Consider the following 95,634-nt stretch of genomic DNA (forward strand, 5'->3'; position numbering starts at 1 on the left):
AGGAGCAGATTCTGAAAACCGGCACCCGCATTCTGTTGGCGGTTGAGCCACCGGAAGTGCTGGCGCGCATCATGCCAACCATGGCCGACAAGCTGATGGTGAAGTCCGCCGAAGAAGTATTGAAAACCGCCAGCAGCATCCATGTAACCTCCGATGCAGGCACCGATTTCCGTGCTGCACTGGGGCAATATCCGGCCGTTACGGAATACGGTCTGGCGGATGAGCCGGGGCGCTGGGATCACTGGCCAAGTGGTTTTCTGTTCAGCTGGCCCAACGAAGAAACCGCGGAAGGTGTGATTGTGATCGACAAGGGCGACATCCTGCTGCCGTTCAAGCAGTACTGCCGCGAGAGCATCACCCTGGAAATTGAGAAAGGCTTCATCACCAATATTCATGGTGGTTTTGAAGCAGAATATCTGGCGGATTACCTGAAGTACTTCGGCGACCCGGAAGTGTATGGCATTTCACACATTGGCTGGGGCCTGCAAACTCGCGCCCAATGGACCGCCATGGGACTGCACGACAAAAACGACGGTATGTGCATGGATGCCCGCGCGTTTGCTGGCAACTTCCTGTTCTCCACCGGCCCCAACACCGAAGTCGGTGGCTCGCGCAAAACCCCTGCCCACATGGACATCCCACTGCGTAACTGCACCATCACCCTCAACGACGATTTGATCGTCGTTGAAAAAGGCAAGGTGGTTGCGCCGGAAGCATCCATCGCCCCGGCGCCACGGATAAACAATTAAAAGGATAAACGATTAACCCGCCGCACCGGTGACAACCGCATGGGCAGCTCCTTCCGCAGCATCGTAGGCAACTGCCCTGTCACCGGTTTTCGAACGACAGCCGGAGCCGGTTCCGAATTATTCCGGCGCCCGCTCTGGCTGCTCGTTCATTTTTTGCAACAGGTAGATCAAGGCAACCCGCTCGGCCGGATTCAGATTACCCATGGTTTGTTCAGTAATGGTGACCGCACAAGGGACCATTTGCTGCACCAGCTGCTGGCCGGATTCCGTCAATCGCAACACCACCTTGCGGCGGTCGGTTTCATCAGCACCCTGACTGATCCAACCCTTGCTTTTCAGTCGCTCTACCACGCCACGCATGGTGGCCTGGTCGACCGCGGTAGCCTTAACAATATCGGTTATAGAGCACACGCCCATTTCATGAATGGTGCACAGCGCCACAAACTGCGGCGCGGTCAGGCTCTCTTCGCAACTGTACTGCTGGAAAATGGCCATATGACGCTGATACGCCTTACGCAACAAATGCCCAACCTGCTCGCTGAAATCGTAGTTCTTGCGGCTTTCCGCTTCAGCAGAGTACTCAACCATGCCACTTATTCCTCTCGTTCGGCAGGTCGGCCCAATGGCCAGACCTCAGTGTCTCGGCAGTATACGCGATTGCCAGCACGATCCGAAAAAGCATTGAACACATGGCAGTTTTCCGTCGCCGAGAAGCAAGGGATCGTGTTTGCAGAACAGTCATTTCCCGAAACAACGCTGCTCCGTCCACATTGGCCGCCAATGACACACGGCGCCCTGCCATTTACTCAAAAAGTTAAGTAAATACTTAATAAACTTATTTTGGATATTCTGATGAGTGCCAACACCAGCGCCACCAGCCAAGCCATCGTCTTCAACCTGAATGGCTCTCCTACGTCCGTTACAGCAGACCCATCCAGCCCACTGCTGTTTGCCTTGCGCAACGATTGCCAACTCAATGGCCCCAAATATGGCTGCGGACTGGGCGAATGCGGTGCCTGCAGCGTTTTGATTGACGGCAAAACCGCGCGCTCCTGCTCCATCCCCCTGAAAGCCATCAAAGGCCGCACGGTTACCACACTGGAAGGACTGGCAACACAGGGCCAGATGCATCCGGTACAGCAAGCCTTTGTCGACGCCCAGGGCGCTCAGTGTGGCTACTGCCTGAACGGCATGATCATTACCACCACCGCCTGGATCGAGCACCTGACCGAACGACCGTCAGAAGCAGACATTCGCAATGCACTGAAAGCCAATTTGTGTCGTTGCGGCACCCATCTGGAAATTCTCGATGCCGTTCGTTTGGCCGTTGCCAATAAATTTCCTGTAGCAGACGACCTGACCAGCAACATCGACAACAACACCGCTACCAACACTGCCACCAGCGCTAATACAACAGCACAAACCAGCACCCGATTGCTTGAGGAGAAGACCCCATGGAACCGATTCTGAGCCGCGATGAATTAATGGCGGCAGATAACGTTCTGCTGTTATTACGCCCAAGCAACCCACCCCTGAGCCCGGCCCAAAAAGCCAGCATCGAAGAGAAAGAGCCCGAGCTGGAAGTGTTTGTGGCGATTCATGGCGACGGCCGCATCATTGCCATGAACGGTCACGTAGACCTTGGCACCGGCATTGGCACCGCACTGGCACAGATCGTTGCCGAAGAGCTGTATGTAGAAGCGAAAGACGTACAGATGATTCTGGGCGACCCGGACAAAACCCCAAATCAGGGCGCCACCATTGCCAGCGCCACCATTCAGATTACTGCCGTACCACTGCGCAAGGCCGCGGCTACGGCCCGTCATTTTCTGGTGGAACGAGCAGCCGCGCACTGGCAGTGCAGCCCTGAAGAGCTAACCACCGATGGCGGCAAGGTCATCCATGCCGAAAAGCAACAAGCAATCCGCTACGGCGAACTGATTGGCGGCCAGCGTATTGAACTGATGGTCGACGAACACGCCGCCCTTAAGCCGGTCGATGAATACCGCATTGTTGGCAAGTCAGCCGTACGAAAAGACATCCCCGCCAAAGCCACCGGCCAGTTTGAATACGTCCACGATGTACGAGTACCACACATGCTGCACGGTCGTGTGGTGCGTCCACCTTATGCCGGTCGTGACGGCGGCGGATTTATTGGCAACAGCTTGCTGGGCATCGACAAATCCTCGATTGCCCATATTCCCGGCATCATCACCATTGAGGTCATCGGTGACTTTATTGGCATTGTCGCCGAGCGTGAGGAGCAGGCCGACCGCGCTGCCCGCGAACTGAAAGTCGACTGGAAACCCAGCCCCGACCTGCCAGACATCAACGATCTCGAAAACGCCATTCGCAACAACCCGACCGACAAAACCCGCACTCTGGTCGAAGAAGGTAATATCGAACAGGCGGTCAAAGACGCTCACAAACGACTGACCAGAACCTACGTTTGGCCCTACCAGATGCACGGCTCGATCGGCCCTTCGTGCGCCGTCGCCGATGTCAAAGCCGACAAGGTGAAAGTCTGGTCCGGTACCCAAAACCCGCATATTTTGCGGGCTGACTTGGCGTTTTTGCTGAACATCGACGAAAACCTGATCGACATCGTTCGCCATCAGGCATCCGGTTGCTACGGCCGCAACTGTGCCGACGACGTCTGCGGTGACGCCGTGCTGCTGTCCCGCGCGGTCGGCTTTCCGGTACGGGTGCAACTGACTCGCGAACAGGAACACGCCTGGGAGCCGAAAGGTGCTGGTCAGTTAATGGAAGTCGATGGTGGCATTGCTGAAGACGGCCATCCCTACGCCTACGACTTCAAAACGTCCTATCCGTCCAACGGCGCACCCAATCTGGCGCTGTTGCTAACAGGCGTTGTAGAGGCCATTCCAGCCGCGCTGGAAATGGGCGACCGCACCGCCATTCCACCCTACCGTTACGACCACATGCGCATTCGCGTTGACGATATGGCCCCCATGGTACGCGCTGCCTGGTTGCGCGGCGTGTCGGCCATGCCCAACACCTTTGCCCACGAATCCTACATAGACGAATTGGCGGCCGAAGCCGGTGAAGATCCGGTCGAATATCGCCTTAAACACATGAAGGACGAACGCGCGCGTGAACTGCTGGAAAACACCGCAGAGCGCGCCAACTGGCAGCCCAAATCCGGCCCGTGGCAACCCAAGGTGGGTACTGGTACGAATGGAACCGACACAAACAGCAATATCGTCAAAGGCCGCGGCGTGGCGTACGCCCGTTACATTCACAGCAAATTTCCAGGCTTTGGTGCCGCCTGGGCGGCCTGGATTGCCGATGTAGAGGTCGATCAGGATTCCGGCGAAGTGAACGTTACCCGTGTCACCGTTGGCCACGATGCCGGCTTGATGATCAACCCCGACGGCGTCAAACATCAGGTGCACGGCAATGTCATTCAGTCCACCAGCCGCGCACTGAAAGAAGAAGTCATCTTCAACGAAACCATGGTCGAAGACCGCGACTGGGGCAGCTATCCGATTCTGAATTTCCCGGAGCTGCCGGAAGTGGATGTGATGCTGGCGGAAAAGCCGGAAGAGCCACCGATGGGCGCTGGTGAATCCGCCTCCGTCCCCAGCGCCGCCGCCATTGCCAACGCCATTTACGACGCCACTGGCGTGCGCATGCGCCAGCCACCGTTTACCCCTGAGCGTATGCGCGCTGCACTGGAAGACGCTGGCGTGCGTCCAAAGAAAATTGAAAAATCCAAGTACAAGCCAGGCCTGAAAAGCTGGATTGGCGGCCTTGGAGCAACTGCCTTAGGGGCACTCGCCGTCGCCTCACCATGGCGCGCTGCGATTCCGGAAATCACTCCGCCGTCGGCGTCCGTATATTCTGCAGCCACCATTGCCCGAGGCGCCGAAGTGTTTGCCGCCGGCGACTGCGCCGTCTGCCACACCAGCGAAGGCGGCATTCGCAATGCTGGTGGTCGCGCGCTGGAAACGCCATTCGGCACGGTATTCAGCACCAACCTGACGCCCGACCCGGATACCGGCATCGGCCGCTGGTCATTCACCGCCTTTGAACGCGCCATGCGCGAAGGCATCAGCCGCGATGGCAAACACCTGTATCCGGTATTTCCCTACACCGCCTACCAGAACATGAACGACGCCGACATGCAGGCGCTGTATGCCTACCTGATGAGTCAGCCAGCCGTTAAACAAGTCAACCCGCAAACCGAACTGGCTTTTCCGTACAGCTTCCGGCCGATGATGGCGGGCTGGAATACCCTGTTCAAAAACAACACTCGCTTTTACGACGACCCAACCCAGACCGAGCTGTGGAATCGCGGCGCTTATCTGGTCAACGGTGCCGGTCACTGTGGAGCCTGTCATTCCCCACGCAATGTGCTGGGTGCAGAAAAAACCGGCACGGCGTTTTTGGCAGGTGGTGATGTAGATGGCTGGGAAGCGCCGGCGCTGAATGGCCAGAGCAAGTCGCCACTGCCGTGGAGCGAACAGGATTTTTACGATTACTTGCGAACCGGCAACTCGGACACTCACGGACCATCGACTGGCCCAATGGCCGCAGTAGTCGAAGAAATGCAAGCACTGCCAGACAGTGATATTCAGGCCATCTCGCACTATTTGGCCAATCTTGAAGGCGTCAGTGCCAGTCAGCCTGCCACCCAAACGACCACACTTGCAGAATCTGGAACTCTCAACGCCAACAACCTCAACAGTGCCGCCCGAACATTTGAAAGTGCTTGCGCTGGCTGCCATGAAACCCGACCGGACTGGTTTGGGGTCAATCCGAATTTGGCCACCAACAGCAATGTCCACAGCGACCGCCCGGACAACCTGATTCGCACCATTCTGTTTGGCGTACAAACACCGGCAGACCCGGAACTCGGTTACATGCCCGGCTTCGCCAACGCCATGAACGACAAACAGGTCGCCAATCTGGTGAGCCATATTCGCGGTCGCTTTGCTGCCGACAAGCCTGTCTGGAACAACCTCGAAGCCGTGGTGAAACAGATTCGGGCCAACCCGGGAAGTCATTAAGGGGACATCTATTTAATCCGGTGCTCACTCTGGGCTGCCGGATGGTTTCGAATCACGAAGCCGACTTGTAGGCCTGACGGGTCAAGTCAAAAGTCGGCGACACAGAGTCGAGATCATCCGGCAGCCCCCGCAGGGCCCGGGTTGCCGCCGCCCAGTGCTGTGTTGACGAACTTGAAAAGACTCGACCGGACAGGTTCGTCATTTCGCTGCATTCGTCGCCTTGCACTGAACAACGGCAACACTCGCGCAGAGCCGTGCAGGATTAAATAGATGCCCCCGTAAGCCCTCAACCCCCGAACCATCTACAAACCGAACAATTGAAACGTACACACCACAAAAAGTGTTACCAAACGGCACATAACAGGATTTTAAACACCTGCAAAACCGTGCACAAAACAGAGTTTTCGCACCACTTTCAAACACCACACGCCGCTCGCGCCCGTTATCGGGCGGCTAAACGATTTAAAAGGTACACACCAGATAAGTTTTTGGGCTTTTCCTGCCTCAAATCATTGAAATTGCACACTTGGTACGGCCTTTGCCTTTGAAAATAAGGTGTACACACCATTAATCGACAATTTATCGAGACCCTTGGCTCAGATAGATTGCATTCCATAACAAGCTGGTAAACGGATTGCTTTCCAGACAGTTCCGGAAACAACCAGACTGGCGCAGAGATGCAAGAGGTACGCTATGAAGACAAACAACTGGATATGGGCCGTCTGGGCCCTGGTGCTGCTCTGCTACGTAGTGCCCTACGGTTTCCTGACCGAGGTGCAAAGCTGGAGCGGTAGCTTCATCTACTGGACCATTACCGGCGTACTCGTGGTTGTCGCCAATCTGATGATCACCAAAGACTTCGGGGAGGAAGAAGCATGAGTACATCATTAATCTGGTGGTCTGTGGCCATCTATCTGGTGATTGCCATCGCCATTGCCGTGATCTCCCGCGACGGCAAGACCAACAGCATGTCCGGCTACTTCCTCGGCGGCCGCCAAATGAACGGCGTGCTGTCTGCCCTGAGCTACAGTGCCACCACCTATTCCGCCTTTATGATGGTTGGTCTGGCTGGCCTTACCTATAAAGGCGGCGTTGGCGCGCTGGGTTTTGAAATCGTTTACTTTGCCGGTGTGTCTCTGGTGGCCGTGTTTGGTCCCAAGTTCTGGGCGGTGGGCAAGAAGTTTGGTTACGTGACGCCAAGTGAGATGCTCGGCCATCGCTACCAGAACAAAGCGGTGTCTGTGGTTGCCGCGCTGGCCTCCTGCCTGTTCCTGATTCCTTACGCTGCAGTACAGCTGACCGGCGTGGGCTACCTGATGTCCGGCATGACCGATGGCGCTATTTCATTCTCCACCGCCGTTCTGATCGCGACCGTTATGGCGCTGTTCTTCTGTTACATCGCCGGTATTCGCTCCGTGGTATGGACCGACTCCCTGCAAGCCGTGATGATGATTGTGGTATCCACCATTGTTGCCCTGTTGGTGATTTCTGAACTGGGCGGCTTCGATGGCCTGTTCACCACTCTGGAGCAAACCAAGCCAGAAACCCTGTCGGTACCGGGTAGCGGTCTGTTCAGCTTCTGGACCTTCCTGGGCCTGACCATTCCATGGTTCTTCTTCAGCCTGTCCAACCCACAGGTAAGCCAGCGTCTGTTTATGCCATCGTCCCTCAAAGCCCTGCGCCAAATGCTGCTTGGCTTCCTGGTGTTTGGCCTGATTTACACTCTGGTATCTGTGATGTGGGGCTTCTCCGCCATCGTTGCCTTCCCGGATCTGGCCAAGGCCGACATGGCCACCCCAGCGCTGCTGTCGTCTGACATGGTGCCACCGGTACTGGCGGTGATTGTGATGATCGGCATTATGGCGGCGGCCATCTCCACCATCGACTCCATCATGCTGACACTGTCTTCCATGGTTTCCCGTGATGTGTACGCCAACATGAACACCAACGCTGACGACCGCGAGCAGCTGGCGGTGGGCAAACTGGTGATCCCGGTGATTGCATTGATGGCCTACGCCTTTGCCAAGCTGGAGCTGAGCCTGATTGCGGTGCTGTCGGTTGCGGCGTCTTCCGGTCTGGTGGTTGTGGTTCCAGCATTGATTGGCTCTTTCTTCTGGAAGCGCGGTACCGCTGCAGGTGCACTGGCCTCTATTCTGGGCACCGGCATTCTGGTGCTGTACATCTACGCCACGGGCGGCAAGCTGCTGGGCTTCTCGGCCGGCATCTGGGGCCTGCCAGTATCTACCCTGCTGTTTGTCGGTGTCAGCCTGCTGACCAAAGCACCAGTGGATGTTGCCGAAGCTTTTATGGCCGAAGCCAACTCGGCGGTTAAAGGCAAGCAGTCCAACGCCAAAGGCAATGCTCGCCCTGCCGTGGTATAACCTTGGACCATTAACAGGCGTATCCTGCCACTCAGAGACACGCCTGCGACCGGAGCACCAGTGATCAAGGTCACTGGTGCTTCAACGATTTGAAGACATGGAACATGAGTCAGACTGCCAATACAGACACCAGTGCGCCACCTCCCCGCAAGACCGGCAAGCAAGCCGAAAAGGCACGCGAAACCCGTCAACGCATTCTAAACGCCGCCATCAGCATTTTTGCAGAACTTGGTTACGCCGGTGCACGGATTGACCGTATATCGAAAGCGGCCAACAGCAACGACCGCATGATCTATTACTACTTCGGTAACAAGGAGCAGTTGTTTATCGCGGTGCTGGAAGCGGTGTATCAAGGGTTTCTGGATGCCGAGCAAGGACTACAGCTGAATCTGGCCAAGCCGCTGGATGCCCTCGACGACATCGTCAGCTTCACCTTTCACTACTACCTGGAGCATCGGGAATTTGTTGCCATTCTGGGTGACGAAAACCTGCATCAGGCGCGGCATTCTCGCCAAAGCGAACGCATCGCCCATATTTCCAGTGGCATTCAGGGGCAGCTGGGCAAGGTGGTTGAGGCGGGCCAACAGCAAGGGCTGTTTATTGCGAACATCGACGTTGCCATGCTGTATTTGACGGTATCGTCACTGACGTACTTCTACTGCTCCAACCAGTACACCCTCGGGGTGTTTATGAACCTCGACCTGACGGGCAACGGTTTGCGGGAATACTGGCTGCAACACATCAAGCAGGTGGTGCGAAAATCGGTGCTGGACTCAGGAGAATAGGAGTAACAGCCCCACTTATTGCTCTTCGTCTTCCAGCAGCTCAGCCATGATCCATTCCTTGAAGGCTTTCATGCCTGCCGTCAGTGGACGGTTTTTGCGATACACCAGATAAAAGGCCTTTTGGGTATCCAGCTGAATCTCAAACGGTCGCACCAAACGTCCGGAAGCAATTTCCCGCGATGTTAACGTGCTATCGGCCAATGCCACACCCAACCCTTCTTGCGCCGCCGCGGTCGCCAACTGACCACTGGACATTTGCAGGCTGCCTTTTGGAATCATGCCACCAACACCGGCCTGCTCCATCCAGTCCTGCCATTCCCATTTGCGCTTGGAGACGTAAATCAGGTTGTGATATCGCAGGTTATTGATATCCGTTAGCGGGTTCCGCCCCGTCATCAATGCCGGACTACAAACCGGTACCAGCATCACCTTACGCAGGAAGTGGGTTTCAATATCGTTCCATTCACCATTGCCGTAATAAATGGCCATGTCGGTGCTGGAGCGATTGAAATCGATCAGACCCATGCTGGCGTTAATTTGCAGTTCAATATCCGGATACAGCTCCTGAAACCGTGCCATATGTGGCATCAGCCAGCGAGTCAGGAAGTTCGGTGCGACGCTGATTTGCACCACGTTGCTTTCCTGATAGGTGGTCAAACGCTGGGTAGCAATCTCGATTTCATCGAGAGCGTGCTTGATCATGGTGAGGTATTGCTCACCGGCCGGGGTTAACTCAACTTTACGTTTGTTACGGCTGAACAACAAAACCCCCAAGTATTCCTCAAGGGTTTTGACCTGGTGACTCACCGCCGAAGCCGTGACAAACAATTCTTCGGCTGCCGCTGCAAAGCTGTTATTACGGGCTGCAGCTTCAAATGCGCGAAGTGAGTTAAGAGGAGGTAAGCGACGCATGGCAATCACGTATGGTTAAATTTTCTCATCATAGTGCTGAGAAAGTATCGTTTTTGCAAGTGTCAGACTGTGTCTACTATTCATCGTGTAGACAGACATTTCTGATCTGCACCAACTATCCGAGGAGTTCCACTATGAACCATTCTGAACTGAACCATTCTGAACTGAACGACTTTGAACCAACCGTTGGCCTCACTGCCCATACCGACATTGAAGCCCACATTGCTCGTGCCCAGGCCATGCGCTCTGAATACATTGCTCACATGTGCTCATCCGCAGTCCACAAGCTGGCTCACGCACTGCACATCGGTCACAAATCTGATCACGTAGCGCACGGTCACTAAGCCTTTAATAATGGCTTTCCATCGACTCATCCCGTTTAAAAATAACACGAGTCGATATTGAACCTTTAATAACGCCATGCGTTAACGCACAACCTGCGGAACCAAATCGAACAGCAACATCCAACCTCTTATATCCGCTTGATATCCCCGCCTGACCCATTTCCTTACGTCATATTTGTCTGACAAAAAGTTATTTAAATCGCTATTTTCGTCCTTACAAAAGTTACTAAACGTCCGTTTACTTTCTTAACTCGTTTGAAACTTCTGCCCTCGTCAGAGCTTGCTTAGACTGCGCCGCATAAATAAAACAACCAAGAGCGTCTATTTATGAACACGACCGATGCCGTAACACTGCACGATCAGCGTGAAGTCAAAATTGTGCTTCTGATTGCTGCTTTCGTCATCATCATGGCCACTTTCTTCAACCAGCTGCCTGGCGGCATGATTGGTGCCCTCGGCGCCATGGTGATTGTGGGCTATATCCTGAACTACCTGGGCGATCGTACTCCGATCATCAACCAGTTCTTCGGTGGCGGTGCCATCGTTGTTATTTTCGGTTCTTCCTGGCTGTTCCACAGCGGTTTGATCGCGGGTGACATCACTAAACAAATCACGACCTTCACCAAGTCCGGTGGCTTCCTGTCGTTCTACGTTGCCTCTCTGGTAACCGGTTCGATTCTGGGCATGAGCCGTGACACCCTGAAGTCTGCGGCCCTGAAATACATCCCGGTTATCCTGGGTGCGGTTGCCGTTTCCTTCGTATTTGCGGGCGTTGTTGGCCTGTTCTTTGGCAAGAACCTGTTTGAATCCCTGATGCTGATTGCACTGCCGATCATGGGCGGCGGCATGGGCGCTGGTGCGGTTCCACTGGTTGAAATCATGTCCGGCCGTACGGGTATGGACGCTGCCAGCCTGATGTCCCAAATGGTTCCTGCCCTGGCAATCGGTAACGCCATTGCGATCGTTATCGCCGGTTTGCTGAACAAGGTTGGCCAGATCAAGCCAAGCTGGACCGGTAACGGCAAGCTGATCCGTGGTGAACAGGAACAGATCGAAGAAGAGACCAACAAGTACTCCCTGGACGTAACCAAGCTGGGTGTTGGCGCTCTGATCGCGATCAGCATGTTCTTCCTGGGCACCCTGCTGTCCAGCGTAATCAGCATGCACACTTACGCTCTGATGATTCTGTCCATCGCTCTGATCAAGGTTACTGGCCTGATGCCGGCCAACCTGGAACGTGCTGCCCACGCCTGGTACACCTTCGTAGTGGGTAACCTGACTCCTGCGCTGCTGGTAGGTATCGGTGTGGCTTACACCAACCTGGATCAAATCATCGACGCCCTGAGCCCAATGTACTTCGCTATGGTATTCGCTACCGTACTGGGTGCTGCCATTGGTGCTGCTCTGATCGGTCGTCTGATGGGCTTTTACCCGGTTGAATCTGCGATCACTGGTGGTCTGTGTATGGCCAACATGGGTGGTACTGGCGACGTTGCGGTACTGGCTGCGTCCAAGCGTATGGAACTGATGCCATTCGCCCAGATCTCTTCCCGTATTGGTGGTGCGTTCATGCTGATTCTGGCGACCTTCGCTATCCAGCTGTTCTCCTGATCACGCCACAACCTTCTTCATTTACGTTCTTCACGGCTCAAGAAGACCGACACTGAAGACCCGGAGCCCTCTTTGAGGGCTCCACTCCCCTCCTCTATACTCCTCAGGTATTGCCCTATGACCGCCAATACCATGACCCTGAAATCCTATTTGACCGCGATCATTCTGGTCACCATAACCCTGATCATTGCCGTGTCCGGTGGTTTGCTGGTGTTTGCGACCAAACAAACCTATCTGGATGGCGTCAGCCAGCGGGGCATTGAGCTGGCTCAGGTACTGGCCAGCGACGAACGCGTCATTGCCGCCATTCAACGTTCCAACAGCGGCACTCCAACCTCGTTACAGGACTACATTGAGAACCTGCGGGCCAAGACCGACGCCTCCTATATTGTGGTAACCAACCGCGACGGCATTCGCCTCAGCCACCCGCTGCCGGAGCGCATTGGTAAGCGGTTTATTGGAGAAGACATTCTGCCAACCCTGAACCAGGGCCAAACCCGCACCACCGAAGGAACCGGCTCACTGGGCACCGCAATTCGTAATTTTGCGCCGGTGTTTGCTAGTGCAACCGACACTGCTGCAAACCCACCTACCCATACCTTGGAAAACAAGACCCAACCAGACAACACCCAGGCAGCCAATACCCAAAAAGCCAGAGAAGTCATTGGCGCCATCAGCATTGGCTACTTGCGCCAGTCCGTTGCCGATTTGTTGTTCCAGTATTACAAGGAAGCGATTGTCTGGCTGGGCATCATTTATGTGCTGGCGATCCTTCTGACGCTGTCTTTACTGAGCAAGCTCAAACGCACCTTTTTGGATTACGAGCCCGAAGAAATTGTTCAACGCTTCAAGGAACACAGCCTGCTGCTGGACAGCATTCGCGAGGGCATCATTGCCATCGACCGCGACCACCGCATTACCGCCATCAACAAAGCCGCCAGTTACTGGATTGCCCCCGATAAAAGCGACGCCCAACTGATTGGCCTGCCTCTGGACAGCGTATCGCCGGGGCTTGAGCAGCTGATCATTGATTCGCTCAGTCAACGCAACAAGCACTCCATTACCCTTGGACGCCACACCTTTGCTGTGACTCTGTACCCGCTGAATGCCAGGCATCCCGGGCTTAATAACGCCGGCTTCATGATGGTGCTGAACCACGAGCAGGATATGTCAGAGCTGCAACAGGAGCTGGCTGCCACCACCGCCTGGGCCCAGCAACTGCGCGCCCAAACCCACGAGCACAACAACAAGCTGAACGTGATTTCCGGCTTGTTGCAGGCCGACAAGGTGCAGGCCGCCATCGACTACCTGCAACAGGAAAGCGATCAGCATCAGCAAATTCTCGGGGCTCTGGTAAAACGCATTGAAAACAGTCCGGTCGCAGGCATGTTGCTGGCCAAGCACAATTACGCCAGCAACCATCACATTCAATTCACCCTCGATGAAGACAGCCAGCTGGGCAACTACCCGCAGGCCACCAACGATGATCTGATTACGCTGATTGGTAATCTGGTCGATAACGCCTTTGAAGCGGCACAGCATGCACAGGGCAATGCCCGCCGTTCGGGTAAGGAAAAGCTACCGTCAGCCGCGGTCAGCCTGTACCTGAGCGACCGCAACAAGTACCTGATGATTACCGTGGAAGACAACGGCAAAGGAGTGGATACCGCCATCGCCGAACGCATGTTCGAGCTGGGGGTCAGTGGCAAGGAAATTCACAGTGAGCATGGAATGGGGCTCTACTTGGTCAGCCGGGTGGTACATCGTTACAATGGCACCATCGACTGGGAGCGCATTGACGACACCACGGTGTTCAGCGTGTATCTGGACAAACGAGCATTACAACAATGAGCCAATATTCTGTTCTGATCGTCGAAGACGACCCGCAGGCCAGCTATACCCTGGAACAAAGCGTTAACCAGCACGTCGGTTTCCGGGTCATTGCGGCGGCGGAATCCGTAGTAGAAGCCCGCATGCAACTGGCCCAACAGCCAGACCTGGTGTTTCTGGACATTACCCTGCCAGACGGCGATGGCATGCAGCTGCTGCGCGAAATGCGCCAGCAAGACTTTGCCGGAGCCGTCATCATGACCACCGCCGAGCGCGACTCCAGCACCGTGGCGCAGGCCATTCAGTTTGGTGTATTGGATTATCTGGTGAAGCCCTTGCGCCTTTCACGGGTGCATCAGGCGCTGGACGATGTGGTGGCGTTCAAGGAAACCTTGCAGGAATCCAATCAGGTCGACCAGCTGCAGATTGACGATCTGATGCGCAAGGGCAAGGCCCAGAACAAGGTTCGTAGCACCCCCAAAGGCATTGACGCCACCACGCTGGCCCGCATGGTCGAACACATCAAATACTGTCCGCAGCCGTTTTCAGCCCAGGAAGTGGGCGATGCGCTGGCACTCAGCCGCATCACCGCCCGCCGCTATCTGGAATATCTGGAAGAGCAAGGCACCGTGGCCATGAGCCTGAACTACAACACCGGTGGCCGCCCCAAGCAGCTGTACCACACGGTGTAATTCTGTCCCCTGCCCACTGCTCCCTACCCACGCGCTACAGCCTGATTACCTTCAGCCAGTAGCGCAGCTCAGGTCCAGGGGTTCCCCCCTACTTCCAGTAAAACATACCGGATTGCTTATTCAGCACTTCCGCACTCCAGTATTTATCCACCGGCTTCCCAGCCACGCCATAACACACGTGCAGCGGAATCAGATGCTCTTCTCGCGGATGACAAAAGCGCGCATGCGGAGCCTCCGCCCAGTGATTAAAGCGTTCGCTGCGCTGGGCTTCGGTCAGCTGCTGGCTGGAGCAGGTTTCCAACAACCACTCCTCAAATGCCAGATTGCGAGCCCGAATGTCCGGCGTATTGGGGGCAAAGAACGCCCGCATGTTGTGAAACGAAAATCCGGAACCCAGTACCAGCAGATTATCGAACTCCAGCTGTTGCAGCGCCTCGCCAATCGCCAGGTGCTGCTGCGGGTCGAGGCCTTTCACCAGCGACAACTGCACCACCGGAATGTCGGCCTCTGGGTACATGATTTTCAACGGCACAAACATGCCGTGGTCGTAACCACGTGTTTCCGTCCCCTGCACCGCAATGCCATTGCTCTGCAAGGCCGCAATCACCTTGTTGGCCAGAGTTGGATGACCAGGGGCCGGGTAACGGATGTTGTACGACTCCGGTGGAAAGCCGTAGTAGTCGTAAATCAGCTCTGGCTGGGCCGCGGTAGTTACCGTTGCCACGGCTTCTTCCCAGTGGGCGCTGATGACCAGAATGGCATCCGGGCGTTGGATATCGGCCGTGATCTCGTTCAGCCGCTGCACCATTTCGCGGTGACCCGGATCACCCAGCAGCGGCATCGGGCCGCCACCATGGGAGATAAACAGGCTTTGTCTGCCCTTCATGGTATTACCTACAGTTGCGTTCACGATGTTCTCCTTATTCTTATATGCTTGGCTAACTCAAAGCACATCCGGACCAACCGGCACAATGCCACCCGGGTTCAGCGCCTTGATGGAGTAATAGCCAGCCTTGATATGGTCAATACGCACGGTGTCGGCAATGCCCGGCAAGGCCAGAATGCGTTTCATATACGCGTGCAGTTTCGGCATATCCAACACCCGGTGGCGGTTGGTTTTAAACAAGCCATAGTAGGCTGCGTCGAACCGCACCAGAGTAACAAACAGACGAATATCCGCCTCGGTCAGCTGCTCGCCCAGCAAGTAGGAGCGGCCATCAGCCAACTGCTGTTCGAGCCGGTCCATGGCGGTGAATACGTTGCCATAGGCTTCTTCATAGGCTTGCTGGCTGCTGGCAAATCCCGCCTGATAAACGCCGTTGTTGAAGTTCGGGTATATCCAGTCGTTCAAAGCATCAATCTCTGCCGCCAGCACCTGCGGATACAAATCCGGACCTTCACTGGTGAAGTTCACAAAGGCAGTGTTCAACATACGGATGATGTCGGCGGACTCGTTACTCACCATGCGGTCGGTTTGCTTGTCCCACAGCACAGGGACGGTAGCTCGCCCGGTAAAGCTCGGGTCGGCACGGGTATACAGCTCGTGCATATAACGGCTGTTATGCAACGGGTCGGCGCTGCTGCCCGGAAACTGACTGCTGTCATCGACAGCAAACTGCCAGCCTTGATCGGTCAATACCGGATTCACCACCGAGACAGAGATCATCTCTTGCAGGCCTTTCAGCGCTCGTACCATCAGGGTTCTGGATGCCCAGGGACAAATGTAGGCGACGTACAGGTGGTACCTGCCCGGCTCGGCTTTGAAGCCTGCGTCACCGGTGGGGCCGGCGCTGCCATCCGGAGTGATCCAGTGTCGAAACGACGAGGTCTGACGAATAAAGCGTCCTTCGCCGTCCTTGCTCTGTACCGGCTGCCAATCTTGCTGCCATTGACCATTAACCAACATGATAGTGCTCCTGCTGTTGCATGATGAAAGCCGCCTCGGCTGATTCAGCATTGGCGGCCGTTGCTGCGTTCAATAAAGAATCAGTGTGCTACTTTGGCGGCACCTTCGAGGTTGTCGCGCAGCGAGTTGTCTTGCTGCAAGGCGTTGAAAATCACATTGTCGAGCGAAAGTTTGCCAGCGCCTTGCACCGCCAGAGCGACCGTTACCGCCAACAGGCTGAGGGCGTATTCATAACCGCCGTTGCTAAGGAACAGACCGTGGCTGATGTGGGTGCTGAAGATAGCGACCACCATGGTGAATGCCGTCACCAGCGCTGCCGGACGGGTCAGCAAACCCAGCACCAGCGCCAGACCACCAAAGAACTCGGCACTGCCCGCCAACAAAGCCATCAGGTAACCCGGTTCCAGACCAATGCTGGCCATCCACTGGCCGGTGCCTTCAAGGCCATAGCCACCAAACCAGCCAAACAGTTTTTGCGAACCATGGGCCGCCAGCACAATGCCAACCGGTACGCGCAGAATCAGCGCCGCCAGACCCGCGTTGCTGCGGAATACAGAAGCCAGGAAGTTTGCAGAAGAAGTGCTCATATCAGTGTCCTCATAACATAGAAGGAAGTTGGGTTTCCGGTTGTCTCCGGAAGATGAGACCACTTTACTATCGCCCTATAGAGTCAGTAAGAGCACTTTCATTGCTTCTTTATAAACATAATGTTGATATTAGTGGCACGACTTAGTCGCTACAGTAGCGCCCTGTTAACGCCACCTAAGTGGCTTTTTATAACGAGTTACGGCAAAGAGAACCGCTATGGACAGAATTGACGCCATGCGCACCTTTATTACGGTGGTCAATGAAGGGGCCTTCAGCCGAGCCGCCGAACGGCTGGAAATGTCGCCACAATTGGTCAGCAAGTACGTATCGCAGCTGGAACAGCGGCTGGGCGTACGACTACTGAACCGCACGACCCGCAAGGTACACCTTACCGAAGCAGGCAGCCGCTACTTTGAGCGCGCCCAGCAACTGCTGGACGATATGGACGATCTGGAAAACCAGCTCGACGACTGGCAAGACGGCGCCCAGGGCACTCTGAAAATCACCGCGCCGGTGTCGTTTGCAACCCAGCATCTGGCCCCACTGTTATGTGACTTCCAGCGCGAAAACCCCAACGTCAGCATTGATGTGCAATTGAACGACCGCAAGGTGGACATTGTGCAGGAAGGCTTCGATGTGGCCTTGCGGATTGGCCACCTGAAAAACAGCTCGCTGATTGCCCGCCGCATTGCCCCGGTTCGACTGGTCACCTGCGCCTCTCCGGCGTATCTGGATCAGCACGGCCGTCCGCAAACCCTGCAACAACTCCGGCACCACCGCTACCTCAGATACAGCTATATGGATGCCGACACCGGCACCGCCCAGCATGCTGAGCTGTTTGCCGGTCGCCACCAGCACGCCGATCTGGTCAGCAACAACGGCGATATTTTGGTTCAGGCCGCCATCGCCGGAGCCGGTATTGCCGTGCAGCCGAGCTTTATTTGTGGCAAAGCCATAGCGGAAGGAAAACTGGAAGTATTGCTGGCGGATCAGGAACCCGAGCCGATGAACCTGTACGCGGTTTATGCCCACCGGCAGTTTTTGGCCAGCAAGGTACGCCGGTTTATCGACTTCCTCAGCACTTACTACGGCGAAGTGCCCTACTGGGATGCTTACAGCAACAGGTAATGCAGGTTTCCCTCACGCAGTCAGAATCCCCTAGGGCCCCTCTGAATAACTCTGCACAGCTCTGCGCGAGTCCTACAGGTTGTCAGAACAAGGCGGCGAATGCAGCGGAATGGCTGGCCCTTTCCAAATTCGCCAACGCTGTTCTGGCGGCATGCAGGCCGCGCCCTACGGGGATGGCAGGGCATTGCTGACTCTGTGTCGCTGATTTTTGACTTGACCCGTCAGGCCTGCAAATTAGCTTCTTGATTCAGCTTCGCCCTGTCATCCAGAGCGGGCACCGGGTTATTCAGAGGGTCCCTAGTTGTAAAGTGAGCAGCCTGTTAAAAATAACAATGCCGGACAAGCAAGCTTGTCCGGCATTGGGTCCCTGGCAGCCTTCCATTCATACAACGACGAGGCTGCCGGGCGGGGTTGGTCATCGATTAGCCATGAATCTGGTAACAGCGATCCGATGACCAAAACCCGATCAGTACATGGTGCGCATCATCATGTTCAGCTGATCACGCTGGTTGTCAGTCAGCATGGCAACCGCTTCCTGTTCAGCCTGCTGGGTAGACTTGAAGTTGATGGACTCCAGACGCTGTTCCTGGGCATCGCTAAGAGACAGGGTTTCCAGCGCTTTCAGCAGTGGAGAGCTCAGCGTCAGGTGACGAGCTGGCTGCTGGGCGTGGTTTACATCGGCTGGACGCTCGGCCCAGTGAATGTTGTCGGTGGAACCGGAAGCAACCACTTTGGTTGGCAGATCAACCCACTGATGAGTCTCTGCCATGCTTGCAGCACTACCCAGAGTGAATACAGATGCCAGTGCGCCAGCCAGAATAGTTTTGTTAATAGTGCTCATGTCGTCTTTCCTCTTGAATGGAATCAGTTTGAAAACGCGATGAAGCAGGAGTCGCGTCATTGAGCAAACTGTACAATCCCATTAGAGATGTATTAAGACGTCTTTCATGGACTGATTAACAACAAAATAAGGACAATAGCAGCGGAACTTTTCAGAAACCCGCCAGTACATGGCCCATTTTGACGTTTTTGGAAGGATTCAGAGGACCTCTGGCGAATACCCAGTCGGCAGCAAGCCACCTCCCACGGACCAACCAAAAAGGAGGCACTATGGCCTCCTTCGAGTTCTCTCTTCAGCGTTCAAGCCAGCTTTCAAACCAGCTCCGAGCCGGTGCTCAAGCGGAGTGTTTTACCGCCTCAGGAGCGACGCTTGTCATCAGAGCGCTTGCCGTCCTTACGACCCGGGCGGTCTTCACGCAATTCCTTGCGCTGTTCATCAGTCAGCAGGTCCAGTGCGTTCAGACGCGCAGACGTTTCTACCAGGAAGACCTTTTTCTGCAGCTCAGCCAGCTCGGCAAAGGCTTTGTTCAGCGCCTTGCTGTCGAACTTGTCGGCACGGTACAGATCGCGAATCTTGTTGTTCACGTCCATCATGTCACCGCGGATGGCCCAGTCGTCCTTGCGCGCCTTGTCACGGATGGCGGTCAGTTTGTCTTGCTGCTCATCGGTCAGCTCCAGCTGACGGAAGCCCAGATCCATACCGCGAGGACCAAAACCACGAACGCCTTTTTCGCCACGCTCGTCACGGCCCATACGCTTGAAGCCGCCGTCACGACGGTCGTCGCCTTTCACACGCAGTTCGTGCTGCTTGCCATCGCGCTTGGCGCTTTTATCGGAGCTTTCAGCGTTGGCGCTAACGGCGGTCGCTGACAAACACACAGCCATCAGGCCAGCCGCAATCATTTTGGAATTCAACTTGTTCATGGCGTCTCCTTGTTCCCCGTCCGGGGAGAAATTGCTGGCAATACCAGCGTCTCTGGCGAGTGTTGGAAGGCATTTACCGCTTACGGCAGGGTCATCATTAACCCGTTTGTCGAAAGCCTGTTTGGTATTTGCTCATGCGCAATCCCGATGCCGGATTTGCTAACCCAGATTGTCACAAACAGGGAACACTGTGTTGCCCTGATGCAGACTCGCTGTTGTTTTTTCGCCCGGCGTTTCCGGGCGAGGACAGGGATAGATTGGCCTGCAGGCCGTTAAGACGCGGTTAACCTGCTGCAAAGAAAGGTGAAGATAACGTAAACCGATTGGCGACTTGAAACGCTTCAGTGCCGGTTAACGGTTGACAAAAGCGTAGCAGCGCCAACAAACATACCGGCAAAACCCCGGTTCATCAGCTTCTGCTGACGTGGCGATTTCAGGTAACGCAGTACTTTGGCCGCCAGTCCGGTGTAACCCAGCATCACAACCATATCGACCGCAATCATGGTCACCATCATCAGGCCGTACTGTGGCATCAGCTCGTTAGCCGGGTTAATGAACTGCGGCAGCACCGCCAGCATAAACACAATCGCCTTGGGGTTGCTGATATTGACCAGAAAGCCTTTGAAGATCAGCACCTGTGGCGACTCCCGCCGCTTACCACCTTCAAATTCCCGCGCCTCGGCTTCCATATCGGTTGCCACCGAGCGCCACTGCTGCCACGCCAGAAACAACAGGTACAGCACACCAAACCATTTGATGACGGCAAAGGCGGTTTCAGACGCCGCCAGCACTGCGCCCACACCGGCGGCAACAATCAGAATCTGCAACGCCAGCGCGGCCTGTAAACCAATGACGTTCCAGTAACCATAAGGAAAGCCGTACTTCATGCCACTGGCCATGGACGCCACTGCGCCAGCACCGGGAGAAATACTGATGATCCAACAAGCGGCAAAAAACGCCAGCCAGGTTTCCAACGACATACTCAACTCCTGTGGGCGCGGCCCGATGGCCAAACCCGGATACTATTTTTGACGTCGCTATTATTGGATTTTGTGCTGGAGCGAAACAGAGTCAGAGCGCGGTAAAAGGGGCAGTACAGTTGCGGTGTCGGGTGTCGGGTGTCGGGTGTCGGGTGTCGGGTGTCGGGTGTCGGGTGTCGGGTGTCGGGACAAGTGCACCAGACACAGCCCCGATAACCACCGACGAATACAGATTCGCTACACCAGCTGTTCTAACCAGTTCAGAATCAGGCTCGCCAACGCCCCGCGGTCTTTATCCGTGGCTTTGCCTTCCGCGAGGGTATTGGCCAGTTTCAATAACTGACGCTGTTGCTCGGACGCAACGTCTCGCAACACGCTTTGATTGCCCGCTTCTGCGACGGTATCGGTACGGTTACCGTGGGAATGACTGGCAATTTCGCGGTAAAACAGCAGCGCCCTGTCGAGCAACACCACCGGAAACTGAGGGTTTTTACTCGGTCCAACCGTCACCCGGGCACCACCCAGCGGGATGGCCTTGATTTTCACCCGGGTCAGTTCCGCGCCCAGAAACCAGGCACTGCCACCGCCAATCAAAGCCCCTGCGGTGGCAAACAAACCGGCAGACAAACCGCCGACGGCGGCTTCCAGAGTGACCCCCACCCCAGCGCCCATACCGGCGGCTGCCAACAACACCTGCTTGCGGGTTAAACCCAGCACCTCCCAGGTGGTTTCTGCAAACAAGTCCTGATGCAGCACCGATTGGGCAGGTAAGGTCAGGTTGAAGTGGTTGTGCAAATACAGCTGTCGAATACTGCCAAACAGGCTCTGCTCGCGCTCGGCAATGGCTTTTTGATAGCGCCCTAAAGCCTGCTCGGTTGCTTGTTCATTACTGGCTTTCTGAGCCTGCGACGTGCCGCCCAACAAGCCGCCCAAGCTTCCTGAACGAGAGCCTCCTGAACCAGAGCCGCCTGAACCAGAATTTCTCAAACCCGACGCCGATACTTTTTGCTCAATGGTCAGCTGCAACGCAAATTCAAGATAGTCGAGCACCTGTTCGGCAACCTGCAAACGGCGCTGTTGCCAGTTGTGCTCAAACGCGGCAATCGCCTTGTTGAGCTGCGGTTCCCAGCTTTGCTGGATTGCCTTGAGGGTTTCCAGCAAAGCCAGCCGTTCCGGGAAACGCGCCTGATGGGCGTTGAATTCCCGAATAACGTTGAAGTGACGACGGAAAGCCTGCTCCCAGTCCGGCAAGTAGTCGCGGTCGTTGTCCTTGAAGTTGATCACCGCCATGCGCGGCTTGTTAACGAGGCGCAGGATTTCCATTTCGGCCTGATCCACCGCCAGCAAAGGCCGTGAACAGTCGACTACATATATAACCGCAGCACCGTCTGCCAGTGGTTGCAGCAACTGGCAATCGTGGTGAAACACCGGGTCGTTGCCAAAGGTATCCAGGCAAGCGCGCAGTAGCTCATCGTCGGTTTTGCCGCTGTCACGCATCCAGTCAAGAATACGCTGAGGGTTCTGAAACCCCGGGGTGTCTACCAGCTCCAGCACGGTTTCGCCGGCCAGATTCACCGGGAAATACTGGCAGTGGGTGGTTTCACCGGGGTAGTCGTTCACCACTACGCTGTCGTCTTCGGTGAGGGTCGACAACACCGACGACTTGCCTTCGTTCGGGTGGCCAATCACGGCTATCAAGGGATGCCCACCATTGGCTTTAGAAGCACGAGCCATAGAGTTAACCGTGGTTGTCATTGGCTGTCTCCCACATCCACGTGCAGCAACATATTGTGGCACTGCAACAGGTCGAGTTTCTTACGCCACACTTCCGCCAACCGCGCAGTCAGCGGCTTACTGACCGTGTCGGCATCCGTTTGCCGCTGGGGTTTGCCCAGCAGCACCAGGTGCAGTTGTTTGGCGTCGGCATTTTGGGTGTGCAGTTGTTCGGCCAGTGCCTTTAACTGTTGCAAGGTTTCTTCAATCGGTGGCTGCCAGCCTTCCAACACCAGCCAAACGTCTTGTCCGGCTGGGGCTTGTGCCTGCTGCAAACGTTGCAGCGGGCTGATCTCAAGCGCACTGCCCGAGGCTTGCTGGAGCCAGTGGCTCAAGGCCTCAGCAGGATAGCGTTGCAGTGTTTCCTCCAACACCCACAGCCGCAACGCGGCTGGTTCAGTGCCGACGATGTCCGTCATGGTTGCCAGTGGCGTGTGGCTATCGGCTTGCTCGCCAGTGTGTTGGCTCGGCTGGCTGTGACTGGAAAAATCCACCGATTGCATACGACGCCACAGAGCCTGATCGTGGTAACCATCAAAAGCTGGCTGGTGCAGCCAGCGGGCTTCCTGAGCCACTGCCCAGCCCCAGACCAGCAGCCGTGGCAACAAGCCGTAAACCAGAACGCTGAGCACCATAAACGGCCACCAGGTACGGAAGTCGTCGGCAGCAAAGTCGGCCACCTCACTGCCCAGCTGAATGCGGGTGCTGGCAATCTGGGCCAACGACGGATAACCGGTGCCTTCGCCCAGCCACCAACTCCACGGCGTCGCCAACCATTGCACCAGTGCATGCACGGTATCGGCCGACGCGGTCAGCGAGCTTTGCCAGCCAAAGGCACGGTCGGTGACTGCCAGCAGCACCAACACACAGGCCAAAGCACCCAGATTAAATCCCATGCCGAAGGTCTGAAATAACCGCATCACGCGGTTCATCATCAGCGGTTTGTAGCGTTGCAGCATTTGCTGCATCAGCTGTGTTTTGATGGTCGCATCGTCACGGGATTCACGGCTGGCGTCAGAACCGGCGTTTGCAGCTGCATCGGTCGCTTTGCCCGAAGCAAGCGCAGACAAGCCACTCAAATGACGGGACGCCAGCGTCCAGCATTTACGCCACACACTCTGGGCCAGCAGTGCCAAAGGCTGATACCAGCGAGCAAATACGTTTTGGCCCATGGCCGCGGCCACCAGTGTGAACAGCAAGCCCACCAGCAACAACAACTGCGGCAATACCAGCAGAGCCAAAAACAAGGCCACGTTAACCGGTACCGAACCGTCGTAAAACATCGCTGAACTAGCCAGCCCCGCGCCGGATATCAAACCAATCAACAGCATGATCAGCCCGGCGGTTCGACTACTGTGCTCCAGAATATCGCCACCGTCGGTCACCAATGGCTGTTGTTGCAGTCGCTCGCTTAGCCAAAACCGATACACAACGGCACGACGCTTTGGCTCGGCTGCCCGCTGGTAAATATCCCGGTCACGTTGGGCCAGCTCGGCATCGCTTTGGCTGCTGCTCTGGTCTTGCAGACGCAGTTGTTCAAATCGAACCAGATCGGCCAGCGTCCAGCGCCTGTGGTCCGACGCCTTGGCAGGTGTGGTATCGGTGGAATCCTTCGGGGATGACGGGTGCAAGAGAAAACCTGATGTAAAACAGAAAACCCAAGAGTAACGGCGCAGTACCGAGTCATACAAGATGTGCCCTGATACTTATTACCGCAATAGCAAATTACAATCGTTGGCCGGGAGCTTATCCGACGCCAAGGTATCCAACTGCAGATATTCATTCGTGAGGATCACGATCATGGCCCATGCCGAATCAGGACACTCTCCAACCTTCCAGCCGGAAGGCGAACCCAGCCGCTGGTACGACTTTCTGTGCTATTCGCTGATGTTTGCTGCGGTGGCAACGGTATTCATCAAATACCTGTTTCCCATTTCCTTTGCGCTGGCCTACCAGCAACCAATACTGACGCACGTGCAGTGGGACCTTTGGCCTGCGGTGCATTTCTGGCTGGGCTGGTCGCTGATGCAGCACAAGTCCTATGCCCTGACGGCTGCCTTGTTGGTGACGGTGGTTGAGATTGCCTTCAGCGGCCTGAAGCTGGCGATGTTTTTTGCCAACCCGGAATGGACCATCTGGAACGCTAACTGGATGTTGAACGAAGCTCTCTGCGCGTCCATTTTTGTGGCCTTGTGGCACACCGCCTGGCGTCGCCCGGAAATCTTCCCCAATGCCTTTATGCCGTTGCCCTCCAAGGTCCACAGCGAGCGCCGCTAACGGGGTTGAACACAGCCCTGCCTGAGCGTTAGTGTCGTGTTTTTAACGCTCAGGATGTCTGGCTTATGACCGCTGCTTCTCCCTCCCCATTTGACTTCGATAGCCCCATTGAGCGCCGTGGCTCGGGGTGCTTCAAGTGGGACTCCAACCCGTCTGCCGACACCTTGCCGATGTTTGTTGCCGATATGGACTTCAAGGCCCCGGAGCCGGTATTGCAGGCACTGCAACAGCGGGTGGCGCACGGTGTGTTTGGTTACACCTGGGTTCGCGACGAATACTTCGACGCGGTGAACCACTGGTTCAGCCGCCGCCACAACTTTCCAATTGAGCGTGACTGGATCTTGCCGACCATCGGCATCGTGCCTGCTGTATCAGCCATTCTGAAAGCCTTTATGGACGCCGCTGAGCCAAACGAAACCGTCGGTGTAATGGTACAAACGCCGGTTTACCATTGCTTTTTCTCGTCCATTCGCCGTATGGGCTGTGACATTGTTGAATCGCCACTGGTCGCCGATGCGCAAGGCGTGTACCAGATCGACTTCGAGCAGTTTGAACAACAAGCCGCGTTGCCGACCACCAGGGTATTTTTGCTGTGCCACCCGCATAATCCGTCCGGTCGGGTGTGGACTTCCCATGAACTGATCCGCATGGGTGAGATTTGTGCCAAGCATGGCGTCACCGTGGTCAGCGACGAAATTCATTGCGACCTGATGTTCCCGGGGCTGACACACACGCCGTTTGCCACCCTGACGCCAGAGTTCAAGGACAGCTGCATTACCCTCAGCTCACCCAGCAAGACCTTTAACCTGGCCGGATTGCAAATTGCCAATATCGTCATCGCCAACCGTCGCTTGCGCAGCAAGGTTCAAAAGGCGCTGTTTGCCCACGAACTGCAAGGGGTAAACCCGTTTGGCGTGGAAGGACTGATCGCCGCTTACAATGAGGGCGAGGCTTGGTTGGACGCCCTACGCGATTATTTATTGGGCAACTATCGGTACATTCAGGAGCAGCTGGCAACGCACTTGCCAGAGATAACGGTATATCCGCAGCAAGCGACCTATTTGGCCTGGCTCGACTGCTCAGCCACGGGACTGAACGGCGACGAACTGGCCAAAAAGCTATTGGAAGAAGGCGACCTGCGCATCAGCAGCGGTATGGGTTTTCTGCCGTTCAGTGGCGCTCATGGCGACCAGCAGAACCACTTTATTCGGCTGAATTTTGCCTGCCCACGCAGTGTGCTGGACGAGGGGTTGCAGCGGATGTGCAAGGTTCTGAAAAGCTGCTGAATTCGTATCCGCAATAGTGCTGAACACCAAATTCACCGCGCCAAGCGCGGGGATCAGCCATGCCTGATCACAACCATTGCCCAAAAACACAGGAACCAACCGCCGCCGCTGCTTTCACATTCTCTGAGACATTAATTAAACCATCCACCAGAGAGGCAAAACATGGCAATTATTCGTAGCGCATCAGCAAACTGGCAGGGTTCCATCAAAGAAGGCAAAGGCACAATTTCCAGTAACAGCGGTGCTTTGGCCGAACAACCGTTTGGTTTCAACACACGCTTCGAGGATCAGCCGGGGACCAACCCGGAGGAACTGATCGGCGCAGCCCACGCAGGCTGTTTTTCCATGGCACTATCAAAAACACTGGGCGACGCTGGCTATACCGCCGACAACATTGATACCCATGCGGACATATCACTGATACAAGACGACAACGGCTTCACCATCAGCAAGGTAGCACTGTCGCTGAAAGCCTCAATTCCAAACATCAGTGACGAAGAGTTCCAGCAGCTGGCAGCGACGACCAAAGGGGCTTGCCCGGTATCCCGAGTACTGAACGCCGAGATCACCCTGAGCGCTGAACTGGTTTAATCCACGTTAAGCTGACATTAAAAACGCCCGCAGAATGCGGGCGTTTGTTTGGGGACAGACTCTTTAAGCCCACATCACGCTGCGTCAGCTTTCAGCGATGCCATGTCGATCACAAAGCGGTAACGCACGTCGGATTTCTCCATCCGCTCGTAGGCTTCGTTGATCTCTTCCATCCTGATCATTTCGCACTCCGGCAAGACGCCGGTTTTGCCGCAGAAGTCGAGCAACTCCTGGGTTTCACGAATACCGCCAATCAAGGAGCCAGCAATACGACGGCGCCCCAGAATCAATGGCACAGAGCTGAATTCCGGCATCGCGCCAACCTGTCCGACCATCACCAGGGTACCGTCGGTTTGCAGCAACGGCATGTACGGGTTGATGTCGTGTTTTACCGGCACGGTATCGATGATCAGCTCGAACTGATTGGCCGCCGTTTTCATGGCGTCGGCATCGCTGCTGACCAACAGGGCATCACCACCCAGCGCGGCAACGTCCTTGGCCTTGTCGGCGGTACGGCTCAGCACCGTGACGTGGGCCCCCATAGCCGCCGCCAGTTTCACCGCCATATGACCCAGACCGCCAAGGCCAACCACCGCAACCTTGCTGCCCGGACCTACGTTCCAGGTACGCAATGGTGAGTAGGTGGTAATGCCGGCACAGACCAGTGGCGCGACCTTGGCCAGGTCGAGGGTGTCCGGCACTTTCATTACAAACTCTTCGCGTACCACCACATGCTGGGAGTAACCACCCAGGGTATGGGTGTTCAGGTGCTTGTCCGGGCCGTTGTAGGTATCAACCCGTTCGCCGCAGTACTGTTCTTCGCCCGCATGGCAATGGGAGCAGGTCTGACAGGAATCCACCATGCAGCCGACGGCGACATGATCACCCACCTTGTATTTGCTGACATTGGCGCCCACCGCACGCACCCGGCCAACAATTTCATGGCCCGGTACCGATGGGTACAGACTCCAGCCCCAGTCGTTGCGAGCGGTATGCAAGTCGGAGTGACAGACGCCGCAATAAAGAATATCGATGGCGACATCTCCGGCGTTGGGCTCACGACGCTCAAACTCAAACGGCGCTAAAGGACTGGTTGGGGTTTGGGCTGCATATCCCAGGGTTTTCATCACGAATGTCTCCCGTTTAGATGGGTGATATTTATTGGCTGACCGTCAGTGTTTTCAACCACTGCACACGCTCCGGGTCGCGGTTACGGCTTTTTCACAGTCGGTAGCGTCTGCAATCTGGAACACACCGAAGCCCAGCATCGGCATTTCAACGCCATTGTTCAGTGTTGTTACAGGTACAGCCAAATTGGAAACTTCAGACATGGGATTAACTCCAGCGTTAAGATGGAATAGCGCCACTCTAACAAGCGTATAAACCCGCGATTAGTCCGGATAATTAGATAGGATTAATGAGCAACAATCATGAAATCTGACGGTACACTGTGGTGAAACCACAGGCGTCGGTGTAACCAGCGCCAGATTGCCCAACACTCATACCGATCGACGTCAGGAATTTGCCATGGCCCGTGACCAATATTCTGAACTGCAAGCCTTTATCGCGGTGGCCCGTCATCGCAGCTTTACCAAGGCCGCCAACGAAATGGGGCTTTCGCAGTCGGCACTGAGCCACACCATTCGTGGCCTGGAAAAGCGCTTGGGCATCCGCTTGCTAACCCGCACCACCCGCAGCGTGTCACCGACCGACGCCGGTCAGCGGCTGATTGACCGGGTGGCGATCAAGTTTGAAGACATTGATGCCGAGTTGGCGGCCCTGACAGAAATGCGCGACAAGCCCGCAGGTATGGTGCGAATTTCCTGCTCTGACCACGCCGCCGAGCAATACATCTGGCCACGGCTTAAATCTCTGCTACGGGAATACCCGGACATTCAGCTGGAAGTTCGCATCGACTACGGGCTCACCAACATCGTCGAAGAGCGACTCGATGCTGGGGTACGGCTGGGCGAGCAACTGGAACAGGACATGATCGCTATCCCGGTTATCCCCAAAGCCCGTATGCTGGTTGCCGCCAGCCCAGACTACCTGAAGGGCAAGTCCCTGCCGCTGGTCCCGCAAGAGCTGCTGGAGCATCAGTGCATCAATATCCGCCTGCCAACCTTTGGCGGTAACTACGCCTGGGAATTTGAAAAAGATGGCCGCGAACTGAAGTTGCAAGTGTCCGGGCAGGTGACCTTCACCAATGTCGACCACATCATTCAGGCGGCACTGGATGGCTTTGGCTTTGCCTTTATGCCGCAGGAGTCGCTGGCGCCGCATGTTAAACGCGGCGACCTGATCACCGTGTTGGAAGACTGGACACCGTCGTTTGCTGGCCTGTACCTGTACTACCCCAACCGGCGAGAGGCGTCGCCGGCGTTCAAACTGGTGGCTGAAGCCTTGCGCTATAACCCCGAGTTGCACCCAATGATCTTTGAATGAGCGTTTCCCTGCTTTTTCCCTCATCGCTCTGTCACGGGGCAGAGCATCTGCACGGCTATCCGGGGACTACGATCCTTGGGGTGTGCAACTTGTACCATGACAGGACTCAAGCGCCCCAGTGCCCCATGTCGAGGGCTTCCATCACCAGCTCAACAGACAGCGCCGCCAGCACCATACCCATCACCTTGATCAGAATATTGGCACCGCCTTCACCAATGATGCGCAGGATGCGGGTTGCTCCCAGCATCAGCAGCAAGGTAACGGCCAGAATGGCAATCAGCACGGCGGCGGTACCGGCCTGAGTGGCAATCGGAAAGCGGGAATTATCGGTCAACAGAATCACCGCCAGAATGGCACCCGGCGATGCAGTTGCCGGAATCGCCAACGGGAAAACGGCAATGTCGTGGCGGGATTCCTTGGACTCGTTGGAGCCAGATGGGTCGCCAAAGATCATCTGCAAGCCAAACAGGAACAGAATGATGCCCCCAGCCAGCTGCAAGGACACCAGCTGGATGCCCATGGCTCCCAGCAACAGCTGCCCCACAATGATGGACGCCAGCAGTACTCCGCCAGCATAGAAGATGGTTTTGAACGCAGTTTTGCGCCGGGCTTCGGCGGTCATGTGCGCGGTCATTCCCGCAAACAGTGCCATGGTGCCAATGGGATCAATGGTGGCCCACAGAATAAGGCCATCCTGAAAGAATTTGTCGAGCATGAAGGTCCCTGATAGGTAAGCGGCGATGGGCATAACTCCAGCGCCTTGATTACATGAGACTATCACGCTCGCAGGCAGTTCAGCAGCCTGTTGAGGATGTTGGACAATGCAGAAATTGTCCAACTCACATGCCTAGCGGCCGCCGCGCTGCGGACCTTGCGAGCGACTGTCAGAAGTCGTTGCCGCTGTTGATTTGTTACCAATGGTTCGGGTGTCGGTTTTCTTCAACTTGTCGAAGGAACGCAAACCGCCAATGCCCAGCATGCTGGTGACGATGGCAAACAGTAGCTCCCCCGACAGCGGTGCCGGTGGCTTCACGGTGCATTCGCTCAACTGTTCTGACACCGGTACCAGCGCCTTGGCCAGCTCCTCTGCCGCTCGGCCACCCACAGTCGTCTGACGGTTAGCCACCTCGGCAGCGGCCTGGGTGATTTCGACCAGCGGCGCGCTGGCAAAATGGCAAGGAATCACCCCAGTGGCCTGAAACGTCGCCCAGAACCACAACAGAACCGGGTACAACAAAAACTGATAAGCCAGCGCAATACCGCCGACCCAGCCAATAAACGGCCGCCAGCCAGCAACAAACAGGTTCGGGTTTTGCGCCTCCTGTTTGTTGATTTCCATTTGCCCTTCCAGCAGCCTGCCTTCCAGTTCTTGCCCTTTCAGGGCCAACTGCAAACGCTCTTCGTCGGTGGTTACCAGGTTATCGGAAATTTTGCCGACCCCTTCAATAATGGAACCAATGCCCAGCAAGCTCATGCCAATCCCTCCAGCGTTCGGTTGATCCATCCCAGCAGGAATTTGCGCTGGCTGTCGTTGTTGTTGACGATTTCCGCATAGCGGGCAATTTTGGCCAGCGCGTAGTTGGCGACGAACAACTCGGTGTGAGCCTGATTAATCTGCGCCATGCTTTTGGGGCCGATGATGCCATCGGGGGTTGCCCCGACGACCAATTGAGCCAGTTTGGCTGCCGTGCGAACGCCAGCGTTGACGCCAAAATCGAACAGGCTTTCAGCGATGGCCTGGCTTTCGATATCGCCACCGCCAAGCTTGTCCCAGTAATGCTGTTGATAGAAATCGCGCACCAGATCGGTGATGGCAGGATCATCCGGGTCTTGCTTCAGGCGTTGCCACCCCGGCCATTGCGGATGAAAGTTTTGTGCTATTCCGGCGTAGGTTAAGCCGCCGCGGTCATTGCTGACCTGATGCAAGGTGTAACCGCCTTCGTTCAAAATCATCTTCTCGAAGGCGCACAGAAAATCAGCCACCGAAACCTCCCTGTTTGTGGATGTGGGCAAGGTACCCATACAAAACGTGAAACAGTCGTCAGTCTGGCAGCTTTTTATGGCTGGGCAAGATCAAAAGTGGACCAATAAAAGACGATTCCGACACTTTGTCGGTTTAGGGGCAATGACTCGGCCTGGACAGACGCTGTAGCTGGGGCTGGGGTTAGGGTTAGGAACAGGAAACCGGGCCCATTGCAGGCCCGCTGGCTAAAATGTCTAAACTCAGCTCATATTAGATCAACAGGAGTTTACGGGCATCACTCAACTCGCCGCCAGCCGCGTTGTGGGCGCTTCTGGTGCGTCACATTGCTCCACGATTTGTCGAGCCAAACGATTGATAAAGGCCCTCAGCTGGCCAATGTTCATTTCATCACTTGCTGACATCGTCAGTACATAATCCTGCTGCCCCAGGCTCAACGACACAAACGCCATATTGCCCCGTTCGGACTCCACAAACGCAACTCGAAACGGCCGCTCCAGCATTTGCTGCGATACTGCATTGCTGACCGAAAACAGCGTGCTGGACGCCGCGGCCATGGCATCCGCTTCAAACTGAATGTGTGCCAGTGTGCGGCTGGCCACCGGAAATCCGTCGGTGGTGCTGAGACACACACACTCGGCCCCGGCATAGCGTTGCAGGCAGTCATCGAACAGGCCCAGCAAGGTCGTTTGAAAGGCGGATTGCGAAGACGGTTGAAAAGTCGACTGTGACATATCAGGCAATTCCTTGTTGTGGGGCGACAATCGCCTCTGCGTTTGTTAAGTCTGTATTGGTAAAGTCTGTGTTTATAGAATCGGGATCAGTAGTGTCTGAACCTGCGTCAGGGCTATCCAACAACGTGTGATACTGGCTTTCGAAATTATGCAAGTCGCAGTCTGCGTCTTCGCTGAGGATCAACATCAACTCCAGCAGCGTGAGCGAAGACTCCAGCTGTCGAGGGTCTACCGCGACGACGGGAGCAATCACCTGATGTTTGGTCAGAACATCGAAGGTCGCTTCGCTAAGCTGCTCCAGTGCTGCGGAGTCGGCGTCTTCGCTATGGGTAATGCCCACCACCACCGGTATTTGATGACGGCCCGGCTCAAAGAACGCCAGCAGGTGTTCCAATTGCTGTAAATCCTGCTCGATTTGGCCGTGCCGTTTAAAACGCACCAGCACCACCAGCCCCCAAAGTTCACCCTTGACCATTTCCCACAACATGCTGAAACGGCGCTGTCCGGGCAACCCGTACAAGCCCAGCGCGGTGTGCTCATCGAGCGACAAGCGGCCGTAGTCGATTCCTACCGTGGTGAATTCCTTGCCAATATCGACACTGGAGCGTGCCTCCGTGGCAAAGGGCGAGATTTCACTGATGGTTTGGATCAGCTGGGTTTTCCCCGCCCCCACTTCTCCGACCACCGCCAGCTTTTTGTAGATGTTTGGTGTTGCAGCTGTATTCATGGCCGTTACCCCGCTTTTCTTGCGGATGAAATAAACCGACGCATCAAGGCGCCAAAACGGCCGGAGCCAGTGGCGTCACCTCTGGCGGTGGCCGCTTCACGGCTAGTCTCTGCTGTGTTCATTCGATTAGTCGTGCATTCAACCTTGCGTTCACCCGTACTTTCGATCCCGCTTCCGCCCTTGCGAGCGTTAGGCTGCGGCAAGGTGTGTGACTCTGCGCGGCTGCGTATTGAGGCTCCACTGGCAACCGCCGGTGACGACATTGGATGAGCAACCAGCACACCCAGACGCATGAGTTGCTGCAAAAAGGCTTCAAACTCGCTGACGCTCTGCCACAGCCCACGGCTCAGCAATTCGGAGTAGCTGATGTGCTGCCTGCTGAGCAAGGCGCAAGAACGCATGATTTGTGGCGACAGGTTCATCTGGCCGGGCTTGGGCCAGGCATGGATGCTATAGCTGAGTTGTTTGAGGTCGTTATTGATGGTGCTGGTACTAGCTGGGGCGCTGGTGTTGGTACTGCTGGTGCTACTGTCAGACGCGCCAGATACTTCGCTAGCGGGTGTCACCGTAACCAAATCAGTGAGCGCACTGGGAAACAGCGCCTGGAAACGCTTGCGAGCCAATTCGTTCTGGAATACTTCCGCACCTAACACCTCGTCACGAATACGAGCCAGAAACTGCCGATGTTCAGTAGAGTCCGGGCGGAAGCATTTGACTTTCCAGTGGCTGAAAAACGCCTCGTCGATATCAGCCACATGCAGAATGGCGCAGTCTTCCACCCGGGCATCACGGCGGATTTTGTACGCAGCGTTGGCAATGCACTGATGCTCGCCTTCCAGTATCTGCAAAAATGCATGACCGTGAACCAGAAATACCCCTCGCAGCGACGACTCGCCCTGCATGGCTCTGAGGTCATTAAACAGGCCGACGATGTCGGCGGAATGATCTTCACCCGTGCCGGATGTTGCCAGCTTGCCTACACATCCCATCCGCTTCATTGATTGCCTCCCGGCCAGTTTGCGACGTACTACTGCAATCTAGACCAGCCCCCAAGGGTTTCAGCAGGCTTTCTGTAGAAGTGTGATTCGCATCCCAACGGGGTCAGTGGGCAATACAGGCAGGCATGACTCCCCTGTCTTTTGCGCTGTGACAGAGGGGCAAAAAGCGGTTAGCACACCGGGAAATCAAAACTGCGGTTGGGGAATGGCTCATCAGCCAAAGTGAAATGCCACCACTCCATTTCGAAGCCGACAAATCCCTGTTGCTGCATCTGCTCGGCCAGCAAGGCTCGGTTTGCCAGCTGTGTAGAAGACAGCGCTTGATAGCTGGTCCATGAAGCTTGATCGAAGAAGTCGAATGCGGTGCCCATGTCCAGCTCACGGCCAGAGTCCAGTTCAATCAGTGTGAGATCAACGGTGCTGCCGCGACAATGCGCCGAGTGCAGTCCCAAATAGCCCAAATCAAACAGCTGGGACTTTTCGTGGTTGGGGAAATAAGCGGATTTGGTGGATTCATCGTTGTTCCCAGCCCAGGCCAGAAAACACGGGATCGCTCGTTGCGGGCGATAGGCATCGTAGATTTTCAAACCCAATCCTTGTGCATTCAGCGTGTGTTGCACCCGCTGCAATGCCGTGGCCGCTTGTTCGGTCAATAGCGCCCGGTTGGCCTGGTAACCGTCAACCACAGCACCGGTAAAGTTGGCGCTGCTGGCGTAAGCCAGTTCAACGCACAGATTGGGCATCAGCGATTTCAAATCCACAAAGCCATCGGCAACTGCCATTGAACTACAAGCCTCCGTGTATGAGGTTGCTGGGGATGGCTTCCCTGCAGATACAGATGTCATCAAATTATTTCCCTCTATCAGCCGCCCTGAAACAAAAAACCCGATGCCTTACGACATCGGGTTTCGATCACTCAATCCAACGCTTACAACGGCTTCATGTGCGGGAACAGGATCACGTCCTTGATGGTGTGGCTGTTGGTGAACAGCATCACCAGACGGTCGATACCAATGCCTTCACCAGCGGTTGGCGGCATGCCGTATTCCAGTGCGTTAACGTAGTCCGCATCGTAATGCATGGCTTCGTCGTCACCGGCGTCTTTCTCTTCGACCTGCTTACGGAAACGCGCGGCCTGATCTTCGGCGTCGTTCAGCTCGGAGAAGCCGTTGGCCAGCTCACGGCCGCCAACGAAGAATTCAAAGCGGTCGGTCACGAACGGGTTGTCATCGTTGCGACGGGCCAGCGGCGAGACTTCCCATGGGTATTCGGTAATGAAGGTTGGCTGGTCCAGCTTCTCTTCGGCGGTTTCTTCGAAGATTTCACAGATGTACTTGCCAGGGCCCCAGGCTGCCTGCTTCTCGGAATCCTTGATACCCACTTGTTTGGCGTAGGCTTTCAGGGTGTCGATGTTGGCTTCCGGGTCTGCAAATACCGCAGCGTCCATGTCCGGGTTGTACTTCAGGATTGCCTCGACCATGGTCATGCGCTGGAACGGCGCCGCAAAGTCGTAGGTGGACTCACCGTATTCAATAGTGGTGGTGCCCAGTACGCTTTCAGCGATGTGCTTCAGCATGCCTTCGGTGATGTCCATCAGGTCGTGGTAAGTCGCGTACGCCTGATAGAACTCGATCATGGTGAACTCAGGGTTGTGACGAGTCGACACACCTTCGTTACGGAAGTTACGGTTGATTTCGAACACACGCTCGAAGCCGCCCACAACCAGACGCTTGAGGTACAGCTCAGGCGCAATACGCAGGAACATGTCGATGTCCATGGCATTGTGGTGAGTTTCAAACGGCTTGGCAGTCGCACCACCCGGAATGGTTTGCAGCATTGGCGTTTCAACTTCCATGAAGTCACGCTCGGCCAGGTAACCACGGATGGCAGTGATGATCTTTGAACGCACAATGAAAGTAGTGCGGGATTCATCGTTGGTGATCAGGTCAACATAACGCTGACGGTACTTCATTTCCTGGTCGGCCAGACCGTGGAACTTGTCCGGCAGCGGGCGCAGGGACTTGGTCAGGATTTGCAGGTTTTCAACCTGTTCAACGTTGACGTAAAGCTCGCCCTTGCCGGACTTGCTCAGCACACCGGAGGCAGACACGATGTCACCGATGTCCAGCAGCTGCCAGGCTTCGGATTCTTTCTGCAGCGGCTTGCCCAGATACACCTGAATGGAAGCAGACACATCCTGCAAACCAATGAACGGACCACCACGACGCATCAGACGACCGGCAACGGCAACACGAACACCCAGTGCATCGATTTCTTCCCGGGTCATTTCACCGTACGCTGCCTGCAGGTCGCCGGCCTTGTTCTCGCGTTTGAAGTCGTTCGGGTGGCCATTGGATTTGCTACCTTCACGCAGCTGTTCCAGCTTGGCGCGACGCTCGGCGATGAGCTTGTTTTCTTCCTGAGCAGTTTGAGTTTGTTCGGTCATGTTTTAACCCGGTTGTGTATAAAGTCTGACGTCGGATGCGTTGTTCAGGTCGGACGTCGGATGCGTTGTTCAGGTCTGACGTCTGACGTCAGACACGTATTTCTGGTTCGACGCCAGAGGCCTGACGTCGGACACGTTCATTGCATTGCGTAGGATGGGCACCGCCCATCTAATCGTTGGGTCTGGCCCAACCTGACGTATTCATTTGAATCCAGATATGCAGATTAACATCGGCAAATCTGCATTCGGGGATAAATCCCCTCCTACAATAGCGGCCACTAGCGGCAAGCGTCGGACGTCCGACCAATCGCACAGTAGCGATTAAAGGCCTTTCTTCAGACTAGCCTCAATAAACATATCCAGACCGCCATCCAGCACTTGCTGGGTGTTGCGGGTTTCTACGCCGGTACGCAAGTCCTTGATACGGGAGTCGTCCAGTACGTAGGAACGGATCTGGCTGCCCCAACCGATGTCGGACTTGGTGTCTTCCAGAGCCTGGGCTTCTTCGCTGCGCTTCATCATTTCCATTTCATACAGCTTGGCTTTCAGCTGCTTCATGGCCTGGTCTTTGTTCTTGTGCTGCGAGCGGTCATTCTGACACTGGGTCACGATGCCAGATGGCATGTGGGTAATACGCACCGCCGATTCGGTCCGGTTAACGTGCTGACCACCGGCACCGGAGGCGCGGTATACGTCGATACGCAGATCGGCCGGGTTGATCTCGATCTCGATGTTGTCATCCACTTCAGGGGAAACAAACACGGAAGAGAACGAGGTGTGGCGACGGTTACCGGAGTCGAACGGGCTCTTGCGCACCAGACGGTGTACGCCGGTTTCGGTACGCAACCAGCCGTAGGCGTATTCGCCTTCGATACGGATGGTGGCAGATTTGATACCTGCAACGTCGCCGTCGGAGGCTTCCATCAGCTCACCCTTGAAGCCGTGGGCGTCGATCCAGCGCAGGTACATGCGGCACATCATTTCGGCCCAGTCCTGGGCTTCGGTACCACCTGAGCCTGCCTGGATTTCCAGGTAGGCGTTGTTCGGGTCCAATTCGCCGGAGAACATACGACGGAATTCCAGAACTTCCAGCTGAGCTTGCAGTTCAGCGAGTTCGGATTTCACTTCTTCGACAGAGTCTTCGTCGTCTTCTTCTACCGCCATGTCGAGCAGGTCTTTGGCATCCGCCAGGCCGGTATCGAGGGTATCGATGGTTTTTACCACGACTTCCAGCGCTGCACGTTCCTTACCCAGATCCTGGGCACGGTCGGCGTCGTTCCAGACGTCTGGCTGAGCCAGTTCCTGCTCTACTTCTTCGAGGCGTTCTTGCTTGTTGGCATAGTCAAAGATACCCCCTAAGCACGTCAGTACGCGCTTGCAGGTCTTTGATGTTCTCGACGATCGGATTAATTTCCAAGGGACTACCTATCTGTATCGCTGATTCGAGGTGATGGACAACCGGGCTGCTGGCCCCGTCGTCATAAAATGACGCCGTATTCTACAGAATCGTGACAGTGTAGGCGAGTCGGCCGTTCAGGGGATAATGGCTCAGATAAAAAACAAACTGAAAAATAATGGTTCACAAATACGAATAATTTACAATTTTCTTTCAAAAGCGATTGCAAACATTTCTCACTTAAACTAACTTTAATCCTGTTGATAGTCATTCCCAATCGCAGGGTCATTCATATGTACGTGTGTTTGTGCAAAGCCGTTACCAACCAGCAGGTTAAAGACGCCGTTGAGCAAGGCCAGAGCTACGCTGAAATGCGCCAGAGCCTGGGTGTTGCCACCGATTGCGGTTGCTGTGGTAAAGCTGCCAAAGAACTGATTCGTCAGCACGTAGCTACCCTGCCACCTTGTGAGTTTGCCGAAGTCGGCTGATTCATTGAGAGATGACGAAGAAAACCGGCCAAGGCCGGTTTTTTTGTGCCTGCCGTTTGTGGTCAGGCAGAGCCGAGTCGCTATTTTCGGTGCGCCCTGCACACCCTGCCCTGTCTGGCTGTTACCTGCACAAACGTCCAGGAGCGAATGTATTCGCGCGGGGGACAGACGCTTGTTTCTGTGCACACCCTACCCTCTCCGGCGGTTACCTGCACAAACCTGTAGGAACGAATGTATTCGCGAAAGGGGACATTGTTGTCGCAGCCCAGATCACACGAAATCACAGACACGCCAAAACCAAAAAAACCGGCTCAAGGCCGGTTTTAACGCTTCATATAAATAATGAAGAAGAAGGTCCAATTGGGAAAACCGGCCAGAGCCGGTTTTCGGGGAGAACATAACAAGTTCTGTTATGAAACCGTCAGGTCAGGGCACCTGACGGCCAACGCCAATTGGAACTCCCGATATGGATTAAACCAGGAAGGCTTAGAACCATACTTCGGTTTGTGCACCGAAGCTCAGGCCGCTGGTTGTATCCGCTGGCGTCACACCGCCAGAGTTGCTGTTTTGGCCTTCGTCGTTCCACATGGCGTAAGTAGCGAACAGACGCAGGGCTGGACGAGAGAAGAACTTGGAACCGGCAGAGAACTGCTGGGCAACAGTGAACTTGGTCATGCTGTTGGTATCACCAGAGAGCTTGTCTTTCACCTGATCGTAGCCAACTTCAAACGCTGTGTTGGAGTAACCACCCCACTGAACAACCGGACGAATACCGGCAGACAGCCACTCGTGACCGGTGTTGGTCGCGCTGTTATCTACGTTCTTGTCTTCGTATACCACCACGTACTGGGCTTCTACGTTGTCGGCCAGAGAAGTCACACCAGAGTCGATGATACGGAAGAAGTCGCCTTCCAGAGTGCCGTTCTGGTTACCAGTGTTGGTAGAAGAAATCATGCCATCGTTGGCTTGTTGAATGGTCAGCTTGTTGTTGCCACCCAACACGTCGTTGAACATGAAGTTCAGGGTTACCAGAGAGCCGGAGTTGTTGGCGCCTTCGTAAGCCAGACCGTCAGTACCGCTGGTAGAACCCAGAGTCAGGCCCACTTCAGCCGATACGTTGTCGGCAACTTCCATTTTGCTGATGCGGAAGTCGTAGGTGTTGTTAACGTAGTTACCGGAATCACCTTCACCATCGGTCGCGTCGGTAGAGCCGTTGCGCAACCAGGCAACACCCAACTTACCAAAACCTACGTCGACGTTTTTCAGACCTACACCCGGGCCTTTCGGGTCGTAGTAGAAGAAGTCGTTGATGTGAACGTTTTGACGATCAACAAACTGCTTACCAATCCACAGAGTCGCGCCTGGCAGGGCTTCGATAACGTCAGTACCTTCAACGTTGAAACGACGGATGGAGATACGGTCGGCGGAAGAGGTGTTGCCGTTGATCTGTTCCCAGTCAGAATTCTGGTCAGTTTCGTAGATGATTTCAGTGGTCATCTTGAACTTGCCAGCGCCTTCTACTTCCTTGTCGGTAATCAGACGAACTGCGGCGTAGGTTTCGCACTCGTTACCCAGACGGTACTTGGACGGTGCGCCTTTGGCCTTGTAGCAAACCTGATCACCACCATCGATAGAAGAACCGATGCCGGTACGGAAGTAAGCGTGGAATGGGCTATCGTCGGCGATAGCAGGCATGGCAGTGGCAGCGGCAACAGCCAGAACCAAAGCCTTTGGAGAAATAACGGATGTACGGGCGTTGTTGTTATGCTCGTGCTTCATCTTTTCAGCTCTCTATTGTTTTTATAGTCGTTTCTGTAGTCCGAAACAGGAGCGAGTAAGATGATTAGCAATCGGCTCGCTCCCTCAACTGCAAGCCGATACTAGTCAGATTGTTCCAACGTCACTAAATGAATGTTTTAGCCACGTTTATATCAATTCTGTAATGGATGATTTTGAAATCACCCTTTATTTTGATGAATTTTCAGACAATTCAAAACAGCGTATCCAGCAGTAATTTTGCACCGATCAGCCCCAGCGCCGAGTAAATAATCCGGTAGAACCATTGGTCGCTGATTACCGCCTGCAGGCGAATTCCGTACTTGGCACCGAGCCAGGCCACTGGCATCAATATCAACGAAATCAATAAGTTATCGCCATCCAACTGCCCCAGCATGGCATAAGGAACCAGTTTCACCAGATTGACGGTGGCGATGGTAAAGATCACTGTGGCGAGATATTCCGGACGCGGCAGTCGCAGTGGTAACAGGTACAAATTCAACGGTGGCCCACCAGCGTGAGCGAGAAAACTGGTAAAGCCGGTAATGGTGCCGCACAGCCGTGCAATCCATGGGTTGCCGGTTTTTGTTTCGCCCAATTGAAGGTTGCTGGCAAAGCCCCAGAGGCAAAAAATGATGGATAAAACACCCAACACAATCTTGATCAGGTCGGCGTTCAACAGATCAAACGTGAAATACCCAATCGCGATGCCGATGCAAGCAGGGCCAATCAACCGGCGATATTGAGTCAGGTTCAGTTTGCCCCACCAGGCTTTCATGCTGACGGCGTCCATCAATACCAACAGGGGCAACATAATGGCGGCTGCCTGACGAGGATCGATGTAAAGCGCCAGCAGCGGTACAGCAATCACGCCTACCCCGCCGGCAAAGCCAGATTTGGAAACGCCGGTCACCCACACCGCCAGTATTGCCAATATCCAGAAACCGAGATCAAAACCCAGCATATGTGCGCCCTTGCCAATTGCTACGGGATGCGATGAGATCACGAATCGCACCAGCCCGCCACGGCAATTCAGTCCGGCAGGTTATGCAACGCTCGTTCAGGCAGGCGGCAATGTATGACGTTTTATTTACGGAAGGGCATGTCGAGCCAATTCAGCTTTTGAATGGCCGTCCACGTAACTTGAAGTTTCACCGATCAGCGAATACTGCTAGCGTCGGCCGCCTTCTTCGGGACACCACCAAACAATCAGGGACATCTGATGCTGTCGATCTTGACCATTATCACACCGATTTTTCTCATCATTGCCGTCGGCTACCTGCTGACGGTGCGGCAGCTGATGCCGAAAGACGTACTGCCCGTGTTGTCAAAACTGGTGTTGTTCTGCCTGATTCCGGCACTGACCTTCGGTACGGTGGCGCGGCTCGATTTCGACAAGGTGCTGGCGTGGGATTTTCTGGGCGTCTACGCACTGGGGGCTTTGCTGACCCAGCTGGTGATTGTGGTGTTGTTCAAGCTCTTGAACCGCTCACTGACCGATGCCGCCATCCGTGCACTGTGTACCACCATGCCAAACAGCATCTTTGTCGGCTACCCGGTGGTCATGCAGGCGTTTGGTGAAGAATGGGGCTATACCTTTATTTTTGCCGTCATGGTTGAAAACATCGTGATTCTGCCTGCGGTACTGATCGCGGCCGAGTTGGGTCGGGGTCGTAGCGAAGATGCCTCTGCCAAACTTATTCATCTGGCGGGTGGCATCGCCAAGCGCATTATCAGCAACCCCGTCATCATTGCCATTATTGCCGGTTTGCTGGTGTCATTGTCCGGACTGGCGCTGCCAGAAGTGTTGTCGCGAACCCTGACCGTACTGGGTAATGCGGCAGGCGGTATCGCCCTGCTGGTGATTGGTGGCTCACTGGTGGCCAACCCGATCCGGGGGAATATCCGTGACATCAGCCTGGTGACCATCGGCAAGCTGGTTATTCACCCATTGATGGTGGCACTGGTGCTGCTGTGCTGGCCGGATTTCGACCCGACGCTGGAAGCTCTGCTGATTGTGTACGCCGCACTGCCAATGGCAGCGGTGATTCCGATTATTGGCAGCAACTACGGTCTGCGTGATTTCTGTGCCAGCAGCCTGGTGGCAACCACCGTCAGCGCGTTTGTATCCTTGACGGTTGTTCTGACCCTGCTGCTGTAACGGGCCTTTTGACCAAAGCGCCGTTCCGAACCGAACCACAACACAGGCGCAAACCAAAGCACAAACGCCACACAAACCATTCAGGACACACACAACAACTCTGCGGCTCCGCCTGAGCCGCAGACCACTACAACGTTTTACGCCCCGAAACCCATTTAACAGGTACTGCCAATGCTGGCGATTTTGTCCGTCACCACTCCGATTTTCATGCTGATCGGACTGGGATTTATCATTGTGCGCAAGGAAGTCATCAAGGCCCATGAGATGCCCACGCTTGGCCGTCTGGTCACGTCGGTTGCCCTGCCCGCGCTGGTGTTTTACTCCCTCAGCACCCGTAACTTCAGCGAGGTGATGAACCCTGTGTACCTCGCGGTTTACGGGCTGGCGTCGCTGATGCTGTTCCTGCTGGTACTCGTCGTTGCCCATAACGTTCGCAAACAGCCGCTGCAAACCAGTGTTCTGAATGCCATGGCTGCCAGCTGCAGCAACAGCGGCTTCATCGGTTTTCCGCTGGTTCTGGCGCTGGTCGGCCCGACCGCCGCCGTTGCTCTGGCGCTGTGCATGATCATCGAAAACGCCCTGGTGTTACCGCTGGGGCTGATTTTGCTGGAGTGGAGCCAGCAACGAAACCGGCCGATTCTGGAATCTGTTGGCAAAACCATGTGGCTGATCTGCAAAAGCCCCCTCAGCATTGCCATCGCCGCTGGCCTGTCCGTATCCGTGCTGCAAATTCATATTCCAGCGCCCATGTATAAAGCGGTGGAAATGGCCGCCGGAGCGTCAGGCGCGCTGGCGTTGATTACCATTGGCGGCAAGCTGGCGGGCTTGTCATTGCGCGGACTGGGAGATTCCTGGTGGGAAATCATCATCCCCACCGTCGGCAAACTGATGATTCACCCCTTGCTGGTGATGGTAATGATCATGCTGCTACCGCCGTTTGACCCGATTCTTCAGGTCGCCGCCGTTGCCATGGCCTGTTCGCCGATGATGAGCATCTACCCGATTCTGGCCGCCCAGCATCAGTACGATGGCACCGCTGCTGCCACCCTGTTAATTGCCACCATCGCCTCCTTCTTTACCATCTCGCTGGCCTTCTGGTTATTTGGTGCCACTCACTTTGTGGAATTTGGCGGCGGCATGTTGCCCACCCTGTTTCCCCAGTAGCCTGCGCGACAACTCAGACCCAAGCAAAGACGCAAGCGAAGCAATATGCCGCCAGCGAATACAGCGCGGCGTAATCGGACTGCGTCGTCGCCTTACATTCCGGTAAACTACCCGCAGGAAACTTGGAAAGGACTCGCCATTACACTGCATTCATCGCCGGTGCAGAGTGATTCGGAGAGCCCCCAAGCAATATTTTGATCACAGGTAATCGATACATGAGCAAGACCATCTACGTTCTGAACGGCCCAAACCTGAATTTGCTGGGCAAACGCCAACCGGAAATCTACGGCCACGAGACACTGGCAGACGTTGAGCAAAAAGTTCGCGAGCGTGCTGCGACCTTTGGTTTGGAAATTGTTTTCTTCCAGAGCAACCACGAAGGCGACATCATCGACAAGATTCACGAAGCCCGTGACCACGCCCAGGGCATCATCATTAACCCAGCGGCCTACACGCACACGTCTGTGGCCATTCTGGATGCACTGAACACCTTTGAATCGCCTGTTGTGGAAGTGCATATTTCCAACGTGCACAAGCGTGAATCCTTCCGCCACCACTCCTATGTATCCCTGCGTGCAGATGCCGTCATTGCTGGCATGGGCACGCTGGGTTACCGCGCTGCGCTGGAATATTTCGCCTGATGCTTGTGGGTCAGGCCAAGCTTGCCTGACCCATTCCTGCCTGACTGCTGACCTCTTTTTCCTTACCTACCTTTCCCCACCTCTCGTTCCCTATTTTGCCCTTATCGCATCTTCTGTTGTGCTTTCAGTCAGACAGACCAAGGCGACGAAGCTCAGCCATTGTCCGCAAGGTAACGTCCGCCAGCCCAACTGACGTTTGCGGCTCGGCATTTTTTGGCAAACTCATTTGCAATGCGGGTTATCCGCAGCACAACAAGACTTGCACCGTCAGTGCAGGCGCCATCGACTGGAGACCAAGATGAACAAGCTGGAAATGACCGAAACTATCATCGCCGCCAAAATCGCCAAGGGCGTTAGCTGGGAAACCATTGCCTCCGAAATCGGTATGGGCACCGTGTGGGTAACCTCGGCTTGCCTGGGGAAAAACAGCATGCCAGCGGAGCCGGCAGCCAATTTGTGCAAGTATCTGGAGTTGTCGAAAGATGTTGAGACGGCCTTGAAAGCCTTCCCGACCAAAACCTGGGATGGTGCTGTACCGCAGGACCCGCTGGTCTATCGCCTGTACGAAATCGTCGGCGTGTATGGCGATACCCTGAAAGAGGTGATTCAGGAAAAATTCGGCGATGGCATCATGAGCGCCATTGATTTCACCATGGACGTCGAGAAAGAAGAAAACCCCAAAGGCGACCGTGTTATCCTCACCATGAATGGAAAATTCCTGCCTTACAAAGCCTGGTAAGCGGAAAAATACCGTTTTCAGATACCGCTCCGAACGCTTTCAGGAGCGGTAACTCAGGCCTTCAGGCTATGCAAAGCGCCTATCCATTACGTTGTTGACATAGCCAACAGTCGTTTTGGAATAGCCTGAAATCCCATGAAAGTGATAGCATTCGAGCGACTGCAATCCCTCATTTGTCGTTGCGCCACCGACACGCAGACTATTTCCAATAACAACAGGGCGCTTGATGCCCCACTTTATGAACACAACTGAAGAGAAAAAACTGGTCGGTCAAACCGCCTACGAAACCATTCGCTTTGACATTGTGAACGGTAATCTGGCACCCGATGAGAAGCTCAAATTAAATGCCTTACAGAAGCGGTATGGCGTCAGCGTGAACACCTTGCGTGAAACCCTGATGCGACTGGTGTCTGAAGGATTTGTCCTGTTCGAAGATCAAAAAGGCTTTCGGGTTCGGCCAGTATCACTGGCAGACTTTGAAGAGCTGATCGAATTGCGCTCCACGCTGGAACTGCTGGGTTTGCGCAAATCCATGAACAACACCAAAAACCTGATTGAATGGAAGTCCCGCCTGATCAGTGCGCACTACCGCCTGACCGTTGCCCAAAAAGGCATGATGGCCAGTGAAGCCACCAATGCCGCCGACTGGGAAAAAGCCGACCGCGAATTCCACATGGCGATTGTCTCTAACTGCGGTTCCAACCAGCTGATTCGATACCATTCCAGCGTACTGGAACTCTTTATGCGCTATCAGGTGTTAGCCCTGAAAAAGCGTCCATTCCGTGGCCAGGCCGTGGTCGATGAGCACCAGAAGTTGCTCGACAGCTTGCTGAACGACGATCAGGAAGCCGCTGTGAATTTCCTCGACGATCACATCAGCAAAGGCGCTCAGGTTCCGGTCTGATTCAGACATTCACCGTCACTGCTTTTATCTGGTTCGGTAAGGGCTTAGCTCGATGCTGAGCTCAAGAGAAACGGGCTGAGATTCGAGCTCAGTCTCATTAGGCAAGAAACGGAAAGGAGCGCAGGTGCAAGCACCTGCGCCAAAGACAGTCCGAGCGTGGACTTAGAAAATCGAAGAATTCTTGAGGGAGCAGCCAGCGCCCTCCCTGATAGTCAGCTGGCAATGCGCTCCGGGAATACCACCGCCTGGGAATCCACACCAGACACAATTTCCTGAGCACTTTCCCGAGCGGCTTCCATCAACATACGCAGCTGCATGGAAGGCACACGATCCGAGCGAACCGTCAAACCCACAGGACCAAGGGTTTCCTGTCCTTTCAGCGGCAGTTCGATCAGCTCACCACTGTCCAGTTCACGCATCACCACACCACGGGAAACGATCCACACGGCATCCGAACGACGGGTGTATTCCTTACCAAACGGATCGGAGATGGTTTCAATACGGTCAGGCACCGAGCCAATCCCCAACGCCACCAGATAGCTCTCTACGGCATTGAAAATGATCGAGCCTTGCGGCGGATACAGCACTGGAAAACGAGTGATATCCGCAGGCTCAAAGTCCTGCTTCAGCAGCGGGTGATCCGGGCGCACCACAAAACTGACGCGCTCAGAGTACAGATGTTCGAAGGTCAAACCCGTCACCTGTTCTGGCTCGCCCAAACGGCCAATCACCAGATCCAGCTCGCCAACACGCAGCTGGCTTAACAGCAAGGTGTTCTGGGCAGAGACAATATTGAGGGTAACGTCGAGGTCGGCGTTGCGGAATTTTTCCACCACTTTCGGCATCAGGCAGGCCGCCACGGTTGGTAGCACGCCAATCGACAAACGGGCACGGCCTTTTTGTTTGGCCTGCGCCACGCTGCTGGCACCTTCACGCAGAGCCGCCACGCTGGTACCGGCGTGCTTGATAAACACCTCGCCGTACTGGGTCAGCTCAACGCCTTTTTTACTGCGCTCTAACAGGCGTACGCCAAGCATGTCTTCCAGTTCTTTCAGTTTCTTTGAAACAGCCGGCTGGGTCAGAGCCAGTACATCCGCGGCTCGACCGACGCTGCCCTGACGAGCAACTTCCAGAAAGCACTGCAAGTGGCGGTACTTGATCCTGTTTTCCATCATTGCGCTACCCTCTAATTATTAAAATATAGGATATTTTTTGTTTGAAAGGGCGTTTTATACAATTATCCCCACAAAAGCAATATAAAAACGGTCAAAAAATGGAATGTATCGGGCCATCCAGCACGACTCTGGCGTCCTTGGTTCATACTTGAACGCATACGTACTCGCTGCGGGCTTGCAGCCCACTACGCTCTCATCGCCACCGTCCACTCCCCTGCACTCTGGTGATGCAAGGCAGTGGCCAGCGGAAACACCGACGCCGTCGTCATATCGCTATGGAATAGTTAAAAACGCATTTTTCATTGTCGTGTTGATGCAATCCGGCTTAGCGTATGCGGTCCAACAGACCGTGCAGATACACCTTTTGCGGGCGTTAACGAGGAACAACAATGAAAACATCTCTGGCCACCGTTTCCATCTCAGGCACTCTGGAGCAAAAGCTACAGGCTGCTGCCAAGGCCGGTTTTGACGCCATCGAGATCTTTGAAAACGACTTCACCCAGTTTCCCGGCAGCCCTGCCGACGTTCGTAAAATGTGTGAAGACCTGGGTTTGCACATTCTGGCGTTCCAGCCATTCCGCGATGGCGGCGGTGTGCCGGATGCCATGCACCAGCAATCCCTTTACCGCATGCAAAAGAAGTTCGAAATCATGCACGAGCTGAACACCCAGCGCTTGCTGGTGTGCAGTGTGGTGCCGGATTTCGCCATTGATGACAACGAGCTGGTTGCGGCGCAGCTGCACGACTTTGCCGAAATAGCCAAGGACGCCGGTGTCAGTCTGGCCTACGAAGCGCTAGCCTGGGGCAAGTATATTGCCGACTACGACGACGCCTGGGAAATTGTGAAAAAGGTCGACCACCCGAATCTGGGCATTGGTCTGGACACTTTCCATATGTTTTCCCGTGGCTGCACGTTGGATACCCTCGACCGCGAAATCACTCCAGACAAAATCGCTCTGGTACAGGTGGCTGACGCACCATTGATGAAAATGGAAATTCTGCAATACAGCCGCCACTACCGTTGCTTCCCGGGTCAGGGCGAATTTCCGGTGGTGGAATTCATGCGCAGCTTGAAGGCCAAAGGTTTTGACGACTATGTGTCCCACGAAATCTTCAACGACGATTTCCGCGCCTCGTCGCCATTTGAAAAAGCCACTGACGGCATTCGTTCGCTGATTTGGCTGGACAAGCAAAGCGACCTGCCAGCCGAGCCAGAAGCAGCACAACCAGAGCCTCTGATCGACGACGTTGAGTTTGTGGAATTTGCCATCACCGACGATACCGGTGAACAACTGGTCGATTTCTTCAAGCAGCTGGGCTTCCGCGAAACCCATCAACACAAGTCCAAGCAAGTGACCCTGATGCAACAGGGCAACATCAATCTGGTGTTGAATCGCGAGCCGCAAAGCCAGGCGCACAAGCACTTTGAAGACCACGGCGTTTCCGTATGCGCCCTCGCCTTCAGCACACCTGCGATGAAGAAAGTGATGCAACGTGCGGACGACTACGGTTGCGAGCGTTTCAGCAACCAGACAGGTCCTGGTGAGCTGAACATTCCTGCCATCAAAGGAGTCGGCGACAGTCTGGTGTACTTTGTAGAGCGCAAGCCGGTGCGCTTTTTTGAACTGGACTTCGAGCCTATTCAGCACAGCGAAGACGCTGCGGCCAGCCAACCGGGACTGACCCGCATCGATCACATTGGCCAAACCGTTGCCAGTGTCGACTTCCTGTCTGCCGGGTTCTTTTACAAGAGCCTGTTCGACTTTGCGGTTGAGCCAAGCCAGGACTTGCCGGACCTGCACGGCCTGGTGGTCAGCCGTACAGCCGTTAGCCCGGACCGCAACATTCGTATTCCACTGAATATGACGACGGCCCGCGCCGCGTCGGCACAGCGCTTCCTCGACAAGACCAAAGGCTCCGGCGTACAGCAGCTGGCCTTTGCCTGTGATGACATTTTTGCCGCTGCCGCAGCGATTCCGGCATCACTGCGACTGGACATCCCGGCCAACTACTACCGCGACCTGGATGCCCGCTTCCAGCTGCCTGCGGACTTGATTGAACGCCTGCAAGACAACCAGATTCTGTACGATCGCAATGACGACGGTGAATTCTTCCACTTCTACAGCCGCGAGCAGAACGGCACTTTTATTGAGGTGCTGCAGCGATCAGGAAACTACGACCGCTACGGCGAGGCCAACGCCTTTATTCGACTGGCGGCCCAGGCACGCGCTGAAGCCTGACCCAAACAAAAATGGCGCGTGGTTGCCTCCAGAGAAACAACCACACGCCATTCACACTTCCTGTTTCTGTCGACTCTCGATTATCGACACCTTTTCCGCCTCACTTGAGGCGGTTTTTTTATCCATTCAAATCGTATTGCGGAGTCACACAGTAGACCATTGAATTAAAACAACGGCTCGTCGTTCAGGCTCACCACACCGTCTTTCATCACAAACTTCAGGTCTTCGCCGTTAAAGGCTTTTTCAGCAATCAGCGGGTGCAACTGGGACGCCATCATGGCCACCGTTGGGCTCAGTTTTGCGTCCAGTTCAGCGGCCAGTGAGTGAACCAGCAGCTGACGATCAGCCATGCCATTCGGGTTCAGCATTTGGGCAAAGTAGTCCGCAGGCAGCTGATCCGTCTTGAGGTTGGCTTCACCATCCACGTCGTAGAAGTTTTCGCCGTTAACCTTCACACCGGACTTCACCTGTAGTACAGGACCCGGAGCCAGCAAGGCATCGGCACGTTCCTGCAAATACAACATCATGGACTCTGTTTTGGCCTGAGGATCAAGACCGTTGCTCTGCTCCAGCAGGGCAATCAGCTCACGAACCTGCTCACCATCAATACCTGCGATTCGGCTATCCAGGAAAAAGTCATTGGCTGCGCCCATCAGGCTGCTGACTTCGCCAATGTGAAATTCTGATTCGTAGTTCAACTGCTCACTCAGATCCATCTGGGCCTTGATGGAAATGCCCTTCATCTCCATGTTCTGCATCGGGTTGGCCGATTCAGTCGTCACACTGGCAATCGTGAAGGTGCCTTCGGAGTTGATATTCTCTTTACTGCGTTCCGTTGACTGCTGGTAATCAACAGTGCTGAAGGTCATCTCGCCGTCCGCGGTTTTGACCACTACGTCCGTCAACGACGTCGCGACGGTATAATTCATACTGTCCTTGTTGGCGTCTTTCATATCCAGATTGATATCGAAGGTTGGCACCAGCAGTTCAAACTGCTGAGAATTACCCCAAGCATCGGTACCTGCATCGAACACCTTGTTGATGGCAGGCAGGGTTACCACGGAGTTGCCGCTTTCGAGATCGGTCATGACACCCGCCATCTTAATCGACTTGCCATCCCAGACTTCGTCATTGATGTTGATTTCGTCGCCTTCAACATCAGCCTTGATATCCCTAATCGCAACTTGATAGGGAACGCCGGAGACAGCAGCCAACAGGCTGTGGGAAACGTCATAATCCATCTCCATAGAGAGGGTTAAGCCATTTTCTTTCATGGTCATCAGTGCTGTACCGGTGGAGGCGAACAGGCCGTCTTCGCGCTTGAGCACCTCAACATCGACCGGCATGCCAGCGTATTGAGCCAGATAGGCAGGGTCCAGTTGCTGATCAATGCCAGCAGTAACCGCATCCTTGATGGCCATCTGACCCCATGCAGCGGCGCCTGCCAGGACCACCACTACACCACCTACTACTGCTGATTTCATTTGCACGTCCTTATGATCGGGATATTAAAGTAACGCGCGTTAGCTTGGCATAATTTGGCCAGTCTGTCTGTTAACGAGAACGACTTTCATCAATAAAAGTTAAAATACAGGTACAAAAAAACCGACCTGTAAGAGGTCGGTTTTTCTGGTCCGCTATGAATCAGCAGTAGAAGCTGATCAGAACAGCGAAGAGGTGATGTTGTACTTGTTAGAGAAGAACTCCAGTGCCGCACGGTCGTCTTCAACTTTATGACCCGTGAAGATCTCGAACGCATCCAAACCCTGATAGAAGAACAGGTCGTAGCCGGAGACAATTTGCACGTTTTTCTTGTGGCATTCCACCAGGAACTCGGTGTCCATCGGCGTGTAAACCGCATCAAAAGCCCAGTTCTGGCCACCAATGCAGTCGGCTTTCAGTGGGCTGCCCGGGGTTTTGTAATGACCTACTGGCGTACAGTTCACCAGACCATCGACATCACGGGAGGCTTCTTCCATGTCGGCAAACGCTACAACACGGGCGTTGTAGCCCTCAACTTTCAGTGCGGTTACCAAGGCTTCGGCGCTGGCCGGGTTGAGGTCACAAATCAGCACTTCGGTGGCGCCCAGGTCGAACAGGCCAAACGCCACGGCACGACCCACACCACCGGCACCAATCATCAGCACCTTGCCAGCCGCGGCGTTACCAAAACGGCTCTGGTAACCGCGAACAAAACCGGTGTAATCGGTATTGAACGCTTGCACACCGTCTTTCAGGCGCAGGGTGTTGGTGGCGCCCATTTTGCGAACGGACTCATTCACCTCGTTGGTGTATTCAACCGCCAGCGTTTTGAACGGGAAAGTAACGTTGGTACCGGCAAAGCCTTCATCGCGCAGGCGTTGCAGCATGGCAGCAAAGGCTTCCGGAGAATTAGTTTCCGGCTCGCACAGTTCATAGTTAACCGGGATGTCGAACATCTCGCCGAGCGTCATATGAAGGGATGGAGCACGTGACTGGGAAATTGAAATGCCGATGAGGCCTAGTTTGACCATCTGATTATTCTCCGAATACCGGTTATCACAGCACCCCTACCGCGGGGACTGCACACGGCGCAAGACGTAAAATATAGCAACATTCAGTATGGGAATGTGCCCTCTTGTGCCAGAAACGGACAGACGATACACCAGCCACTTGAATCTCTGGATGAATTTTGCAACGACGATCCATTCCAAAACCGAGATCTATTCCGTCAACCACTGGCATACAAAACACATTCACTCCCGTCTACAACGCGGCAACGTGTGCAGTAATAGCACTATTCGGGCAGTCATCCGGTGCAACACAGCTTGCCTGAGCGCGATCCAAATCCTGGCCCGAAACGGCCTATGGCGGGCGCTGCAAGGGAATCCCGCTTGAGGGCGGCTTCATATAGTTAAAACGATATGAAAATTCCCCAATTTCTCACTTTTCAATTTCGGGAGCCTATCGCAGAGTGTCCATCGCTTTCAAAAATACCCTATATTTTTGGCGATCACTGACTCCAAATTGATCTGACCGCCAAAACGGGTGAAAGCTGCGAACTGATTCGCAAGCACACGCAATGCGCAAACCGCCGATTGCAGTTGAATAAAAATAACCAGGGCGTCCTGAGAGACCCCGATCGGAGAAGTGACTATGAAATCCATGACCAAAGCCTTGCTGGCTGGTGTAATTGCCGCCGCTGCTTCTATTCCTGCTTACGCAGCCACTACCCTGACTCTGGCTCACGTTGACCCTGTTGACTGGCAGACTTCCAAAAAAGGCGCTGCTGCCAAGGTCTTCAAAGAACTGGTTGAAGCAGAATCCGCTGGTCGTCTGAAAGTAAACGTTTACCCATCCGGCCAGCTGGGCGGCGAAACTGACGCCATTCAGTCTGCTCAGGACGGTACTCTGACCATGACCATGGTTTCCGGCGCTTACGCTCGTCTGTGTCCTGAAGCGGGTGTTCTGGAAATTCCATACCTGTTCCCATCCGCTCCGGTTGCCTGGTCCGTACTGGACGGCGACTTTGGTAAAGCGCTGGGCGATCAGTGTCTGGCCAAAACCGGCCTGCGCACTCTGGCTTACGGCGAAACCGGTTTCCGTAACTTCACCAACTCCAAGCGTGTTGTTGCTGAGCCAAAAGATCTGGAAGGCCTGAAAATCCGTGTAATGACCAACCCGCTGTACGTTGAGATGGTCAAGTCCATGGGCGGTGAGCCAACGCCAATCGCATGGCCAGAAGTACCAGCAGCACTGACCACCGGTGTTGTTGACGGTCAGGAAAACCCGGTTTCTGTTATCTACGCCAACAAGTTCTACGAGATGCAGAAGTATCTGACTCTGGATGGCCACGTATACGGTGCGGACTTCTTCCTGATCAACGACGACATCTACAGCGGTCTGCCAGCTCAGGATCAGGCAATCATTGCGCGTGCCGCCAAGGTTGCTGCTCTGACAGGTCGTGCTATCCAGCAGATCAACTCTGCTGAAGGCCTGACCGCTCTGGCTGCCAAAGGCATGACCATCACCACCCCAACTGCTGAACAACTGGCCAAGTTCCAGGAAGTTGCCCAGCCAGCGGTTGTTGAATGGCTGTCCAAGCAAGTTGACCCAAGCTGGATTGAGCGCGTTCAGTCTGCCGTTGACGAAGCAGCCAGCAAGTAAGACCCCTTTTTGACCACCCATAAAATGCACCGCACCGGCGGTGCATTTTTTTAACTGCCCGGTACTCACCCATGTTTTCCATCTACACCCGATTCCTGTCCTTTATGACAGGCCTGTCGCTGTTCGCTGTGTTCGGCGTGGTGTTGGTAGCCAGCTTGTCTCGCTACCTGCTCAACATGCCCATCCAGTGGAGTGAAGAAGTTGCCAAGTACGCCATGATCTATGGCGCTATGTTCGGTATGACGCTGTGCTACCTGCACAACAGCCACATTCGCTTTACGTTTCTGGAAAGCCTGACCCCGAAGATCCATCACCGCTGGATCTATCTGCTGCACGACGCCATTGCGTTGGCCGTCGGGATCATCCTGAGCTACTCGGGCTACATCTTCATGATGAAGCGTGGTGCTCTGGTGGCTACTGGCACTGGACTGCCAATGTACTACTTCCAGGCAGCCATGGTGGTGGGTGGTGTCACCCTGTCACTGGCGGCTGTGATCAAGCTCGTTCGCCACTTCACGCATCCGGAAAAAGGGGAATAATTCGCCATGATCGCCTTTATTATTCTTATTGCCCTGCTGGCCCTTGGTGCCCCGATTGCGTTCGGTATCTTTCTGGCCGTTGTTGGTTACGTCGGCTGGGAAACGCCGTTCAAGATTTCGCTGGTTGCCCAACGGGTTTTCTCCGGCATCGACTCATTTGCGATTCTGGCCATTCCGCTGTTCGTTCTGGCCGGTGAGCTGATGAACGAATCCGGTATCACCGACCGCATCATCAAATTCGCCAACGCTCTGGTTGGCCACATGAAAGCCGGTCTGGCTCAGGTAAACATCTGGGCATCGGTCATTTTTGCCGGTCTGTCCGGTTCTGCAGTTGCTGATACGTCCGCGCTGGGTCGTGTATTTATTCCGACCATGGAAAAAGAAGGCTACCCACGTGATTTCGCAGCTGCTCTGACGGCCGCGTCGTCTGTGATTGGACCGATGATTCCACCAAGTATTCCGGTGATCATCTATGCCCTGATCACCACCGGTGTGTCTGTACCTGGCCTGTTCCTGGCCGGTGTGGCTCCGGGTGTGCTGCTGGCCATCGCGCTGTCTGTCTATGTTCGTATGGTGGCTGCTGACTACGCCGAGCAAAAGCCAAAGCTGAGCTTCAAGGAGCGCGTTAAGGCCTTCACTGACGCCTGGGTTCCACTGCTGATGCCAGTCTTCATTGTCGGTTCGATCCTGACCGGTATCGTAACGCCAACGGAAGCCGCCGCTCTGGCTGCGGGTTATGCACTGGTTGCCGGTATGTTCGTACTGAAGAGCCTGAAGATTTCCATGCTGCCGGGTATTTTCAGCCGTGCCATGCGCGACTCTTCCGTGATCCTGCTGATCATTGCCGTGGTGGCTGCAGCCAACTGGTTGCTGACCTTCTCTCAGGTTCCTCAAACCATCAGCCAGCACGTACTGGCGTCGATTGATTCGCCATGGGCGTTCCTGTTGATGGTGAACCTGATCCTGTTGGTGGTGGGTCTGTTCCTGGAAGGTATCGCTGCCATGCTGATCCTGTTGCCGATCCTGCATCCTATTGCCATGAGCCTGGGCATCGACCCAACGCACTTCGGTATTGTGGTGATCTTCAACCTGATGATTGGTCTGATCACTCCGCCGATGGGTATTTGCCTGTTCGTATCCAACTCGGTGGCGAACGTGGGTATGGGCGCGATTTCCCGTCGCATCATGCCGATGTTCCTGGTTGAGCTGCTGGTACTGGCGATCATTACCTTCATTCCGGAAACCGTGACCTTCCTGCCACGTCTGTTCGGATACTGATACCCGTTAGCCCTGCTGCCGGTGTTTCCCACCGGCACAAAAAAACCGCCCTTCTCACGAACGGCGGTTTTTTTGTGTTTCGGGAATAACGGAGACTAACGATCAGTCATCAGAAGCCGTATTCAGCTGCTGCAAGACCCAGTCGCGGGCTTCGGAGGTTAACTCCATGGTCACGGGCAACCCCTTGCGGCGGTAGGATTCGTCGTTGACGCTGAGCACGATATCGCCTTCGTAGCCTGCCAGCTGGCTTTGCTTGATCAGGCCAGCCAGATCCGCCGTCAGGTTACCAGCGCCCGGCAAAAAGCGCTGGTGACCGTCGACTTCGATCTTGTCTTCCAGAATGTGCAATGAGCTCATTTTGAAATCGGACACCCGCATCAGGAAGACTTTTTCCGCCGGCACCTGCTGAAACACCTTACTGATGTCCAGCTCGGTCAGGTCCTGAAAACTGTCAACCACAAGGCCCAGGTTAGCGTTACCAGCCTGTTCAATCAGCTTCCAGGCCGACGCCAGATCGTAAGCATGGTCGGACCAGGGTAACGGCCGATAGCCAATGCGAATACCGCGTTTCATCGCCAGTGTGGCAACGGCACGCAGCTGGTCTACCAGATCAGAGATATGGCTGGTTTTGTTGAACGCCGACGGATTCACAATCAGCAGCTTGCAGCCCAGTCGGGCCATCAGGTCGAGGTTGGTTTTGGCCAGTTCCATCCGGTAGCCAAACACATGGCCAACATGACCGGTAAAATCACGCAGTTCCTTGAACGCTGACACGCGCAAACCGCTTTCTTCGATCGCCCGAACACCATCACGAATACTGGTACTGCTTTTGGCCAGGTCGTGGGCATCCAGCTCAATGCCCTTGAATCCCGCCGTCTGAATCGCCTGCAAACGTTCGGCGAACTCGCCTGGCAGTCCACCAAGCCCCAATACCACCGATCCTGTCACTACGCTTGCTCCCAATACCATTCCAGTGCGCTTTGCTGGCTTTGCAGCATTACCTTGCCACTGTCGTCTTGCTGTACAGACTCAGGCAGGCCTTCGCCGCTGAAGCGAATAGCACATACGTGCTCAGCGCCAATGTTGTCATCGGCAGCCAGCGTGTCGGCAGAGATATCAATTGTCCAGCCCTGAGCTGCACACAGCAGGCTGCCGTCCGGCTGTTTGCTGAAACCAAACAACTGCTGGAAGAAGTCTTCCCACTCTTGCTGACGCCCTTCCACCACTTTCAGGGTCAGACCAGTTACGGCTCCCAGATAGTTGGCGGGCAGCGCATGTTGTGGCAATGGCTGGAAATCAACGTCGTAAATGGTTGGACGGTTGGGCACCCGGTCAATCAGAAAGATCTGTGAACCACCAATGCCTTCAATCGCAGGAATGTTCAGCTCCATTACCCCAGCGGAAGTTTCCGACGGCCAGGCGCCTTTGGTTTGCAGGGTCTGAAACGCTTGCTGCGCATTGTCGACCAGAATACCCAGCGCACATACCGTCACGCCGTATTGGCGAGCCAGTTGATTGGGTGTGCCAGACGGCGATTCGTTAACAATAAGATTGATGTCGCCCTGGCGGTACAGCACCACAGGCTTGTGACGGTGACGAGCAATGGCAGCAAAGCCAAGGCGGGTGAGATCGGCTTCCAGAGCCTGAATGTCCGGCGCAGACAGTTCGATAAATTCAAGCCCGAGGGCCTGTACCTGAGTTGACTGCTGATCGTTAATCACAGATCCGGTTCTCCATAATGGCGACGACTGGGTTGAGTGTAATCCATTGCAGGCGGTGGCCCAACCTGCTTCAAATATTGCAGGCCTTTTAACGCGCCTCACGCGAATATCCAACCAATTTCACGCTTCAATATATAACTATATGATAAACTTATATGTCGATTACTGAATATCATCGAGACGTTCGACCGCATAAGGGCCGGATTGCAAATGACTGATTAAATAATCAACACACACCTTCATGCGGGCGGAGTTGGATGAACGCATGGGCGTGACCGCCCAAATGTCGGCGGGCTGACTGTATTGTGGTAACACCCGAATCAGTTTGCCTTCACGGATCAGGTCCACCACATCCCATTCTGCCAACAAGATAATGCCGTGGCCGGCTACCGCCCAGTTCTTGGCAATGTCGCTGTGATGAGAACGCAACTGACGGCCATCCACCCGCACGGTTTCCATGCCGTTGGGGCCCATCATGCGCCACGAGCCATTGCCAATGTCGCCGTGCTTATAAAGCAGGCAGTCGTGCTGGGCCAAATCCCAAATGGTTTGCGGCTCGCCCTTACGCTCCAGATAGTCCGGAGCCGCTGCCAGCACCCGGCTCGACTTCTGAACCAGCTGAGAAACGACGTGGGGCTCGCCAACGCTGCCGTTACGGATATCAATATCAATGCCTTCTTCCAGCAGGTCCAAGCGCCGGTCCACCAGCTCCAGCCAGACATCCAGACCCGGGTATTCCTTCACCAGATTAGAAAGAATCGGGCCGACGTGATAACGCCCCAGTCGCAAACTGGTAGCAATCCGCAGTGATCCGGTCGGCTGTTCCTGACTGCTGGCCACTTCTTTTTCCAACGCATCCGCCGATTCCAGAATTTGCTGGGCCCAGCGATGAGCCACCCCACCTTCACGGGTAATCTGGATGGAACGCGTGGTGCGGTTGAACAAACGTGTGCCCAGCTTGGTTTCAAGATCGGCAATGCGCTTGCTGATGTACGCTGCCGAGTAACCAAGTTCCGCTGCTGCCTTGGAAAAGCTGCCTGTACGGACCACACAGCAGAACACCGTGAGGTCCATGAGTTCCCATCGATTCTTCATGATTAGTTAAAAATAATTCAAATATACGCTTAATTATCATCAATTAATTATTGGCTAGTATCAACCGACTCGAATCCTGAACGAAATAAATACAAGCACACTCAGGTATGAAAAGCGTAGCCATTGCCGTATTTGCTGACGATCAGCGCATACATACACAGATAGAGCGCATCCGCCGCAGTGACCAGTGTCACCTTGCCGCGATTGTCGATCCGACCGCTCAGCACGCCGAACTGGCTGATGAACACCAGTGCCACTGGTTCGCCGATGTTGCCGCGCTGATTCGCTCTGACGATGACAGGGCATCGTGCAAGGCATTGTGGATCTGTCCGTCAGCCGCTATTACCGCGGCCGAGGTGACACAAGCTGCCACCATGGCGATGCTGGCAGGTATTCCGGTGCTGATCGACAGTGATGCCATCGCCTCACTCGATATGGCCCGTGAACTCGGCTATGCCGCCACAGTGACTCGTTCCTTGCATTCTCAAGCCTCGCTGCCCGGCAGCCTCTGCTGCATCAGCCAAAGCGCTCCGTTCAATCCACTGGTCGAACGTTTGAAGCGCGGTCTTTGCGGGCACACCAGCATTGAAGGAAACCTCGCGTTTCCAACACCACAGTCTTTATTCAGCCGCATCAACCTTGGCCTTCACAGCGCCGATGTTCAGCCACTGCTGCACATGGTGGCGGTGGTCAGACAGCTGGCCGGTCCAATTGCTGAAATCCGCACCGAGCATATGCAGCCGCTGAATATCCATCCACAGTCCGCGGCCGCCAGCGGCCAACTCCGCTTGGCCTTTGCTGCCGGCAACGATGCCAGCCTGACGCTGACCAGTCATGAAACCGATGCCCTGGCGTCCGAGAGCGTGGCCATCAATCAGATCAGCGTCACGACCCAATTGCCGAACCAGCCAGCCACTCGCACCAGCGTGGCGCTGTCGATGAACCTGCCAATGAGCACTGCCGACAGTGAGTTGCGCTATTTTTGTCAGCAAGTGTCCCGTACGGATGGTGAAAACCACTGTCCTCTGGTAAACGATGCGGCCGAATTTATTACGAATCTGGAGATCGTCCAGGCGATTTTCCGATCCGCAATCAGCGGAAAAACCCAGCAGGTATTACCTGCAATTCACGAAAAGCCGGAAATAACTGGTACTCTTTAAAACGACAATAACAATCGGAGCACGATATGAAAAAGTTCCTGGCCAGCACGCTGGCAGTTCTGTCCCTGGCCTCAACCACTGCAATGGCTGCGGACTACCCAAGCAAAGACATTCAGGGTGTTATCCAATGGGGTGCCGGTGGCTCTACCGATACCGTTATGCGCTCGGTAAGCCCGCTTGCTGAAAAGGTGTTGGGTGAAGACATCGTTCTAACCAACAAGACCGGTGGCGTTGGCGCAATTGCGACCAAGTACGTCTACTCCCGCAAGGCCGATGGCTACACCCTGCTGATGGGTGCGGAAAACCCACAGATGTACAAGGTGCTGGGTCTGTCTCCTATCGACTACAGCGACATGATTCCAATCAGCATTCTGGCTCGTGGTACGCCGATCTTCGTTGCCAACAACGATGCGCCTTACAACAACATGGCCGAGCTGATCGAATACGCCAAAGCCAACCCGGGCAAGGTAAAATCCGGCTCTACCGGTAAAGGTGGTATGACTTCCATCGTCATGGCCATGCTGCAGTCCCAGGTAAAACTGGACTTCACCATGATTCCTTACGACGGTGACGGCCCGGCTCTGACCGCTCTGCAAGGTGGTGCGGTTGATATCATGCCAGCGGTACTGGGCGCAGCCATTGAGCACATCCGTGCCGGTCGTATGAAGGTGATCGGTCTGGTTGACGTTGCTGCCAACGATCTGCTGCCAGGTGTTACGCCAATCACTGATACCCTGCCAGGCATGAAGAGCTACCTGCCATGGGGCCCATTCTTCGGTGTGTTCGTTAAGAAAGGCACTCCGGAAGCAGCCGTTGCCAAGCTGTCTGAAGCTTTCCACTCCGGTGCTGAGTCTGAAGACTTCAAAGCCCTGATGAAAAAGCGTGGCTTCACCGTGATGGGTACTTCCGGCAAGGAAGCTGTCGACTTCCTCGAAAGCTACCGTTCCGTTTCCTCCTGGCTGGTATATGACGCCGGCTTCGCCAAGCACTCGCCAGAGAAGTTTGGTATCAAACGTCCTGAATAATCCCCGCTGATCATTCGTTAGATGTTGTTAACGCACGAGCCTTGAGTTGCTCAAGGCTCCGTGCATGTCTGTTCATGTATTTGTAGTGAGGGTAAGGCGTGTCTGACCATACAGCCATCCCGAAGAAGCCCGGCGAAACCCTGTTCGGTTTCCTGTTTCTGGGCCTCAGTCTGTTCCTGTTCTGGCAATCGTATGAAATTGCCGGATTCGACGCCCTGAGCTCCCCCGGAGCCTTGCCGTTGGCGGCCTCTGGCCTGATGGTAATCAGCTGCGTGATTGCCCTGATTGATGACTTCAAGCGTCCTGCCGAAGCGGGCCAGATCAAGGCCTTCTTTGAGCACATCCTGCCGCTTTCCGTGGCACTGATGATCGGCATTATTTTCCTCTTTGCCGTATTGCTGGAAGACGTTGGTTTTATCATCACCGCCTTTGTCTTCCTGGTCGGTACCATTCAGCTGTTGCACCGTAAGGGCATTGGCAAGTCGCTGCTGATTGCCGCTGTATCGCTGGTATTTGTGTACCTGATTTTCCGAATTGTGTTTGTTGTGGTGTTGCCGGAAGGGATCATTCCCGAGCGCGAGATCATGGCCGTCATTGAAGCCTGGTTTGAGTGAGTAGCACCATGTTGGAAGCATTATCCTATTTCGCCACCTCGTGGCTTAACCCGGAACTGCTGGCGCTGACGGCGCTGGGTACTTTCCTGGGTATTTATGTTGGTGCCATTCCGGGTCTGTCTGTGACCATGGCGGTATCGATTCTGATTTCCTTCACGTTCTCGTGGGAAGTGAACAACGCCCTGTGTCTGATGGTGGGCATTTACATGGGTGGTGTGTACGGCGGTTCCCGTACGGCCATTCTGCTGAACATTCCGGGCGCACCGTCCGCCATTGCAACAGCACTGGACGGTTACCCGATGGCCCAGAAGGGCGAAGCCGGCCGCGCCATTGGCCTTTCAACCGTGATGTCGGTCATCGGTGGTTTTGTCGGCATTATTGTGCTATCCGTCGCCGCACCAACTGTCAGTGAATTTGCCATCAAGTTCCAGCCACGGGATTACCTGATGCTGGGCCTGATCGGCATTTTGCTGGTGGGTTCACTGTCCGGTGAAAGCCTTTCAAAAGGTATTTTTGCCGGTGCTCTGGGCGTACTGATTGGTACCGTAGGCCTTGACCCGCTGACCGCAGAAGAGCGCTTCACGTTTGGCGTGGTTGAGCTGTGGAACGGCATTAACCCGGTGGCCGTGATGATTGGTATGTTCGGTATTGCCGAAGCCCTGAACCAGCTGCATCACCTCGACAAGACCGCCATCAAGCAGAAAGTCGACAAGATCGTACCGTCGTGGAAGGACATCAAGAAGTACCTGCCACTGTCACTGCAAAGCTCCTCCATTGGTGTGGTTGTTGGCTCCCTGCCAGGCACCGGTGGCGATATCGCCGCTCTGATGGCCTACGATCAGGCCAAACGTTCTACCAAGAATCCGGAAGTGCCGTTTGGTAAAGGCGCCAAGGAAGGTCTGATTGCACCGGAAGCTGCCAACAACGCGGCGGTGGGTGGTGCCTATATCCCGATGCTGACGCTGGGCATTCCGGGCGATGCCGTCACGGCGGTGTTCATTGGTGCGCTGTTTATTCACGGCTTGAACCCGGGTCCAATGCTGCTGACTGAGCAGCCAGATATGTTCTGGTTCACCGTCGGCAACCTGACACTGGCCAACATCTTTGTACTGATCTTTGGCCTGACCGGCATCAAGCTGTTCGCCAAGATCGTTGAGATGCCAAAAGGCATTCTGATCCCGCTGATCTTCCTGCTGTCGATTGTCGGTGCCTACGCCATCAACAACTCGATTGCCGATATCTGGTGGATGCTGGGCTTTGGTGTGCTGGGCTACTTTATGAAGCAGTACGGTTATCAGGTGGGTCCGGTCATTCTGGGCGTAATTCTGAGCCGACTGATTGATGAGAACTGGCGTCGCGCCATCATGTCGGAACGCGAAGACATGGGTTCATTGTTCGTAAACCTGTTTGCCAGTCCACTGTCGATCGTTCTGTTCGTCGCTATCTGCCTGATTTTTATCTCGCAAACGCCGATCTGGACCAAGTGGCTGAAGCCCAAGCTGAGCCGCAGTTGATCCCAGCGGAGCTATCAAGATAGCATCCAAAACAAACAAAAACGCCTCGCATTGCGAGGCGTTTTTGTTTCTGACCATTTTCGTTTCTGACGATGATTCAGACAGTCAGTCTGGCTTAAGCAGCTGCCACCTGACGCTGCATGTGGGCAATGTCCACCAGCAGGTTCATATGACGCACCCGACCCCGTTGAAGGGTCCAGGTAGTCGCAATGGTGATACCCACCAGCTTGTTGTGAGGCTGAAAACCGAAGATCGGCTTTTTGAAAGTGCCGCACAGGGTCATCACGCTGATGGCGCGATCGCCGTCAGACATCAGGTCTTCAATGGTCAGATCGTAATCTGTGATGGCGGATTGAAGGTATTCGATTTCATCCACGAAGGCATCAAAGCCCTGTGACTGCATGGACTGGGAGGCGTGGTAAAGAAAATCCCTGCTTACCATTTGTCGCACCAGATTGAATCGACCCTTTCCCCAGGCATTCTGAATAAACTGCTCGACGAGCACCTTGTTGTCTTCAAACATGTCCATTTCCGTGGGAATGTGAGTTTGTGTATTTATGTAATGACAATCTTAGCAATTGTTTCAGTTTGTCGTGACGAAACCGGGTCATTTTCGTGACCTGGTTCACTTTTTCAGAACATTTGTTTTCTTATTGGATCATATGTAGTTCGTATACGTTCTGGTACCAAACTGCACCAAAGCTAATCTGTGTATTTTTCAGGCAACAAGGACCTTACCCGCATCAGAGCGGCCAGCAAAGGGAATTGGTCAACAACTCATCGGAGATCGTCAAAAATCTCGACCGAACCTCACAATTGAGTGACGTAGCAATGTCGAATTGAAGTGCCATTGAAGTGATATAAGGAAGTGGAATCAGGAAGTGGAATGAGAAAGACGGGACGATCGAGTGGACAAAGATGGCAGCAGAACGGCACCCTGTTAACGGGTGCCGTCAAAACCATCAACTGCTGGAGTTACTCAGGGCTTCGAACTGCTGTTCGATATAGTCCAGCGTGGTGTTCAGGGTTGAGATCAGCGCATCGTTGTAGGAAAACGCCGATTTCAGCAATTCTTCCTGTACGTTCATGCGTTCATCCAACGCGGCTTTCTCTTCTTCAATCTCGGTGGCTCGGTCTTCCAATGAAGACAGCTTGGATTGAATCACGGAGTCACTGCCCGACAACAAGGATTCCAGCAGGTCGGCCATCTGGTCACCAAAGCCCGACACATAGGTCACGCTGCCGCGCTCGCCAACCGAACCGCCCGTCACTTTCAAACGCAGGCCAGAGGCCGCGTCTACATCGCCCTGTGCATCAGCCCCACGTTCACCATCACCGATGCCCTTGATGAAACCAAATACAGCCGACGCTTCGGCACTGATTTCCGTGATTTCGACTTCCGAGTCCTTACCCGAGCTGTTAGAAATGATGCTCAGCTTGTTGTAGGCGAACGAGCTGCTGTCGTCGGTGTAGTCCACAGACACACTGATGTTTTCTTCGGAGAAAGCCGAAGTGCCGTTAATGGCAGTTTCCAACGCCGACGCAAGCGCAGAACCACTGACGTAGGTTGCCGGATAGCTCAGCTGCACTTCCGCCTCTACCCCATCGATGTTGATACTGAACTTGCTGTTGTCGGCGTCCAGCGTAACCGCCGAGGTAAAATCAGCGGCTTCGTTGGCAATGTAATAGCCCGGCGTGGCAGCAGTGTTGCCGTTGGTGGCACGCAAAAACTGACCACTGCCAGAGGCTTCAATACCGTTAATGGTACCTTCCACGTCTTTGCCGGTCGGAATCTCGGCAGAGTACACAGTGACATCCTGCAAACCCAGAAACGCGGTGGCGGAGGCATCGAGATCGGTAAAGCCTATGCTGCGGCTCTGACCTCCGATGGTGATTTCCAACGAGCCCAGATCCGTATCAGCGTCGTACACATAGTTCACTGCGGTGTCGAGGTCGGAACCGTAATGACGGTCACTGTCCGTCAGGCCCAGGCCATCGTAGCCATTAGTGGCGGTTTCGGCCGTCATCGCCAGCGTCGTTGCTGCACTGCCCGTCACGTTGGCCACTTCAATGCTGGCCGAAGCCCCCAGGGTCGCCGCATTACGAATGCCATTCTGGCTGACGGTTTCAAAATACAGTTGGCCAGCGCCATCCACTTTTGCGGCAATATCCCCGGCGGCAAAACTGCCACTGGCCACCAGCGCCTCGTCGAGGGCTTGCTGGATCACAGTCAAGTTGGAGTCGGCGTCATTACTGCCGCTTGCGCCATTGCCATCGACGGTGACATCGATTTCCTGCCCTGCCACCGTCAAGGTGAAGGCCGCGTTGTCACTGCTGAAATCAATGCCGCTGCTGATATCACCAAAGCTGGAGGTGTACGCCCCGCGGCCATCAGTCACCAATTCGATGTATTCTTCATGGCCAGTAGCGTCGGTGGTGAGCTTTAGGCCGGTGCCGTTGAGGCTGGCAGTCACAACACCAGCGCCATAGGCGGCATCCAGTGCGGTTTGAATATCGGCGATGTTGTCACCGCTGGACGAGTTGATAACGATTTCTTGCTCGTTGCCCGACACATTGAGCGTAAAGCCCGCATTGGTGGCACCAAAGTCGATGGTGGTGCTGACATCACGAGAACCGGTATCCACTTCAGCGCCACTGACCAGCCCGGACAAGTTGGCATCGGCACTAATGCTGCTTTGGATGGCACTTTGAACCGCATTGGCCAGGTCGGCCCCGGTGGCATAGGTGCCCGCCGGTACGGTCACCAGTGAATCACCGGTAACGTCGTCGACTTCCACCCGGAACGCCACATCGCTGGCCAGCGTAAAGCCGGCGTCCTTACCGTTACTCTGTGGGCCATCGGTATCACTCAGGCCCAACAGGGTATCGGAGGTACCCGTGCCAACACTGGTGATTTCAATGCTTTTACTGGCGCCTGCGGTGGCGGTGGTAAAGGTCAGGTAACCGTCGTCGCTGAACGATGCCGTTACTTCCCCAGCCAGGGCGGTGGCATCAATCGCGGTCTGAATGGCCTGCAAGGTATCTTCTCGATCGCCAAACACACCATCGCCGTTCAGGTCATTACCGGCTGCGTTCTGGGTAACCGACACCGCCACCGCGGCACCACCGTCGACCGACAGCGAAAAGCTGGCGTTACTGGCAGCAAAATCAATTCCGTCCTCTTCCGCCACGGTGCGGCTGCCAGCCAGTGTACTTGCACCTTTGCCGTTAAAGGCCGCCGCATTCAGGGTAGTCAGCTGAGCACCTTCGTAGGTACCCGAGTCCAGGGTATTGAAACCCAGCGTATTGGCGGTGTTGGTATCGACGCTGGTGAAGTACACCTGCGACGATGAACCATAGGTGTTGGAAGTTATATCAAACGACTGCTTGGTTTCATCGTAGGCCACTGTTACGGAATAGCCGTTGTTGGCAATGCTTTCCGAGCTGTTGATCTGCAACGCCAGTTCACGCGCCAGCGCATCGGCGGAATCGTAGCTGCCCTGGGTTAACGACACGCTGCCGGTTTTGCCATTGACGTTGATGGTGAAATTGTCGTTTTCATCGTCAATCACCACCGGCGAGCTGAAATCCATGCCGCTGACCGAACCGCCCTCGTAGACGGCCTGGGTCGCCAACTGGGTGATCACCACGTCGTAGGTGCCCGGCTGGGTATTGATCGAGTCGTTAACGTAGGTGATCTGGCTGTCGGACGTGACCCCGGATTTGGCCATGATGCCAATCACCGAGCTACGTGCTTCGGTCATGGCGGTCTGGAAGGTCGACTGGTCAAATTCCAGCAGGTAGCCGTTGTCCTGGTCGGACGTCACCCCAAGCTCCGTCAGCGAGCGATAAGAGGTGCCATCGAGGCCGGTGATGGGCTGGCTCAGCAAGGAACGAATTTGCGACTGAATCGTCCGCAAGGTGGAGTCACCCAACAGCACGCCACCGGTTTCACTGGTGGTGTCGTAGGCGGTGACTTCGTCGGTGAAGGTTTTGTATTCGTTGTAGGCGTCAACGAAAGCCTGAATGTTTTCGGCCAGCTGCTCGGTGTCAGCGGCCACGGTAATGGTCACACTGGTGCCCACGTCGGCGCTTTTCAGGTTCAGCGTGACGCCATTGATCACTTCGTTGACGTCGTTGCTGCTACGGGTAATCTCCAGACCATTCACCACCAGCAAGGCATCCGAACCCTGGCTGGTTTGTTCCATGCTGGTGTAGGCCGACTGGTTGGCGTTGTAAGCCAGCGCCGCCAGGCCGTCCGACAAGGCATTGCCATTGGCGTCCTGCGCCTGAATGTTCATGGCGTATTCTTCACCGGTTTCATCCGATGTCACCAACAGACGATAGCCATTACCATCGTTCACAATGCTGGCCGTGACGCCAAAGTCTTCGTTGTTAATGGCGTCGCGAATGCCGCTCAGCGTGTGATTCGACTCATCAATCTCAATGGTCGCACCGGCCTGATCCGGATTGATTTCCTGGCCGATGATATTGCCATCGTTGTCATAAATATTGGTGCCGAAGCTGAATACCAGCTTGCCTGTGCCGATGATTTCGCTGCTGCTGTCGAACGCCGAAGTCGCCAGTGCATGGGCCTTGGCAGTGGCTTGCACTTCTACCGTGTAGGTGCCGGGGTCGGCCGAGCTGGATGTGGTCGCCGTCAGAATGCTTTCGTTGGAAGACGTGGCGGTTGTGGAAGCCGCTTCCGATGGGCTGGCCAGCGCACTGACCGCAGAGTCCATGGTCGACAGCAACGACTGGATTTCGCCAAACGCGGTAATACGGGCCTCGATCAGCTCCTGTTCCGATTCCAACCGGCTGTCGGATGCCTCACGCTCGGCAGCGATGATGCTTTCCATCAATTCGGTGGTCAGAACCCCGGACCCAAGACCCAGCGTTTCTACTGTTGCCATGTTGAACTCCCGGTGCGAAAAACGGCACCCATAAAAAAACCCACACCAGCATTATCGGCCAGTGTGGGTTTCACTTAAGTGTAAAATTGTGTGCTTGTTACACCTGAGCGCTGAACAATAACGATGGTTCCTCGTCATTCAATTTCTGCGCCAGTTCCAGTGCCAGTTCACTGGGCATTTGACGAATCAGCTCTTCTGATTGCTTGTCGTACACCCGAATCACCGTACGGCCACTGGTATCATCCATTCGAAACTCAAGACTGCGTTCGGATTGCTGTACGTATTCGTTAATACGGCTTACAGCTTCCTGAACCTTTTCTGGTTCTACAGCGGCCATTTCATTCCCTTTGGCTTCTGCCTCTGGCGAAACCTTGCCGCTGTCGATTTGAGCAACAGACGATTCCTGGTAAGCACTTTTTGCCTTCATGGACTGGCCACCAACTTGCAGGGTGTTGATGCTCAGTCTTTCAGGACGATCCATACTGATTTCATTCATGGCTCACCTCACAGGTTAAAATTCAAAAGAAGGTGACCTTGCGGTCACCGACCCGAGGATTAACCCAGCAGTGACAGTACGTTCTGGCCAGCGGCGTTTGCCTGTGCCAGCACCGAAATACCCGCCTGCTGCAGCACGGAAGTACGAGACATCTCCGCGGTTTCTGCTGCAAAGTCCGCATCCTGAATACGGGAGTTCGCAGAACTCAGGTTTTCGGATGTGATGGCCAGGTTGCTCACCGTGGATTCCAGACGGTTCTGCACCGCACCGAGGTCAGCCCGCTGGCTGGCCACCTGTTGAATGGCGTTGTCGACGGCGGTAATGGCCATCTGCGCGCCTTCAAAGGTTGTGATGTCGATGTCAGACAGCGCCTGACCGTCTTCACCGCCACCGTAGGTGCCTGCCTTGAAGCCAGTGTCTTCCAGGCCTTTGGAGCCATTGCTGCCGTATTCCACTTCAAAGCCATTAGCGCTTTGCAGAGTCACGGTAGAGTACGTGGTTTTGGCACCGTCAGCGTAGCTGAACTCGTCAACGGTGGTGGCACCCGTATCCTGACCCACACTGTCAGAGCTCAGACCGAAGTTCTCAATCGACGTACCTACGTCAGTGACCGCTTCAGAGGCAGTAGCAGAGTCAGCAAACAGCGAGATATTGCGGCCATCAGAGGCTGTCAGCGTGAGGGTTTCACCGTTATCTTCTGCAACCACCCCGGTTTGACCACTGACCGAGTTAATGGCAGTTATCGCGTTCGCCTTGTTGGTTTCGTAGTCACCGGTTTCAGTCAGGGTAACTTCGACATTGTTGATGGTCAGCGTCATGCTGTCACCAATGGTCACAGCACCCGCTGTGGCACCAAAGGTCAGTGCACCACTGTACTCACCGCCGGATACTTCCGTCGCGTTAACACTGGCCGATACGCCGGTGTCATCCGTCGCTTTATTGATCGCCGCGGCAATGGCAATACCAGAAGCCGAGGAATCTGAAGAGCCAGCCGTGGTATCCGAAGCTGTGTCATCCAGTGAGCTGGATGCCTGGATGGCAACACCATTGAGCACCAGGTCACCATCGTCGAGGGCTTTTTCGGAGGCCGCGGCCGAGGCAACTGCAACACGAATGTCTTCAACGTTGGTACCGGCTACAGTAATATCGCCAAAACCGGCATCAGCCAGTGCAGTGTTGAAATCCGCCGCAGTAGTACCTGCAGCGTTGGCAATGGTGAGGCCATACTCGTCACCGATGGTCGTGATATCAGTAGCGGCAGCAGCAGCGCTACCGACCAGACCGTCATCATTGGCCGCGCCCACGGATTGCTCGGTGGTTGAGGTATAAGCCGTCTGAGCGCTGTAGGTACCCGCCTGCAGACCAGAGTTTTCAATATTGCCGTTGCCGGTATCGTTGCCACCCGTGATCACAATATCGGTGTTGGCATTCTCTGCGGTCAGAGTGAAACCAGCGTAAGAGGTATCGGTATTACCTGCAGCAGTATCGCTATCGGCCAGACCATAAGCACTCAGGTCGTTGGCGGTACTGGTCAGGGTAATGTTACGACCGTCGGACGCCGTCAGCACAACGCCGCCCGCCTCACCGCCGTCAGATGCCGTTACACCGGTCTGTTCAGACTTGGCGTTGATCGCCGCCACCACAGAACCACGAGTACCGGATTTTTCCGCTTCGGTGGAGTTGGCCGTACCTTCCAGGCTGATCTCAACACCGTTGAGGTCAATGGTAATCGCAGCCGCTGCGGTGGTTGCTTCGTCCATGGTGGAACCCAGCATCACGTTTTCGTCAACGGTTGCAGTCACACCGGTTTCAGCAGTAGATGCGTTGATGGCTGCTGCTTTCGAGATACCGCTCATTTCCTTATCGGTGAAAGAGAGGTCATCGTCGTTGGCAATGGAAGCCTGAATGGCAACACCATTGATGTTGAGGTCACCGTTTTCCAGTGCGGAGCCTACACCCTGTGCAGACACACCAGACTGGTCGGAAGAACCCATCTTGTCAGCGGTCAGCTCAGAGATAGACACGTCTACGGTTTGGCCCGCGTTGGCACCCACCTGGAAGGTGGCAGAGAAAGAACCGTCCAGCAGGGTGCTGCCGTTGAAGTCGGTGTCTTCTGCGGTACGGCTGATTTCAGACACCAGCTGGTCAACCTCAGCCTGCAGGGCTTCGCGGTCAACATCAGAGTTGGTGGCGTTGGAAGACTGAACCGCCAGTTCACGAATACGCTGAAGGTTTTCGTTAATGGAGCTCAGAGCACCTTCTGCCGTTTGCACCAGGGAAATACCATCGTTGGCATTTCGGGTAGCAACGGTCAGACCGTTAATTTGGGAAGTGAAGCGAGTAGAAATGGCCAGACCAGCCGCGTCGTCCGCTGCACTGTTAATGCGCAGGCCGGAAGACAAACGCTCCATTGCCGTTTGGTTCGCAGACTGTGAAGTGTTCAGGTTACGCTGAGCATTCAGAGACGCGATGTTGGTATTAATTACTTGTGGCATGGTTAATCTCCTATGAGAATCTGGAGCAACCACCACCTCGGTAATGGGCAGTGCTCCGCCTGACATTGTCATAGGGGTTAACGGCACCCTTTTTGGGGACTTTAGAATTTTTTTGCGATTTATTGGGTCCCGCTGTTTATGACGATTTTCCGCCATCTGCGGTTGGTTTTTGTGCTGTTTTATCGTCGTTTAGCGGGCTCAGGCGCGGTTTTTGTAGCAAATAACCTTGGCCATAGCGCACCCCAAGATCGTAGACACAACGCAATTCGTCACTGGATTCCAAACCTTCTGCAATCACCAGTGAACCCACTTCAGCCGCATAGCCCACCAGCGAACGCACCATCGCCTGTTGCTCGTGGTCCAGATGAATGGACGCGACCAGACTGCGGTCGAGCTTGATCCAGTCGGGTTTCAGAACCAGTACGTGTTTCATTGAAGCGTATCCTGCGCCAGCGTCATCAACAGCAACCCGGGCACCAGCCGCACGCAGCCGATCCAACACAAACACCAGATCGCTGTAGAGCGCCACCGCCTCGCGTTCGGTAATTTCAAGCACCAGGCGATCAAGAGACTGCCGCAACAGAAACTCGCTGCATTCCTTGCTGCACAGCACCGCTGCGGAGAGGTTGATTGACAGCAGTTCGCCCTCTGCCAGCAGCGGCAAACGGGCCAACGCCAGCTTCAGACATTTCAGCTCCAGCGGTACCGCCAGGCCGACTTCAGTAGCGTCGTGAAAGACCGACTCCACATCGTCCAGCCAGCCGTCCCGGGATTCGTCCTCCGAGCCACCTTGTTGCGGACAACGGAAACGCGCCAGCGCCTCCTGGGCATAAGGTTGCATTCGAATCTGATCATCGTCTTGCTGCAACGTGAAAACCGGCTGCAAGGCGATCTCAATCGCCCTCGATTCCATAAACTGCCGTAGCCGTTGAATCATGCTCTGACGCTGGCGAGCGTACAGCACGTCAGCAGAGATAAACCGTCCAACCAGCGCAGCCATCAATTGCATGAATTCAAGATCACGGTGACCTATGTCCAGCACCACATCGCGGCTGAAGCAACAAAAGGTCCCGTAAATACTGCCGTCGTTCAGGACGATGGGAACACTCAGGTGGGTGCCAATAGGCAGTAGCCGAGTCGCCGGAATTTCCAGCGCCAATGGCAGCTGGCAGGCATCAATAATCAGCCCCGGCAGCTCCTTGTTGACGATGCGTTTGCAGTAACTGTCGTCGAGCGGGTCGGAGCCGTCGACCTCAATCGGGCAAAACAATTCGTCGGCATTGATATGACGGAAATACCGGCGACCATTCTGAAACTCGGAAATAAACGCCACTTCCATACTGAAGCTGCGGCGTACAAACCGCAGCAGTGACGACAGTAATGCCTCCCACTCGTGCTGATCGTTGGCTGCTACGCTCAATCGAGCCAACAGCTCCGCACCCTGACCATCTTTGTAAAAAGAGCCAGCTGACATCATGTCAATGAACCTCCTGTTCAAACACCTGCTTTTATTGAACTACCCAAGCCAGGGCTAGTGCTCACTTACGTTCATAATCAATAGACATGGCCGGGTTTTCAATCCAATCAAACTATTGGGCATAATTTGCCCATTCTTTATACTCGTGCGACTGCACACAACTGCAACCGTGATCCATGAATAAAGAAAAACGCATCGCAATTTTCTCGCGCCTGCGCGACGCCAACCCGCACCCGGAGACCGAGCTTGAATACAGCACGCCTTTCGAATTGCTGATCGCCGTACTGCTATCGGCACAGGCTACCGATGTCTCGGTCAACAAAGCCACCCGCAAACTGTATCCCGTCGCCAACACCCCCGAGAGCTTAGTGGCCCTTGGGGAAGAAGGCGTGAAGGAATACATCAAGACCATTGGCTTGTTTAACAGCAAGGCCAAGAACGTCATCAAGCTGTGCGAGATACTGATCCAACAGCACAACAGCGAAGTGCCACAAACCCGCGACGAGCTGGTCGCCCTTCCCGGCGTTGGCCGTAAAACCGCCAACGTGGTGCTGAACACTGCGTTCGGCCAGCCAACGATTGCGGTCGATACACATATCTTTAGAGTGTCGAACAGAACTCGCATTGCACCGGGCAAGGATGTCGATGAAGTAGAACAACGTCTCTTGCGACTGGTGCCAAAAGAATTTCGGCTGGACGCTCACCACTGGCTGATTTTGCACGGCCGCTATACCTGCGTGGCCCGCAAACCCAAGTGTGGCGCTTGCATGATTGAAGATTTATGCGAGTTCAAACAGAAGACGTCGGACTGAGCTGCAACCGCCAGAACCGACCCACCCGCTTGATACAGGATCCCCGAATATGAGAATGCTCCACACCATGCTGCGCGTTGGCGACCTGCAACGCTCCATCGATTTTTACACCAACATCATGGGTATGCAGGTTCTGCGTCAGCACGATAACGAAGAATACCAATACACCCTCGCGTTTGTGGGCTATCAGCCAGAAAGCGAAGGCGCCGTGATTGAGCTGACCTATAACTGGGGCCAGTCCGAATACGACCTTGGCAACGCCTATGGCCACATTGCATTGGAAGTAGACGATGCTGCAGCCGCCTGCGAACGCATTCGTAATGCTGGTGGCAAAGTCAGTCGTGACGCAGGCCCTGTCAAAGGCGGCAGCACCATCATTGCCTTTGTGGAAGACCCGGATGGCTACAAGATTGAGTTGATTGAAAAGAAAGCATCCAGCGCATTCTGAGTTGCGCTGTTGTAACCGGCACTCTGTGTCTGTGCGCTGGTGAAGTAGTAACAGGCCTCAGAACGAGGCCTGCAAACGATATGGCTTATCAGGCTATGTCAGTCAGACTCTGACGAGTGACACAGCTTGTGTGTCAGCGACAGGAACACCCCTAGCGAGCACAGCAGCAAGGCACACGCCCCCAAAATAGCCACCGGGTAAAACAGGTTGCCAGCCAACTCCAGCTGGCTGTACTTGATGATCATGATCAGCGCTTCCAGCACCAACGCAATACAGACCGTGCCGACAAATCGCGAAATGGTACGCCGCAGGCTCACAAAGATATTCTCTCCTCGTTCATCGGCGGTGTACTCCTTGCCAACCCCGATGCCCAACTCATACATGGCCAATGCAATTACCAGATTGTTGATCGATTTGATCACGTGAGTGACCATATCGAGTTCATGCGCGCCCAGGCCAGTGAAGAAATCGTAGAACGCCAGAAACACCAGCAGCAGGGATATCAAATGAAAAATGCCCGAAAACAGCAGCGCCACGCCAATACGGTAGTGCACCAGCGGCGAGCGTTCCTTTGCTTCGTGATCGGAATCAGAACCAGACAAATCGGTTACCTCTCTTGATTCTTGAACAGAAAAGACAGGGAATCCTCAGCCCGCGAGCCGCAGGGTTCCCCAGCCTGTTGGTACTCTATGCGACTGGGACTATCGGCCTGGGTTCCATTTAAGCTGGGGTTATCAGCGGCAACACACGGATTGGGCCTGATTGCCGGAGAAGCAGCCCTGGGTGCGGAACCCTTGTTTGTCGAGGAAATCGGCCAGCAAGCGTAACTGGCACTAAAACAGCTACCTGCTCGCGAGGGCTGAGCCTCGCAAGCAGGTATCAAACACCAGGGATGTGCATACTTCTTCACGGCCATCGGCGCGATTTACAAGGTCTTCAGATACGCCAGAATGTAATCCTGTTCAGCCTGATCCGAGATGGCCACATGGCGCATGCGAGTACCCGGTACCAGCTTGACGTTGTCGGCGATCCACATGCGCAGGTTGTCTTCGTTCCAAACCAGACCCGATGCTTTCATAGCATCCGAGTAGGCAAACCGGGGCACGCTAGCCGCCTTACGCCCGACCACACCAGACAGGCTCGGACCAAAGGTATTACGAGCCGAATCTTCGGAATGGCACGCGTGGCAATTGTGTGCAAACAACACCTTCCCCTGCGCCGACAGCATGGCATCAGCGTGGCTGAAGGTTGCGCCAGCAAACAACGCAGAAGCCGCGATCAGGCTGGTAAACAAGGGCGATAATGCAACAGTAAACATAGCTTTCATGGGAACACTCCTCATCAATGTCGGATCAGATTAATCCGCTTGAAAATCACTTGGTGAACCCAGTCTAAGTCTGCCTTTCAAGGCCGTTCTGCTGTACTTGAGTACTGTTTGAGGGGTGTTTATGAGGCTGGTCAATACTGCTCAACGCAGCCCCGCTTCAGATCAATACCGCTGCCGATTACACTTGTCGGCAGCGCACTTTTAGGCGGTGTATCGGGCCTTGCTTAGGGACGAGCTTCGGTCAGTACTACAAGGACCAGTCAATCGGCTGCTGGCCCTGCTGCTGTAGATACTGATTGATGGTCGAAAACTGTCGTAGACCAAAGAAACCCCGGTGGGCAGACAATGGCGACGGATGCACCGATTTCAGTACCAGATGACGATTCTCATCGATGAAAGCGCCTTTCTTCTGGGCGTAGCTGCCCCACAACACAAACACCAGGCCGCTGCGCTGTTCATTCAATGCCCGAATCGCTGCATCGGTAAACTGCTCCCAGCCCTTTTTCTGGTGCGAGCCGGCCTTGGCCTGTTCAACCGTAAGCGTGGCATTCAACAGCAAAACCCCCTGCTCTGCCCAAGGGGTTAAATCGCCACTGCCGGACATGGCAATGCCCAGGTCGGATTCAATTTCCTTGAAAATATTCACCAGCGACGGCGGTACCCGAACCCCTTGTGGTACAGAAAAGCTCAGCCCCATCGCCTGACCGGGGCCGTGGTATGGGTCCTGACCAATGATCACAACCCGGGTTTGATCAAATGGTGTGTGATTAAACGCATTAAAGATCAAATGACCTGGCGGGAAGATCACCTTCTGTTGGGATTTTTCCTCAGTCAGGAACGCTTTCAGCGCCTGCATGTAGGGTTGTTCCAATTCCTGGCCAATAACCGCTTGCCAGGATGGATGAAGTTCGCCTGCTTTCGACATGCCTGTGTCCGTGCTCGAAGATCAAAAGCCGTTACTATATCAAAACCAGCCGTTGACCTGCTGCCTACCGGCCATAGAATGAGGTTGCAAGGTCCAGCGACAAGGGACACCCAACCACTGCCAGAAAAGGAACAATCGATGATCGCCTGGGGGCTGCTGCTGTTATCCATATTTGCCATTGCGGCATTGTTTGTCGGTTACCCGGCATTTCTTTGGCTGTACCGGAAACAACACCCCGACTCCGCTAATCCGATACCGGCTGCGCTTGACGATGAACAGTTGCCGTCGCTGTCTGTTCTGGTTGCTGTTCGCAATGGAGAACACCTGATCCAACAAAAAATCGACAACGCTCTGGCACTGGATTACCCGTCCGACAAGCTGGACATAGTAGTGGTCTCAGATGGTTCGGACGACCGTACCATGGAGATTATCAATGCTATTGAACATCCAGCCCTGACAGCCATGGCACTGCCCACACACCTTGGCAAGCACGAAGCGCTTAACACCGGCATGCCACACTGCAAGGGCGAGATCGTATTGTTCACCGACGCGGATGCCATGTTGGACCCGGATGCCGCCAGACAGCTGGCCAAGCACTTCAGTGATGCAAAGGTTGGTGGCGTTGGCGGCCAACGATTAATCGGTGAATCCGGTCACGACAGTTCAGCATCAAGTGCTGCAGGGACGGCGCAGCTGCAATCCGCTCAGTCAACCTACATTGATGCTGACAGCAAGTTGAAGATTCTGGAATCCCGATTGGGCAGTGTGACGTCTAACGATGGCAAGATATACGCCATTCGTCGGTCACTGTTTCAAGGGGTTGCGGCTGCGGTTACTGATGACCTTTACACTTGCCTGACGATTTTGGCGCAAGGCTATGTGTTCCGCTTTGAGCCCGCCGCCAAAGCCTGGATCAAAACGCCTTCCCGGGGGTCAGCCCATGAAGTTTCACGCCGCCGCCGAATTGTGAATCGCTCCCTGCGCGGTATATGGCTGAACCGCCGGGTACTCAACCCGGCCAACACCAGCTGGCAAATTGCCGTGGGCTTGTTCATCAACAAGGTGATGCGCCGCATGCTGCCCTGGTTTTTGGTAATTTTGCTACTAAGTAGTCTGGCGTTGATTAGCCAATGTAGCTGGATGTTGCTGTTACTACTGCCCCAGCTAGGCATTTATGGCGCTGCACTGCTGCAGTGGCTGGCGGCCGACCGCTTGCCCTCACTGGGCCCGCTAAACAAGCTCTTGTCAGTCTGTTTCTACTTCGCCGTGGGCAACATCGGTACCGCACTGGGCGGCATCGATTTTCTCAAAGGCCACCAGCCAGTGCGCTGGGACCCCAAGAAGTCCGGTTAATGGCAGCCGTGCTATTCGACAGCGGAAAGATCAAAGTTTTCCGCTGGTTTCTCTCTCGGCTCCTGGCCTGAGGGCTCCGCCAGCTTGACGGCCAGATCTTCCGACTTAATAACAGTCATATCCTCTCTGACATCCCCCCCGCTTGCAGCAGCCAATTGTTCGGAATCGGCGTCGGGCTGGCGCTGGGCTGTCGTACCAAACAGCAAAAAGTGAATACGCTGCCACAGCGTCGGATCTGATGGCGCCGCAGCGGCAGAATCCGTGGCTTCTTCACTGACAGCAGATGTCGCTTGTTTGCTGTTATGGCTGGCTGCTGGTGGGTTTTGCTGCATTGCCCGTTCAGCCTCGAATAGCTGCATAGAATCTTCAGCTGGTTTGGCCTGACGGGTTTCCAGCGACTTCACCAGATCCGGAGCAACGATGAGGCGGGTTTCAGAAGTGGTGTAGTTAACCACCACCGCGAGCACAAGCATGGCCGCAACGGCACCAGCAATACGTTTGCTGCCTACCGGGTGACCATCAGCCCAACTCAGCATACGATCAAACCATCCTTGTGGTTCTGGTTCATCCTCGTCGTCATCATCGATGGACTGATACTGAGTAGCTGGCTGCTGTTGCTGGGTCGCACTCACTACAGACTCAACCATCGAGGTATCCACGATGGTTCGACCATGCCATTCCGCGGCCGCCAGACACTGGCTGCACAGGGCATAGAAACTGCCGGGGAAGCCGCTGCTGTAGTCGTAGATCATATCCAGCGAGTCGTCAGCGAAGGCAATTGCGCCGCCTTTCTGCATGGCCAGCTCGGCAACAAAGCGCCGAAACCCGGCTCTTGAATAGCCCCCGATGGTGCCTTGAAATTGCCATGGGTAATCAGCCAACGGCGCTTCGGTGGTAAACACTGCTGGCAAGAGCTGCTCGCCATTGGGGTCAGAAAAGGCCAGTCGGAACGCCAGCTCCCAACTGCGGGATGACAGGGTATCGGCATCATCCACCAGCAACATCATCCGGTGCTGAGGCGCATTTCGAATCAGGGCCTCCGCAATAAGGGACAGAACCAGATCCGTTTGCTGCACATCCGGACAGGCAATGCCCAGGCGCTGACAAATATCCAGCAAGACCGAATGACTCGATAATGATGCGTCGTTCACCGCCACAACGAGGTGTCCGTCACGGCTCAAGCGGCTTTCAAGGGCCCGTAACAGAGTGGATTTACCCGCCCCCCACTCGCCATGGATACAGGCTGGGCCAAGGCCGGATGTCAGCATTCGCTGCAAGGTATCCAGACAGTAGCGGAAACGACTGTCGATCAGAAGAATTTCGGTTTGAGCACTAGCGTTGTGTGTTCCGTCCATAACGTCACAACCTCCATGGAAGTCCCCTCCAGTATAGACGACTCGCTAGAAAGCGCCGCAAGTTACAACGTTGTCGCTATTGGTCAGAGCATTGAGTGTGGTCCACCACCAATTTCACCCATTGGTCCAGAATGGTATCGCGGCTGAAATCTTCGGCGCGTAGCCCCGCCTGCTGTCGATAATGTGATTGCAAGCGGGTGTCTTCAAGCAGGGTTTTAATGGCACCAGCCAAAGACAACTCAGCAGCCGATAAAGTTTCACCAGAACTGGAACGGTCCTCAAGTGGTGCCGTCAGCACACCAAACGCGGCGCGGTCGATATCACCGGTTTTCTGACTCGGGCAGGTGTCTGGAGCCAGCAATTCCCTGGGCCCTGAGCGACAATCGGCAGAAATCACCGGACGGCCTAAAGCCATGGCTTCCAGCAAGGCATTGGGGAAGCCTTCCGAGCGAGAAGACAAAACAAACACACTGCAACGTCCAACCCAGGCGTACGGATTGGCCTGAAACCCGGCCAGATGAATGCGCTGCTGCATACCCAGCCGATCAATCAGCTGTTGCAAGCGTTCGCGCTCAGGGCCATCGCCGACAAGCACCAGGCGGGTATCGGGTCGCTCACGGGTTGCATAGGTAAAGGCTCGTATCAACGCGTCCTGACGCTTCACCTTCACCAGCCGGCCACAGGTCAGCACACTGTTTCCTTGCAGCATGGCCAAGTCCTCGGGTGGCAGTGGCTGCTGTGCTTTTTGCTGCATTTGCTGATCATAGAAATTATTGATGACCGAGACCCGCTGTATCCCCGGAAACAATTGCTGCAGATCTTCCGCTGCTTCTACTGAATTCAGATTGATATTGTCAGCTCGCCCCAACAACACCGAGTAACCGGCTTTCACCAAAGACCGCTTAAGAGCATCCTTGTCCGCCAATGCCATGCTCAGGTGCTTGCGGATCGAGATGATCCGGGCGACCTTACGGGTACCCAGCAAATTAAGGATATTGGCCCGCTCCATAAAACTGATGACCAAATCCAGCTGGTGCTGCTGAACCAGGCGGCGAAAGCGCCAATGAGTGCGGGGAAAGGCCAACGCTTTCTGCAAGGTCGATGTGGGCAAAATCGTGTTCAATACAGTAATACGCTCAGCCAGTTCCTGCTGCTGCTCTGGTGTGCCAGGCAGCGGCATATTGCCAACTGGGTCTATGCAGTAAAAACGCACATCCATACCCACATCCAACAAGGCTCTGGCAACCGCCAGCGCCATACGTTCGGCACCACCAACCCCCAGTGTGGCAATCAGGATTCCGACCTTGATCGGGCGTGATGTCGGCAGTTCCGTGTTCATGCAGATACCTTCAATCGTCTTTCAGTTCTGGCAGCTCGCCGTTGGCGATCATTTGTTGCTGTTCAATCTTGAAGGCTTCGTAGTACTTGATGGTACCCGCCAGGCCAATCAGCAGCAGGAAATACTTGTGTTCAAGACCACTTTTGAAAAAGAAGTACAAGCATACGCCGACCATCGACAGTTTCAGTGCCGCCGCTAACTGGGATTCAGCCTCCAAGCCATGCCGGGCAAGATTCTTTTCCGCAGTGGCGAAGTTGCTGTACATACGCCACAACAGAAAAAAGAACGCGAACATGCCAATGGTGCCGGTACCAACCATGACCTCCAGATACGTGTTGTGGGCAGGACGTTGCTCCATATCGAAGAATTTGGTTTCTACCGACCGGACCCAGTTTTCCTTGAAGGTATCCGGCCCGGTGCCAATGATCGGGTGCTCTTCAAATGCCTTGAAGGCCACCGTCACATACGACCCGCGTCGGTCCAGGGAACGGTCCTGAGCCGGCTCATCGCTGACCAGCGACATTTGCCGCTCGACAAAATCCTTGGGAATAAACAGCACCACCAGCACTGAGAAGACGGCAAACCCGGCAATCACCAAGCCAAAATAGCGTACCTGGAATTTGCTTTTGTACTGGTTCAGCAGCACCGCAGTGGTCAACATCATCACCAGAAAGCCTGCCCGCGACAGTGAAGAGACTACCCCTCCGACCACGCACAGGGTCGCAATCCAGCCAACGATTTTACCCATGTTACTTTTGGCGTAAACGGCACCGCGCACCGCCAATGGATAAGCAAACATGCACATAATGGCCATGTTGTTGGAGCTCAGCGTGGCGCCTACCCCCCGGTTCGAATCTTCCTGCTGAAATTGCTCCATGCCGCCGAAATAGCCCAGACAAGCCAGGAACGAACCAATTCCGGTACTCCAGAGAATGCCCCAGAACAGACTCCGTTCCAGACTGATGGGGTTGATCACCAATACCGTCATAGTCACCAGTACCAGCCCCATGATCAACGTGGTCATGCCACTAATGGATTGATCCGGAAACGGCGATATCAGCCCTGAGACAGCGTTGACCAGCAAGAACAGAAAATACGGTCCCCAAATACTCGAAGAAAAACGGCTGATGGACCGCTTGTTCATCATCAGACAGGGGAAGATCAGCAGGATCAGACCGGCCATGGCAAGATGGTCAATCCGCAGCGGGCCGATGGAGCGCCATTTGAAGAAAGGTACGGTAAAAATGATCACCACAAACAGTAGCTGCGGCAACCAGAAATCAAAGCAGGTGTCGTAGCGCCCCCCAAGCACACGTTGCTTGAGTATCTCCGTTGGGTTGATCTCCGGGCGCTTCACAGGAACCTGATCAGTTAGGACAGGCGATGATGGACTTATGCAGGAAGTACTGGTCCACCAGGTAATGATTCAGTGGCGATACGGGCTCGTATTCCACAATAAATTCGCGCTCGCCATCTGCGGTACCGGCGTTTTCCCGAATCAGGTCGACGTAGCAATAGGCAACCTTCGAGCGACCTCCCAATGACGCCTTGGCTTCAGACTTCAGACGTGCGCGATAGCGAATATCCGGCTGCAGATCCATATGCCCGTTCAGGCGCAGGTATTCTGAGTTGATATCACAAATACGGCCTGAATAGAGCTTCTCTTTGCCGTCATAACTCAAAATCTCAACCGTCGCGGTATTCAGTCGTACCCGAGGGTGCGCTCGACGCTCAGCCTGGCCCTTGAGCAACTGATTGCCGATTTTCTCGCGCCATAAATAGTTCACTGAGCCAACCACCAACCGTCTTAGCAACACCCAGGCAGCAAACAAGCCGAAGCCAACCTGACTGCGAGAAGAACTGGTTACGTATTGACGGTCAATACGGGCACGCATGGTTTTCGGAGCACTGTGAGGAGTACACAGCTGAGAAAAGCCAACGACGCCCGGTGCTGTCTGGAAACGCACTTCGTAGTTGGGAATGTCCTTGCACTGCTGAACGTACACTTCGTAACGCTCCGGGCGTGGACCAATAAACTGCATTTCGCCACGGGCAATGTTCAACAGCTGCGGCAGCTCGTCCAGGCGGGTGTCTCGCATAAATTGGGCTGCCGGGCGAATCTGGGCATGTTTGTGGTTAAACAGTTCACCACCAATTTTCTGCTGGGCACCCAACCCCAGCGTACGGAACTTGATGATGTTAAATGGCTTTTTCTGGTAGCCCAATCGCTCACCGACATAAAAAACCGGTCTGCCCATGGTGATCCACACGAGAACATAGAGGCAAAGAAACAGCGGAGATGCCAGGACCAGCAACAGTGCAGCTAACGCACGTTCAATAAGAGGTACTTTCAAAACGTGATTCTCTTTTTCAGAGCTCCATTCATCTTGTCGACATGTCCTTTGGCGTTACTCACTCCTTGAGCAAACACTTGTCAGTCAACGGCTAGAGTCCAGAACTGTGACTCAGTTACAAAAGTCACCATGCCAGAACTTTGTTACTCAATCCACCACTTCGCGGTGACACCTGCTTACTAATAATTACTTTTATCAGGAACGGAAAATAAGTACGGCAAGCCAGCGTAATTACTGATGTCCTCCGGACGCTTGAATCGGTGATCAAAGAACTCAAGCAGGAAGCCAATGGTTACCCCAAGCATCAATCCGAGAATCAAACTGATCGGCAGAATTTTGCCTGCTTTAGGGAAAATCGACTGACTGGACGCATAGGCCCGCTCCAGAATCGACACAGAGAACAAGCGATCCGATTGTGTTTCACTGCGAATCTTGGCTTCACGATAGCGGGTAGCAAAGGTCTTGTAGGAGTCTTCAATCACGTCGTGCTCGCGGTCCAGGCGTTCGGCATCCAACACCATCTGATACAGACCGGCATTTTTCTTTTCAACGTCCACCATGGTCTGCTTGGCGGCCTGAATCTGGTCTTCTACACCGCGTAATTCCGAGCGCTCTTTCAGTATGTGACTTTGCACTTCTTCCCTGTAGACGTCGTACAGTCGATCCAGCAGCTCCTGCTCACGAATCACTTCCGGATTTTCTTCGGTGTATACCCTGAGCTTGGCTTCCTTCTCGATCAGCAAATCCTGTACTTTTTTGGAGAAGTCACCCAGCTCCAGGCTATCAATGGAGGTAAACAGATTAACGCCATCGCGCTTCATGTTGTCTTCCAGATAATCGACGTAATGGGCCTTGGCAATCCGTTTCGATTCCAGCCCGGTCAGGTCCCGTTCCAGGTCGGCCATCAGCTCGATATTGCGTTTGATGAGGTTTCGCAGCGCCTGAGCGTTAGTACCTCCGGAAACTGACACCATCTGGTCTTCCAGCTCTGCAAGGCTCTCATGGAACGACTTCAACTGGGTTTCAAAGAAATCGACCTCTTCTTCCGGGTTGTACACCGCTTGTCGGCGTTGCAGGTATTCTTCAAAAATCGCCGACAGCAGATACGTCGCAGTTTCCGGGCTGGTCCAGGTCAGGCTCACCCGAATGATGGTTGAGCGCGGCACCAAGGTCGCCGACATGCTTTTCTGGATCTTACTGGCCAACTTACTCATGGCCTCAACGTCCATCAGGTCGGTATCGAGCTTACCTTCCGCCTGCACTCGGTGAATCGCACCCAAGACCACGTCGAGAGACTGGATGATTTCCATATCCGAGAACAGGTCGGCCTCTGAGATAGGGCCAACTTCTGCCCGAACGTCCGCCAACGTTTCCTGGGATTGCAGCAACTGGCTGCCCTTCAGGATCACCGCCCCTTTGGCCTGATAGGTTTTCGGAGCGAACATCACAATCAGGATGCCAATGGCCATGGCAAAAGCAACAGCACCAAAGATGATCTTTTTCTGTATGAAAAAGATGGTCGCAAATTCCTTGATGTAATCCTGGGTTTTCATGATAACGGTCCCGTCCCTGCAGGATGGTTACGATTACTGAACGTCATAACTGACCCCCAGACCCAATCCCTGGAAGAAGGTGATATCGGCAATTTCAGACATCAGCTGCGCCAGACTGGAGACCTTGCTACGTGGCACCAACACAATGTCTTCCGGCTGCAGGAAGAAACTGGTCGCATGGGCACCAAACTGCGCCATATCCTTGATGTTGAAGCGGTTGGCGGTCAGGCGGTCGCCTTCTCGACGGAACACCACAATATGCTCAGTCTGACCTTCACGAGTGTATCCACCCGCCAGGGCGATGGCTTGCAGAATATTGATCGGTCGATTGATCTCGTAGGCATCCGGGTTCTTGACTTCACCCATCACATAAATGTTGGTGCCGGTTTGTTCATGCAGGAACAGGTTGGCCTTCAGGCCCGGCATATAGTTTTCATACGCCTTGATGATGTCATCACTGACTTCAGCAATGGTCTTCTTGGCGACAAAAAACTCACCAATCATAGGGAATGAGGCATAGCCGTCCTGACGCACGGTCACCAGCTTACTCAGACCCCGGCCAGCCGTACGCAAGTCGGTACGAATCTGTTCAACCCGGGCGTCGATATTCAGAATTTCAACCAACACTTCAGGGTAACGAAGGTACTTGGAATAAGCCTTTTCCAGCTCATGCTTGAGTTCTTCCGAGGTCTTTCCGATTACGGGGTAAGAACCAAAGTACGGCAACGAAATGGTGCCGTCTGGTAACACGTCCTGACGGGTGTCCAGTTCGGAGGCACCAAGAAACCGAATATCCAGCGCATGGTACAAGTCAATTTCAAAACGGGACTTCTCCAGCTGTTTTTCAAGGTTGTACACCACATCCAGAACGTCACCCGGCGCGATGTAATAGTGATCGAACAGCGGATAGTCATTAGCCATGCGTAAGGTCGCAATCTTGGCCGCTGGGACGCCTTTGGTGTGATCGACCACGTCGGTTTTATCATGGTCCGCAGGAATGACATTGCCACCACCGCTGCAAGCCGATAGCAAAAGAGCCACCATGATTACCATCATCGCGGCTAACGCAGAGCCAGTCTTGTTCACCATGACCAAAGGCATAGTACGCATTGTGTTTCCAGTCATATCGAATCAGCCAGACAGCCAGTCATAAATACGCCGAGGCAAGTAGAATCGGCGACGATTCATCGAAATACCAATCACCTTGCCACCAGCGCTGGTAATCTTTTCTTCCGCGCTTTGGGCCACTTCCCAACGCGTTTGCTCACACGCAACCACCAGCACCAAACCATCCACCGCTGACGCCATACGCGTCGCTTCTGAAGACGAGAAAACCGAGCTGCCATCAACGATGATGTAGCGATAGTAGTCTTTCAACAGCTCCAGCAGTTCTTTCATTGCACGGTTACTGATGTGTGCTCCCGCTGGCAGGTTGCCTGCCGGGATGTAATCCAACCCTTTTTGCTGGGTTGCATGCAGCGCCAGCTCGACAGGCACGGTACCCGCAATGATTTCCGCAAGCCCCGGGCCATGCGTCTGAAAGTAACGCTGCATCGCAGGTTTGCCGACATTGGAGTCAATCAGCAGTACACGCTCTCCATGTGACGCCAGCCCATAGGCAGCGTACATGGCCGAAATCGTTTTTCCATCACCATCGAAACAGCTGGTGAAATAGAGGGTTTTCAGTTCTTTCCCGGCACTCGACAAATTGCCTTCCACCATGCCCAGCTCGCGCTCACTGCGTGCCAGCTGGCGCTTCACCTTGTTACTGAAAGCAACTGGCTGGCCACGAGCAACCAGCTGTTTAAGCGGGGCCTTTTTGACGCTGTCGGTCGTTTTGGACGTTACCGCTTCGCTGTCAGCTTCGGAGCCAGAGCCTGCTGCCTTTTGTTGGACAGACTCAGGCTTCACTGTTGGCTGTGATGAGGATTTGACTGCGTCAGAGGCCGCAGCCACGGGTTCTACCACGGTGGTGGCAGGCTCAGGCATGCGACGGGCACGACCGGCAGCTGCCTGCTCAGCATATGAGCGAAAGCCAGGGGCGAGGCCGTTGCTGGCCCCACTATCGGCATGAATGCTTCGATAACGCTCACTGTAGGAGCCCTTTGAAGACATTTGTAGACGTGCATCATCATCGCCTGCACGTAAACGATGAAACTGATCCGCATACCCTCGGGTAGGAGCCTTGGTATCCGTCATTGCGAAGCCCTCACAAGAGGCCTGTAGAGTTTAGCCAGCGACATTTCCATCTCGCATAACAACCGCCGCCAGAATCGCCAGCAACAAGAAAACAACCAGCCCCCGAAACAACCAGGCCGTCCATTTGATGTCACTGGTCGTCGGTTTAGTGGGCTTTTCTTCATGGTCATCCGGATGCATATTGCCTTGCTGAGCGTTTGGTTGCCCAGCAGGTGTGCTGGCGCCAAAATAAGGGGCTGCTCCTTGGGCGGGCTGCGGGACACCAAAATGTCCTGTTGCAGCGGTATGTTGAGGTGCGCTGTGCGGCGCATGCATCGGTTGGTGTGCGGGGTCCAGTGCCTGGAACCCGGCTTGCTGGCCTGGGAATGGCACAGGCTGCATCGTCGCGTTTTGCAACTGTGGAGCCAGGGTTTCACCGTCAGAATGCAGTTTAAGGCCAGCTTCAACCGCTGGCTTTTCTGGTTCATTCATTACAGGCGCTGGAGGCGCAACCGCCGCGGCTTCGGTCACAGGCGCAGCGGTTGAAGTTGCCAACTCACCCGTAGGGGATTCAGCCGCTGTCTCTTTGACGCTTGTTTCTTCAGTACGGTCGCTCCTGCCCGACTCAGATTCCCAGCCCAACGCTTGCAGAGCTTCTTCGACCAGAGCACGGTCAATATCTTCGATGCCACGGGAAGCACCAATCTGCAAACACATGTCACACAGATTGTTGGTCTTACGCAGAATGCCACTGGTAGCACTTACGATCAGGCGAATCGCGTCGTCCATAAAAAACGGCGATCCCTTGGCACCCGCGTGAATCAAGCGGAAATAGATGTATTCCTTGGTATCCGAAAAATCCAGTCCCTGCACTTCGAAACGCCGTTTGATGCGCTGATCCAGGGGCTCCATGTCCAGCGCCTTGAGGCGCTGAACAAATGCCGGGCTACCAAACAGAAACAGGCGAATGGCATAATTGCCTTCACGGGTGTAATTGGCCAGCAGGCGAATCTTGTTGAGGTTTTTGGAATTATGTTCCTGCACATCATCAACGATGATCATAAGCCGCACATCAGGGTTCGCATCGACATGCTTGTAAATTACCCGATGCAGATCTTCTTCATCACTTTCCTGAGACACCCCATCGTCAATCCCAAGCGCAGCACAGATACCCCACAGCACCTCTTGATAGCTTTGCATCGGCGTCGAGACATAGACGTAGGAATAACCGCTCTGTTTGAGTTCCTCAACCAGCTTCAGGCACAGCACCGTTTTACCGACACCATAGTTGCCAGTAACCATCACCGCAGGTTCTTCTGACTCAATATTAGCTTTGAGAAAGTCCCACGCCCGGGTGTGAGTACTGGAGTCGAAGAAGACGCTTGGGGACGGCTTGTTAAGGAACGGCTCCTTGTTAATGAGGTGGTAAGTGTTGTACACGATTGCTCCTTGGCTCCATCTCCAACAGCGCCCTGTGACAGCGAGCGATGGTGTTTATATGCTGTACCAGATTACGGTTTAGCAGTTCGGTGACAGCTCTGTGAACAGGATTGGATCGATCAACTGTTCCAGTAATTCAACCTTTCCGAACAAGTTTAAATACTAAGAATAACGGTGTCGACCAGATACCTGTCAGTTTATGAATCCGCCACACCAAATATAGCTTATATACCAGCGTGCTTATCAGGGTTCCCCAAGCGGCTCCCATGGCGCCAATCTCGGGGATCAATGCCAGGCATATAACGGTGTTGATCACCAACCCGAACATCATGCCCCTGGCTGCTTCACCGGCGTTATTGGTCATACTCAACATCTGGGTTACCGCCCCCATGGAGGCATCAACCAAATGTGCACCCGCGAGTATCACCAGCACAGGGGCGACACTAATAAATTCTGCGCCAAATAACGACAACAGCCATTCTCCGGCAAAAATCATGATCAATGCGACGGGTATTGTCGCAGTAAAAATCAACCCCGCCACCAGACTCATTTTTTTCTGCAGCGCGTCCATTTCACCCGCTTCATAATGTCGGGCAATCATGGGTTCGACGATCAAATTAGCAACGGCATGGGCCAGCGTAATAATTTCGGCAATTCGAAAAGCCGCATGGAATTTACTCGCTTCCGCAGTATCTTCAAGTACCCCCAATAACAATATGCCGACCCGGCTATCAGCAACCAACAAGGCCCCTGTCAGTACCAAAGGGAATAACTCTTTCAGCCACTTACGCGTCTCATATTCCGGTGCCGCTTCGGGCAACTCAGCGAATACATGCTTTTGCGTCATATATTTGTAGACGAAAGCTGCAGTCAGCGCGGCCAGCACTTGCATAACCATAGCCCAGGCTGCAGAAAAATCCTGCGCAAGAATCCACCAGGCCGCGCCAATGTATACCAATAGAAACAAGGGCCGAAGCAGTAGTTTGGGGATCTGACCTGCTACCAGATGCCCTGCCCCCCGCAACACGCCGTCACGAATACGGTTAATACCAAGTAACAAGGGCAGTACGGCACCGACGAGACACAGCCAGAAACCATTGTCGCCCAGGCCGTCCCCCATCAGCAATGCAACCAACACCAGTACGACGGCGGACATCAGTGCCCCAATGACAGAAAACTGCCAGAGACGGCGGAACAAGCCTCGCATCCTGCCAGCCGTTACACTGGTCAAATTCAAAACCGTGTGACGGACGGCCAGGGAGCGTAATCCTATAAACTGAGGTTCGGATAACAAGCCAACCAGAGTAAAGACGAACACATAGTGTCCGTACTCTTCGACGCCAAGTGTCCTGGCCAGTACAACAGATACAGCGAACATGGCCACCAGGTTGAACACCTTGAGCCCCATTGTGTTGATCCCACCAAGGATCATTTTACGGGATATCACAATGATACTTTCCTGGTGGTCAAAGAGAGTCGAGGCTTCGCCGACGAATAATATCCATCACGCCAGCGAGAGTTCCCTTGAAACGAAGCCATTCTTTCTTTTTAAAAGACAATAACACCCGAGCGCCGGCATAAAGAATGTAACCAAGAATGGCAAACCAGAAAAATGGCCAATCCAGGGGAGATTTTTTTACACTTTCGACAAAGAAGTAGTAACGCGACAGGATAAATGCCCGTCCTTTGATAAAGCGGTTAAAGTTTTTCTTGGGAGCCGGGTAATGGCAAAGACGAGCCCTTGGATTCACCAATAACCGGTACTTTCTCGACACCCGATAGCTGAACTCCTTATCCTCTCCCTGACCATAACCGCTGGCACTACGATATCGGTTGGAAAAACGGAATTCGTCGAATACCTTGCGTTTAAATGAGGAAACGCCGCCCAGCAAGAAGTCCACTTCGGCAACATCCTTGACCGGAAACCCGGTGCGGCCATAGTCAGTGGCAAAGCCGGAGCGCAGCACCTTGCCCTCTCGAAAACCGGAAATACCAAACAGAATAAATGGCATCCGTTCGAACACCCGCTCGAACAGAGACAGACTCTCGTTATCGATGATGCCGCCCACGCCACCAAGTTGGTCGTCCTGGTCATGGGTTTCGAAGGTGTTCACCAGCTCTTCGATGTAATTATCAAACAGCACCACGTCGTCTTCGAGGAACACCAGAATTTCGCCACGAGCGATCTCCGCAGCCTTGTTGCGTGATTCGGTGACACCTGGAATGTCTTTTTGAAAGTAGATGCAGTCCATACCATGGGCTTCCAGCTCATCTCGCATAGGGAAGCCGCCGAGGTCACCATCGTCAATCAGAATGACTTCATCTGGTAGCAAGGTCTGCTCAAGGATGGATTGCAGACACTTCTGCAAGTCCACCGGGCGGTGGTAAGTAGGAATGATCGCACTGATGCGGACAGTCATATCGGTTCGGTCCTTACGTCGCTGTTACCGGCGGTTGTGCAGTCGTGCGGAGTGACACACGACTGCGTTTCAATACTACTACGACGAAACCGCCGCTACTCGATTACCAGGAACTCGACCCGACGGTTTAGCGCCCGTCCTTCGGTCGAGCCTGTGGAGTCAATCGGTTCATATTCACCTTTACCTGCCAGCAGCAGGCGTTTTTCGGACACGCCCGCATCGATCAGGTACTGATAAGCCGATCGTGCCCGACGCCATGACAGGTCGAGGTTGTACAGGTCGGTGCCTTTACTGTCGGTATGACCAACAATCAGAATCCGCAAGTCAGGGTTCGCGTTGAGGTATTCAACAACCTGATCCAACACTCCGTTCGCCGTAGGTTTGAGGACATCCTTGTTAAATTCAAAGTGCACCGCTTGCAAAACAGGCAGGTTGGCAGCGCCGTTAATACAGCCATTGGCACCAACATTAGCATCGACAGGTGTACCCGGACAGACATCCTGGGAATCCGGTATTCCGTCACCATCCGAATCCAACGCACAGCCAACCGGATCAACCAGGGTATCTGCAGCGGTATCCGGGCATTCATCGATCGTGTCGAGAACACCATCGGCGTCACCGTCGATCACACACCCCCACTGATCCACGATGGCCCCTGGTCGGGTCCCCGGACAACGGTCAATCAAATTCGGAACACCGTCACGATCATCGTCCCACGGACAACCATTTTCATCGACAGGTACGCCAGGCATCTCTACTTCGCACAAATCCAGATCATCGGGCACACCGTCGCCGTCAAAGTCGGGCGCTCTGCCCTCACCTTCGACCCACATACCAATGTGCTTTGTATTGCTACACGACGTACCAAGGACAGCAAGAAACACAATAAAGATGAAACGTAATCCCGTCACGATGGCTTCCTGAATGAATATCTGATGAACTCAGTTGACGTGGATTATGTATGAAGGGCTTATTTCAGGCAACTGAAGTACCATAAGGTACGATTCATAGAACCGCATTATTTCCCTGCACCAGTAAATTGATATATCAAGTAAACGGGGCTCAAATGTTCAGTCATAACTTCTCAAAAAAACACCTAAACCCGTTTAACCTGACGCTTATATTACTGACAACTCTGTTTTCATTATCAGCAACCGCAGTCGACCTCAACGATACAGATGCTGAACCAGGGCCAGCTGACATTCCGTCAGATTATTTATGGATAGACGCGGAGCGACTATCCAATTTGCCAATGGAGGGAGCAGCCTGGGATCGGTTATTGAAGATATCGAAACGGCCGTTGAAACACCCCAACCTTTCCAACCAGGACGATAAGGCAAATGTCGAAGTACTGGCCAAGGCATTGGTATTCGCCCGCACCAGAGACGAGAAGTTACGCCAGCAGGTAATACGCAGCTGTATGATGGCGATTGGGACTGAGCGTAACGGGCGAGTACTGGACGTAGCCAAGGAGTTAATGGCCTATGTACTGGCCGCCGACCTGGTGAAACTGCCTGACGCCGAGGACAAACGCTTCCGACAGTTCCTGTTGACCCAAATGATCCGCCGCTACCCTTCCGGTAAAACCTTGCGCTCAACCCACGAGGATCGTCCCAACAACTGGGGAACCTACTCAGGCGCCACCCGCATTGCTATCGCAGCCTATCTTGGCGACCGCAAGGAAATTGCCAGATCTGCCAAGGTCTTCAAGGGCTGGCTGGGAGACCGCAACGTCTATCAGGAATTCCGCTACAAGGAAGATTCCTGGCAGGCGGACGATGACAACCCCGTTGGCATCAACCCCAAAGGCGCAAGTCGGGATGGCCACTCTATTGACGGTGTACTGCCAGATGACCAACGGCGTGGCGGCCGCTTCAGCTGGCCGCCACCAAAGGAAAATTACGTTTATACGGCGCTTCAGGGGGCAGTCGCCCAGGCAGTATTGCTTCACCGAATGGGATATCCGGTATGGCAATGGCAAGATCAGGCACTGCTAAGAGCATTCCAGTGGCTTAACCACACGGCACAGTTCCCCGCAGAAGGCGACGACACATGGCTGCCGCACATCATCAACTATTACTACGGCAGTGACTTTGATGCACCCACTCCCTCAAAGCCCGGCAAAAACATGGGGTGGAGTGATTGGACACACGCATCCAATGAGGCAGCAAATGCGCCAGATCAGGACCAGCAGCAGACACAAAACGTGAAATAATTCACAAATATTGCGATAGTCTTTTGCTGTCATCATGTGATCCCAAATGCCAGGAGGCAAAATTCACATGCCAAAGATGTCGTTTCAAGACTCCATGATGGCACTCAGCGTTTGACCGAAAACGAGAAGCAAGACTGCTCAACATGCAAGGAGACCGGTTTGGTACAAATCAACACGCGTAAATTGCTATTTACCAAACAAAGTTACTGGTTCAGTGCCCCCCACGAAGTTGAAGGCTGCGATGCAGCCTTCTTCTACGCAACGGAAGAGAACGTCGACCTGCCAGGATTCAAGCGCTCCGAATCAAAAACCCTGACGATCCAGCTCGATCAGGATGTAGACGCGCTGATGAAGAACATGAGCAAAAGCTGCCGCTACGAAGTCAACCGTGCGGGGCGAGAGGGTCTTGTTGTCAAAAAAGGCACCGACGCCGAAGCCTTTTATGAAATCTACAGAGACTTCGTCGACGCCAAAGGGTTTTCCGGCGACCTGGACATGTTCTGGAACTTCGTTGAAAACGGCGCACTGTACACCTGCTATTGGAACGATGAACTGATCAGCGGATTGCTCACCCTGCAAGACGACAAACATTCTCGCTGGATTCTCAGCGGCTCCAAACGCCTTGCCAGCGATGACAAACAGGTCGCCATGGTATCCGGACTTTCGAACCGCTTGCTGGTATGGCAAGCCATGCTGGACGCCAAAGACAGTGGCAAACAAGTCTTCGACCTGGGTGGCTATTTCGATGGTGATGATGAATCACACCCGGAATATCGAATCGCCCGATTCAAAAAAGGCTTCGGTGGTGAATCAGTGACCCAGTACAAATACCAGAAAACCTACTCAAGTCTTTTGAAAGCCGCCAAACATATCAAGAAGCGTGGTTAAGCCATGAAGCCCCTGATCAACAAGTTTCTCGCGGGACTCGCGCCCGTCGCCATATCCGTACGCAAGCGCAAACTGGTACTTTGCTACCACCGCTTCTCGGAAGCAGGATATGACGATCCGTTTTTCAACCCGGTATCTACCATGCCGTTGGCCGAGCTACGCAAACAACTGAAGTGGCTTCTGAGCTTCGCCGACATCGTTGACCTGGATACCTTGCTGAACAGCGACAGCAGTGACTGGCAAGTAGCCATTACGATAGATGATGGCTACAAGGACGTTGCGGACCTGGCGCTACCCGTATTCGAGTCTATGAATACACCAGTCACCTGGTTTATTGCGACCCGCCCAGTCGAAGAAGCCAGCTGGATTCCCTGGTGGGATATGGCAGCCTGGATACAGCGACAGACCAACGGACGGTTACTACTAAACACGGATGACCTAACGGGGACTTTCGAGCTGTCCGATGCATCAAATCGCCAGCAAATAGCAGCGACTCTTCGCAAACTGGCCCTATTCAACGGTATCGATGCAGCAGAGCAATTGGTTAACTCAATCACCAGTCAGCTGGAAGTGCCAGACAACGCCTTTGTTCGTCCTGCAGACCTTCTCGCCATTAAAAACTCTCCGATCCTTACCCTGGCCCCACACACCCATCAGCATCCGAACCTCGCCCTTCTGAACAAATCAGAACAAGAGAACGAGTTCAATCTGTCATACCAGAAGCTCGAAGCATGGGGACTAACCCCTGCCAAGTGGCTTGCATACCCTTTCGGGAAGGAATGGGCACGTTCGATGGATACCCACGAGACGGCCATTACACTGGGCTACAAGGGCGCCTTCACCACCAATATCGACTTTGTTGAAGCCGATACCAACCCTCATACCGTACCGAGAATCAGCGTCGACGGCCGCTGGAATATGGCCGCCTTTCAAGCACGAACCGTGTTCGCACCTATCCAACAACGAGTGAAAGCGGCACTGCGCTAATTTCCCGACGAACACACAGGATGACTCTCATCATTCTGGGAGCGCGGTGAAGCGGCACTCCGACGGGTCGCCCGTATGGGTTGAGCTTTAGATTTTTTACAGAGGGTATTTGGGTCAACAGAGACGATGACCTCAATGAGTCCAACGCTGCGCGTTGTCTGGCTTCGCCACGCCGGCGGCGCTCCAGGCTGGCACCTTCGGTGCATCACCTGTCACATGGGCCCGATATCAGTAACAGAGACCCACGTATTCCATTTAATGCCCCAGTCGCAAGTTTAGTCTCATTCTGATGTCGCGGTGTTTTAGAGATCCCCAGAACGAGAAAAGCCCCAGTAACTTTCGCTACTGGGGCTTTAAATAGAAGCTTGACGATGACCTACTCTCACATGGGGAAGCCCCACACTACCATCGGCGATGCTGCGTTTCACTTCTGAGTTCGGAAAGGATTCAGGTGGTTCCACAGCTCTATGGTCGTCAAGCAAACTGGTTTGGTGTTTTTGTTGTCTTACGCACTCACGATTGTGGGCGGCAACGTTCACCAAATAGGGTTGGATACATGATGTTTAATTGAGATTCTCTTGCGAACCGGCGATTGCTTGTTCGTATCTTTCACACTGTTTTCTTCAGTGCCTTGCTTGTCACTCCAAACAAGTTTGGGTGTTATATGGTCAAGCCTCACGGGCAATTAGTATCAGTTAGCTCAACGCCTCACAACGCTTACACACCTGACCTATCAACCTGGTGGTCTTCCAGGGCCCTACAGGGTACTTAAAGTACCAGTGAGATCTCATCTTGAAGGAGGCTTCACGCTTAGATGCTTTCAGCGTTTATCCCGTCCGAACGTAGCTACCCGGCAATGCATCTGGCGATACAACCGGAACACCAGAGGTTCGTCCACTCCGGTCCTCTCGTACTAGGAGCAGCTCTTCTCAAATCTCAAACGCCCACGGCAGATAGGGACCGAACTGTCTCACGACGTTCTAAACCCAGCTCGCGTACCACTTTAAATGGCGAACAGCCATACCCTTGGGACCGGCTTCAGCCCCAGGATGTGATGAGCCGACATCGAGGTGCCAAACACCGCCGTCGATGTGAACTCTTGGGCGGTATCAGCCTGTTATCCCCGGAGTACCTTTTATCCGTTGAGCGATGGCCCTTCCATACAGAACCACCGGATCACTATGACCTACTTTCGTACCTGCTCGACGTGTCTGTCTCGCAGTTAAGCCGGCTTATGCCATTGCACTAACCTCCTGATGTCCGACCAGGATTAGCCGACCTTCGTGCTCCTCCGTTACGCTTTTGGAGGAGACCGCCCCAGTCAAACTACCCACCACACAGTGTCCTCGATCCGGATAACGGACCTGAGTTAGAACCCCAAATTGACCAGGCTGGTATTTCAAGATTGGCTCCACGAGAACTGGCGTCCTCGCTTCAAAGCCTCCCAGCTATCCTACACAAGCCAATTCAAAGTTCACTGTGAAGCTGTAGTAAAGGTTCACGGGGTCTTTCCGTCTAGCCGCGGGAACGCGGCATCTTAACCGCGAATTCAATTTCACTGAGTCTCGGGTGGAGACAGTGTGACCATCATTACGCCATTCGTGCAGGTCGGAACTTACCCGACAAGGAATTTCGCTACCTTAGGACCGTTATAGTTACGGCCGCCGTTTACCGGGGCTTCGATCAAGAGCTTCTCCGAAGATAACCCCATCAATTAACCTTCCGGCACCGGGCAGGCGTCACACCCTATACGTCCACTTTCGTGTTTGCAGAGTGCTGTGTTTTTAATAAACAGTTGCAGCCACCTGGTATCTTCGACCGGTCAAAGCTTACGGAGCAAGTCCTTCACCTTAACCGGCGCACCTTCTCCCGAAGTTACGGTGCCATTTTGCCTAGTTCCTTCACCCGAGTTCTCTCAAGCGCCTTGGTATTCTCTACCTACCCACCTGTGTCGGTTTAGAGTACGGTTCGTTTGTAGCTGAAGCTTAGAGGATTTTCCTGGAAGCATGGCATCGACCACTTCGGACTCCGTAGAGTCACCGTCATCACGTCTCGGCATTGAAGACCCGGATTTGCCTAAGTCTTCTGCCTACCAGCTTAAACACGGACAACCAACGCCGTGCTGGCCTAGCCTTCTCCGTCCCCCCATCGCACTACAAACAAGTACAGGAATATTAACCTGTTTCCCATCGACTACGCTTCTCAGCCTCGCCTTAGGGGCCGACTAACCCTGCTCCGATTAACGTTGAACAGGAACCCTTGGGTTTCCGGCGGGGGAGTTTTTCACTCCCCTTGTCGTTACTCATGTCAGCATTCGCACTTCTGATACCTCCAGCCTGGTTCACACCTTGACCTTCAACGGCTTACAGAACGCTCCTCTACCATGCCATAAATGGCATCCGCAGCTTCGGTGTACAGTTTGAGCCCCGTTATATCTTCCGCGCAGGCCGACTCGACTAGTGAGCTATTACGCTTTCTTTAAAGGGTGGCTGCTTCTAAGCCAACCTCCTAGCTGTCTATGCCTTCCCACATCGTTTCCCACTTAACTGTAACTTTGGGACCTTAGCTGGCGGTCTGGGTTGTTTCCCTTTTCACGACGGACGTTAGCACCCGCCGTGTGTCTCCCGGATAGTACTCACTGGTATTCGGAGTTTGCAAAGGGTTGGTAAGTCGGGATGACCCCCTAGCCTTAACAGTGCTCTACCCCCAGTGGCATTCGTCCGAGGCACTACCTAAATAGTTTTCGAGGAGAACCAGCTATCTCCGAGCTTGATTAGCCTTTCACTCCGATCCACAAGTCATCCCCTACCTTTTCAACGGGAGTGGGTTCGGTCCTCCAGTGCCTGTTACGGCACCTTCAACCTGCTCATGGATAGATCGCCCGGTTTCGGGTCTAATGCATGCGACTGTTCGCCCAGTTAA

General features: G+C 54.4%; 83 protein-coding genes and 2 rRNA genes (2 of these 85 only partly in view). 35 read left to right on the top strand and 50 right to left on the bottom strand.

Annotated elements, in window-relative coordinates; translation table 11 throughout:
• Positions 1-749 carry the 3' portion of a 2,5-dihydroxypyridine 5,6-dioxygenase NicX family protein gene (locus ACXADJ_RS09220; RefSeq protein ID WP_475065028.1) on the top strand. It extends 325 nt beyond the left edge of the window, so the window shows 749 of its 1,074 coding nt (coding positions 326-1,074); its start codon lies beyond the left edge, outside the window; its stop codon occupies positions 747-749.
• A 117-nt stretch (positions 750-866) separates the two neighbouring features.
• Here the strand turns inward: ACXADJ_RS09220 and ACXADJ_RS09225 are convergent, their stop codons facing one another.
• Positions 867-1,337 (bottom strand): MarR family winged helix-turn-helix transcriptional regulator, encoded by a 471-nt coding sequence (locus ACXADJ_RS09225; protein ID WP_028292767.1) that lies wholly within the window; start codon positions 1,335-1,337, stop codon positions 867-869.
• A gap of 264 nt (positions 1,338-1,601) precedes the next feature.
• Between ACXADJ_RS09225 and ACXADJ_RS09230 the strand changes: the two genes are divergently transcribed.
• The 5 genes from ACXADJ_RS09230 to ACXADJ_RS09250 all read left to right on the top strand — a co-directional run bounded on the left by ACXADJ_RS09230 (position 1,602) and on the right by ACXADJ_RS09250 (position 8,948).
• Positions 1,602-2,219, top strand: coding sequence for a (2Fe-2S)-binding protein (locus tag ACXADJ_RS09230; RefSeq protein ID WP_475065030.1), 618 nt, complete (start codon positions 1,602-1,604; stop codon positions 2,217-2,219).
• Positions 2,204-5,782 carry a molybdopterin cofactor-binding domain-containing protein gene (locus tag ACXADJ_RS09235; protein ID WP_475065032.1) on the top strand — a complete coding sequence of 1,193 codons (3,579 nt, stop codon included), beginning with the start codon at positions 2,204-2,206 and terminating at the stop codon, positions 5,780-5,782. The genes ACXADJ_RS09230 and ACXADJ_RS09235 overlap by 16 nt, the downstream gene beginning before the upstream one ends.
• A gap of 693 nt (positions 5,783-6,475) precedes the next feature.
• Positions 6,476-6,661, top strand: a complete 186-nt coding sequence (locus tag ACXADJ_RS09240) for a hypothetical protein (RefSeq protein WP_028292769.1) — start codon at positions 6,476-6,478, stop codon at positions 6,659-6,661.
• Entirely contained in the window at positions 6,658-8,163 is a 1,506-nt protein-coding gene (locus ACXADJ_RS09245) for a sodium:solute symporter family protein (protein ID WP_475065034.1), read from the top strand. The genes ACXADJ_RS09240 and ACXADJ_RS09245 overlap by 4 nt, the downstream gene beginning before the upstream one ends.
• A 104-nt stretch (positions 8,164-8,267) precedes the next feature.
• The gene (locus tag ACXADJ_RS09250; RefSeq protein ID WP_475065036.1) at positions 8,268-8,948 is read left to right on the top strand and encodes a TetR family transcriptional regulator; all 681 of its coding nucleotides are present in this window, start codon (positions 8,268-8,270) and stop codon (positions 8,946-8,948) included.
• Positions 8,949-8,963: 15 nt separating this feature from the next.
• Here the strand turns inward: ACXADJ_RS09250 and gcvA are convergent, their stop codons facing one another.
• Positions 8,964-9,860 (bottom strand): transcriptional regulator GcvA, encoded by an 897-nt coding sequence (gene gcvA / locus ACXADJ_RS09255; RefSeq protein ID WP_475065039.1) that lies wholly within the window; start codon positions 9,858-9,860, stop codon positions 8,964-8,966.
• Between the two features lie 134 nt (positions 9,861-9,994).
• On the opposite strand from gcvA, the gene ACXADJ_RS09260 reads away from it, so the two are divergent.
• The 4 genes from ACXADJ_RS09260 (at position 9,995) to ACXADJ_RS09275 (ending at position 14,337) form a co-directional block, all read left to right on the top strand.
• Positions 9,995-10,204 (top strand): RSP_7527 family protein, encoded by a 210-nt coding sequence (locus tag ACXADJ_RS09260; protein ID WP_475065041.1) that lies wholly within the window; start codon positions 9,995-9,997, stop codon positions 10,202-10,204.
• 327 nt (positions 10,205-10,531) lie between these two features.
• Entirely contained in the window at positions 10,532-11,815 is a 1,284-nt protein-coding gene (locus ACXADJ_RS09265; protein ID WP_475065043.1) for a 2-hydroxycarboxylate transporter family protein, read from the top strand.
• A gap of 117 nt (positions 11,816-11,932) precedes the next feature.
• Positions 11,933-13,666: a sensor histidine kinase gene (locus tag ACXADJ_RS09270; RefSeq protein WP_475065045.1), complete on the top strand. Its 1,734-nt coding sequence runs from the start codon at positions 11,933-11,935 to the stop codon at positions 13,664-13,666.
• Positions 13,663-14,337, top strand: coding sequence for a response regulator (locus tag ACXADJ_RS09275; protein WP_475065047.1), 675 nt, complete (start codon positions 13,663-13,665; stop codon positions 14,335-14,337). The genes ACXADJ_RS09270 and ACXADJ_RS09275 overlap by 4 nt, the downstream gene beginning before the upstream one ends.
• Positions 14,338-14,425: 88 nt before the next feature.
• On the opposite strand, the gene ACXADJ_RS09280 is transcribed toward ACXADJ_RS09275, so the two are convergent.
• From ACXADJ_RS09280 to ACXADJ_RS09290, 3 genes are all read right to left on the bottom strand, one after another.
• Entirely contained in the window at positions 14,426-15,247 is an 822-nt protein-coding gene (locus ACXADJ_RS09280; RefSeq protein ID WP_475065049.1) for a DODA-type extradiol aromatic ring-opening family dioxygenase, read from the bottom strand.
• Positions 15,248-15,280: 33 nt separating this feature from the next.
• Complete coding sequence (locus ACXADJ_RS09285; RefSeq protein WP_475065051.1) at positions 15,281-16,243, bottom strand: glutathione S-transferase family protein; 963 nt, start codon at positions 16,241-16,243, stop codon at positions 15,281-15,283.
• Between the two features lie 80 nt (positions 16,244-16,323).
• Positions 16,324-16,830 carry a DoxX family protein gene (locus ACXADJ_RS09290; RefSeq protein WP_475065053.1) on the bottom strand — a complete coding sequence of 169 codons (507 nt, stop codon included), beginning with the start codon at positions 16,828-16,830 and terminating at the stop codon, positions 16,324-16,326.
• 217 nt (positions 16,831-17,047) lie between these two features.
• Between ACXADJ_RS09290 and ACXADJ_RS09295 the strand changes: the two genes are divergently transcribed.
• A complete protein-coding gene (locus tag ACXADJ_RS09295) occupies positions 17,048-17,959 on the top strand; it encodes a LysR family transcriptional regulator (protein ID WP_475065055.1) in 912 nt (303 codons plus the stop codon).
• Between the two features lie 466 nt (positions 17,960-18,425).
• Here the strand turns inward: ACXADJ_RS09295 and ACXADJ_RS09300 are convergent, their stop codons facing one another.
• From ACXADJ_RS09300 to ACXADJ_RS09320, 5 genes are all read right to left on the bottom strand, one after another.
• Entirely contained in the window at positions 18,426-18,800 is a 375-nt protein-coding gene (locus ACXADJ_RS09300; RefSeq protein ID WP_475065057.1) for a hypothetical protein, read from the bottom strand.
• Between the two features lie 356 nt (positions 18,801-19,156).
• On the bottom strand, positions 19,157-19,723 hold the full coding sequence (locus ACXADJ_RS09305) for a Spy/CpxP family protein refolding chaperone (RefSeq protein ID WP_475065060.1): 567 nt from the start codon (positions 19,721-19,723) through the stop codon (positions 19,157-19,159).
• Positions 19,724-20,064: 341 nt separating this feature from the next.
• The gene (locus ACXADJ_RS09310) at positions 20,065-20,703 is read right to left on the bottom strand and encodes a LysE family transporter (RefSeq protein ID WP_475065062.1); all 639 of its coding nucleotides are present in this window, start codon (positions 20,701-20,703) and stop codon (positions 20,065-20,067) included.
• Positions 20,704-20,940: 237 nt separating this feature from the next.
• The gene (locus ACXADJ_RS09315; protein WP_475065064.1) at positions 20,941-22,458 is read right to left on the bottom strand and encodes a GTPase/DUF3482 domain-containing protein; all 1,518 of its coding nucleotides are present in this window, start codon (positions 22,456-22,458) and stop codon (positions 20,941-20,943) included.
• A complete protein-coding gene (locus ACXADJ_RS09320; protein WP_475065066.1) occupies positions 22,455-24,107 on the bottom strand; it encodes a DUF2868 domain-containing protein in 1,653 nt (550 codons plus the stop codon). Before ACXADJ_RS09320 ends, ACXADJ_RS09315 begins: the two co-directional genes overlap by 4 nt.
• 169 nt (positions 24,108-24,276) lie before the next feature.
• Between ACXADJ_RS09320 and ACXADJ_RS09325 the strand changes: the two genes are divergently transcribed.
• The 3 genes from ACXADJ_RS09325 (at position 24,277) to ACXADJ_RS09335 (ending at position 26,630) form a co-directional block, all read left to right on the top strand.
• Positions 24,277-24,753, top strand: coding sequence for a hypothetical protein (locus tag ACXADJ_RS09325; protein WP_475065068.1), 477 nt, complete (start codon positions 24,277-24,279; stop codon positions 24,751-24,753).
• A 65-nt stretch (positions 24,754-24,818) separates the two neighbouring features.
• Positions 24,819-26,039: a MalY/PatB family protein gene (locus tag ACXADJ_RS09330; RefSeq protein ID WP_475065071.1), complete on the top strand. Its 1,221-nt coding sequence runs from the start codon at positions 24,819-24,821 to the stop codon at positions 26,037-26,039.
• Between the two features lie 162 nt (positions 26,040-26,201).
• On the top strand, positions 26,202-26,630 hold the full coding sequence (locus tag ACXADJ_RS09335) for an OsmC family protein (RefSeq protein WP_475065073.1): 429 nt from the start codon (positions 26,202-26,204) through the stop codon (positions 26,628-26,630).
• Positions 26,631-26,704: 74 nt separating this feature from the next.
• Here ACXADJ_RS09335 and ACXADJ_RS09340 read toward each other — a convergent pair whose 3' ends face one another.
• Together ACXADJ_RS09340 and ACXADJ_RS09345 are read right to left on the bottom strand one after the other, a co-directional pair.
• Complete coding sequence (locus ACXADJ_RS09340) at positions 26,705-27,757, bottom strand: NAD(P)-dependent alcohol dehydrogenase (protein ID WP_475068171.1); 1,053 nt, start codon at positions 27,755-27,757, stop codon at positions 26,705-26,707.
• A 54-nt stretch (positions 27,758-27,811) separates the two neighbouring features.
• The gene (locus ACXADJ_RS09345; protein WP_475065076.1) at positions 27,812-27,961 is read right to left on the bottom strand and encodes a hypothetical protein; all 150 of its coding nucleotides are present in this window, start codon (positions 27,959-27,961) and stop codon (positions 27,812-27,814) included.
• Positions 27,962-28,157: 196 nt separating this feature from the next.
• Here ACXADJ_RS09345 and ACXADJ_RS09350 point away from each other — a divergent pair, with 196 nt between their 5' ends.
• On the top strand, positions 28,158-29,075 hold the full coding sequence (locus ACXADJ_RS09350; RefSeq protein WP_475065078.1) for a LysR family transcriptional regulator: 918 nt from the start codon (positions 28,158-28,160) through the stop codon (positions 29,073-29,075).
• Positions 29,076-29,181: 106 nt separating this feature from the next.
• On the opposite strand, the gene ACXADJ_RS09355 is transcribed toward ACXADJ_RS09350, so the two are convergent.
• The 9 genes from ACXADJ_RS09355 to prfB form a co-directional block, all read right to left on the bottom strand.
• Complete coding sequence (locus ACXADJ_RS09355) at positions 29,182-29,790, bottom strand: MarC family protein (protein WP_028292787.1); 609 nt, start codon at positions 29,788-29,790, stop codon at positions 29,182-29,184.
• Positions 29,791-29,922: 132 nt separating this feature from the next.
• A complete protein-coding gene (locus ACXADJ_RS09360) occupies positions 29,923-30,549 on the bottom strand; it encodes a 3TM-type holin (RefSeq protein WP_475065080.1) in 627 nt (208 codons plus the stop codon).
• Positions 30,546-31,058 (bottom strand): glycoside hydrolase family 108 protein, encoded by a 513-nt coding sequence (locus tag ACXADJ_RS09365; protein WP_475065084.1) that lies wholly within the window; start codon positions 31,056-31,058, stop codon positions 30,546-30,548. The genes ACXADJ_RS09360 and ACXADJ_RS09365 overlap by 4 nt, the downstream gene beginning before the upstream one ends.
• Before the next feature lie 279 nt (positions 31,059-31,337).
• Positions 31,338-31,790 carry a roadblock/LC7 domain-containing protein gene (locus ACXADJ_RS09370; RefSeq protein WP_475065087.1) on the bottom strand — a complete coding sequence of 151 codons (453 nt, stop codon included), beginning with the start codon at positions 31,788-31,790 and terminating at the stop codon, positions 31,338-31,340.
• A gap of 1 nt (position 31,791) precedes the next feature.
• Positions 31,792-32,517 carry a GTP-binding protein gene (locus tag ACXADJ_RS09375; protein WP_475065090.1) on the bottom strand — a complete coding sequence of 242 codons (726 nt, stop codon included), beginning with the start codon at positions 32,515-32,517 and terminating at the stop codon, positions 31,792-31,794.
• A 5-nt stretch (positions 32,518-32,522) separates the two neighbouring features.
• Entirely contained in the window at positions 32,523-33,515 is a 993-nt protein-coding gene (locus tag ACXADJ_RS09380; RefSeq protein ID WP_475065092.1) for a BLUF domain-containing protein, read from the bottom strand.
• A gap of 170 nt (positions 33,516-33,685) precedes the next feature.
• A complete protein-coding gene (locus ACXADJ_RS09385) occupies positions 33,686-34,297 on the bottom strand; it encodes a M15 family metallopeptidase (RefSeq protein ID WP_475065094.1) in 612 nt (203 codons plus the stop codon).
• A 146-nt stretch (positions 34,298-34,443) separates the two neighbouring features.
• Entirely contained in the window at positions 34,444-35,961 is a 1,518-nt protein-coding gene (gene lysS, locus ACXADJ_RS09390; RefSeq protein ID WP_475065096.1) for a lysine--tRNA ligase, read from the bottom strand.
• Between the two features lie 321 nt (positions 35,962-36,282).
• Positions 36,283-37,378, bottom strand: a protein-coding gene (gene prfB, locus ACXADJ_RS09395) for a peptide chain release factor 2 (RefSeq protein WP_156879032.1) whose coding sequence is annotated in 2 segments (ribosomal slippage) — positions 36,283-37,305 and positions 37,307-37,378 — 1,095 coding nt in all. Because the reading frame shifts where the segments join, the coding sequence is not laid out codon by codon here.
• 272 nt (positions 37,379-37,650) lie between these two features.
• On the opposite strand from prfB, the gene ACXADJ_RS09400 reads away from it, so the two are divergent.
• Entirely contained in the window at positions 37,651-37,845 is a 195-nt protein-coding gene (locus tag ACXADJ_RS09400) for a (2Fe-2S)-binding protein (RefSeq protein WP_028293879.1), read from the top strand.
• A gap of 486 nt (positions 37,846-38,331) precedes the next feature.
• On the opposite strand, the gene ACXADJ_RS09405 is transcribed toward ACXADJ_RS09400, so the two are convergent.
• Together ACXADJ_RS09405 and ACXADJ_RS09410 are read right to left on the bottom strand one after the other, a co-directional pair.
• Entirely contained in the window at positions 38,332-39,624 is a 1,293-nt protein-coding gene (locus tag ACXADJ_RS09405) for a carbohydrate porin (RefSeq protein ID WP_475065099.1), read from the bottom strand.
• A gap of 211 nt (positions 39,625-39,835) precedes the next feature.
• Positions 39,836-40,585, bottom strand: a complete 750-nt coding sequence (locus ACXADJ_RS09410; RefSeq protein WP_475065101.1) for a sulfite exporter TauE/SafE family protein — start codon at positions 40,583-40,585, stop codon at positions 39,836-39,838.
• Between the two features lie 258 nt (positions 40,586-40,843).
• On the opposite strand from ACXADJ_RS09410, the gene ACXADJ_RS09415 reads away from it, so the two are divergent.
• The 5 genes from ACXADJ_RS09415 to ACXADJ_RS09435 all read left to right on the top strand — a co-directional run bounded on the left by ACXADJ_RS09415 (position 40,844) and on the right by ACXADJ_RS09435 (position 45,230).
• Positions 40,844-41,782, top strand: coding sequence for an AEC family transporter (locus tag ACXADJ_RS09415; RefSeq protein WP_475065103.1), 939 nt, complete (start codon positions 40,844-40,846; stop codon positions 41,780-41,782).
• A 171-nt stretch (positions 41,783-41,953) separates the two neighbouring features.
• Positions 41,954-42,946, top strand: a complete 993-nt coding sequence (locus ACXADJ_RS09420) for an AEC family transporter (RefSeq protein ID WP_475065106.1) — start codon at positions 41,954-41,956, stop codon at positions 42,944-42,946.
• Positions 42,947-43,161: 215 nt separating this feature from the next.
• A complete protein-coding gene (gene aroQ, locus ACXADJ_RS09425; protein WP_475065108.1) occupies positions 43,162-43,587 on the top strand; it encodes a type II 3-dehydroquinate dehydratase in 426 nt (141 codons plus the stop codon).
• Positions 43,588-43,885: 298 nt separating this feature from the next.
• Positions 43,886-44,326: a cyanase gene (gene cynS, locus ACXADJ_RS09430; protein WP_475065110.1), complete on the top strand. Its 441-nt coding sequence runs from the start codon at positions 43,886-43,888 to the stop codon at positions 44,324-44,326.
• Positions 44,327-44,564: 238 nt separating this feature from the next.
• Entirely contained in the window at positions 44,565-45,230 is a 666-nt protein-coding gene (locus ACXADJ_RS09435; protein WP_036536200.1) for a GntR family transcriptional regulator, read from the top strand.
• Positions 45,231-45,442: 212 nt separating this feature from the next.
• Here ACXADJ_RS09435 and pcaQ read toward each other — a convergent pair whose 3' ends face one another.
• A complete protein-coding gene (gene pcaQ / locus ACXADJ_RS09440) occupies positions 45,443-46,405 on the bottom strand; it encodes a pca operon transcription factor PcaQ (protein ID WP_475065112.1) in 963 nt (320 codons plus the stop codon).
• A 389-nt stretch (positions 46,406-46,794) separates the two neighbouring features.
• Here pcaQ and ACXADJ_RS09445 point away from each other — a divergent pair, with 389 nt between their 5' ends.
• The gene (locus tag ACXADJ_RS09445; RefSeq protein WP_475065114.1) at positions 46,795-48,645 is read left to right on the top strand and encodes a bifunctional sugar phosphate isomerase/epimerase/4-hydroxyphenylpyruvate dioxygenase family protein; all 1,851 of its coding nucleotides are present in this window, start codon (positions 46,795-46,797) and stop codon (positions 48,643-48,645) included.
• A 164-nt stretch (positions 48,646-48,809) separates the two neighbouring features.
• Here the strand turns inward: ACXADJ_RS09445 and ACXADJ_RS09450 are convergent, their stop codons facing one another.
• Complete coding sequence (locus tag ACXADJ_RS09450) at positions 48,810-50,129, bottom strand: YdgA family protein (protein WP_475065116.1); 1,320 nt, start codon at positions 50,127-50,129, stop codon at positions 48,810-48,812.
• A gap of 177 nt (positions 50,130-50,306) precedes the next feature.
• Positions 50,307-51,158 (bottom strand): shikimate dehydrogenase family protein, encoded by an 852-nt coding sequence (locus tag ACXADJ_RS09455; RefSeq protein ID WP_475065118.1) that lies wholly within the window; start codon positions 51,156-51,158, stop codon positions 50,307-50,309.
• Between the two features lie 622 nt (positions 51,159-51,780).
• Between ACXADJ_RS09455 and ACXADJ_RS09460 the strand changes: the two genes are divergently transcribed.
• The 3 genes from ACXADJ_RS09460 to ACXADJ_RS09470 all read left to right on the top strand — a co-directional run bounded on the left by ACXADJ_RS09460 (position 51,781) and on the right by ACXADJ_RS09470 (position 54,608).
• A complete protein-coding gene (locus ACXADJ_RS09460) occupies positions 51,781-52,791 on the top strand; it encodes a DctP family TRAP transporter solute-binding subunit (RefSeq protein ID WP_028293869.1) in 1,011 nt (336 codons plus the stop codon).
• Between the two features lie 71 nt (positions 52,792-52,862).
• Positions 52,863-53,330 carry a TRAP transporter small permease gene (locus tag ACXADJ_RS09465; protein ID WP_028293868.1) on the top strand — a complete coding sequence of 156 codons (468 nt, stop codon included), beginning with the start codon at positions 52,863-52,865 and terminating at the stop codon, positions 53,328-53,330.
• A 6-nt stretch (positions 53,331-53,336) separates the two neighbouring features.
• Positions 53,337-54,608, top strand: coding sequence for a TRAP transporter large permease (locus tag ACXADJ_RS09470; RefSeq protein ID WP_475065120.1), 1,272 nt, complete (start codon positions 53,337-53,339; stop codon positions 54,606-54,608).
• Between the two features lie 102 nt (positions 54,609-54,710).
• Here the strand turns inward: ACXADJ_RS09470 and ACXADJ_RS09475 are convergent, their stop codons facing one another.
• From ACXADJ_RS09475 to ACXADJ_RS09485, 3 genes are all read right to left on the bottom strand, one after another.
• Positions 54,711-55,556, bottom strand: coding sequence for a sugar phosphate isomerase/epimerase family protein (locus tag ACXADJ_RS09475; RefSeq protein WP_475065122.1), 846 nt, complete (start codon positions 55,554-55,556; stop codon positions 54,711-54,713).
• Positions 55,556-56,329 carry a VOC family protein gene (locus tag ACXADJ_RS09480; protein ID WP_475065124.1) on the bottom strand — a complete coding sequence of 258 codons (774 nt, stop codon included), beginning with the start codon at positions 56,327-56,329 and terminating at the stop codon, positions 55,556-55,558. The genes ACXADJ_RS09475 and ACXADJ_RS09480 overlap by 1 nt, the downstream gene beginning before the upstream one ends.
• 162 nt (positions 56,330-56,491) lie before the next feature.
• Positions 56,492-57,403 carry a LysR substrate-binding domain-containing protein gene (locus tag ACXADJ_RS09485; RefSeq protein ID WP_211225107.1) on the bottom strand — a complete coding sequence of 304 codons (912 nt, stop codon included), beginning with the start codon at positions 57,401-57,403 and terminating at the stop codon, positions 56,492-56,494.
• 128 nt (positions 57,404-57,531) lie between these two features.
• Between ACXADJ_RS09485 and ACXADJ_RS09490 the strand changes: the two genes are divergently transcribed.
• From ACXADJ_RS09490 to ACXADJ_RS09505, 4 genes are all read left to right on the top strand, one after another.
• Positions 57,532-58,584 carry a Gfo/Idh/MocA family oxidoreductase gene (locus ACXADJ_RS09490; protein ID WP_475065127.1) on the top strand — a complete coding sequence of 351 codons (1,053 nt, stop codon included), beginning with the start codon at positions 57,532-57,534 and terminating at the stop codon, positions 58,582-58,584.
• A gap of 26 nt (positions 58,585-58,610) precedes the next feature.
• Positions 58,611-59,609, top strand: coding sequence for a Bug family tripartite tricarboxylate transporter substrate binding protein (locus tag ACXADJ_RS09495; RefSeq protein WP_475065129.1), 999 nt, complete (start codon positions 58,611-58,613; stop codon positions 59,607-59,609).
• Between the two features lie 98 nt (positions 59,610-59,707).
• The gene (locus ACXADJ_RS09500) at positions 59,708-60,223 is read left to right on the top strand and encodes a tripartite tricarboxylate transporter TctB family protein (protein WP_028293862.1); all 516 of its coding nucleotides are present in this window, start codon (positions 59,708-59,710) and stop codon (positions 60,221-60,223) included.
• An 8-nt stretch (positions 60,224-60,231) separates the two neighbouring features.
• Entirely contained in the window at positions 60,232-61,737 is a 1,506-nt protein-coding gene (locus ACXADJ_RS09505) for a tripartite tricarboxylate transporter permease (RefSeq protein WP_475065132.1), read from the top strand.
• Positions 61,738-61,852: 115 nt separating this feature from the next.
• Here the strand turns inward: ACXADJ_RS09505 and ACXADJ_RS09510 are convergent, their stop codons facing one another.
• The 5 genes from ACXADJ_RS09510 to ACXADJ_RS09530 all read right to left on the bottom strand — a co-directional run bounded on the left by ACXADJ_RS09510 (position 61,853) and on the right by ACXADJ_RS09530 (position 71,118).
• On the bottom strand, positions 61,853-62,260 hold the full coding sequence (locus ACXADJ_RS09510) for an ester cyclase (RefSeq protein ID WP_475065134.1): 408 nt from the start codon (positions 62,258-62,260) through the stop codon (positions 61,853-61,855).
• A gap of 439 nt (positions 62,261-62,699) precedes the next feature.
• A complete protein-coding gene (fliD, locus tag ACXADJ_RS09515) occupies positions 62,700-66,650 on the bottom strand; it encodes a flagellar filament capping protein FliD (RefSeq protein ID WP_475065136.1) in 3,951 nt (1,316 codons plus the stop codon).
• Between the two features lie 97 nt (positions 66,651-66,747).
• Complete coding sequence (locus ACXADJ_RS09520) at positions 66,748-67,146, bottom strand: flagellar protein FlaG (RefSeq protein ID WP_475065138.1); 399 nt, start codon at positions 67,144-67,146, stop codon at positions 66,748-66,750.
• A gap of 59 nt (positions 67,147-67,205) precedes the next feature.
• Complete coding sequence (locus ACXADJ_RS09525) at positions 67,206-69,641, bottom strand: flagellin N-terminal helical domain-containing protein (RefSeq protein ID WP_475065140.1); 2,436 nt, start codon at positions 69,639-69,641, stop codon at positions 67,206-67,208.
• Positions 69,642-69,777: 136 nt separating this feature from the next.
• A complete protein-coding gene (locus ACXADJ_RS09530; RefSeq protein WP_475065142.1) occupies positions 69,778-71,118 on the bottom strand; it encodes a sensor domain-containing phosphodiesterase in 1,341 nt (446 codons plus the stop codon).
• 176 nt (positions 71,119-71,294) lie between these two features.
• On the opposite strand from ACXADJ_RS09530, the gene nth reads away from it, so the two are divergent.
• Positions 71,295-71,930, top strand: coding sequence for an endonuclease III (nth, locus tag ACXADJ_RS09535; RefSeq protein WP_475065144.1), 636 nt, complete (start codon positions 71,295-71,297; stop codon positions 71,928-71,930).
• A gap of 49 nt (positions 71,931-71,979) precedes the next feature.
• Complete coding sequence (gene gloA / locus ACXADJ_RS09540) at positions 71,980-72,378, top strand: lactoylglutathione lyase (RefSeq protein WP_028293854.1); 399 nt, start codon at positions 71,980-71,982, stop codon at positions 72,376-72,378.
• 98 nt (positions 72,379-72,476) lie between these two features.
• Here gloA and ACXADJ_RS09545 read toward each other — a convergent pair whose 3' ends face one another.
• The 3 genes from ACXADJ_RS09545 to ung all read right to left on the bottom strand — a co-directional run bounded on the left by ACXADJ_RS09545 (position 72,477) and on the right by ung (position 74,630).
• The gene (locus ACXADJ_RS09545) at positions 72,477-72,980 is read right to left on the bottom strand and encodes a hypothetical protein (RefSeq protein WP_475065146.1); all 504 of its coding nucleotides are present in this window, start codon (positions 72,978-72,980) and stop codon (positions 72,477-72,479) included.
• Positions 72,981-73,303: 323 nt separating this feature from the next.
• Positions 73,304-73,705: a c-type cytochrome gene (locus tag ACXADJ_RS09550; RefSeq protein WP_475065150.1), complete on the bottom strand. Its 402-nt coding sequence runs from the start codon at positions 73,703-73,705 to the stop codon at positions 73,304-73,306.
• A gap of 247 nt (positions 73,706-73,952) precedes the next feature.
• Positions 73,953-74,630: a uracil-DNA glycosylase gene (gene ung, locus ACXADJ_RS09555; RefSeq protein ID WP_475065152.1), complete on the bottom strand. Its 678-nt coding sequence runs from the start codon at positions 74,628-74,630 to the stop codon at positions 73,953-73,955.
• A 138-nt stretch (positions 74,631-74,768) separates the two neighbouring features.
• On the opposite strand from ung, the gene ACXADJ_RS09560 reads away from it, so the two are divergent.
• On the top strand, positions 74,769-75,983 hold the full coding sequence (locus ACXADJ_RS09560; RefSeq protein ID WP_475065155.1) for a glycosyltransferase: 1,215 nt from the start codon (positions 74,769-74,771) through the stop codon (positions 75,981-75,983).
• An 11-nt stretch (positions 75,984-75,994) separates the two neighbouring features.
• Here ACXADJ_RS09560 and ACXADJ_RS09565 read toward each other — a convergent pair whose 3' ends face one another.
• The 11 genes from ACXADJ_RS09565 to ACXADJ_RS09615 all read right to left on the bottom strand — a co-directional run bounded on the left by ACXADJ_RS09565 (position 75,995) and on the right by ACXADJ_RS09615 (position 89,533).
• Positions 75,995-77,338 (bottom strand): AAA family ATPase, encoded by a 1,344-nt coding sequence (locus tag ACXADJ_RS09565; protein WP_475065157.1) that lies wholly within the window; start codon positions 77,336-77,338, stop codon positions 75,995-75,997.
• A 76-nt stretch (positions 77,339-77,414) separates the two neighbouring features.
• Positions 77,415-78,677 (bottom strand): glycosyltransferase, encoded by a 1,263-nt coding sequence (locus tag ACXADJ_RS09570; protein ID WP_475065159.1) that lies wholly within the window; start codon positions 78,675-78,677, stop codon positions 77,415-77,417.
• Between the two features lie 10 nt (positions 78,678-78,687).
• Complete coding sequence (locus ACXADJ_RS09575) at positions 78,688-80,034, bottom strand: O-antigen ligase family protein (RefSeq protein ID WP_475065162.1); 1,347 nt, start codon at positions 80,032-80,034, stop codon at positions 78,688-78,690.
• Positions 80,035-80,044: 10 nt separating this feature from the next.
• Positions 80,045-81,031: a sugar transferase gene (locus ACXADJ_RS09580; RefSeq protein WP_475065165.1), complete on the bottom strand. Its 987-nt coding sequence runs from the start codon at positions 81,029-81,031 to the stop codon at positions 80,045-80,047.
• A gap of 179 nt (positions 81,032-81,210) precedes the next feature.
• A complete protein-coding gene (locus ACXADJ_RS09585) occupies positions 81,211-82,584 on the bottom strand; it encodes a GumC family protein (protein WP_028293845.1) in 1,374 nt (457 codons plus the stop codon).
• Between the two features lie 33 nt (positions 82,585-82,617).
• Positions 82,618-83,694: a polysaccharide biosynthesis/export family protein gene (locus tag ACXADJ_RS09590; protein WP_475065169.1), complete on the bottom strand. Its 1,077-nt coding sequence runs from the start codon at positions 83,692-83,694 to the stop codon at positions 82,618-82,620.
• Between the two features lie 21 nt (positions 83,695-83,715).
• Positions 83,716-84,783, bottom strand: coding sequence for a CpsD/CapB family tyrosine-protein kinase (locus ACXADJ_RS09595; RefSeq protein WP_475065172.1), 1,068 nt, complete (start codon positions 84,781-84,783; stop codon positions 83,716-83,718).
• A 30-nt stretch (positions 84,784-84,813) separates the two neighbouring features.
• Positions 84,814-86,202, bottom strand: coding sequence for an ExeA family protein (locus tag ACXADJ_RS09600; protein WP_475065174.1), 1,389 nt, complete (start codon positions 86,200-86,202; stop codon positions 84,814-84,816).
• 136 nt (positions 86,203-86,338) lie between these two features.
• Positions 86,339-87,649 (bottom strand): lipopolysaccharide biosynthesis protein, encoded by a 1,311-nt coding sequence (locus tag ACXADJ_RS09605; RefSeq protein WP_475065176.1) that lies wholly within the window; start codon positions 87,647-87,649, stop codon positions 86,339-86,341.
• A gap of 19 nt (positions 87,650-87,668) precedes the next feature.
• Positions 87,669-88,622 (bottom strand): glycosyltransferase family 2 protein, encoded by a 954-nt coding sequence (locus ACXADJ_RS09610; protein ID WP_475065178.1) that lies wholly within the window; start codon positions 88,620-88,622, stop codon positions 87,669-87,671.
• A 95-nt stretch (positions 88,623-88,717) separates the two neighbouring features.
• Positions 88,718-89,533 carry an OmpA family protein gene (locus ACXADJ_RS09615; protein WP_475065181.1) on the bottom strand — a complete coding sequence of 272 codons (816 nt, stop codon included), beginning with the start codon at positions 89,531-89,533 and terminating at the stop codon, positions 88,718-88,720.
• Positions 89,534-89,688: 155 nt separating this feature from the next.
• Here ACXADJ_RS09615 and ACXADJ_RS09620 point away from each other — a divergent pair, with 155 nt between their 5' ends.
• The 3 genes from ACXADJ_RS09620 to ACXADJ_RS09630 all read left to right on the top strand — a co-directional run bounded on the left by ACXADJ_RS09620 (position 89,689) and on the right by ACXADJ_RS09630 (position 92,712).
• The gene (locus ACXADJ_RS09620; protein WP_475065184.1) at positions 89,689-90,837 is read left to right on the top strand and encodes an alginate lyase family protein; all 1,149 of its coding nucleotides are present in this window, start codon (positions 89,689-89,691) and stop codon (positions 90,835-90,837) included.
• Between the two features lie 159 nt (positions 90,838-90,996).
• A complete protein-coding gene (locus ACXADJ_RS09625) occupies positions 90,997-91,725 on the top strand; it encodes a hypothetical protein (RefSeq protein ID WP_475065187.1) in 729 nt (242 codons plus the stop codon).
• Between the two features lie 3 nt (positions 91,726-91,728).
• A complete protein-coding gene (locus tag ACXADJ_RS09630; protein WP_475065189.1) occupies positions 91,729-92,712 on the top strand; it encodes a polysaccharide deacetylase family protein in 984 nt (327 codons plus the stop codon).
• Between the two features lie 363 nt (positions 92,713-93,075).
• Here the strand turns inward: ACXADJ_RS09630 and rrf are convergent.
• A 5S ribosomal RNA gene (gene rrf / locus ACXADJ_RS09635) occupies positions 93,076-93,191 on the bottom strand.
• A 185-nt stretch (positions 93,192-93,376) separates the two neighbouring features.
• Positions 93,377-95,634 (bottom strand): 23S ribosomal RNA (locus tag ACXADJ_RS09640) (it continues 626 nt past the right edge of the window).

The organism is Oceanobacter sp. ABM4_470 (assembly GCF_056158645.1).

Excerpts from the sequence above, each read along its gene's own strand:
- ACXADJ_RS09225 (WP_028292767.1), bottom strand. The coding sequence starts at position 1,337 with ATGGTTGAGTACTCTGCTGAAGCGGAAAGCCGCAAGAACTACGATTTC.
- ACXADJ_RS09230 (WP_475065030.1), top strand. The coding sequence starts at position 1,602 with ATGAGTGCCAACACCAGCGCCACCAGCCAAGCCATCGTCTTCAACCTG.
- ACXADJ_RS09235 (WP_475065032.1), top strand. The coding sequence starts at position 2,204 with ATGGAACCGATTCTGAGCCGCGATGAATTAATGGCGGCAGATAACGTT.
- ACXADJ_RS09240 (WP_028292769.1), top strand. The coding sequence starts at position 6,476 with ATGAAGACAAACAACTGGATATGGGCCGTCTGGGCCCTGGTGCTGCTC.
- ACXADJ_RS09245 (WP_475065034.1), top strand. The coding sequence starts at position 6,658 with ATGAGTACATCATTAATCTGGTGGTCTGTGGCCATCTATCTGGTGATT.
- ACXADJ_RS09250 (WP_475065036.1), top strand. The coding sequence starts at position 8,268 with ATGAGTCAGACTGCCAATACAGACACCAGTGCGCCACCTCCCCGCAAG.
- gcvA (WP_475065039.1), bottom strand. The coding sequence starts at position 9,860 with ATGCGTCGCTTACCTCCTCTTAACTCACTTCGCGCATTTGAAGCTGCA.
- ACXADJ_RS09260 (WP_475065041.1), top strand. The coding sequence starts at position 9,995 with ATGAACCATTCTGAACTGAACCATTCTGAACTGAACGACTTTGAACCA.
- ACXADJ_RS09265 (WP_475065043.1), top strand. The coding sequence starts at position 10,532 with ATGAACACGACCGATGCCGTAACACTGCACGATCAGCGTGAAGTCAAA.
- ACXADJ_RS09270 (WP_475065045.1), top strand. The coding sequence starts at position 11,933 with ATGACCGCCAATACCATGACCCTGAAATCCTATTTGACCGCGATCATT.
- ACXADJ_RS09275 (WP_475065047.1), top strand. The coding sequence starts at position 13,663 with ATGAGCCAATATTCTGTTCTGATCGTCGAAGACGACCCGCAGGCCAGC.
- ACXADJ_RS09285 (WP_475065051.1), bottom strand. The coding sequence starts at position 16,243 with ATGTTGGTTAATGGTCAATGGCAGCAAGATTGGCAGCCGGTACAGAGC.
- ACXADJ_RS09290 (WP_475065053.1), bottom strand. The coding sequence starts at position 16,830 with ATGAGCACTTCTTCTGCAAACTTCCTGGCTTCTGTATTCCGCAGCAAC.
- ACXADJ_RS09295 (WP_475065055.1), top strand. The coding sequence starts at position 17,048 with ATGGACAGAATTGACGCCATGCGCACCTTTATTACGGTGGTCAATGAA.
- ACXADJ_RS09300 (WP_475065057.1), bottom strand. The coding sequence starts at position 18,800 with ATGAGCACTATTAACAAAACTATTCTGGCTGGCGCACTGGCATCTGTA.
- ACXADJ_RS09305 (WP_475065060.1), bottom strand. The coding sequence starts at position 19,723 with ATGAACAAGTTGAATTCCAAAATGATTGCGGCTGGCCTGATGGCTGTG.
- ACXADJ_RS09310 (WP_475065062.1), bottom strand. The coding sequence starts at position 20,703 with ATGTCGTTGGAAACCTGGCTGGCGTTTTTTGCCGCTTGTTGGATCATC.
- ACXADJ_RS09315 (WP_475065064.1), bottom strand. The coding sequence starts at position 22,458 with ATGACAACCACGGTTAACTCTATGGCTCGTGCTTCTAAAGCCAATGGT.
- ACXADJ_RS09325 (WP_475065068.1), top strand. The coding sequence starts at position 24,277 with ATGGCCCATGCCGAATCAGGACACTCTCCAACCTTCCAGCCGGAAGGC.
- ACXADJ_RS09330 (WP_475065071.1), top strand. The coding sequence starts at position 24,819 with ATGACCGCTGCTTCTCCCTCCCCATTTGACTTCGATAGCCCCATTGAG.
- ACXADJ_RS09335 (WP_475065073.1), top strand. The coding sequence starts at position 26,202 with ATGGCAATTATTCGTAGCGCATCAGCAAACTGGCAGGGTTCCATCAAA.
- ACXADJ_RS09340 (WP_475068171.1), bottom strand. The coding sequence starts at position 27,757 with ATGAAAACCCTGGGATATGCAGCCCAAACCCCAACCAGTCCTTTAGCG.
- ACXADJ_RS09345 (WP_475065076.1), bottom strand. The coding sequence starts at position 27,961 with ATGTCTGAAGTTTCCAATTTGGCTGTACCTGTAACAACACTGAACAAT.
- ACXADJ_RS09350 (WP_475065078.1), top strand. The coding sequence starts at position 28,158 with ATGGCCCGTGACCAATATTCTGAACTGCAAGCCTTTATCGCGGTGGCC.
- ACXADJ_RS09355 (WP_028292787.1), bottom strand. The coding sequence starts at position 29,790 with ATGCTCGACAAATTCTTTCAGGATGGCCTTATTCTGTGGGCCACCATT.
- ACXADJ_RS09360 (WP_475065080.1), bottom strand. The coding sequence starts at position 30,549 with ATGAGCTTGCTGGGCATTGGTTCCATTATTGAAGGGGTCGGCAAAATT.
- ACXADJ_RS09370 (WP_475065087.1), bottom strand. The coding sequence starts at position 31,790 with ATGTCACAGTCGACTTTTCAACCGTCTTCGCAATCCGCCTTTCAAACG.
- ACXADJ_RS09375 (WP_475065090.1), bottom strand. The coding sequence starts at position 32,517 with ATGAATACAGCTGCAACACCAAACATCTACAAAAAGCTGGCGGTGGTC.
- ACXADJ_RS09380 (WP_475065092.1), bottom strand. The coding sequence starts at position 33,515 with ATGAAGCGGATGGGATGTGTAGGCAAGCTGGCAACATCCGGCACGGGT.
- ACXADJ_RS09385 (WP_475065094.1), bottom strand. The coding sequence starts at position 34,297 with ATGGCAGTTGCCGATGGCTTTGTGGATTTGAAATCGCTGATGCCCAAT.
- lysS (WP_475065096.1), bottom strand. The coding sequence starts at position 35,961 with ATGACCGAACAAACTCAAACTGCTCAGGAAGAAAACAAGCTCATCGCC.
- ACXADJ_RS09400 (WP_028293879.1), top strand. The coding sequence starts at position 37,651 with ATGTACGTGTGTTTGTGCAAAGCCGTTACCAACCAGCAGGTTAAAGAC.
- ACXADJ_RS09405 (WP_475065099.1), bottom strand. The coding sequence starts at position 39,624 with ATGAAGCACGAGCATAACAACAACGCCCGTACATCCGTTATTTCTCCA.
- ACXADJ_RS09410 (WP_475065101.1), bottom strand. The coding sequence starts at position 40,585 with ATGCTGGGTTTTGATCTCGGTTTCTGGATATTGGCAATACTGGCGGTG.
- ACXADJ_RS09415 (WP_475065103.1), top strand. The coding sequence starts at position 40,844 with ATGCTGTCGATCTTGACCATTATCACACCGATTTTTCTCATCATTGCC.
- ACXADJ_RS09420 (WP_475065106.1), top strand. The coding sequence starts at position 41,954 with ATGCTGGCGATTTTGTCCGTCACCACTCCGATTTTCATGCTGATCGGA.
- aroQ (WP_475065108.1), top strand. The coding sequence starts at position 43,162 with ATGAGCAAGACCATCTACGTTCTGAACGGCCCAAACCTGAATTTGCTG.
- cynS (WP_475065110.1), top strand. The coding sequence starts at position 43,886 with ATGAACAAGCTGGAAATGACCGAAACTATCATCGCCGCCAAAATCGCC.
- ACXADJ_RS09435 (WP_036536200.1), top strand. The coding sequence starts at position 44,565 with ATGAACACAACTGAAGAGAAAAAACTGGTCGGTCAAACCGCCTACGAA.
- pcaQ (WP_475065112.1), bottom strand. The coding sequence starts at position 46,405 with ATGATGGAAAACAGGATCAAGTACCGCCACTTGCAGTGCTTTCTGGAA.
- ACXADJ_RS09445 (WP_475065114.1), top strand. The coding sequence starts at position 46,795 with ATGAAAACATCTCTGGCCACCGTTTCCATCTCAGGCACTCTGGAGCAA.
- ACXADJ_RS09450 (WP_475065116.1), bottom strand. The coding sequence starts at position 50,129 with ATGAAATCAGCAGTAGTAGGTGGTGTAGTGGTGGTCCTGGCAGGCGCC.
- ACXADJ_RS09455 (WP_475065118.1), bottom strand. The coding sequence starts at position 51,158 with ATGGTCAAACTAGGCCTCATCGGCATTTCAATTTCCCAGTCACGTGCT.
- ACXADJ_RS09460 (WP_028293869.1), top strand. The coding sequence starts at position 51,781 with ATGAAATCCATGACCAAAGCCTTGCTGGCTGGTGTAATTGCCGCCGCT.
- ACXADJ_RS09465 (WP_028293868.1), top strand. The coding sequence starts at position 52,863 with ATGTTTTCCATCTACACCCGATTCCTGTCCTTTATGACAGGCCTGTCG.
- ACXADJ_RS09470 (WP_475065120.1), top strand. The coding sequence starts at position 53,337 with ATGATCGCCTTTATTATTCTTATTGCCCTGCTGGCCCTTGGTGCCCCG.
- ACXADJ_RS09485 (WP_211225107.1), bottom strand. The coding sequence starts at position 57,403 with ATGGACCTCACGGTGTTCTGCTGTGTGGTCCGTACAGGCAGCTTTTCC.
- ACXADJ_RS09490 (WP_475065127.1), top strand. The coding sequence starts at position 57,532 with ATGAAAAGCGTAGCCATTGCCGTATTTGCTGACGATCAGCGCATACAT.
- ACXADJ_RS09495 (WP_475065129.1), top strand. The coding sequence starts at position 58,611 with ATGAAAAAGTTCCTGGCCAGCACGCTGGCAGTTCTGTCCCTGGCCTCA.
- ACXADJ_RS09505 (WP_475065132.1), top strand. The coding sequence starts at position 60,232 with ATGTTGGAAGCATTATCCTATTTCGCCACCTCGTGGCTTAACCCGGAA.
- ACXADJ_RS09510 (WP_475065134.1), bottom strand. The coding sequence starts at position 62,260 with ATGTTTGAAGACAACAAGGTGCTCGTCGAGCAGTTTATTCAGAATGCC.
- fliD (WP_475065136.1), bottom strand. The coding sequence starts at position 66,650 with ATGGCAACAGTAGAAACGCTGGGTCTTGGGTCCGGGGTTCTGACCACC.
- ACXADJ_RS09520 (WP_475065138.1), bottom strand. The coding sequence starts at position 67,146 with ATGAATGAAATCAGTATGGATCGTCCTGAAAGACTGAGCATCAACACC.
- ACXADJ_RS09525 (WP_475065140.1), bottom strand. The coding sequence starts at position 69,641 with ATGCCACAAGTAATTAATACCAACATCGCGTCTCTGAATGCTCAGCGT.
- ACXADJ_RS09530 (WP_475065142.1), bottom strand. The coding sequence starts at position 71,118 with ATGATGTCAGCTGGCTCTTTTTACAAAGATGGTCAGGGTGCGGAGCTG.
- nth (WP_475065144.1), top strand. The coding sequence starts at position 71,295 with ATGAATAAAGAAAAACGCATCGCAATTTTCTCGCGCCTGCGCGACGCC.
- gloA (WP_028293854.1), top strand. The coding sequence starts at position 71,980 with ATGAGAATGCTCCACACCATGCTGCGCGTTGGCGACCTGCAACGCTCC.
- ACXADJ_RS09550 (WP_475065150.1), bottom strand. The coding sequence starts at position 73,705 with ATGAAAGCTATGTTTACTGTTGCATTATCGCCCTTGTTTACCAGCCTG.
- ung (WP_475065152.1), bottom strand. The coding sequence starts at position 74,630 with ATGTCGAAAGCAGGCGAACTTCATCCATCCTGGCAAGCGGTTATTGGC.
- ACXADJ_RS09560 (WP_475065155.1), top strand. The coding sequence starts at position 74,769 with ATGATCGCCTGGGGGCTGCTGCTGTTATCCATATTTGCCATTGCGGCA.
- ACXADJ_RS09565 (WP_475065157.1), bottom strand. The coding sequence starts at position 77,338 with ATGGACGGAACACACAACGCTAGTGCTCAAACCGAAATTCTTCTGATC.
- ACXADJ_RS09570 (WP_475065159.1), bottom strand. The coding sequence starts at position 78,677 with ATGAACACGGAACTGCCGACATCACGCCCGATCAAGGTCGGAATCCTG.
- ACXADJ_RS09585 (WP_028293845.1), bottom strand. The coding sequence starts at position 82,584 with ATGAAAACCCAGGATTACATCAAGGAATTTGCGACCATCTTTTTCATA.
- ACXADJ_RS09590 (WP_475065169.1), bottom strand. The coding sequence starts at position 83,694 with ATGCGTACTATGCCTTTGGTCATGGTGAACAAGACTGGCTCTGCGTTA.
- ACXADJ_RS09595 (WP_475065172.1), bottom strand. The coding sequence starts at position 84,783 with ATGACGGATACCAAGGCTCCTACCCGAGGGTATGCGGATCAGTTTCAT.
- ACXADJ_RS09610 (WP_475065178.1), bottom strand. The coding sequence starts at position 88,622 with ATGACTGTCCGCATCAGTGCGATCATTCCTACTTACCACCGCCCGGTG.
- ACXADJ_RS09620 (WP_475065184.1), top strand. The coding sequence starts at position 89,689 with ATGTTCAGTCATAACTTCTCAAAAAAACACCTAAACCCGTTTAACCTG.
- ACXADJ_RS09630 (WP_475065189.1), top strand. The coding sequence starts at position 91,729 with ATGAAGCCCCTGATCAACAAGTTTCTCGCGGGACTCGCGCCCGTCGCC.